This is a genomic window from Ensifer sp. MJa1 (assembly GCF_037026475.1).
Lineage (GTDB): Bacteria > Pseudomonadota > Alphaproteobacteria > Rhizobiales > Rhizobiaceae > Ensifer.
This window is the reverse complement of sequence record NZ_JAKUMO010000014.1, coordinates 1-114,516: the sequence shown is the minus strand read 5'-3', so window position 1 is coordinate 114,516 and position 114,516 is coordinate 1. Positions and strand designations below refer to the sequence as shown.

Genomic DNA, 114,516 nt, shown 5'->3' with positions numbered 1-114,516 from the left:
CGCAAAGAGGAATGCCTGCGTCAACGCCAAGAAGAGCGACCTTGGCGACGACATCCTGTTTAATGCGGCGCGCGAACTTGCCTATGCAGGCCAGTACGAGAATGCCATCAAGGTGCTTGGTGCCGTCAAGGACCAGAAAAGCGCCCGCGTGCTGAACTATCTCGGCTATTCAAACCGCAAGGCCGGCCGCATGGAACTCGGCATGCAGTACTACAAGCGCGCGCTCCAGGCCGATGAGAACTACATTCTCGCCCGCTCCTATATGGGTCAGGCGTTGATCGAACAGGGGCACGTGGAGGAAGCGCGCGTGCAACTGGTCGAAATCCGCGACCGCGGTGGCGAGAACACCTGGGCCTATCGCGCGCTGCTTCAATCCTTGGGCGGCGTGCGCCAGTATTGATCCACCGAGATTGAGAACGGGCGGCGCCAGGCGCCGCCCTGATCCTCCGCGCTGAACGGCGGCTGCATTCGCGCGCAGTTAGCTTTTCTTGCCGGGGCCTTTCGTGGCTCCGTCGGCAATCGGCGCGGTCTCGTTCTTCTTTTCCGACCATTCCGGCGGCAGGCCAAGCGCACCGCCCGCCATGCCACCGATGCCGGCCCCCTTGCCGAAGACGGCGCAATCGGGATCGGTGGGCTTGCCGGTCACCGCATAGGAAACGCTGTTCGAGACCTTCTTCATCGACGGCAGTTCAAAATCGGACTTCATCGGGTCGGCTGATTTTTCCAGCAAGGCGCTGAAATCATCCGAGAAATCGCCAGCAAGTTCGAACGCGTCGGCCGCCGTCGACGCGCGCGACCCATTGGTGATGATGTTGGCGCCGCGCGCCCATGTCAGCCCGGCGATCTGCTTGCCCTTCGTATCGAAGGCCTCCGCCTCGACCGCGAGGCTGCCAAGCCCGATCGGAATGCGCGGAACCGGAACCGGCGCGACCGCCGAGGTGACCGTCGAGACACCCGCAACGACGGCATTCGTCGCCTTGACGTTGCTAATCACCGAACGCACCGCCATGTCCGCCGGCTTCGAGATCGGTACGACATCGAAATGGGCGCTCAGCGCCTCGCACAACGACCGGTCAATGGCCGTCGCCACCAGCCTCTTCTGCGGCTCTCCGAGCTTGCCGGTTTCGGCATTGACGGCAAAAGTGGTCGGGATCACATGCACCGTCTTGACGGTCTTTGTCGCAACGGAATCCACCCGATACTTTGTCTTGGTCACCAGCCCGTCGCTGGCGACGAAATCCTTGTAGGAGGACAGCGATCCGGTTTCGCTAAGCTGCGCGCTCTGGCAGGCGGCAAGCCCGACAATGAGCGGAATGAGGGTGCCGACCCGGACGGCTACGGCGCGTGCCAGGCGGCTGCGCTTGCCACCACGGCGAACCACGAACCCGGTAAAGTGCATTCTCTCAGTACGATGTTGTCCGTTCATTGGCGCATCCCCGACGGCGACCTCAAGTTGTGGCATGAGGTCTGGCCAGATTCGGGCCGAACTTTGACGTGATGGCGGTGCACTGAGGCAGTTTACGGTAACGCGAGCAACGGTTAACGGGCGCGCCAAAGCAAAAGCTTTTTGGGAAAAGAAGCCATGAAGCAGCAGAATTTGCTTTCCGTTCCGGCGCTTCCCTTGCAGACTAACAGGCAAATGTTTCATATCATCCGGCTTGTGCCCCGCACCGCGAATAAAAGCACGATCCGGCACGTTTCATTTGGAAGAGCAATGCGTCCAGCGGCAGAAACGAAGGACTTCAGACGCGATTTGGTCGGTCTCCTGCCCAAATTGCGCCGTTTCGCGATGACATTGACACGCAATGCTAGCGATGCCGACGATCTCGTCCAGGAAGCCTGCGAGCGCGCAATCACGCGCAGCCATCTGTGGAATGGAGAAGGTCGGCTGGAAAGCTGGATCTATGCGATGACGCGCAACCTCTGGGTCGACGAAATCCGTAAACGCAAGGTCCGAACCGGCACCGGTACGGTCGACGCGCTCGGCCAGGACGAGCTCAGCATCGAGCCGTCTGCCGAAAAGGCCGTCTACGCCAACCAGTTGCAGAAAATGATCCTGTCGATGCCGGAGGGCCTCGCGAGCGTGTTCCTTCTGGTCAACGTCGAGGGCCACAGCTACCGCGAGACCGCCGACATCCTCGGGATCCCGATCGGCACTGTCATGAGCAGGTTGTCGACCGCGCGCCTCAGGCTTGCGGCGATGATCTCCGAGAATACTGAAAGGAGGGCCTGACCGTTGCAACAGACAAAGGGTCACGCACTCGAAGTTCGACTGTCCGCCTATATCGACGGCGAGATCGGCGAAGCTGAAAGATCCGAACTGGAGGCACTGCTTGCCCGCGACGACGACGCCAAGGCGCTGTTCGAAAAGCTGAAGGCCGGCAGCAGCTTCGGCAATACCGCATTTGAGGATTTCCTGCACGACCCCGTGCCTCTCGCGCTCGTCCGGCAGATCAAGCAGGGTCCGGGGGTGAGCCCAAAGACCGAAAGAGTAACGACAGCCGCTGCCACGGTGAGAAACGTGCGGATCTGGCCACGGGTTCTGGCCGCCTCTGTCGCCCTGATGCTGATCGGCGGAGCAGCCGGTTTCATCGTCGGCGCCGCAAACAACGTCAGCGAGCCAACCAAGCTTGCTGCGGCAAGTGGCTGGCTTGACGACATCGCCGACTATCACCGCATCTATTCACGCCAGAAGGAACACCTCGTCGAGGTCCCCGCCTCCGAGGCGCCGAAAATCGAGACCTGGCTTGCCTCCAGCGTTGGCGTTCCGTTCAAGATCCCGCAGCTTGCCGGCAAGGGCCTGACCTTCGAAGGGGCGCGCCTGCTGGTGGCCAATGGCAAGCCCGTGGCGCAGCTCGTCTATCGCAGTGCCGAAGGCGAGATCTTCGCCATCTGTTTCCTCAAGAGCACGACCGGCCCGCAGTCGGATGAGTTTGACGAGAGCATCCGGGACGATCTCGGCATGGTCGCATGGCAGCGAGGCGGCGCCTCCTTCGTGGTTGTCGGCCCCTCCTCCCATGTCGGCATGCAGGACCTCGCGGAAACCGTCGCAGCGGCCATCTGATCGGGCGATAAACGCAAGCCCAGACACACAAGAGCCGCGCCGGGTTTCCCCGACGCGGCTCTTCTTTGTTTGACCCTTGCGGCCTGTCAGCCGCGCTTCATTTCCAGCACGCGGTTGGCCGCCGAGACGATCGCTTCGAGCGAGGCGGCAACGATGTTGGTGTTGATGCCGGCGCCGAACAGCTTACCGTCGGGATGCTCCATCTCGACATAGGCGATGGCGGCCGCGTTGGAGCCGTGCTGCAGCGAGTGCTCGGAGTAATCTGCCACCGAGAGGTCGACGCCGAGATAGATCGACAGGGCGTTGATGAAGCCGTCGATCGGGCCGGTGCCCTTGCCTTCGATGCGCTTCACCTCGCCATTATCGGTGATCTCCGCAGCCACCACGCGCACGCCCTTGTGCTCGCCCACCGGATAGGTGTGGTGGTCGACGAACTTGATGCGGGCGCCCGGCTGCTCGACGTAGCGCTCGATGAAGCGCTCGTGGATACGCTTGGAGGGAAGCTCCTTGCCTTCCTCGTCGGTGATGCGCTGGATGTCCTCGCGGAACTCGACCTGGAGGTTGCGCGGCAGGTTGATGCCGTAGTCTTCCTGCAGGATGTAGGCGATGCCGCCCTTGCCCGACTGCGAGTTGATGCGAATGATCGCCTCGTAGGAGCGGCCGACGTCGCGCGGGTCGATCGGCAGGTACGGCACTTCCCAGAGCGGCTTGTTGGCGGTCTTGATCGCCTTCATGCCCTTGTTGATCGCGTCCTGGTGCGAGCCGGAGAAGGCTGTATAGACCAGTTCGCCGACGTAAGGATGGCGCTCGGGGATCACCATCTGGTTGGAATACTCGTAAACTTCCTTGATCCGCTCGATGTCGGAGCAGTCGAGCTGCGGGTCGACGCCTTGCGTGAACATGTTGAGCGCCAGGGTGACGACGTCGACATTGCCGGTGCGCTCGCCATTGCCAAACAGCGTGCCTTCGACGCGGTCAGCACCCGCCATCAGGCCGAGCTCGGTCGCAGCGATGCCGGTACCGCGGTCGTTGTGCGGATGCAGCGAGATGATCAGGCTTTCGCGGTTGTCGAGGTTGCGGCACATCCACTCGATCTGGTCGGCATAGATGTTCGGCGTCGCCATCTCGACCGTCGAGGGCAGGTTGAGGATCAGCTTGTTGTCCGGCGTCGGCTTGACGATCTCGGTGACCGCATTGCAGATCTCCAGCGCCACTTCGAGCTCGGTGCCGGTGAAGCTCTCCGGCGAATATTCAAAGCGATAGCCGCCGCCGGCCTTGGCCGCCATGTCGGTGATCATCTTGGCAGCGTCGGTGGCGATCTGCTTGATGCCAGCTACGTCCTTGGAAAACACCACGCGACGCTGCAGTTCGCTCGTCGAATTGTAGAAGTGCACGATCGGCTGGTGGGCGCCTTCCAATGCTTCGAAGGTGCGGGTGATCAGTTCCGGCCGGCACTGCACCAGCACCTGCAAGGACACGTCCTTGGCGACGTTGCCTTGCTCGATGCACCAGCGGGCAAAGTCGAAGTCGGTCTGCGAGGCCGAGGGGAACCCGATCTCGATTTCCTTGAAGCCCATGTCGAGCAACAGCTGGAACATGCGGGCCTTGCGATCGTGACCCATCGGGTCGATCAGCGACTGGTTGCCGTCGCGCAGGTCGACCGAACACCAGATCGGCGCCTTGGTGATCGTCTTCGACGGCCAGGTGCGGTCGGCAAGCGCGATCTGCGGATAGGCCTGATACTTTACGGCCGCTTCCGGCATGCCAATCTTAACGGGATGCGATTTCTGGATCATTGCAGCTTCTCTTCATCACTGAGCGTCCTGGCCGCCTTGCCTTAACCGATCGGAGACCGGATTGCGATGGCTAATGCCTGTGGGAACGCGCCTTTATTCTAAAACTCTTGATGGGGTCGAGGAGCATCCGCCGGCGTGGCTTTTCGGCCGCCGGGCGCTCCTCAGCGAACCCGGCAACCGCGAGTAAGGCCGAGAAGAAGAAGCGATGCGAAGGCGCGCGACGGCGCACGATTGTCATCGCGTCCGGCGGGGATCGAGGCGATCCGATATGCGTCAGCCTTGGTCATGGTCAAAGCCTATACACGGCTTGCCGGACCGCGGCAAGCCGCCGAATGCGACATGCACATGGCTGGGGCGGACCACGAGACCCGCCAAAGAAAAAGGGCACCGGCGCGATGCCGATGCCCTTCTGATCTTTCGTACTGCTTGCGAACTCAGATGTCCGCAGCCGAGGAAATGATGCGCGAAACGAGGCCGTAGGCCTTGGCTTCCTCTGCCGAGAGCCAGTAGTCGCGGTCCGTATCCTTGGCGATCTTGTCGACCGGCTGGCCGGTCGCATCGGCGAAGATCTTGTTCAGGCGGTCGTTCATCTTGATGATTTCACGTGCCTGGATCTCGATGTCCGAAGCCATGCCGCGGGTGCCGCCCGACGGTTGGTGCAGCAGGAAGCGGGTGTTCGGCAAGCAGATACGGCGCTCCTTCGGGGCGCCGACATAGATCAGCGCGCCGGCGGACGCGACCCAGCCGGTGCCGATGGTCCAGACCTTCGGCTTCACGAACTTGATCATGTCGTGGATGCTGTCACCCGATTCGACATGGCCACCCGGCGAATTGACGAAGATGCGGATGTCATCGTCGCTGGCGGCGGCAAGCGCCACGAGCTGCGAGCAGACCTTCTGCGCCAGTTCCTGGTTGATCGTGCCGTAGATGAAAATCGAACGCGACTTGAAAAGGTTCGCCTCCGTTTCCTTGCCGAGCGGCAATTCGGTCTTCTTGTCGTCCTCGTCGTCGTTGTCGTTCATCCGTGTTTCTCCGGCGTCTCATGAAGTCTTCAGTCAAAGTCAGATAATGCGACTCGACCCCGAAGACAATGCAACAAACCGAAGAGGCGACAAAGCGGCAAAGCACAGTGCGCTTATGGTAAAAACACCTACCGCCAAATGCCGTATAGACAGGTGAAGAAAGGCCAATAAGATCAAGCGCGTCAAATACTCAAGAGTGGGGCCATCCTCCCGGGCCCCGCCGATCCATGGGGACACGCATGAACAGACGCATCCTGATCGCCGCCGCAGCGCTGATCGCTTCCGCCGCGCCGGCCTTCGCCCATCTCAACCCGGAAGAACACGGCTCGTTCGCCGCCGGCTTCTCGCATCCGCTCTTGGGGCTCGACCATATCCTTGTGATGGTCGCCGTCGGCCTCTGGGCCGCCCAGGTCGGCGGCCGCGCACTCTGGATCGTGCCCACGGCCTTCGTCTCGATGATGGCGGCGGGCTTTGCGCTTGCTGTTTCCGGCGTCGGTCTGCCCTACGTCGAGCCGGCGATCCTGGCCTCGGTCGTCGCACTCGGCCTGCTCGTCGCCATGGCGGTTCGTCTCGACACCGCTGCGTCGGCGGCGATCGTCGGCATCTTCGCCCTCTTCCACGGCCACGCCCATGGCGGCGAACTCGGCAGCGCCGTTGCGCTTGCTTTCTCCGTCGGCTTCATCGGCGCGACCGCGGCTCTCCACGTCGCCGGCATCGGCCTCGGCATCGCCCTTCAGCGCCTCTCCGGTGGCAATGTGCTTGCCCGCATCCTCGGCGGCCTGACGGCTCTGGCCGGCGCTGCATTGATCTTCAGCTGAGACCACAACGCGTTGCAGCACGGCCGCATCATCTTTCTGAACGGCACGTCGAGTGCCGGGAAATCCACGCTTGCAAAGGCGCTCCGGGACATCCTCCCGGAGCCCTTCTGCTATTATGCGTCAGACCAGCTTGCCGACGCCGGATTCCGGGTTCTCAAACGTGGCATGCATCATGGCATGCGCGGCGAGCGCAATCGGTTCTTCGACGGCTTTCATCGCTCGATCGCGGCTTTCGCCGAGGCCGGAAACGATCTGATCGTCGAGCACATCGTCGAGGAGAAAAGCTGGGCCGAAGAGATCAGGAGCCGAACCGCGCATCTGGATGTCTTCTGGATCGGCGTGCATGCGCCGATCGAAGACCTCGAGCGTCGCGAGCGCGAGCGTGGAGATCGCACGATCGGGGAAGCGCGCTTTCACCTCAAGACGCATGGCTACTGCGCCTACGACCTCGAGGTCGACACGCGCGACCCGACCGATCAGGTGGCCGCGCGCATCGTCGACGCCTGGCTCAAGCGCCCGTCACGCAGGGCTTAGCGGCGATCTCAGCCGCGGCCGCGGTAGGTCGGCACGCCCTGGTCGGGCAGCCACAGGCCCTCCGGCGGCTTGCCGGTCTGCCAGAAGACGTCGATCGGGATGCCGCCACGCGGATACCAGTAGGCGCCGATCCTGAGCCAGCGCGGCGAAAGCAGCGAGACCAGCCGGCTGGCGATCTCGATCGTGCAATCCTCGTGGAAGGCGCCGTGGTTGCGGAAGGAGTGCAGGAAAAGCTTCAGCGACTTGGATTCCACCAGCCACTCGTCCGGCACATAGTCGATGACGATATGGGCGAAATCCGGCTGCCCGGTCATCGGGCAGAGCGAGGTGAACTCAGGTGCCGTAAAGCGGACCAGATAGTCCTTACCCTTGTTGCCGCTCGGCACCCGCTCCAGCACCGCCTCATCAGGGCTTTGCGGCAGGTCGACCTTCGCGCCCAGTTGCGAAAGGCCGGATACGTCGGTCTTGCTCATTTTCGTCTTGCTCCGTCAATCCATCTGCGTGTTGGCCCGTAGGCGCGTGGCTTATGCCTTCGCCGGCCCACTCCGTTTGCGGCCCTTAAATCAGAACTGACTGAAGAAGGAAACCTTGTCACGGTTGAAGCGTGATCGACCTTGGTCAGTGGCGCGCCGACGTCGTCTTGACGCGCACGCCGTGCGCCTTCTCGCCCTCCGGCTCCACATGGATCGCAATTCTTGCACCCGGATGGACCTCCCGGATCGCATCCTCGATCCGGTCGCAGATGTCATGCGCTTCACCGACCGGCATCGCCTCCGGCACGACCATATGGAAATCGACGAAAATCGCCGGACCTGCCTGGCGCGTCTTTAGATCGTGCACGCCGAGCGATCCTGCCGCATTGGCCGCAATCGCCTGCTTGATCGCCTCTTCCTCTTCGCCAGAAACCGCCCGGTCCATCAATCCGTCGATCGAGCGCGAGATCACCATCCAGCCCTGGTACAGGATGTTGCAGGCGACGACGACTGCAAGCAAGGGATCGAGGATCGCGTAGCCGGTGGCGATCGCGAGAACGAGGCCGACGAGAACGCCGATCGAGGTGACGACATCAGAGAAAATGTGATGGCCGTCGGCGCTCAATGCCGGCGAACGGTGCTTGTGGCCGGCCGTGATCAAAACATAGGCCCAGATGGCGTTGATGACGCCGGCAGCGAAGTTGATCGCGAGGCCGAGAGCAGGCGCTTCCATCACCCCGGGCGCCATGACCGCTGGTATCGCTTCCCATACGATCAGCAGCGCGGCGACGACGATCAGTACGCCCTCGATGACCGCTGAAAAATACTCTGCCTTGTGGTGGCCGAAGGGATGGCCGGCATCCGCCGGCTTTGAGGCATAGCCGATCATCAGATAGGCGATCACTGCCGCGATCACGTTGACCGTGGATTCGAGACCATCGGACAGAAGCGCGACCGATCCCGTCAGCCACCAGGCGAGAAGCTTCAGCCCCAGCACGACCAGAGACAGCGGTATGCCCCAGAAGGCAAGCCGCAGGACGGTTCGGTTGTCGGACGCAGACATTTTGATCATTCCCTATGCAGATGCAAACGAGTTGCAAACGCAAGCCCATTGAAACGCAAAACCGCCCGCGCGAATTTCGCGCAGGCGGTCTGTGGTACAAGCATATGCGGGATTAGGCGTCGGTTGTCAAAGGTTGCTGCGGCTCATCCCGGTCTCGCTGAGTTGCGCCGCGTCGAAAGGCATCGGCTCGACATCTGTGTCCACGCCTTCGACGATCTCCCCGCCTCGTCCGACGAACAGAAAGACGACGATCGCCGTCAGCACGGTTATGCCGGTCAAGACCAGCAGCAGACCGCTAAAGGCGCCGCCATAGGCTTTCAGCAAGGCCGCTTGCGAGATTTCAGGCGAAAGCAGCCTCGCCCCCGACACATTGCCAGTCACGATCCGTTGAGCCATCGCGCCAGCATTTGCGCCGACCTCAGCACCGAGCCTCGACGCCGTGAGTGCCGAGAGCACCGCGGTCACGATCGCCAGCGCCACCCCCTCGCCGGCCACGCGCGTCGTGCTGAAGATCCCGGTCGCCATGCCGGCGCGCTTCTTCGGCACGACGCTGACGGCAAGCCCATCCATCAGTCCCCAGGGCAGGCTGATGCCGAGACCGATCAGCAGCAAAGGGGCAAGCAGCACGACGGGGTCGGATCCAACCGGAAACCGGCTCAGCCAGAAGAGACCGGCGGCCGAAAGCAGCAAGCCCGCCCCGCAGATTGCCGCCGGCGTGAACCACCGGGTCAGAAGGCCCGCCGCGACCGGCAGGATCAGAAGCGGCGCAGACATCGCAATCATCATGCGCCCGCCGTCGACAGCACTCATGCCCTCGACGCCGATAAAGCGCACCGGAAGCAGGATCAGAAGCACGACGAACCCATAGGCGGGTGCTGCCGCCAGCAATTGCACGCCAACGAAACGTGGGTAGCGAAAGAGCGTCAAATCCAGCATCGGTCGCGCAACCGAACGCTCGATCCGCCAGAACGCCAGAAAGAACAGTGCGGAGGACACGAACATGGCGACAACAAGCGGATGGATCCAGCCACTTTCCGGCGCCTGCAGGATGGCGAAAGTGAGCGACGTCAGCGCTGCGGTGAAACTTGCAGCCCCCTTCCAGTCAAGGCCGCGGGCATCCGGATCGCGGGTCTCCTGCAGAAAGACCGCTCCCAGCAGCAGAGAAAGCGCCGCGAGCGCCACGACGAGAACGAAGATCGCCGGCCAGCCGAAGGCCTCGACCATCAGGCCGGACGCAATCGGTCCGAAGGCAAGACCGACGCCGAAACTGGCACCGACAAGACTGAACGCCCTCAGCCGCGCGTTGTCGTCGAACTCCTGCGCCAGCGAAGCCATGCCGCCGGAGAAGGCGGCCGCCGCGCCGACACCTTGAAGCGCGCGCAGGACGTCGAACCAGACGATGTCGCCGGCAAAGGCCAGACCCACCGAAACCAGAAGGAAAGCCACGAGCCCGCCGAGGAAGATGCGCCTGCGACCATAACTGTCGGCAAGAGCACCGGCCGCCATCAGCGAACTGCCGAAGGTGAGCATGAAGGCATTCGTCACCCAGTTGAGGGCAATCGGATCGGCACCCAAGCTGCGGCTGATCGCCGGCAGCGCCACCGCCGGGCCGGTGAAGGTGAGCGGCATCGCCGCTGCTGCCAGACAAACTGAAGTCAGCACGAACCAGCGGCCGCGCCCGTCCTTGATCTTTTCTCTCATGCCTCGCATCCGTTCGTTCGAGCAAAGAAGATACCCACGCAGACTCGGTTGGAGTTCCGCGGCGACTGGTTAGCGACAACAGGGTATCAATTGACGAATGCAGGATATTTTCGACATAATGCGATGAATAGAGAGGCATTCCTCCACACATACCGGAACAAAACGCTCGAATGGAGTAACCATGGATCGCTTGAGCGGATTGACCGCGTTCGTGCGCACCGCCGATCTCGGCAGCTTCGTTTCGGCCGGGCGAGTCCTTGGTCTTTCCGCGTCCGCGGTCGGCAAGGCGGTGACCAATCTCGAAAAGCAACTCGGCGTACGCCTGCTGCAGCGCTCGACACGCAGCATCAGGCTCACCGAAGAAGGTCGCCTTTTCCACGAACGCTGCCGCCGCATCCTCGACGATCTCGACGACGCAGAGGCTTCGCTAGCGGACGCCGTGGCCATGCCGCGCGGTCGGCTGCGCGTCAGCGTGCCGATCGTCAGCTACCATCTGCTGTTGCCGGTACTGCCGGATTTCGTGCGGCGCTACCCCGAAATCGAACTCGACCTCGACTTCAGCGACCGGATCGTCGATCTGATCGACGAGGAGATCGATGTCGCGATCCGCAGCGGCGTGCTGCCGGACTCACGGCTGATGACCCGCGCGCTCAGGCCGTTCCAGCTGCTGCTCTGCGCCGCGCCCGCATACCTCGAGACCCACGGCGTGCCCGAATGTCCGCGCGACCTCGACGGGCACCACGCAGTCCGTTTCCGCTTTCCCAATAGCCGCAAGCTGCAGGAATGGCCGATCGCGCCGTCTGAGGGAGCGGAACCACGCCTGAAGACGGTGCTCAACTGCAACAATATGGAGGCGCTCAGCGGCGCCGTGCTCTCAGGCCTCGGTATCGGCTGCCTGCCGGACTTTCTTGCCCGCAACCATCTGCGCGACGGCAGGCTTCGCACGGTGCTCGTCTCCCACCTCGATGCGCCCGGACAGTTCCACCTCCTCTGGCCGTCGAACCGCCACCTCTCCCCCAAGGTCCGCGTCTTCGTCGATTTCCTGAGTGAGCGGCTTTTCGCCGACCGCTGCGAAGGCGTGCCGACCATTCAGGCGGCAAAGTAGAAACGGAAAGTGCCGCTTCCACGACGAAAGCGGCACCTTGGCTTCTTCAATATCTTCCCGGCACCAGAATGCGGGGTTGCCGGGTCAATCAGGCCGCCTTGATCTTGGCGCGCTTGGCGAGATGCGCCACCACGTTCTCGATCATCCGCATGCCGGCGTCACCGCCGAGCGTCATGATCGACTCCGGATGGAACTGCACGGCCGCCACCGGCTCCTTGGTGTGCTCGATGCCCATGATCGTGCCATCTTCGCTTTCGGCGGTGATGATGAAGTCGTTGGGCAAGCTCGACGGATCGGCGAAGATCGAGTGGTAGCGGCCGACCGTGACTTCCTTGCCGAGCCCCGAAAAGACGATGCCGGGTTCAAGCACCCGGATGCGCGACGGCTTGCCGTGCATCGGGATCGCCAATTGGCGAAGATCGCCGCCATAGGCTTCGGCGAGCGCCTGAAGCCCGAGGCAGACGCCGAAGATCGGCAGGTCGCGCGCCCGCGCCTTCTTGATGGTCGCCTTGCAATCGAAGTCTTTCGGGTTGCCAGGTCCGGGTGAAAGCACGACGAGATCCGGCTTCACCCGGTCGAAGATTTCCTCGGCAACCGGCGTGCGCACCGTCGTCACCGTCGCGCCCGTCTGGCGGAAATAGTTCGCGAGCGTATGAACGAAGCTGTCCTCGTGATCGACGAGCAGGATGTTCACGCCGGCACCGACGGCCGCCACGTCGCGGCTCGCCTTGCCGGCATTGGCGGATTTCGCGTCGCGGATGGCTGCGATCATGGCGGATGCCTTCAGTTCGGTTTCGGCTTCTTCTTCTTCCGGGTTTGAGTCGTAGAGCAGCGTTGCCCCTGCCCTGACCTCGGCGATGCCGTCCTTGATGCGGATCGTGCGCAGGGTGAGACCGGTGTTCATGTCGCCGTTGAAGCCGACCATGCCGATGGCGCCACCATACCATGCACGCGGGCTCTTCTCATGGCTTTCGATGAAGCGCATGGCCCAGAGCTTCGGCGCACCGGTAACCGTCACCGCCCAGGCGTGGCTCAAGAAACCGTCGAAGGCGTCCATGTCGTCGCGCAGGCGGCCTTCAATGTGGTCGACCGTGTGGATGAGGCGCGAATACATCTCGATCTGGCGGCGGCCGATGACCTTGACCGAGCCCGGAACGCAGACGCGGCTCTTGTCGTTGCGGTCGACGTCCGAGCACATGGTGAGCTCGGACTCGTCCTTCTTGGAGTTCAAGAGCTTCAGGATCTGCTCGCTGTCGGCGATCGGATCATCGCCGCGCTTGATCGTGCCTGAGATCGGGCAGGTCTCGATGCGGCGGCCGGAAACGCGCACGAACATCTCCGGCGAAGCGCCGACCAGGTACTCCTGGTTTCCAAGGTTGATGAAGAACGAATAGGGCGACGGATTGATCGCCTTCAGCCGGTTGGAAATCTCCGACGGCTTGCTCTCGCAGCGCTCGAAGAATTTTTGGCCGGGCACCACTTCGAAGAGGTCGCCGCGGCGGAAGCTTTCCTTCGCCTTGACGACGAGCTCGGCATATTCGCCCGGACGGTTGTCGCCGTGCGGCGGAATGCTGTCGACGGTCCGGAAGGGCTCGCTGGCGATCGCTTCCGCTTTTCCTTCGGTGGTCTTGCCGTCCTTGGCAAAGTCGTAGCGGTCGATCCAGGCCTTGGCGGCATAGTGGTCGACGACGAGGATTTCGTCCGGCAGGAACAGCACCATGTCGCGCTGGTCGTCCGGGCGCTTCAGCTTCAGCTCGATCGCGTCGAACTGGAAGGCGAGATCGTAGCCGAAGGCGCCATAGAGGCCGAGGCTCGCATCTTCTGCCGAATGGAAGAGGTTGGTGACGGCGCGCAGCACGCTGAACACCGTCGGCATCTTCGAGCGCTCTTCCTCGGTAAAGACGCGGTCAGGCTGGTTGATCGTCAGATCGAGGCGGCGGCTGGTCGACGCGCCAAGCGTAATGTCCGCCACGGTCTTCAGGTGCTCGGCAATGATCGAAAGCAGCACTTCGCCGCGGCCGTTATAGGCTTCGATCCAGAGCGAGCGACCGAAGGAGGAAAGCCCAAGCGGCGGATCGACGACGGCCGTGTCCCAGCGGGTGTAACGGCCGGGATATTCGTAGTTGGAGGAAAACACCGCGCCGCGGCGCTCGTCGAGCTTGTCCACATAGCTCGCGATCGCGTCCTGATAGGAGGCCTCGCGCCGCCTGCGCGTCACGACGATACCGCCCTTGGTGGTATAGCTCTCCGCGCCGTCCTCGAGAATTACCGTTGCCATTCGCCTCGCTCCGTAAAAGCCCGGTCCTTACAGCGACGCGCGTCTTTCAAGACGCGCCAAGGACGCTGTAACGTTTTAAAGTTGCTGCATAATTTTGTCCTGAAATCGATTCCGATTTAAGGAATTACGCAGTAAGCAGCCGAAACATGAAAAAAGCCGCCTCGAAATCTCCGGGCGGCTTCATCTCTCAATCACGCATGACTGGTCAAGGCCGCTTCAGCGAGCCCACCACCAGATCGAAATGTTGCGTGCGTTTTCCATGGGCCAAAGTGTTAGCTTGGGTTGATGCCTTGCGCAAGCGGGAAAGCGGCGCCGGCCGTCACGGTTGCGTCAAAAAAAGGGGCGACCCCTGCGTAGGTGCCGCCCCGACTGGAGGACTGAACTCTATCAGAACTTCGCCTTCGCCGTCACCAGGAAGGTGCGGCCACGGCCGGTGTCGATCGAGCTGCCGGCGATCGTGCTTGACGACGGCGTGTAGGTCTTGTCGAACAGGTTGGTGACCTGCGCCGTGACCTCGAAGCCGTTCTCGAACTTGTAGTTCGCGAAGAGGTCGACGAGACCGTAACCCGGAACGGTCGGCGGCGTGCGGTTGATCTCGCCGACATAAGCGTTCGACACCGCATAGAGGCGCGTGCCGACCGTCAGGCGCTGGTCTTCGAGGAAACGCGCGCCAAGCGTTGCACTGATGATGTTGTCAGGCAGGTAGCTCTGGACGCCGAAGCCGTTGACCTGCGAAGGCAGGTTGCTGTCGGTGTAGGTGTAGGAGAGGTCACCGAAGACGAAGCCCGCGTCGTAGGCCGCCTGCAGTTCGAAGCCCTGAACCGTCGAGGTGCCGGGATTGTTGACGAAGAAGATCTGACGACCGCCACCGAGGAGTGCTGCGGTGATGTAGTTGTCGATACGATTGTGGAAGTAGTTGGCCTTCACGCGCAGGCTGTCGCTGGCGTCGAGCAGGCCGTCGAAGGTGAAGTTCGCACCGATTTCCCAACCCTTCGAGATTTCAGGCTCGAGGAACGGATTGGGGAAGAACGACTGGCCGGTCGTGCCTGGATGCGTGCCACCGGCGAAGGTCTCGTTGACCGTCGGCGAGCGCGAAGTCTCGGCGTAGGTCACATAGGGCTGGAACCAGTCCGTCGGGTTGAGCGCGACCGTGACGTTCGGATTGAGGCGACCGTCGGACTTGTCGACCGTGTAGGGGCCTGCCGGCAGGCCGATCGGGTTGCCTCTGACGACCGCACCCGATCCGTCGAGGCTGAAGTGGTCCCAGCGCAGGCCCGCGGTCAGATCGACGATGCCGTAGGTGAAAGTCGTGTTGCTGAACACGCCGGTCGTGGCATTGGTGCCGCTGCCGTTGACGCCGCCGGACGGACGCGCCGCGCTGTTGATGACGTCATAGTCGTCGCGGAAATATTCGACGCCGTAGTTGGCCCGGACAGCGACCTCGCCAAGATCAAACAGCGACGTGTTGGAGATGTCGAAGCCCTTGCCCGTGTCGGTGATGCGGCGGCCTGCGGCCGTGCCGCCACCGCGAACGTCGGTGTCGTACTTCATCCGCAGCCGGTTCCAATAGGCATTGGCGCGGAAGTCGATGAGTTCGTTGTCCGGCGTGTAGGAGTAGCTGGCAGCGACCGTCTCGTTCTTCACGTTCTGGAAGTAGGAGTTCGCCAGGAAGTCGTTGTCATAGGTGATGCCGGTGAGCTTGAACGTGTGGTCCTTGTCCGGTGTGATCTCGAACTTCAAAAGGCCCGAAAGCAGGTCTTCCTCGGTATAGGGCACGGTAACGCCGTTGCCGTTCTCGTAGTTGCCGGGATCGGCCTTGCTGATGCCGCCGAGAACGGAGAACACGTCGTTGAAGCGGTAGGCGCCGATCAGGGATTCCGACCAGCCAGCCTCGTTGCTGCCGTAGGTGGCAGAGGCGATGCCGCCATAGTTCTTGCCGTCCTGGATCAGATCCTCGACGTCATAGGTCTTGAAGTTGACCGAACCGGCGAGTGCGCCGCCGCCGACGCCGGTGACGGCGCCACGGGTCACGTCGATCTCCGACAGGAATGCCGGGTCGAAATAGGCAAAGCCCTGGGCTTCGTGGCCGGTGAAGCGGAAGTTCTGGCGCACACCGTCGATCATCATGTTGACGCGGCCGGAGCCCTCGAAGCCGCGGATGTTGACCGCAACGCCCGGGTTCTGCGGGTTGTTGGCAGTCGAGGTGCCGGGAACGCCGCGCAGCAGGTCGTCGGTCTCGAGACCCGATTGCAGATCGATCTGGTCGGTCGTGACAACGCTGACCGGGCCGGCCTTGGCGTAGGGGTCAGCTGTGCGCGAGCCCTTGGCAATGATCGGCGAGAGATAGGTTTCGCCCTTCTTGGCTTCTTCGGTCTTCTGTTCTTCCGGCTTCGTCTGGGTTGTCGCGCTCTGCGCGAATGCGACCGTGGCCGCGGAAAGTGCAAGAGTTGTCGAGCAAGCCAACAGGGCCAGGCGACGATGCCGGGTGAGCATGGACCAATCCTTCGAGGTTCGAGGCCGGGCTTGCTGTTGAGCGGCGAACTCAAGGGGCTGGCTGGGCGCGTTCTGGGCGTTGCGACACGTCGTCGCCACATTTATGCCGGATAAAAAACATGAGTTTAATTGTCAACATACAAAGACACTCCCCACAATTTATGGGGTCGTCCCAATTCGAGGCGTTGCCGAACTGCAACGTTTCTCTGCTTAAAGCGATGAAACCAGATCCGATCCCGTGCGTTCCCTTGGCGCGAGTCCGTCTCGCGAAAGATGCGAAAGGAACCGGATGCGCCGCACTATTCCCTTGATTCTGCTGTTTTCTCTGGTGCTTGCCGGCGCAAGCCTGCCGAAATCCGGCCCTATCCCAACAACAAAGCCGCCAACGCACACGGGCACGCAGACGGCTGTTCCGACACCCGAAGCCAAGCCGGAGACATCAGGCGAGGAGACCGGGAGCGGAAAGGTGCAGCGCCAACCGCAGCAGGAGGGCACGCAGTCCGTTCCCGAGGAAAAACCGGGCGAAAAGGATGAGCCACCCAAGGGGGACGATCAAAAGCCAGCGACGGACGCAAAGGACCGGCAAGAGGACGACAAGGCGAAAGACGCGCCGGTTATCTATCCGCCCGTCGAAAGTGAAAATGCTACCGAGTACGCCAAATGTCTCTCGGACCTCAAATCCCTTGGCGCAAGCTTCAGCGAAGCCAAGCGCGTCGATGACGGCAAGGGCTGCGGCATCGACAAACCGCTCGACGTCACGTCCATCCTTCCGGACGTCGAGCTGTCGCCCAAGGGATTGATGCGCTGCGAGACAGCGCTGGCGCTCGCCCGGTGGACGAAGGAAGCCGTTCAGCCGGCGGCCGAAGTCGCCTTCGACAGAAACGTGAAAATCAAGGCGCTGAACCAGGCGTCGACCTATGTCTGCCGCCTGCGCAACAATGCGACGACTGGCAAGATCTCCGAGCATGCCCACGGCAACGCCGTGGACATCGCCTCTTTCACCTTGAGCAACAAGACGACGATCGCCATCCAGCCACGCGATGAGGACGGATCCATGGACGGTGCCTTTCAGCGCGCCGTCACCGCCACCGCCTGCCTCTATTTCAGGACCGTGCTCGACCCGGGCAGTGATGCTGCGCATGAGACGCACCTGCATCTCGACGTCATCGATCGCCGCAACGACTATCGCTACTGCCGCTAGGGTCGGGCCAGAAAGCGCAGGGTGCCCGTCCTTCTCCTACGCCGCGTTGTTCCCGGAGGTGCTGTCGTTAGTAAGGGCGACGAACTCACCTTCGAAGTGGCCGGCGACGGCGTCGCCATCAAGCAGGTCGGCCTTAACCACGGCCCGCGCCCTGCCCCGCCTTTCCAGCATCCGCAGGAAGCCTGGCCACAATTCGGCATTTGCCAGTGACGAACGCGCAGCAAAGGCACCGGCAACGGGTTTGAGATAGTCCATTCGGTTGCTCTGGATCACCAGGCGCGCCTTGACGCCGCTTGCCCGTAACCGCACATGCAGAAGCGACCACGCAGACAGGATCGAGAGCGCCGAAGCGCTGCCACCGAACACCGTTTCGCGATGATTGATGTTCGGCGGCAAGGGCGCAGAAAGCCGCACGCTTTCCTCGGTTACCATTTCCACATGGACCTGCATCGCCGCCGACAGCGGAATATGGGCGTGAAGATAGGCCTGCAGGTCCTGTGGTGTCATGGCGGCATCCGTCGGCGTTTCTGTGCCAGTCGATCAGTGCACGAGATCGGTCGTTCCCGCCAGAGCCGCAAGAGGCGCCCGGAACCTTACTTGCCGAAAAAGATAGCGGCCGGGCCGCCTTGCAGGCGCGCCGCGCGGTCCCCAAATACGGCCGCAACGAAAAGTCCACCCGATTTGCGCCGGGAACATTTCCCTGTTTCACTGGCAGGATAAAATGCTCCAACGCTTTGAAATCCGGCACCTTCGGATGGACGCCCGTTATCGACATCTTCCCGGACCTGCGCCGTAAAAGGAAAACGACCATGGCATTGACGATTTATCAGCTCACCGTCCCCGCCTTCATTCAAGGCTTCGGCGTGCTCGGCAAACTGCTCGACAAGGCGGAAGCCTTTGCCAGCGAAAAGGGCATCGCTCTTGACGAACTCGTCAATGCCCGGCTGGCACCGGACATGCTGACGCTTGCCGGCCAGGTGCAGCGCGTCAGCGACACCAGCAAGGGCGCCATCGGCCGGCTGACCTCAATCGAGGTACCGCGGTTCCCGGATGAGGAGAAGACCTTCGCCGATCTGCGCGAACGCATCGCCAAGACCGTCGCATTCCTGGAGACGGTACAGCCCACGGATCTTGAAGACAGCGGCAGCCGCGAAGTCACCTTGAATTTCCCGACGCTGAAGGTGACCTTCTCCGGCGAGGAGTATCTTTCGAAATTCGTACTGCCGAACTTCTACTTCCACCTGACGACGGCCTACGACATCCTTCGCCACAAGGGTGTGCCCGTCGGCAAGGCTGATTTCCTCAGCCTTGCCTGATCACTGACGCATGTCGCGCAAAACCGCGCAGCGCTTTGCGGTCACGATGTGGGAAAAATCAAATGCTTGAGGCGCCAAGAGCGAACCTGAAGGATCGCGACGCGCCTTAAGGACGCGATCCGACAACGACAAGAGCCGCGCCGTCAACGGCGCGCTTTTCGTTTATAGTGCTGTGCCGCTAGAACAGCCCCTCGATATAGCCTTGTTCGTTGAGGAAGATCTTCTCCGACGAAGGTACTTTCGGCAGCCCCGGCATGGTCATGATCTCGCCGGTGATGACGACGATGAAGCCGGCGCCGGCGGCAAGCCGCACCTCGCGGATCGGCACCGCATGACCGCTCGGCGCCCCGCGCAGGTTGGGATCGGTCGAAAACGAGTACTGCGTCTTCGCCATGCAGATCGGCAGGCGGCCATAGCCCTGCTCCTCCCAGGTGCGCAACTGGTCGCGCACCGTCTTGTCGGCGATCACCTCGCTCGCATGGTAGATATCCTTGGCGATCGTCTCGATCTTGTGGAAGAGCGGCATGTCGTCGGGATAGAGCGGCGAGAACTGCGAGTGCCCGCCCTCGGCAAGGGCTGCCACCTTGCGCGCCAACTCCTCGATTCCCGCTGAGCCCTCGGCCCAATGCCGGCAGAGCACCGCCTCGGCACCGAGTGTGGCGACATAGTCCTTGATCGCCTGGATCTCCGCCTCGGTGTCGGAGGTGAAGTGGTTGATCGCGACGATCACGGGCACGCCGAACTTCTTCACATTCTGCACATGGCGGCCAAGGTTGGCGCAGCCCTTGCGCAGCGCCTCCAGGTTCTCGCGGCCAAGGTCGTCCTTCTTGACGCCACCATTCATCTTGATCGCTCGGACGGTGGCGACAAGTACCGCTGCGTCGGGCTTCAGCCCGGCCTTGCGGCACTTGATGTCGAAGAATTTTTCCGCTCCGAGATCGGCGCCGAAACCGGCTTCCGTCACCACGTAATCGGCAAGCTTCAGCGCCGTCGTCGTCGCAATCACCGAGTTGCAGCCATGGGCGATATTGGCGAAGGGGCCGCCATGGACGAAGGCGGGGTTGTTTTCGAGCGTCTGCACCAGGTTCGGCTGCATCGCATCCTTGAGCAGCACGGTCATCGCGCCATCGGCCTTGATGTCGCGGGCAAAGACCGGGCTCTTGTCGCGGCGATAGCCGATGATGATGTTGCCGAGCCGTTTTTCGAGGTCCTTCAGGTCCGTCGACAGGCAGAGGATCGCCATGACCTCCGACGCAACGGTGATGTCGAAGCCGGTCTCGCGCGGATAGCCGTTGGCCACGCCGCCGAGCGAGCCGACGATGCTGCGCAGCGCCCGGTCGTTCATGTCCATCACCCGCCGCCAGGCGATGCGGCGGATATCGATGTTCTGCTCGTTGCCCCAGTAGATGTGGTTGTCGATGAGTGCCGCGAGAAGATTGTGCGCCGAGGTGATCGCGTGAAAATCGCCGGTGAAGTGGAGGTTCATGTCCTCCATCGGCACCACCTGCGCATAACCGCCACCGGCGGCGCCGCCCTTGACGCCGAAACAGGGGCCGAGCGAGGCCTCGCGGATGCAGACGATCGCCTTCTTGCCAATGCGGTTGAGCCCGTCGCCGAGGCCGACCGTCGTCGTCGTCTTGCCTTCGCCGGCCGGTGTCGGATTGATCGCCGTCACCAGGATCAGGTGGCCGTTTTTCTTCTCGCGCTGGCGGGCGATGAAATCGGCGCCGATCTTCGCCTTGTCGTGGCCATAGGGCAGCAGGTCTTCAGCTGGAATGCCGAGCTTTGCCCCGATCTCCAGGATCGGCTTCTTCTTCGCGGCGCGCGCAATCTCGATATCGGACTTGACCTCTGTCATGGCATGTCCCCTCCCCAGGGTCTCGTTTTGCACCCACGCTTTCAAGCGCAGTTCGTGATGCCCGAGCGGGATGAGAAACGTGCCTGCGGCTTCCGTCCGCATTCCGCTCTAACTCAAAAGATCTGGCGGGCCGCCGCGATTGCGGCCGCCCGCCTTGCTGTTCTGCCTTAACGCGCCAGGATGTCGCGCATCTCGACGATGTTGGAACGCACCCTCAGCGTATAGAAGCCCATCGTCGCCAGGTGCGTCGGCATGATCCAGCCGGCTTCCTCGCCGTTGGAGATGATCCATGGCTGGATGCGCAGCGCCGCGCGCAGCTGCTTGATCGTCTCTGTCCAGATCGGCAGCAGGCCGCGCTGGGCAACGACATTGTCGAAGTCCGCACCGGCGGCCGAAAGGATGCCGTAATAGCCGTAAAGCTGGCCATAGGCGAACCAGAAGCGATCGTCGGCGCGCGTGTCGAACCAGCCGCCGTTGTGGTTTTCCGAGCGCTCGCGCAAGATCGCCGAGGTGTTGCCGAGATCGTTGGCCACACGGTCGAGGAACTCGACGAGGTTGTCAGACCGGCCGTCGAAGATCGCGTCGCACTTGCTGAGCGAGGCGTTGAAGGCGCGCAGATCCCTCATTGCCTGACGATAAAAGCTCGGCGTCGGCGTCTTCGGGCCGAACGGGTTAAGGCCGAAGTACCAGGTCTCCTCGTCGAACTGCATGTTGCCGCGCGCCCGCTGCAGGTCGTTATTGATGCCCGAGGTGCCACGCACGCGGCCGAGCGAATCGACCAGTTCCACCGAGGTCCGGCGGATCGCCTGGTTGACGCCGCGCTGGAACGACGCCTTGTTGTCGAGCCAGGGCGTGTCGTCCCAATCAAGCCCGAAGAAGCCGAGCTTGTAGAGCAGCATCGACGAGATCCAGGCGTTCTGATTGACGTTGAAATCAATGAGATCAGCCGTGACGTCGACGATCGCCGAGGTCTGGCAGACGGTGCCGGCCGGCAGTTGCACGGCGGCGAGCGCCTCCGGCGTCGATTCCATCGGCTGCGTCGCGACGCCCGCAAGGTTGCTGGCGGCGCCCTCGGTCGTCGCCTGCCCCGTGCTCGTCGCCCCCGGGCCGCTCATCGGCGAGCCGGCGGGAACCTTGCGTTCCGTAAGCTTGTAGCGATCGACATAGTCTTCGTTGAAATTCGTCCAGGCCTGGGTCTGCCAGATGAAGTAGCCATAGAACAGCATCAGCCCGAGCAGGATGATGCCGATCGGCCCCTTGATGATCCAGCTGCGCTGCCGGTACCAGCTACCTGCTGCCACGAAGGGCCAGAGCAGCCAGGCAACCACGAGCCCGATGCCGCGGCCGATCGCGGTAAAGACACGCTGGAAAAACGCAACGATCGGGTCGAACATGTCCTATTCCTCTCTGAGCCCGTAGAGCTTGTGGCGGAAGGCCGCCTTGTCCTTGAGATATGTGCCGGTCAGCGACACCACAACATATTCCTTGAAGCCTTCGCTGTAGCGCTCGTAGGCGTCGTAGAAGCCTTGCTTGTCGAAGACGAAGCGCGAAACGAAGTCACGGGGAACGAGCTGGGATATCAGCCGGTTGACCAACCATTGGTCCGGATGGGTCGGGGCTGCACGCACCAGCATGAATCGGTTCGCCGGTGCCACGTCCTGCATCCGGATCGTGCCGGTCGCCGCGACCGCGCGGATCATCTCCTGCAGGAACGGATAGGCCCCGTCCCTGGCGACCACAGCCGCGTTCCGGTGCATCCAGGTCTGCAGCCAGATCCGGTCGGCATTGGCAAGGTCCGCCATCGGATCCACCTCGTTGATCAGGCCGCGCACGATCATGTCGGCCCGATGCTGATAAAGGCCCGACTCCTCGACCCAGGACGCCTGCGGCAATTGCAGCCGCTTGGTCGAGGCGAGGAAGTCATAGATCCGCGCGTGGTCATTGAGCGCGATGTAGCTCACCTGCCAGGGCCGCGAGCGGCGGAAGCCGGGCACGGATGGGTCACAGATCACCGTCGTCGTCTTGTCGTCGAGGAAGACATAGACGCCACCAAAATGATTGGCCCAGAAGGCCTCATGGCGAAAGACCAGTTGATCCGGCACCAGTGCGTTCTGACGGATATCGCCCGTCAACTTGGCAAGCTCGACCATGCGGGTCAGCATCTCATCGTCGGCCCAGGCCGTCGGCACCTTTTTCAAACGGTCGACCAGTCCGCGCAGCTCTGCCGCCTTGCCGAGCATGTCCTCGGCCGAAAGCACACGGAAGCGCACCTCGTTGATTGACAGCAGATCGTCGATGTCGTCGACGATCGAAACCGAATCCTCGATCTCGCCGTAGAGCGCATCCTTGATCGTCACCGCATTGATCGCGCGGCTGTTGGCGTTGAAGAACTCGTGCATCAGCGCCGCGGTGTTGGAGAAGCTCGTGTGCACGCACGGCAACTCCGCCTGCTCGGGCGTCATGATGATGAAGCGGCGGTTGACCCGGTTCGGATCGAGATAGTCGCGATCGCCCAGTTCCTCGGCGATTTCGGGCGAAAACCCGGTCATGTCGATGCTGAACTGCATCAACGCCGTCGGCCGCAGACCAAAGCCTTCGAGCGCCTTGTTGTAGCGCGCGATCAGGTGCGGCTCGGAGATATCGAGCAGCCGTCCATAGATCAGTTCCGCTTCCAGCAGGCGTTTCATCGGTCAGCTCTTTCCATCACCCCTGCCACCGGCCGTCGCGTTTCATCGCCTCGATCTCGCGGATCGCCTTTTCGCGCTGGCGTTCACGGCGGATGATGTCGGTGACGGCGGCATCGTCTGATTTGTCGGTGTAGCGGAACTCGCTGTCGGCGTAGCGGTTGATCTCCTGCAGTACCATGTCGATGGTGATCGGGCCGCGTAGCGCCTCGATCATCGCCTTCTTCTCGTCGTAGCCCTTGTGCATGAAGGAGCCGGCGTCCTTGAACCAGTCATCCGGCAACTCGACGTCCATTGCTCTCAGCTTGATCGCATCGGTGATGTTCTTGATCGCCCGGCCGGTAAAGCGCGGTTCCGCCGCCTTGATCATGTGCAGATAAGCGCCGACATCGGCGAGCGAGGCGATCGCCCCCTTCTCCTTTTCGTAGCGCTCCCAGACGGCGACAAGCCCGTCCTCCTTCGGCCGCGCGTGCTCGGCATAGGACTGGGCGACCGCGCGCTTGATCTCCTGGCCCTCGAACAGCTGGTGTTCGCCAAGCGGGATCTTGTGGTTCTTGCCGACGAGCAGCGCGAAAATGTCGATATAGTCGTCTTCGGTCTGTGGCCCATCCACCAGCCAGCGGGCACCGGCGCGCTGGCGCAACGCATCATCGACATTCTCAGGGTAGTTGGAGAACATGCCGAAGGTGCAATTGCCGCGCACCACCGTCGAGGCGCCAGCAAAGCTCTCCATCAGCACCGCCGTCACCTCGTGCTGGCCGGCAGACGCGCGATCGTCGGAGCGCTTGGCCGCCACCTGGTCGACATCGTCGATCGTGCCGAAGCCGATGGCGCGCGGATTGATGACGTTGTTGACGAACTCCTTGCAGTTCTGGCCGGACTTGCCCTGGTAGGAGGAGATCTGGTCGACGCCGAAATTCTCGTAGTGGAAGGCGTAGCCGGCGATCTCGCAATAGTCGTTGAGCATGCCGGCAAGCATCTGGATCAGGATCGTCTTGCCGGTGCCCGGCATGCCGTCACCGATGAAGGTGAAGAGAAAGCCACCAAGCTCGACGAAGGGGTTCATCTGCCGGTCGAAGTCGTAGGCCATCAGCATCTTGGCAAGCTTCAGCGCCTGGTACTTGGCGATGTGGTTACCGATGATTTCTTCCGGCTTCTTGAAGGTCATCACCAGGGGTTTACGCTTCTGGCCGGGCGCGACGTCGAAGCCATTGAGGGTAAAATCGTCCTGGTCGAGCCGGATATGCACATTCTCGAAGCTCTGCAGTCCGGTAAAGCGTGCCTTGCGCGCAATCAGCCCCTCGATCGCCACGCGCGAAAAGGCACGCGCCCGGGCGGTCAGCGCCAGATCGTCAGCCGCGCCGGCAATGCTGCGGTCGAGCGCCGCAACAAGGCTCTTCAACGCATCCTGCGGCGTGTCGAACAGGAAGTCGGGCTCGACAGCATCGTCCACCGGCTCGCCTTCGCCTGCGAGCGTCGAGCCGAGATAGGCGGCCAGCGTGAAGGCGGCGACATAGGAGGACGTCGAAAGCAGTGCCTTGAACTGGTTCGCCTCGTCTCCGGCCAGCGGCGATGTCGCGTTTTTCGCCTGCAGCTGCTCGAGGCTCGTCTGGCGAGAAAAGACGTCAGCGACGGCAAGCGCCACCTGGATGCCACGGCGGGTACGATAGAGCGCGGCGTGCTGCGCCGGCGACAACATCGGATCGCCCTGGCGCACGGCCTGGATGGTCTTGGTCAGCTCGACCTCGCGCGTGCGGCGCTGGCCGCCGGTCGACACCGTCGAGACGAAGCGGCGGCCGGTTCCGGCAAGCGTCGTGCCCGGGGAAGCGTCCTCTCGCTCCAGGATGATGAGCTTGGTCACCAGCCCCTGCGCCACCGCCTGATGCTTGGCAATGTCGTCCTCGTGCAGTGTCGTCAGCCCTGTGTTGAGTGTCATCGTCAAACCTCGCTCACGACCTGGTTGCCGGAAATGACGTGGACCTTGTAGTCGCCAAACACCTGTTCCGCCTCGCCCGCCGCATAGAGCGCCTGATAGGCGTCATGCGGCACCAGCGCGTGCTTCTCGTAGGAAGAGACACCCATGCGCGTCGCCTCCAGGTTGGCGGTGTCGATGTGGAACTCTTCCTGCGCCGGCGTCGATGACCAGAAGCCGCGCTTGGCCGGGCGCTCCGACTTCGAGAAGACCTCCTGCACCGTCCAGGTCAGAAGCCAGGCGTTCTCGGTTTTCCGCACCTTGGAGAGGATATCGTTGATGCGCGCATTGTTCTCGGTGATGCCGGCCGAATAGAAGGGACCGAGCACGATCCGGCGCAGCTGCTTCGGGTGCAGCTCGGCGAAATCCTTGTCGAGATTGGTGGCGATCGTCACCGGCGTCAGCGAGTAGCTGCTGTTTTTCGAGGCAAAATCGTCGAAACGGCTGGCAAGCTCCGGATTGAGCAGGCCGCCAACCGGCAATGGGATCTCGACCTGCGGGTTGAGCTTGCCGTCCTCGGTCACCAGCGTTTCCACGATCTTCTCCGAGGAGTCCTCGATCGTCGCCATGTAGACCATCGGCAGGGTATTGGCGCCGTCGAAGGCGCCCCAGCTCACCACGTAATAGGGTCGCATCGTCTTGGAATTGACGGCGACGCGGATCGTCTCCGGCAGGATGAAAGGCGAGAAGATCTCGCCCTTGCCGATCTGTTCCAAATAGAGCCGTTCGGCCATGCGCGCCTGCAGCGCCTCGGGAAACGCCTTCTGGCGCAGGATGAAATCGACCATCTCATCGCGCAGCGCGTCCGCCGAAGGTATATCGGCCAGGCGTTTGGCAGCCGTCTGGCGGTCGTTTTCCAGCTCCAGCACGTTCTGATAAACCGGAAAACCGCTTTCGGCCCGCGAGATCCGGAACTGATCGACGAAGCCGATGCGGTTTTCCCAGCAGTCGATCGAGGCCTTGAGCCTCGACAGATAGGGAACGATCACTTCGCCGACGACAGTGTTGCGATAGAGCGGCGAGTTGCGGTCGCCGAGGAAGAGTTCGAGCCCGGCGAGCGCGGCGTGGATCGACGCGAAATACTGTGCGACAGCGGATGAAGCCGCGACCTTCATGCAAATCCCCGTGGCGCGTGCCGGACGTCGGTTCGGATCATGCGCCGTCCGATCACTGCTTCACGTAGTTGGCAGTGTTGTGTTTATCCATCACCGACTGGAAGCGGCGGGCAAAGGCGTCGTCGGCAAGCTTCTTGCGGCGCTGGATATCCTGGGTCGAAAGCATGTTCTTTTCATGCATCTCGAGGAGATCGCCGATGTGACGCTGCGCGGCAGCACCGATGCCGGCCATCGTCTCTTCGGCCGCCGTATCGACCTGGCTGCCGAGCGTGTTGATCTTGTGGGCAACATCCTGCTGGGCGGCCGTCTTCAGCGAATCCTCCAGCGCCTTGTAGAGCACGATGCGCTGCTCGGTATCGATCGTCAGCTTGTTGATCAGGGTGTTTTGCGCCGCGATCTGGTTGTTGAGCGAATCGACAAAGGTCTGGAACATCGAGGTGTAGCGCTCAAGCGTCTGGCTCTCGGCCAGCAACTCCTGCTCCTTGGCCTGCTTTTCGTTGTACTCGGTGGCAAGTGCGGAGCGCTCACCTTCAAGTTCGGTGCGCACCTTCTGCTCGGTCGAGGCCGCGATACGGTTCTCGATGTCGAGCAAGAGCGGGTTCAGCTCCTCGATACGCTTCTGTACCGCTTCGAGGTTCACCATCGTGCCCTTGCGGCGCTCGATCACCTGGATCAGGCTCTGTTCCGAGGTCTTGTAGCGCTGGTCGAGGATCGACTTCTGTTCCTTGAGGATGCCGACGATCATGTCGGACTTCGACAAGAGCTCCTGCAGATTGCCGGCAAGCGACATGTTGCGCACCCGGTCGGTGCGCATGCGCTGCATCTTCTGCTTGGAGAACATGCCGATGAACTTCTCGTAGCCCGTATAGCTCTTCATGCTCTCGAACTCGGAACCGAAGACATTGGTCGCGTCTTCCAGACCGATGATCAGGTCGGCGATGTTGGCTTCCATCACCTTCTGTTGGTTGAGCACGTCCTGGATGCGGGCATTCTCGATGTCGAAGTTGACATCGCCGAGTTTGGTCTCGGCCTTGGCGAACTGCTCCAGCACGACGCCGGACTGCTCGAGCTTGCCGCGCATCTGCTCGACAACGTTTTTGGTCTTCTCGATCTCCGCGTCAAAATTCTGAAGAGTCGCCATGTCTTCCCCCTCGATCCACCGTGGCAGGATCCGCCAGCACGGCCGAATTATTCAGCCTTCGATTGCAGGTATATAAAGGGTGTTTACAGCAATAGAACAAGCCTTTCCCGGCGGCTTTTTTGATCAGCCACCCAGGCGAAGTGCTTGAGTTTTCGAAGGCATTGCCCGGCTGAGTTCCAGGAAAAGTGTGAAACGGATTGCCGTCCGCCGTCGTGTCGTGCCTATTTGGCGGCGGGTGGCGACTTGAGATAGGCAATGACGTCGGCGATGTCCTGCGGCTTCTTGAGTCCGGGGAACGTCATCTTCGTGCCGCCGACCATTGCCTTGGGGCTCAAGAGATACTCGCTGAGCGTCGCCTCGTCCCAGACATGGCCCTCGGCGCCAAAGGCAATCATCGCATCCGAATAGCTGTAGCCGGCAACCGACGCTGCCTGGCGACCGACGACGCCCATCAGGCTCGGCCCGACGCGATTGACCGGTTCGCTCGCCGTGTGGCAGGCGGCGCATTTGCGAAACACCGCCGCCCCTGCCGCTGCATCGCCGCCGGCGTGCGCCACCGGGGCGCCGAGACAGAGACCGAGGAAAAGACTGGCAGCCAGACGTGACATGAAAGACCTCTTGCGGGGGAAGACCGGACCAGACTTGCACTGCCAGTGCGGCAGTTTCAAGCGCCCGGGTAAAGCGCTACTCGCAGCGCATCTTGTCTTCCCAATGGCGCCGGCAATAGGAGACGTATTTCTCGTTGCCGCCAACGTCGATCTGGGCGCCTTCGCGCACGACCTTGCCGGCGCCGTCGAGGCGGACGACCATCGTCGCCTTGCGTCCGCAGTCGCAGATCGTGCGGACTTCGCGCAACTCGTCGGCAATGGCGAGCAGCGCCATCGATCCCGGGAACAGCTTGCCCTGGAAATCGGTCCTGAGGCCGTAGGCCATGACCGGAATACCGATCCGGTCGGCGACGCGGGCGAGTTGCCAGACCTGCCCTTCGTTGAGGAACTGCGCCTCGTCTACGAAGACGCAAGCGATCTCGCCGGAACCATCGGCATGCAGCTTTTCGATCAACCCATAGAGATCGTCGTCGCCGTGGAACGGGATGGCGTTCGCCGCAAGGCCGATGCGCGAGGAGATGCGTCCGACGCCGGCCCTGTCGTCATGGGCGGCGATCAGCATCACCACGCGCATGCCGCGCTCCTCGTAGTTGTAGGAGGCCTGCAGCAGCAACGTGCTCTTGCCCGCGTTCATTGTCGCATAGCTGAAATAGAGTTTCGCCATCTTCACCGCATCCGGTTTTCCGTCTCCCGGGTAATGACGAGGCTTGGCCCGGAAGGCCAGAGCGCGTTTGCGACACCCACAGTTTTTCGCCGGAACAGGCCATTTCGTGGACATTGCGACATTCAGCGTCGCATCGTGCACCCCGTAACCGTATTGACGCAATACACTTCCTTCGACATCAAAGCGCTTGAATTCGCTATCCAATGGTGTTTGGCTAAAACAATAATAGAGGCAGGGGAACGACAACGATGAAAAAAGGACTCTCTCTCAAACTGATGCTGGTGGGCGCCGTTTCGGTCCTCGCCATGTCCGCTCAGCAGGCTGCAGCTGCCGAGCCGGAAAGCTGTGGCACCGTCCGCTTCTCCGATGTCGGATGGACGGACATCACTGCAACCACCGCAACGGTCTCGACCGTTCTCAAGGGCCTCGGCTACCAGACCGACATCAAGGTTCTCTCGGTTCCGGTCACCTACACCTCGCTCAAGAACAAAGACATCGACGTCTTCCTCGGCAACTGGATGCCGACCCAGGAAAATGACGTTCGCCCCTATCTCGACGACAAGTCGGTCGAATCCTTCGGCCCGAACCTGGTCGGCGCCAAGTATACGCTTGCGACCAACGCCAAGGGTGCAGAACTCGGCATCAAGGACTTCAAGGACATCGCGACGAAGAAGTCCGAACTCGACAGCAAGATCTACGGTATCGAGCCCGGCAATGACGGCAACCGCCTGATCATCGACATGGTCGACAAGGACACCTTCGGCCTCAAGGGCTTCGAGGTAGTCGAATCCTCCGAGCAGGGCATGCTGGCGCAGGTCGCACGCGCCGAAAAGGATGGCGCGCCGATCGTCTTCCTCGGATGGGAACCGCATCCGATGAACGCCAACTTCAAGCTGACCTATCTCGCCGGCGGCGATGACATCTTCGGCGCCAATTTCGGCGGCGCGGAAGTCTTCACCAACGTGCGTGCGGGCTACACCACCGAGTGCCCGAATGTCGGCAAGCTGCTGACCAACCTCAAGTTCTCGCTCCAGATGGAAAACGAGATCATGGGCAAGATCCTGAACGACGGGCAGGAGCCGGACAAGGCGGCGGAAGAGTGGCTGAAGGCCAATCCGGGCGCAATCGATCCGTGGCTGGCCGGTGTGACCGCCAAGGACGGCGGCGATGGCCTTGCCGCAGTCAAGGCCGCGCTCGGCCTCTGATCGGCAGAAGGCGGGGAAAAGCCCCGCCTTTTTTCACCGCGTCACGCGCTCCTTTTTGACCTGACGAAACGGATTTACCTTCGTGGAATATCTGACCGATAACCGCATCCCCATTGGGGGCTGGGCCAAGGCGTTCGTCGACTGGCTGACGACGAATTTCGAGTTCTTCTTCGACCAACTCGCCCGCTTTCTGCAGGCCGTCGCCGACTCGTTGCTTTGGGTGCTTTATGCGCCGCACCCGCTGATCGTAGTCGCCGTTATCACCGGGCTCGCCTGGTGGTTCCGTCGCTCGATCGGCGTCACGCTGTTTACCGGCCTTGGCCTGCTGCTGATCATCAACCAGGGCTACTGGAAGGAAACGACGGAAACGCTGGCCCTGGTGCTCGCCGCCACCGCCGTCAGCATGGCCGTTGGCGTTCCGCTCGGAATTGCCGCCGCCCGCCGCCCTTGGGTCTATGCCGTCATGCGGCCGATCCTCGACCTGATGCAGACGATCCCGACCTTCGTCTACCTGATCCCGGCGCTGATCCTCTTCGGCCTCGGCATGGTTCCGGGCCTGATCGCCACCGTGATCTTCGCCATCCCCGCCCCCATCCGCTTGACACGACTTGGCATCATCTCGACGCCACCGTCGCTGGTCGAGGCGGCCCAGGCCTTCGGCGCGACACCCGCCCAGGTGCTGCGCAAGGTGGAACTGCCTTTCGCCATGCCGCAGATCATGGCCGGCCTCACCCAGACGATCATGCTGTCGCTGTCGATGGTGGTCATCGCAGCACTCGTCGGCGCCAGCGGCCTTGGCGTTCCGGTCGTGAGAGCGTTGAACACGGTCAACATCGCCAAGGGCTTTGAAGCGGGCCTGTGCATCGTCATCCTGGCGATCATCCTCGACCGCCTTTTCCGCTCGTCCGACGAAGGAGAAGGCGCATGACCAACGCTGTCGTATTCAAGAACGTCGACATCATCTTCGGCAACAACCCGCAAGTCGCGCTGCAGATGGTCGACCAGGGCAAGACCCGCGACGAGATCGGTGCCGAAACCGGCCTCGTGCTCGGCGTCGCCGGCGCCTCGCTCGAAATCACCGAGGGCGAGATCCTGGTGTTGATGGGGCTTTCGGGCTCCGGCAAATCGACGCTGCTTCGCGCCGTCAACGGCCTCGCCCCTGTGGTGCGCGGCGATGTCGAGGTGAAGACGTCGAACGGGGCGCTCAACCCCTATCGGACCAATGCGAAGTCGCTGCGCGACTTCCGCATGCATACGGTGTCGATGGTGTTCCAGCAGTTCGCGCTGCTGCCCTGGCGCACCGTCGCCGACAATGTCGGCTTCGGGCTCGAACTTGCCGGCATGCCGGATGCGGAGCGCAAGGCGCGGGTCGGCGAACAGCTCGACCTCGTCAACCTGACGAAATGGGCCGGCCGCAAGGTCAACGAGCTCTCGGGCGGCATGCAGCAACGCGTCGGCCTTGCCCGCGCCTTTGCCACCGGCGCGCCAATCCTGTTGATGGACGAGCCGTTCTCCGCACTCGATCCGCTGATCCGCACCCGTCTGCAGGACGAACTGCTCGAGTTCCAGCGGCGGCTGAAGAAGACCATCATCTTCGTCAGCCACGATCTCGACGAGGCCTTCCGCATCGGCAATCGCATCGCCATCATGGAGGGCGGACGCATCATCCAGTGCGGCACACCGCAGGATATCGTCAAGAATCCGGCCAACCAGTATGTCGCCGATTTCGTCCAGCACATGAACCCGATCACCATGCTCACGGCCAAGGACGTGATGCAGACCGGCGTCCAGCGCGGCGTAACGGTTGCGGGTGTCACGGCAACGGCAAAGCCGACGACACCGCTCGTCGACATTCTCGACGCCATGTCGCGCCAGCCGGGCAGCATCGGGGTCGTCGACAACGGTTCCGTCGTCGGCACCATCGATGCCCAGGATATCGTGCAAGGCTTGACCCGCCACCGCAACAAAAGTTGACGAACCCGCTCAACAAGCCAATAAAAGCCCGGACGACCGCTCCGGGCTTTTTTCATTGCGGAGCGGTGATAGCATGGCAGGAAAGGTTCCAAGGACATGAGCGACAAGCCGAGCGTATTGCGCGACACCGATGACGAGGCCCGCACCCTCGCCCGCATCCTCCTGCGCGGCGCCCGCAGCGCCTCGCTCGCGGCGATCGAGCCTGACAGTGGTGGCTTTCCCTTCGTCAGCCGCGTGCTCGTCGGCATGGATGTCGACGGCGTGCCGGTCATCCTGATCTCCAGGCTTTCCACCCACACCCAGGCGCTGCTGGCCGATAACCGCGCCTCGCTTTTGACCGGCGAGCCCGGCAAGGGCGATCCCCTCGCCCACCCTCGTCTCACCGTGCAATGCACTGCCGAGCAGGTCGCCCGCGACAGCGAGGACCATGTCCGGATCCGCGAGCGATTCGTTCGTCGCCACCCCAAGTCGAAGCTTTATGTCGATTTTCCCGATTTCGGCTTCTTTCGCCTGACGCCACTCCGCGCCAGCCTTAACGGCGGCTTCGGCCGCGCATACGTCCTGACCGCGGAAGACCTCGTCATCGACACGCCCGCCATCGCATCGCTCGCCGCCATGGAAGCGAGCGCGATCGAGCACATGAATTCGGATCACTCCAGCGCCGTTCAGCACTATGCCGTCAAGCTCTTGAACGCGCCGGAAGGAAACTGGAAGATCGTCGGCATCGACGCGGCCGGTCTTGATCTCGCCGACGGCGACCGGTTGAAAAGGCTGGAATTCCCTGCCCTAATCGAAGACAGTTCCAATTTACGGGCAATTTTGCGTGAACTTAACGGTTAAACGGCGGAAAGCTACCCCCATTTCTTGCAGTAGGTGGTTGCCCTTTTATGCATCACGACTAATTATCGTGCTTCGTCAACCATAACTACGTGTGATGTAATTTTCGCATGGAGCACGCAATGCAGCCACTTTCGCCTGAAAAACACGATGAAGCCGAGGTAGCAGCCGGTTTCCTCTCGGCCATGGCAAACCCTAAGCGCCTTCTCATCCTCGATTCCCTCGTCAAGGAAGAGATGGCAGTCGGCGCATTGGCCAACAAGGTTGGGCTGAGCCAGTCGGCTCTCTCCCAGCATCTCTCTAAGCTCCGTGCCCAGAATCTCGTCAGCACCCGTCGCGACGCGCAGACGATCTACTATTCGAGCTCATCCGACGCGGTCATGCGCATTCTTGGCACGCTCAACGAAATCTACGGCGACGAACCCGCCTCCGCAGAAAAGACTCCGGTCCGCAAGTCGGCCTGATTTTTCGGTTCGCTTCGCGGACCCGTTCGAACAGCCCCACTCGAGAAATCGCGCGGGGCTTATTCTTTTTGGGCATTGCGCGCCGTTGCCCGAAGGAAGCCGAACGCCTTGGTGCCGGTGCCTGCCTTGCGTTTACCGGGCCTTGAGACTTCCACGGCACGATGCACGGCAATCAGAACCAGCCGAGCAGCGGACATCAGGGAATGCGTGACAGGGTCCGTTGGGGCATCGCCGGCACCGGCACAATCGCAAGCAGCTTTGCCTCGGATTTCCAGTTTGCCGGCAATTCGCGCCTTGTCGCCGTCTCTTCCCGCAGTGCGGCGACAGCTGAAGCCTTTGCGCATCGCTTTGGCGACATCCGCCGCTATCAGGATATCGCTGCACTCGCTGCGGCCTCGGACATCGACGCGGTCTATATCGCCTCCCCCAATGCGCTCCATCGCGAGCACGCGGCCACCGTGCTGGCCGCCGGCAAGGCAGTACTGGTTGAAAAGCCGCTGACGACGACCGCGGCCGATGCGCGCCTGCTCGCGCAGGCAGCCGATGCCAGTGGCGCGTTCGCGATGGAGGCCTTGTGGACCTGTTTCCTCCCGGCGATCGCAAGGGTCCGCGAACTGCTCGCGGCGGAAGCGCTCGGCGCCATCCGGTCTGTCCGGGCGGAACTCGCCTATGCAAAGCCGTTCGAGGCCGGCAGCCGCTTTTTCGATCCAGCACTCGGCGGCGGATCCTTGCTCGACCTCGGGGTCTATCCGATCGCCCTCTGTCTCAATCTCTTCGGCACGCCGAATGCCGTCGACGGCCGCTGGTGGCGCGCGCCCACCGGCGTCGACCTGTCGGCGGAACTGAACCTCGACTACGGAAGTTTCGCGGCCCACCTCGCCTGCGGCTTCGACCGGAACGGAAGCAATCGCTTCATCATCGACGGCGATCTCGGCACGCTCGTCATCGACGCCCCGTTCCTGAAGGCAAACCGCCTGTTTGTCGCCACCGGCGGAGCGGCGCGCAAGCTTGTGGCATCGACCAGCCGACCAGGCGTGGCTGATGCCGTTTTCAAGGTTGCCCGCCGCCTGTGCCCGCCCGGGCTCAAGCGCATCGACCATGCATTTCCCGGAAACGGCCTGCAATTCGAGATCGAAGCCGCCAGCGCCGCCATCCTTGAGGGCCGGCGTAACCATGCGCTCATGCCACTTTCGCGCAGTATCGAGGCGCTGGAGATCATCGAGGCCGTTCGCGCCAAGCCACCCGTCGCTTGAGTATCGGCCGACGCTCGAAAACGCCTCGACGGCGCTCCTAGACTAGAGATCAAGCGGACGGTAGTCCCGCCAGCCGCCGTTGAGCGCAAGCACGACCTCCGTCAGATGCCGCGCCGTCGCACCGGAAAAGAACGGCACTTCACCGCCCGCAATCGCCTCCGCCTGAACGGCAATGCCGCGGACGAAATCGATCTGCGACGGAAAGGCCGGAAGCGCCGGCGCGGACGAAACCTTCGGGTAGCGCACCTTCGTGCCGGGATAGAGGCGCACCGGCAGCTTACGCCCAAGCTTCCACTCCAGCCAGTCGAGCCCTCGATGGGTCAACGAGCGTCTGGTGCCGAAGGCCTCGACGTGGATCGGCGAACGGTTGTCCCAGAGATCGCGAACGACGATCGTGCCCTTGTCGCCGATAACAGTCAGCGAGCGGTCGCGCGGCGCCGCAAGGCCGCAGGTAACGCGGGCGGTCACGCCCGAACGAAACGTGAGGCATCCGACGGAAAAGTCAGGGCCGAGCGACAGTGTCTCGGTTCCTGGCCCCTTATCCGGAAAGGTCAGGGCCGAAACTGCGCTGACCTCGGCAACCGGACCGAACAGAGAGACGAGCCAGCTTGCGGCATAGCCGGCATGTTCGAGCGTGCAGCCGACTTCGAACTCATGGACGCCGGGCCACTGCGCGCCAGAGCGGCTGCGCCAGGAACGCCAGTTCGCCTTGTACACCGGGCCGTCTTCCATTTCGGCATAGACCAGTCGCGGCGTGCCGATGGTCCCTGACGCAAGCAGGCTTGCACAGAGCGCCTGCGCGTCACTGAGGCCATTCGCCGGCGCGCCGGCAAGCACAAGTCCGCGCTCGGCGGCAAGCTCGACAAGTTCGCTCGCCTCGTCCACCGTCATCGCCAGCGGCTTCTCGCAATAGACGTGCTTGCCTGCGGAAAGGGCCGCTCGGTTGATCACGTAGTGACTTTCCGGCGTCGTCAGGTTGACGATGATCGTTACGGCCGGGTCGGCAAGCACCGCGTCCAGCGACGCATAGGCAGGAACCTTCCAGTAACGGGCGAAGGCGCTCAGCCGCTCGGGATCGCGATCCCAGACGCCGGCCAGTCGCAACTCCGGATGGTTGGCGAGCGTCGTCATGTAGTAGTCGGCGACGAAGCCGGTTCCGACAAAGGCTATCCCGGTCAAGCTACCTCCTAAAGCGTGTCGCGCAAAAGTGCGTAGCGGTTTTGCGATAACGACATGCGACAAATCAAAAACCGAACGCGCAAAGAGCGAATCTGAAGTTTCACGACTTTAGCGGGCATCGGCGAGAAAGGACGCGACATAGACGAGCGGCGCATTCCAGTTGATGGCGATTTCGTTGGACCCATAGGCTTCGACGTCATCGACATAGCAGGTCTGCGGCGCGCAGCCGCGCAGGCGCTCCCTGGCGATATCGTCGACAAGGGTGGAATTCGGTCCGCCAGCGAGCGAGCCGACCGGCGGAGCGGGCAAGCTCGGGTCGCGCTGGCGCGCGTACCACCGGCTGTGCTGGTTCTGCGGCGAACGGGCACCGTAGCCGGTGACATAGGACAGGCCCATGGCGTTGCGGCCGAGAATATAATCCATGCCCTCCCGCACACCGTCGAGAAACGCCTTCTCGCCCGACAGATCAAAGGCGGCCGACAGCACGATGAGGTTCTGCAGCATCAGTTGGTTCGACCCCCAATCGTAGCGACGTTCCCGCGGCTGGTAGACGAGACCGAAGGGTTCCGTCTGCTGCAAAGCCAGGAAGTGCCGTGCGGCGACAAGCACCGACCCACGGATCGCCTCCTGATCCGCCTTTGGCAGACCCGAGCCATAAAGCGCCAGTTGCAGCCGCGCGAAGCCGGCGACGTTGCGCCAGTCGAATGCACCACCAGGAGACAAGACGTCGTCCGTCCAGAGCGGCGAAGCCTGCAGGGTCTTGAGATACTCGCCGTTGCCGGTGGTCAGATAAAGTTCGGTCGCTGCCCAGAAGAGCTCGTCCAAGATGCTGTCGTCGTCGTAGTCGCCACCACCGGCAAGGCCATCGGATTTGGGTGCGAACAGGGCGGGGCTTGCATTGGCGGCCACCCAGGCCTTGCGTGCGGCCGCAAGCAAGCGGGCCGAAAAGGACGGGTTCTGATCGGCAAAGAGCCGCGCACCCTGGGCGGCAACGGCAGCGACATCGAGCGTTGCCGCCGTCGACGGGCGATGCAGCGCCCGCGGCTGCGGATCGTCACTCGGCAGCATCGGCGCCGTGGTCCAGGCGGTGTCATGCACCTTGTGATGCACCATGCCGGCCAGTGGTTCGCCATCCGGAACCATCATTCGCAGCAGGAAGTCGAGCTCCCAGCGCGCTTCATCGAGAATGTCGGGAAGGCCATTGCCGTTTTCGGGAATGCGGGAGAGCCCGTCGCGCGTCACCGGCGAGCCGGGAGCAAAGAAAAGGCCACGTTCGTAGGCCGCGAGCAACTGCGCCGCAGACAATGCGCCAGTCACGGCATATTTTCCGTGGTCACCGGCATCGTACCAGCCGCCGGTGACATCGAGCCGGTAGGAACAGGACCAGCCGCCATAGAGCGCCTCGGCCTGTTCGCCGCTAAGGCACGCAACCGCCGTGTCACCCACGTTCGGCGCCACGCCGACATGGCCGGCGGGCCGAGCATAGGCCTTGCCGGCGATCGCCCCCTTGATCTCGATGCCGCTGCGCTGCGGATAGAACCAGGAGAGCGCGTCCACACGCAACTGCCCGTAAAGGTCTTCGCCGATAGAAAAGCGATCACTCGCCCAGTCGCCGGAGACCAGGCGATAACCGTCACCGGACACGGAGAAGGGCGAGAAATCCGCAATCTGCGTGCCGACACCGGCGGTCGGATCGAAACCGCTTGGATGGGTCTTGCCCTTGCCGACGATCCGGTCCTTCGCATCGAGCAATTGAAAGTCGATCGCCTGTTTCGCATCGGCGACGAAGGTCGCACGCTTCGGGCCGTCCGTGAGATAGCCGGACTGATTGACGCGAATGGCAGGACCCTCGCTCGCCCGTCGTGCCGCTGGCGACACGGCGCCGGTCGCCACCAGCGACACGTCGTCCAGGCAGACGCGGCCGGGCTCCCTGCTGCCGAGCGGCAACACCAGTTGCGCTTCGTCCGGCTCCAGCGCCTCGAATTCGGTGGAGAATGGGGTGCCGTCCGGCGAACCCGCGACGGTAAACTCGGTCGCCGCCGTCCAAGGCTCCTGGGCCCGTTGGACCCGTCCCGAAACCGCGCGTGCCGGCTCGGTGGCAACCGTCATTGACAAACGATAGATCCGGCCCGGTTCCAGTTTCAGGCCGTTGACGCCAATGATCTGGCTCCAAGCCTCATCGTTGCTCTCAACCCGGACGCAGAGCCGGCCGTTTGCGCGTTCGAGCTTCAGCCCGTCGCTTGCCCAGAACGCGTCCTTATCCTCGCTGAAATGGCCGTCCGCGATCAGTTCGGCGCCCGCCGCCATGCCGGGCAGGAAAAGCGCGACAATCGCCGCGTGTGCTATCCCGAACCTCGACACGTCCCCAGCTCCCAATTGTCCTGACCGGTTGCCGGGCGCAATGCCCGGTTGGTAGGCGGCCATGGACCCGGCAAGGCATGGCAGGAGAGCCTTGCCGCAAACAGGTTAAGCTTGAGAAAATTTCCGGCCACGCGGCGTAAATTCGCCCCTTGCAGTCTCACTTGTGTGAAGCGCCCACGGCTTGACGCGACCCGGTGCCCTGTTAGTTTGACCAAAGGGTAAAAAATAGGGGTGGCAACGCCCCCCGGACGAGAAAAGAGACCGAGGAGAACTGAAATGTCGAACCGCCTCAACACGCCGAACGACCTGCGCGCCTTCTGGATGCCGTTCACCGCAAACCGGCAGTTCAAGAAAGAGCCGCGCCTGTTCGTCGGCGCCAAGGACATGCACTACACGACCCATGACGGTCGCACGGTGCTGGACGGAACGGCGGGTCTGTGGTGCGTCAACGCCGGCCATTGTCGCCCGAAGATCACCGAGGCGATCAGCGAACAGGCGGGCGAACTCGACTATGCGCCGGCCTTCCAGCTTGGCCACCCCAAGGCCTTCGAACTGGCGAACCGCCTGGTCGACATCGCGCCTGAGGGCATGAACCACGTTCTTTACACCAATTCCGGCTCGGAATCGGTCGATACCGCACTGAAGGTGGCGCTCGCCTACCACCGCGCCAAGGGCGACGGCTCGCGCTTCCGGCTGATCGGTCGCGAGCGCGGCTATCACGGCGTCAACTTCGGCGGCGTCTCCGTCGGCGGCATCGTCTCCAACCGCAAGATGTTCGGCACGCTGCTCACCGGCGTCGACCACATGCCGCACACGCATCTTCCGGCCAAGAACGCCTTTACCCGCGGCGAGCCGGAACATGGCGGCGATCTTGCGACCGAGCTCGAGCGCATCGTCACGCTGCATGATGCGTCCACCATCGCGGCCGTGATCGTCGAGCCGGTCGCAGGGTCCACCGGCGTGCTGATCCCGCCGAAGGGCTACCTGCAGAAGCTGCGCGAGATCTGCACCAAGCACGGCATCCTGTTGATCTTCGATGAAGTGATTACCGGTTTCGGCCGCCTCGGCACGCCCTTTGCCGCCCAGTACTTCGACGTGAAGCCCGACATCATCACCACCGCCAAGGGCCTGACCAACGGTGTCATCCCGATGGGCGCGGTCTTCGTCACCTCCGAGATCCATGATGCTTTCATGAATGGCCCGGAGCACATGATCGAGTTCTTCCACGGCTACACCTATTCGGGCAACCCGATCGCCTCTGCCGCAGCACTCGGCACGCTCGACACCTACAAGGAAGAGGGTCTGCTTACCCGCGCCGCCGAGCTCGCCCCCTATTGGGAGGAAGGCCTGCACTCGCTCAAGGATTGCCCGAATGTCATCGACATCCGCAATCTCGGCCTGATCGGCGCGATCGAGTTGCAGCCGATCGCCGGCGAACCGACCAAGCGCGCCTTCTCCGCCTTCCTCAAGGCCTATGAGAGCGGCCTGTTGATCCGCACCACCGGCGACATCATTGCGCTGTCGCCGCCGCTGATCATCACCAAGGCCCAGATCGACGAGCTCTTCGGCAAGCTGCGCGCCGTTCTCAACAGCAACATCTGAGCAGGCTGCTCGCCGACAATCTTGACCCTTCCCCCGGCGACGGGGGAAGGGTTACTCTTATCCACCATGCCGAATCCACACACGCCCCGACAGAAATCGGGTCCGTGGCCGCATACACGAAGAATTGGAGTTGCTCATGTCCGAAGCGCTGGAACGCTACATCGATCAGGGCGTCGGACGGGAGCCTGCCGACATCGTCTTGAAGGGCGGCCGCTTCTTCGACCTCGTAACCGGCGAACTGGTCGCTTCCGACATCGCGATCTCCGGCGACCGCATCGTCGGCACCTTCGGCAGTTATGAAGGTCGCGAGGAGATCGACATCACCGGGCGCATCGTCGTGCCGGGTTTCATCGATACGCATCTGCACATTGAATCCTCGCTGGTAACTCCGCATGAGTTCGACCGCTGCGTCCTGCCGCTCGGCATCACCACCGTCGTCTGCGACCCGCACGAGATCGCCAACGTGCTCGGCACCGAGGGTATCGAGTATTTCCTCGATTCCGCGCTCGAAACGATCATGGACATTCGCGTCCAGCTCTCCTCCTGCGTACCGGCGACGCATCTGGAAACCTCGGGTGCGGACCTGCCGATCGAAAGGCTCCTGCCCTTCCGCCATCATGAGAAGGTCATCGGCCTTGCCGAGTTCATGAACTTCCCGGGCGTGGTGCACAAGGACCCGGTCTGCCTTGCCAAGCTCGATGCCTTCCAGGGCGCCCATATCGACGGCCATGCGCCGCTGCTTTCGGGCAAGGATCTCAACGGCTATCTCGCCGCCGGCATCCGCACCGACCATGAATGCACCACGGCTGAGGAGGCGATGGAGAAGATCCGCAAGGGCATGCACATCCTCGTGCGCGAGGGCTCGGTCTCCAAGGACCTGCACGCGCTGATGCCGATCATCACCGAACGCCTGTCGCCGCAACTGGCGCTCTGCACCGACGATCGCAATCCGCTCGACATCGCCGAGCAGGGCCATCTCGACCACATGATCCGCACGGCGATATCAGCCGGCGTCGAGCCGCTGGCGATCTATCGCGCCGCCTCGATCTCGGCCGCCCGCGCCTTCGGGCTGCGGGACCGCGGCCTTGTCGCGCCCGGCTGGCGCGCCGATCTCGTGGTGATCGACAGCCTGGAAAACTGCAAGGCGGAGACGGTATTTTCCGGTGGCCGCCGCGTGACCGATGCGCTCTTTGCCACCCGCAAGCCCGTCGCTCCCGTCGGCCTCGACAGCGTCAAGGCCGGCCATGTCCACGCCAGTGCCTTCGGGATCCCCGTTGCCGATGGTGACACCTCGGTTATCGGCGTGCTGCCCGGGAAGATCATCACCGAACACCGTCGTTACCGACTGCCCGCCGTCGGCAACCAGACCGGCGTCGATCTCGGCCGCGACATCATCAAGGTGGCCGTCATCGAACGCCACGGCGTCAACGGCAACCACGCCAACGGTTTCGTGCAAGGGTTTGGCCTGAAGAAGGGTGCGATCGCCTCGACCGTCGGCCATGACAGCCACAATATCTGCGTCGTCGGCGTCAACGACGAGGACATGGCAATCGCCGCCAACCGGCTCGGCGAGATCAAGGGCGGCTTCGTCGTCGTCGAGGACGGCAAGGTAACCGGTGAGATCGCGCTGCCGGTTGCCGGCCTGATGAGCCTCGAGCCTTACGAATCCGTGCGCGACACGCTTCACCATCTAAGGCACGCGGCCTTTGCACTCGGCGCGACGCTGGAGGAGCCGTTCCTGCAACTCGCCTTCCTGCCGCTGCCGGTCATCCCGCACCTGAAGATCTCCGACCGCGGACTGGTCGACGTCGACAAGTTCATGCTGATCGGCTGAGTGGCACTCAGTTGTCAGCCGTCGGCGACAGTTCCTTGCGGAAATAGACGACGCGCTCCGTCTCCTCGAAACCGAGCGTCAGGTGCAGGCTCTGGCTCTTGAGATTGTCCGTCGCCGTGTCGGAAGCGAGCTCCTGACAGCCTTGGGCTGTCGCCCAACGCTCCACTGCCGTGATCAGCGCCCGGGCAACCCCACGGCGTCGATAGCGCGGCAGCACATAGATGCCCTCGAGGAAGGCGACAGGCGATGTTTCACAGCCGTTGACATAGTCCCGGCGGATCGACGCTTCGGCAAAGCCGGCAGCGACGCCAGCCTCGTCCTCGCAGAGAAACGATGCATAGCGCTCGCTGTCGGCAAGGCAGAATTGGATCTCGGCGCGGTGCTCCGCCTCCGCCGTGTCCGGCCACAGCGCCATCCGCATCTCGACCCAGCGACCGATTGTTTCTTCATCCATCAACACGATGCGCATCAGAACTTCCCTGAGAAGGCCGACAGGCCGGCAAGCCTGATGCTACCCGCTTCGAGCCGCGGCGGATATCCGGGCAAATCCAGGGGCTTAAGGTCGGCAGGCGCCAGAAACTCCTTGGGCTTGCGCGTCAGGTTGAAGACGAAGAGCAGCCGCTCGTCACCCGTCTCCCGCACGAAGGCGAGCAGGTCGTCGTTTGAGCCGAGGAAACGCATCGCGCCATCACGCAACACCGGCTGCGATTTGCGGAAGGCAAGTGTCGCCCGGTAGTGGGCGAGCACGGTGTCGCCCGTTTCCTGCACGCTTACCGCAAGGCGCCGGTGTTCCGGCGGCACCGGCAGCCACGGCGTGCCGCCGGTAAATCCGGCATTGGCCGCCGCCTCCTTCCAGGCCATCGGCGTGCGGCACCCGTCGCGCCCCTTGTAGGACGGCCAGAAGCGGATGCCATAGGGATCGCGCAGGTCCTCAAACGCAAGTTCCGCCTCAGGCAGGCCCAGTTCCTCACCCTGATAGAGGCAGATGGAGCCGCGCAGGCTTGCAAGCAGCGTGATCGCCAGCCGCGCTACCGTCTCACGCTCGGCCTCGCTCCGGGCAAAGCGGCTGACGTGGCGGGTCACGTCATGATTGGAAAAGGCCCAGCAGACCCAGCCATCGGTCACCGCCTTCTGGAAATTTTCGACGCAGCGACGGATATGGGTTGCAGTGAAATCCGGGCCAAGCAGGTCGAAGGTGTAACACATGTTGAGCTTGTCGCCGCCGCCGGTATAGGCGGCCACCGTCTTCAGCGAGCGAGCGCCGTCGCCCACCTCGCCGACGGTCATGCGGCCATCGTAGCGGTCAAGCAGCGCCCGGAAGCGCTGGAGAAAGGCGACATTCTCCGGCCGGCTCTTGTCGTGCAGGTGGTCCTGCATGCCGTAGGGGTTCACGTCAGGCGCATCGTTGCTGGTGGCGTCCGGGTCGGGAACGAGCGGCGGGTTGTCGCGCAAGTGCTTGTCGTGGAAGTAGAAGTTCACCGTGTCGAGGCGAAAGCCGTCGACACCGCGATCGAGCCAGAAGCGGGCGGCATCGAGAACCGCGTCCTGGACATCAGGATTGTGGAAGTTGAGGTCCGGCTGGGAGCCCAGGAAATTGTGCATGTAGTACTGCTTGCGCACCCCGTCCCATTCCCAGGCCGGGCCGCCGAAGATCGACAGCCAGTTGTTGGGCGCGGTACCATCCGGCTTCGGATCCGCCCACACATACCAGTCCGCCTTCCCGTTCGTGCGGCTCGAGCGGCTTTCGACAAACCAGGGATGGCGATCGGAGGTGTGCGAGATCACCTGGTCGATGATCACCTTGAGACCGAGGCGATGTGCCTCGGAGAGCATCTCGTCGAAATCGGCGAGCGTGCCGAACATCGGATCGACGTCGCAATAATCGGATACGTCATAGCCCATGTCGGCCTGTGGCGAGGTGAAGAACGGCGACAGCCAGATCGCATCGACACCGAGCGAGGCGATGTGCGGCAGCCTGCGCGTGACGCCCTTGAGATCGCCGATGCCGTCGTCGTCGGTATCCTGGAAGGAGCGCGGATAGACCTGGTAGATCACCGCGCCGCGCCACCAGTCCTCACCCGATACCTTGAGAGACGCCATGAATGCCCCCTGAAAGACGATCCGTTGGACAAGGTGTAGCCTTGCCCGGGACGGGAGTAAACGCCGTTCCCCGCCTCGCGCGCCTGTTGCTTGAATGTCGCCGGGAAACAATCTCTTGCCGTATGCGGCCGAGCCCCTTATCCCGTCTCTGGCGAAATCTTGTGAGGAGAAAGACGTGGCCGGTAAGATGCTTGCGATCGGGGAATGCATGGTCGAGCTCATGCAGGCGGAAGGCGGGCTCTTGCGCAAGGGCTACGCCGGCGACACCTTCAATGCCGCCTACTACGCCCGCCTCTTCATGCCCTCGGACTGGACCATCGGCTATTGCTCGGCCGTCGGCACCGACACCGTCTCCGACGAGATGCTGGCCTTCATGGCGGAAAAAGCGATCGACACGTCAGCCGTGCGCCGCATCGAGAACCGCTCGGCCGGCCTCTACATGATCCACCTGAAGGATGGCGAGCGCAGCTTCTCCTATTGGCGCTCGCACTCGGCCGCCAAGCTGCTCGCCGACGACGCAGACCACTTGCGACGCGCGATCGAAGGCTCCGACCTCATTCTCTATTCGGGCATCACGCTGGCGATCCTGGCACCCGACGCGGTCGAAACCCTGCTGTCGGAGCTGCGCCGTGCCAAGGCCGCCGGCAAGCTGGTGGTCTTCGATCCCAATATCCGCCCCCGCCTCTGGGACGATGCCGAGCGTATGCGCCGCACGCTGACCGACGGCGCCCGTGCCGCAAGTCTTGTCATGCCGAGCTACGACGACGAGGTTACCCATTTCGGCGACGCCTCGATCGAGGCAACGATCGCGCGCTACAAGGGCCTCGGCGCCAAAAATGTCGTCGTCAAGGATGGCGAGAAGGGCGTGACCCTCGCCTTCGGCGATGCACCGATTGAACATGTGCCCGCAACGCCGGTCGAGCGCGTGGTCGACACCACCAGCGCCGGCGACAGCTTCAACGGCGCCTTCGTCGCCCGCCTTGTCGCCGGCGACAGGCCAGCGCAAGCCGCCGCCTTCGCGGCCAGCGTCGCGGCCGGCGTCATTGGGCACCATGGTGCACTGGTGGCGAAAGAAAAACTGCCCACGCCCTGAGCCGCGGGGTCATTTTCAGTTCGCGCAATTCCGGACGGAAAACCGCTCCGCACTTTTCCTGGAATTGCTTTGTTTGCCGCAATTCCGGACGGAAAACCGCTCCGCACTTTTCCTGGAATTGCTTTAACGGCGCTTCTTCGCCTTGGACTCGTACGGATTGTCGCCCGAGCGGAAGTGCATGCGGATCGGCACGCCCGGCAGGTCGAAATCGTTGCGCAGGCCGTTGATCAGGTAGCGCACATAGGATTCCGGTAGCGCGTCGGGGCGCGTGCAGGAGATCATGAAGCCCGGCGGGCGAGCCTTCACCTGGGTCATGTATTTCAGCTTCAGGCGACGGCCGGAAACGGCCGGTGGCGGATGCTGGATCGTCTGCGATTCGAGCCAACGGTTGAGCCGCGCCGTCGAGATGCGCCGGTTCCAGGTCTTGTCCGTCTCGATGATCGCCTGCATCAGCCGGTCGAGACCATAGCCGGTGTGGCCGGAGATCGGCACGGCGCGGATGCCGCGCGCCTGCGGCAAGAGCCGCTCGGTCTTTTCGCGAAGGTCGGCGAGCACCGCCTGCCAGTCCTCGACCAGGTCCCACTTGTTGAAGGCGAGCACTGCCGCCCGGCCCTCGCGCAACACGAGATCGACGATCTGCAGGTCCTGCTTCTCGAAGGGAATGGTCGCGTCGAAGACGATGACCACCGTTTCGGCAAAGCGGATGGCGCGCAGTGCGTCGGCGACGGAGAGTTTTTCGAGCTTCTCCTGCACCTTGGCCTTGCGGCGCATGCCGGCCGTGTCGAACATCTTGATGGTGCGGCCACGCCAGTCCCATTCGACGGAGATGGAATCGCGGGTGATGCCGGCTTCCGGCCCGGTCAAAAGCCGGTCTTCACCGAGGAAGCGGTTGATCAGCGTCGACTTGCCGGCGTTCGGGCGGCCGACGATCGCCACGCGCAGCGGCTTGGTCTCGTCATAGGTGGCTTCGACCTCTTCCTCTTCGCCGTCCTCATCTTTGAACGTCGGGCGCAGGTCGATGTCGGTTTCGGCCACGTCGTCTTCCGGCGGGAAGGCGCGGTCTTCGCCGATCGCTGCGACGATCGCGTCGCGCAGGTCGAGCATGCCCTGGCCGTGCTCGGCCGAGATTGGGCAAGGCTCGCCGAGGCCAAGCGTGAAGGCATCGTAGAAGCCGCCGTCGGAGCCGCGCGCCTCGGACTTGTTGGCGACCAGCACCACCGGCTTGCCGCGACGACGCAGCATTTCGGCGAGCGTCTCGTCAGCCGGCGTCAGGCCGCCTTTGGCATCGACAAGAAACAGCGACAGGTCGGCCTCGTCGATCGCGGCCTCTGTCTGCGCCCACATGCGGCCCTGCAGCGTATCGGGGGCCGATTGCTCGAGACCGGCCGTATCGATGATGCGGAAGCGCAGGTCGATCAGCTTGGCCTCGCCCGGGCGCCGATCGCGGGTCACGCCCGGCGTATCGTCGACGAGCGCAAGTTTCTTGCCGACCAGACGGTTGAACAAGGTGGACTTGCCGACATTGGGACGCCCGACGATGGCGACGGTGAAGCTCATGGATCTGTTCCGTTTCCGCTTGGAGCGCAGCACCCGATTGGCTGGCCGCACTCTAATCTTGTTTTCTGCCGCATTGGGCAGCGACAGTTCCAACGGGAACTGTCCCGATTGTCCTTGACGCAATCCCGCGCGCAAAACCGCTACGCACTTTTGCTGGAACTGCTTGTCTGTCTGCCGCAGTTCCGAACGCAAAACCGCCTAGGCACTTTTGCTGGAACTGCTTGTCTATCTGCCGCAGTTCCGGACGCAAAACCGCTACGCACTTTTGCTGGAACTGCTTGTCTATCTGCCGCAGTTCCGGACGCAAAACCGCTACGCACTTTTGCTGGAACTGCTTTAAATGCTTTAGCGCACAACCCCAAGACCGAGATCGGTCCTGGGATCATGCGCTGATTCGAACGGGTCTTGCACCCTGCGCCCATCCGCTTAAGGACAGGCGGAAACTTAGGCCTTGCCGCTGGCAGCGATCACGTCGAGCAGCATCTGGGCGCGACCGGTAATGTTACGCGGGCTCTGCGTGTCGTCGACGATCTGCTGGAACCAGGTCTTTGCCTTGGCATAGTCGCCTGCCTTGTAGGCTGCGAGACCCAGAGCTTCGCGCGCCGAATGGCGCATGTTGTTCTGCGGCGTCGCAAGCTGCTCGACCTCGGCCGAAACCTGGTCGTAAGTGCCGGCATCGACAAGCAGGTAGGCAGCCCGCAGCCGCGCCGCTTCCTGAATGGCGACCGGCACGCTGCCGTCCTTGCCGATCGCGGAGAACGCCTTGACCGCCGCGTCGGTATCACCCTTCTGGGCTTGCAGCGTCGCCGCGCGCAAGCGGGCGAGAACCGGATAGGCGCCATAGCCGTCCTTCTCGAGCGCGCTCAAGGCAGCCAGCGCCTCGTCGGTCTTGTTCTCCTTGGCAAGATTGAGCGCCTGCAGGAATGCATCGCCGGACTTCGAGGATGCGCCTTCCTGCCAATAGTCGAAGCCGACCTTGCCGATGGTTCCAAGGACGATGAGCACGGCAATCGCCACGATGACACCACCGAAGCGGGTCCAGATGCTCTTCATCTGGTCGGAACGCAGTTCCTCGTTGACCTCGCGGATAAAGCTGTCGTCTTGGTTCGCCATCTATTGCCCCGGCCTTGCCTGCACTGGTCCGCCGTTCCAACCGCTACTCGACGGTCGGGGACGAACGCACACTCTAAAACTGTTCGAGCATGCACGACGCACATTCGTGCGCGCGTCGCGCTCTCATGGATTTTGCGCCTTCTACCCGATTTTGCGGCGCTTGTAAGGGGGCTGGCGTTATTTAGCCCATCACCACGGGTGCAACGCCGATCAACCATTCGTGCAGCTTCCAGACGAAGAGCACATAGGCGACAAGACCGATGACGACGGCAAGCACATCGTTTACCGCCGACTTGAACACCGGCAGCACCCGTTCGCCTGCCCGCTCGCGGCGTTTCAGCGAGATGCGCAGGATCACTGCCCAGGCCAGAAACGAACCGAACAGCAGGACGGAGGACGTCTCGCCGTTGGCCAGCAGATGCGCCAGTGCCCAGGTCTTGATCGACAGCACCTGCGGATGCTTGACCGCGACCGCAATGCGCCCAGCCGGCAGGAGACCGGCGGCGAGGAAAATGAAGGCTAAGAGCATCAGGAGAAGCGCGATGTGGCGCATGAACACCGGCGGATTGTAGAGCATCCCGGCCTCGCCGCGCGCCTGGCCGAAACCGTAGATGATCAGACAGAGGCCGATCAGGCTGAGGATTGCATAAAACGCCATCCAGGTGCCCTTGCCGCGGCTCGCGATGACGCCGGCGCGAAAGCCGGGCGCGACCACGCGGATGAGATGCAGGCCGAGGAAAAGGATGATGCCGAGAAGGAGTATCGCCATGGGGCCACCGCTTTGTTCGAGATACCGGACCAGTCCAGCGCCCGCTTGCCGCGAGAACGCAAGCGGACCGCTGTAGCACTTTGATTTTCTGGGTCATTCGCCCCTGAGCCGATTCTGGCCCAGGCCACAATGGAGTAGCCTTGATGGCGGCTTTTTTCCAGAGCGATCAAAGGATTGCCGCATTTTCGAACCATCTGCGACAAAACCAATTGTCGCAGTTGATCATGATCCGTATTTCCCTCGCGTTGTCATTCGCCCTCATTCCCGCCATTGCCGGAGCCGAACCGGCAGCGCCGGCGACCGTTCCGCTCGGCGACAGACAGTTGGTGATCGTCTCCTTCGATGGCGCTCATGACAATGCGCTTTGGGAAAAAAGCCTGGCGATGGCAAAGCGCACCGGCGCCCATTTCACCTATTTCCTGTCCTGTACCTTCCTGATGACGAAAGCAGACGGCAAGGAGATTTACAGGCCGCCGGGGATGAAGCCCGGTCGCTCCAATGTCGGTTTTGCCCAAAGCCGTGAGGAAATCGCCGCACGCGCCGGCCATATCTGGCAGGCCCATCTCGACGGTCACGACATCGCCAGCCACGCCTGCGGCCATTTCGACGGCAAGGGCTGGAGCCAGGCCGACTGGGAGAGCGAGTTTTCGACATTCAACACGGCGCTCGCCGACGCCTGGAAAAAGGCGGGCAAGCCCGAGGCGGAACCGGCGGGTTGGGCGGAGTTTGCCAAAACCGGCATCAAGGGCTTCCGCGCGCCCTATCTGTCCTTGAGCGACGGCCTGCTGCCGGCACTGAAGGCGGACAACTTCACCTATGATGCAAGCCTGGTGACCAAGGGGCCGGGCTGGCCGACCACCAAGGACGGGATGCCGCGCTTCGGCCTGCCGCTGATCCCCGAGGGTCCGTCGCAACGCCCCGTCATCGGCATGGACTACAATCTCTTCGTCCGCCACTCGATGGGCGTCGAGAACAAGAAGGACAGCGCCCGCTTCGAGGAGCGCACCTACGGGGCCTACAGGAAAGCCTTCGACCGCGAATATGCCGGCGACCGCATCCCGCTGCAGCTCGGCTTCCACTTCGTCGAAATGAACGGCGGCGCCTATTGGCGCGCGCTCGATAGATTGCTGGGCGAAGTCTGCGGCAAGCCCGACGTCGCCTGCGTCAGCTACGCCCAGGCGCTGCCGATGATCGAGCAGGCAAAAAAGAAGGCGGGTCGCACCGCCTTCTGATTGCTCTCTGCTTTCATGAAGCTCAGGCCAGTTCCTCTTCGCCACCGACTTCGATGAACTTCTGATCGATCTCGGGCAGCGGCTCTTCGTCGATCGTTGCCTCGAAGGCGCGCAGGCGCTTGTAGATCGACAACAGTTCGACGATCGTCGGCCAGGACGAAACCAGGTACTGGAACGACGAGGTGACCTGTCCGAAGGCACCAGAGATCTGGTTCAACGCGCCAAGCGTGATCTTGCCGGCAATGATCGACGGCGCCAGGATCAACAGTGAGAAGATGTTGTTGATCTGCAGGTAGAAGATGCGGGCGATGTTGAAATAGAGGTAGTGGAAATAGAGCCGGAAGTAGTTCCGGCGAACGTTCTCGAACAGTTCGGCAACCGTCGGCGGCTGGGCGCGATCGGCGTGGTCTTCGCCATAAACCAGTTCCTTACGATAGGCCGCCTCGACACGCTGGTTACGGAATTCCAGGCCCGGCAACTTGATACCGACAAGGGCCAGAAACACCGTACCGAAGAGCGACCAGAGCACCGCTGCGGTGACCAGCGGATAAGGAATGGCTCCAACGATCGGCAGTTCGGTGACATTTGCGGAAAGCCGGATCAGTACCGGCGTGAAGGCGATCAGCGTCATGACGCTGTCGATCAGGCTGACGCCGAGACCTTCAACCGTGGTCGAAAAGCGCATCGTGTCTTCCTGCACACGCTGCGAGGCACCTTCGATATGGCGCAGCTTGCCCCAATGGGCCATGTAATACTCGTTCATCGCCGTGCGCCAGCGGAAGATATAGTGGCTGACGAAGAAGCGGGTCATTACGGCCACGGCCACGGCGACCAAAGCGATGCCGAGAAATACCGCGATCTGGCCGTAGAACTCTTCGGCCGTCACCACCTTCGATTTGGAAACCGCCGCCTGGATCAGGTCCCAGAACGGACCGTACCAGTTGTTGATGGCAACACTCACCTGCACCTGAAAATAGGTGACGAAGAGGATAAGCGCCGAGCCGAGGATTGACCAATTCTGCCAGCGATGCGGGGAATAGACGTACCAGAACGCCGCGAACAACCCGGTGACCAGCGCAAAGTAGACGTAGAACCAGATGAAGGCCGGCGACCAGAAGGCGGAGATACCGACAACCGGCGGTGCATCCGATGGCACAGGCGGCATGCCGAAGACGGTGCCGAGCTGCTCACCTCCGCCATACCAGAAGGCAATGGCAACCAGCGACCAGACGACAAAGGAAATGAAGAAGAGCTTCGGCTTCGGGAAGAAGGATAGGAACAAGTGCGGCACTCTCGTTTCGGAGGAGGAGAACAACTCGCCTCCCGAAGCGCCGAAACTAGGGCAAAGCGCCGTCCTCAACAATCGGGTAATACAAACGTTACTGCTATTTCATCCGGGCGAGCGACGGCATTCAAGGGCGGTATTGCAGATGCACCACCGCCCTGTCAGCCCTTCAACGCCTGCGAAATCCGCTTCAGTTCGACAACGATGATACCGCCGCAAAGAAAGAGCACGGCTGCCGCAATCAGGGTCGGTGCGGCGAAGCTGCCGGTACGCTGCGCAAGGGAACCGGCGACCAGCGGACCGACGATCTGGCCGATCCCGAAGGCCGCGGTCATCAGCGCGAGTGCCTTGCGCGGGCTTTCCGGTGCGAGCTTTCGGCCGATCTGCAGGCCATAGGCGGTGATCATCATGAAGGTTGCGCCCAGCATCAGGCCACCGGCAAGCGGGGCGTAAGGCAAGGGCAGGCTCACGGTCAGCACCAGCCCTACCGCCTCGACCAAAAGGCCGATCGCGTAGACGCCGGCAAGGCCGAAACGCGGCACGGCGAAGCGCCAGAAATAGATGGAAAGGGCGGCACTCAAGCCCGTCAGCAGCCAGGCGAGAAACTCGAAGCTGTGGCCGCCGCTTGCGTCGCGCGCCATGGCAACAAGAAAAGTGGCGGTTATGACGTAACCGAAACCGAAGAGCGCGTAGGTCAGCGTCACAACGGTGAACGGTCGCGTCCAGCGCAGCGGCTTTTCACGCAAGGCCCCTGCTCCGGATGAAGGAACAGCGGGCAGGAGTGCGGCGACCGCAGCGGTTCCAACCAGTCCGACCAGGGCACCGGTGAACCAGTCGCTCACGGACGTCGTCAGCCCTGTATGCCCCGCAAGCGGGTTGGCCCAGACACAGAGCGAGGAGAACGCGATACCGAGACCGACGCCGCCGAAATGCACCGTCGGCACATGTTCGGAGCGTGCAAGCAGGCCATGGCCGAGCACGATCCCGGAAATGAAGATCATCGCAAAGGCACTGGCGAGCCCGGCGAGAAAGCGGATGAGCGCCAGCACGAAGACGGAGGACGAAAGCCCCATCGCCGCCAACAGCACCGTTGTCGCAGCGAGTGCGGCAAGACCGATACGGCGCTCATGCCCATGCGCCCAGCCGTAGGCTGCCAGGATCGCGCCGGCGAGGTAGCCGACGAAATTGGCCGAAGCGATGAGGCCGGCGTCACCGGGGGAGATGTTAAGATCGGTCATCATCGCCGGCAGGATCGGCGTGTAGGAGAACCGGCCGAACCCCATGGCGACGGCCATGGCGATGGCGCCGGCGGTTGCCGTGGCCGTGATGTTGGTCTGGAGCGGTCTGTCGAGCGTGGTCATGCGCTTTTATTGCGCCGCAACACGGGCGACCACAAACGACAATAATTGAAGGTCCTATTGAGAAAATCGAACGGTCGCCGATTTCAATGGCTTACTGCAACCTCTGAAACCGGATCAGCCCCTCTGGCGCCGCAATGCGTCGTGACCAAGGGCTGGGAGACGGCGGCCGTCAGACCGCCGTCGCACCGGAGATTTAGCCGGGCAGCGTCACGACGAGCGGCCCGCCGCGGGTGACCACGACGGTGTGTTCAAACTGCACCGTCGGCGCGCGCGGGTCGCTGTAGAGCGTCCAGTCGTCATTGCCGCCTTCGGCCCATTGCGCGCCCATCGACAGGAAGGGCTCGACGGTGAAGACCATGCCATCGGTCATGCGCCGGCGCTCGCGCGGATCGGGCCAGGTGGCGATCTCGGTCGGCTCCTCATGCAGCGAGCGACCGATGCCGTGGCTGGCGAGGTTGGTGACCAGCGAGTAACGGTTCTTGCGGGCGAAATCGCCGATGGCGTTGCCGATGGCGGCGAGCGGCTGGTCGGGACGCACCTGCTTCAATCCCACCCACATCGCCCGCTTGCCGTCGCGGCAGAGCCGGTCGATCGCGGCGGTGACCGGCGGCACCGGGAACGAGGCACCGGTATCGGCGAAGATACCGTCCTTTTCAGCCGAAACGTCGATGTTGACGAGATCGCCCGCCTTGATCACCCGGCTGCCCGGGATACCGTGGGCGATTTCCTCGTTGACACTGATGCAGGTCGCACCGGGAAAATTGTAGCAGAGCTCGGGCGCCGAGCGGGCGCCAGACTCTTCCAGCACCTTGCGACCGATCGCGTCCAGCTCCGCCGTGGTGATGCCCGGCTCCAAGGCCTCGCCCATCGCCTGAAGCGCATTGGCGCAGATGCGGCCGATTTCCTTCAGCCGCAGCAGATCTTCTTCGTTGTTGAGGGTCATCCGTGTCTCGCTTTCGCGCACACATGTAGCGTGTCGTCGGGCGTTACGCCAGCGCCGAGCGGCAGGTCCGGGGGCAAGCATACCCGGCCCTTCGCTGATCAGACGGCGGCCGCAGCCTTCTCTTCCGCCACGGCCTTGCGCACCAGCGGCGCCACCCTGGTGCCATAGAGTTCGATGCCGCGCATGATCTGGTCGTGCGGCATGGGTCCGATCGCCATCTGCAACAGGAAGCGATCGTTGCGGAAGAGCTTCCAGTTCTCGACGATCTTTTCCGCCACCGTTTCGGGATCGCCGAGGAAGAGGTTGCCGCTGCGGCTGCGTGCCTGATCGAAATGCGCCCGGTTGGTCGGGCCCCAGCCGCGCTCGCGGCCGATGCGGTTCATCACCTCGGCCTGCGGCCCGTAGAACTGGTCGGCGGCAAGATCGGATGTGTCGGCAATGAAGCCGTGCACGTTGATGCTGGTTTTCAGCTTGACCGCATCCTGACCGGCGCGGCGCGCCGCTTCGCGATAGAGATCAAAGAGCGGCGCGAACCGGCGCGGCTCGCCGCCGATGATGGCCAGCGCCACCGGCAGGCCGAGTGCTCCGGCGCGCGCCACCGATTGCGGCGTGCCGCCGACGGCGATCCAGAGCGGCAGCGGATCCTGAAGTGGCCGCGGATAGACCCCGCGATCATTGATCGCCTGTCGCATTTCGCCCGCCCAGGTAACCTTCTCGCTGTCACGCACTGCCATCAGCAGGTCGAGCTTTTCGGCAAAGAGCTGGTCGTAATCGTCGAGCGACTGGCCGAACAGCGGGAAGGACTCGATGAACGACCCGCGACCAGCCATGATCTCGGCGCGGCCATTGGAGATCAGGTCCAGTGTCGAGAACTGCTGGAAGACGCGCACCGGGTCGTCGGAACTCAACACCGTGACGGCGCTGGTGAGCCGGATGTTCTTCGTCTTTGCCGCTGCCGCCGCCAGGATCACCGCCGGCGCGGAGGCCGCATAATCCGGACGGTGATGTTCGCCGAGCCCGAAGACATCGAGCCCGACCTGATCGGCAAGCTCGATCTCTTCGAGAAGGTTCTTGAGGCGACGCTGCCCTTCCCTGCCCTTGTCAGCCGCATTCGGATCGACATCCGCAAATGTGTAAAGCCCGAGTTCCATGATGCCCATCCTGTTTGTGTTGTCACAACAGATAGTTGGCGCGCGGGTGGGCAGCAAATGCTCATCCGGGAAACGCTGTGTTTCCCCAGCGGGTCTAGCGGGGTTGTCCTGCCGGAGCTCGGGCGCCGCCTTTTGCGCGCCCATCTTCGGGCACGGGCGCTCGTGTCATCGCGCGGCGGCCCGGCCGCTGCGCCACCGGGCAGCATAAGGCAGAGCGAACATGTAGAGGCCGGAAAACAAGAGCAGGAAGAGCGGGGGCAGCGGTGAATAGGTGACCCAGGCGGGCGGCTGACCAAGCCCCATGGCGACGAAGTTGGCAATGACCGCGACTGTAAAGATGATCGAAAGCCAGCGGTGGGCCTGGCGAATCCAGATGTTCATTGAGACCTCCCTTTAACGCAATTTTAGATCGATGGTGGCTGCGGGCTCACTCCACCCGCGCCAGCACCTGCTCGAGATTTGCAAAGAACTGCTGCCAGCCCGCCTTGGCGCCGCCATAGGCCTGCTTCTGCTCCTGGCGGAAGCCCGCCTGCTCCATGCGCAGCAAGGTGCCGGTGCGCGTTGGTGTGAGCGTGAACGTCACCACGCTTTTGAGATCAAAGGCGGCATCCTCGTGGGAGAAGTTCCAGGTATAGGCAAGCTCCTTCTCCGGTTCGATGGTGAGCACCTCGCAGTCGAGCACGCCGCCCCACTCTCCGCGCAGGTTGAACCGGTGGCCAACAACGGGCTTGATATCGTTCTTCATCAGCCATTCCTCCACGAGGTGCGGCTGGGTAAGCGCCCGCCAGATCTTTTCCGGCGGATGCGGCATCTCGCGTTCGACCACAACGGAGCGCATGTCATTCATTGGTCCATCCTTTTTAAAAGATCTTCGAGATCGTCAAAACGGTTCTGCCAGAAGCCTGCCATCTGGCTTGTCCAATCGACCAACGGCGCAAGCGCGCCGAGCTGGGCGCTGTAATAGGTGTTGCGACCCTCGTGGCGGTCACGCACCAGCCCGGCCTGCTTCAGCACGCCCAGATGCTTCGAGACGACCGGCTGCGAAACGCCGGCACGCTCGGTGAGCGCCCCGACCGTTCTTTCCCCTTCGCGGCACAGGCGCTCGAAAAGGGCCCGCCGCGTCGGATCGGCAAGTGTCTTGAAGAGAATGTCCTGAGCGTCAGACATCTGGGATCCATACCCCGTTGGCTATGGATTTTTATATAGCCAATCAGCTATATGTTCGTCAAGTCACTCTCACCGATTTGCCGAAAGGTTCTAATTAGGGGACGCTAGAAACAGGAAACCGCACCGATATACGGCAATCCGCAAGATCAAGTGGCGTAACCCACACGCAAGCGTTCATAGCCCAACGGCTATGTAATTCGCATGACAGTGGATTGAGCTCATGGGCGCACGGCTGCACCAGGCCCTGCCCCAATGGGCAAGGCTGAGAGAGAGAGAGAGAGAGAGAGAGAGAGAGAGCTTATGGAAAAAGGAAGACGGTGCCGCCTTCCCTCGTTCACCCTAGCTCAAGGTGCGCTTGACGGCGTTGCGCCAGCCTTTCAGCTTCGCCTTGCGCGTCTTTTCGTCCATGGCCGGTTCGAAGCGGCGGTCGCGCGCCCAGGAACTCGCGAAGTCTTCCTGCTTCGGCCAGACGCCGGCGCGGCTGCCGGCAAGCCAGGCGACACCGAGCGCGGTGGTCTCGAGGATGACGGGCCGATCAACCGGCGCGTCGAGCAGGTCGGACAGCCGCTGCATCGTCCAGTCGGAAGCGACCATGCCGCCATCGACGCGCAGCACGGTTTCCTTGCCGTGGTTGCGCCAGTCCTTGTGCATTGCCTCGAGCAGATCGCACGTCTGGTAGCAGACCGCCTCAAGCGCGGCACGGGCAAATTCCGCCGGTCCGGTGTTGCGGGTCATGCCAAAGATGGCGCCTCGCGCGTCCGGATCCCAATGCGGCGCACCGAGGCCGGTAAAGGCCGGCACCAGATAGACTTCCTGCGTCGGATCGGCGCTTTCGGCAAGCGTTCCGGTATCGGGTGCCGCCTTGATAACCTTCAGCCCGTCGCGCAGCCATTGCACTGCTGCACCGGCAACAAAGATCGAGCCTTCGAGCGCATAGGTGGTTTCGCCGTCGAGCCGGTAGGCAATGGTGGTGAGCAGCCGGTTCTTCGAGCGCACCATGTCCTTGCCGGTGTTGAGCAGCGCGAAGCAGCCGGTGCCATAGGTGGATTTCAGCATGCCCGGCTTGAAGCAGGCCTGGCCGATGGTCGCTGCCTGCTGGTCGCCGGCAACGCCGAGGATCGGGATCGCCGCGCCGAAAAGTGCCGGATCGGTGACGCCGAAATCGGCGGCGCAGTCCTTGACCTCCGGCAGCATGGCGCGCGGCACCTTGAGGATCTTCAGAAGCTCGTCATCCCAGGCGTTGTCGGCAATGTTGTAGAGCAGCGTGCGCGAGGCGTTGGTGGCGTCCGTCACGAAGGACCTGCCTCCGGTCAGTCGCCAGATGAGGAAGGTGTCGATCGTGCCGAAGCACAGCTCACCCTTGGAGGCACGCGCCTGGGCCCGGTCGACGTTGGTCAACAGCCAGTTGAGCTTGGTGCCGGAGAAATAGGGATCGAGCAGCAGGCCGGTCTTCTTGGTGAAGGTCTTTTCCAGCCCCTGCTTCTTCAGCCGATCGCAATAGGAAGCGGTGCGGCGGTCCTGCCAGACGATCGCATTGTGGATCGGGTTGCCGGTCTCGCGATCCCAGACGACGACGGTTTCCCGCTGGTTGGTGATGCCGATGCCGGAGATGTCGCCGGCCTTGATGCCGGCCTTGGCGATCGCCTGCTCAATGGTCAAAATGACCGTCTGCCAGATCTCCTCCGGGTCGTGCTCGACCCAGCCGGATTTCGGGAAAAACTGCCTGAATTCCTTTTGGCCGACACCGACGACCTTCTGCTGGCCGTCGAAGACGATCGCCCGGCTCGAGGTCGTACCCTGATCGATCGCGAGAATATATCCGCCCATATGCCCCTCCCCGGCCACACGCATGTTTATTCACCCGACCTCGAGGGCGGGACTTCATTTCGAAAACTTCAATACGATGGCAAAACGAATGTCAAACGAAAACAAAACGCAACCGGCCGGCTCGGCCATTCCCCACGGCAACTGTGCGGTCTCGAACGCAAAAACACAATTGTCAGCGCCGGCGTTTTACGCGTAGGCTGGCGCTGTTGCGCCGCAACAATGGCAGTGCGCGGCGCCGCAAAGGGAGAGAGCAGCAATGACGAAAACAGCGGTCATCACCGGTTCGACGAGCGGCATCGGGCTTGCGATCGCCAAGGCCCTCGCCAAGGGCGGCGCCAACATCGTGCTGAACGGCTTCGGCAGCCCCGACGAGATCAGAAAAGCGACGGACGAAGTCAGCGCGCTGACAAGCGGAACCGTGCTTTATCACGGCGCCGACATGACGAAACCGGCCGAGATCGCCGATCTGATCGCCACGGCGACGGAGCGTTTCGGCAGCGTCGATATCCTCGTCAACAATGCCGGCATCCAGTATGTCGAAAAGGTCGAGGATTTTCCCATTGAACAATGGGACCGCATCATCGCGATCAACCTCTCCTCCTCCTTTCACACCATTCGCGCCGCCATTCCGAGCATGAAGGCGAAAGGCTGGGGCCGCATCATCAATATCGCTTCGGCCCACGGCCTCGTCGCCTCGCCCTTCAAGGCAGCCTATGTGGCGGCCAAGCACGGCGTGCTCGGGCTGACGAAGACCGTCGCGCTTGAGGTTGCCGAGAGCGGCATCACCGCCAACTCGATCTGCCCGGGCTATGTGCTGACGCCGCTCGTCGAAAAGCAGATCCCCGACCAGGCCCGCACCCGCGGCATCACCGAACAGCAAGTGATCAACGACGTGATGCTGAAGGGCCAGCCGACCAAGAAATTCATTACCGTCGAACAGGTCGCAGCCCTCGCCGTCTATCTCGCCGGCGACGACGCGGCCCAGATCACCGGCACCCATGTGTCGATGGACGGCGGCTGGACGGCGCAATAACGGCCGACATGCGTCAACGGACGGCAGCGCGGGCATGATGTTCCACGCGCTGCCCGCATGGCGTGCAAAAGTCCGTTCGGCCCTTTGCTTTTCTGCATAACCACCTAAGATCAAAGTGATTTCAGGACGTATGCAGCAGCAGGGAATGAATGGCATGCCCCAGCCGACCGGATCGATCAGCTTCATCCTCAACGACCGTGAGGTCGCGCTTTCGGACATCGCGCCGACCACGACCCTGCTCGACTACTTGCGGCTCGAGCGCCGGCTGACCGGCACAAAGGAAGGCTGTGCCGAAGGCGACTGCGGCGCCTGCACCGTACTCGTCGGTCGGCTTGCCGGCGGTTCGCTCGTCTATGAAAGCGTCAACGCCTGTATCCGCTTCTTGGGCTCGCTGCAGGCAGCCCATGTCGTCACGGTCGAACATCTTGCCGCGCAGGATGGGACGCTGCATCCGGTGCAGCAGGCAATGGTCGACTTCCACGGCTCACAATGCGGTTTCTGCACACCGGGCATCGTCATGTCGCTCTATGGGCTCTGGCTTGCAAACGAAGGTCCCAGCCGCGCCGAGATCGAAAAGGCGCTACAGGGCAACCTCTGTCGCTGCACCGGCTACGAGCCGATCGTGCGCGCTGCCGAAGCGGCCGCCAAGGCGCGGCCTTCCGAGATCTTCGACCCGATCACCCGCGAACGCGAAACGATCACCATCCGGCTGAAGGCTCTGGCGCCAACGGAAACCATCACCATCTGGCAGGGCGACAACTGTCTGATCGTGCCGGCCGACGGCGACGGCCTGGCAACGGCCCTTGCCGACAATCCGGGCGCGACGATCGTTGCCGGCTGCACCGATGTCGGCCTCTGGGTGACCAAGCAGATGCGGCCGATCAACCCGGTCATCTTCATCAACGGCATTTCGGAGCTGCAGCAGATCGAGGAGAGCGCGGACGGCCTGACCATCGGCGCCGGCGTCAGCTACACCATGGCGCATGCCGCCCTCAGCAAGACCTTCCCCGGCCTCGGCCCGCTGATCGACCGCATCGGCGGCGAGCAGGTACGCAACATGGGCACGATCGGCGGCAACATCGCCAACGGCTCGCCGATCGGCGACAGCCCGCCGCCCCTGATCGTGCTTGGCGCGACGGTGACCCTGCGCTCGACCAAGGGTCGCCGGACGCTACCGCTCGAAGCGTTCTTCATCGCCTACGGCAAGCAGGACCGAAAGCCCGGCGAATTCGTCGAAAGCATCATCGTGCCGCGCCTGCCGGCCGACGATCTTTTTGCCGCCTACAAGATTTCCAAGCGCCGCGACGAGGACATTTCCGCTTTGCTCGGCGCCTTTCGGCTGTCGGTGGAAGATGGCGTGGTCCAGACCGCTCGCATCGCCTTTGGCGGCATGGCCGCTACGCCGAAGCGCGCCACCAACGTCGAGGCATCGCTGATCGGCAAGCCGTGGAACGAGGAGACGGTTCGCGCGGCGCAAGCAGCCTTCGAGACAGACTACCAGCCGCTCACCGACTGGCGCGCCACCAGCGATTATCGCATGCTGGCAGCGAAAAACCTCTTGATGCGTTTCTTCCTGGAAAGCGGCGGAGAACCCGCACAGTTGGTGCGCTACGCCGCGGGAGAGAGATAGCCATGGACAAATCCACTTTCGAGGAACGCAAGGCGATCCGCGGCGAGATGCATGTCTCGCAGCGCCATGACAGCGCCCACAAACATGTCTCCGGCACCGCCGACTATATCGACGACATGCCCGAACCCACGGGAACCCTGCACGGCGCGCTCGGCATGACTGACCGGGCGCATGCGGAAATCACCGCCATGGACCTGTCGGCCGTCGCCGCCGTACCCGGTGTCGTGCTGGTACTGACGGCCAAGGACATGCCGCATTCAAACGACATCAGCCCCAGCCACCTGCACGACGAGCCGGTGCTAGCCGATGGCCTCGTGCAGTTTCATGGGCAGCCGGCCTTTGCCGTGATTGCCGAAACCCGCGACATCGCCCGCCGGGCGGCACGCCTGGCAAAGATCACCTATCGCGACCTGCCGCATTTCACCGACATTCTCGACGCCGTTGCCCATGGCGGTGAACTGGTGACCCAGCCATTGACCCTGCAGCGGGGCGACGCCGAAGCGGAACTGGAAAAGGCGCCGCGGCGCCTCAAGGGGCAAATGCGCATCGGCGGCCAGGAGCATTTCTATCTCGAAGGCCATATCGCCCTAGCCATTCCCGGCGAGGATGACGAGGTCACTGTTTGGTCCTCGACCCAGCATCCGAGCGAGATCCAGCACATGGTTTCGCATGTGCTCGGCGTGCCCTCCAATGCGGTGACGGTGAACGTTCGCCGCATGGGCGGCGGCTTCGGCGGCAAGGAAACGCAGGGCAATCAGTTCGCAGCCCTTGCCGCGGTTGCGGCAAAGCGGCTCAACCGCGCCGTCAAATTCCGTCCCGATCGAGACGAGGACATGACGGCGACCGGCAAGCGCCACGACTTTCTGGTAGACTACGACGTCGGCTATGACGACGAGGGGCGCATCCATGCTGTTCATGCGAACTACGCGGCACGCTGCGGCTATTCGTCGGATCTCTCCGGCCCGGTCACCGACCGCGCGCTGTTCCACGCAGACAGCTCCTATTTCTATCCGCATGTGAAGCTCACCTCGCAGCCGCTGAAGACCAACACGGTGTCGAACACCGCCTATCGCGGCTTCGGCGGGCCTCAAGGCATGGTCGGCGGCGAGCGCATCATCGAGGAAATCGCCTACCAACTCGGCAAGGATCCGCTCGAAATTCGCAAGCTGAACTTTTATGGCGAGAAAGGCTCCGGTCGCGACATCACCCCCTACCACCAGCAGGTGGACGACAACATCATCGCGCAGATTGTTGCCGAACTCGAAGAGGGTGCCGACTACCAGGCACGTCGCCGGGCGATCCTCGATTTCAATAAAACGAGCCGGGTCATCCGCAAGGGCATTGCGATGACGCCGGTGAAATTCGGCATCTCCTTCACGCTGACCGCCTTCAACCAGGCCGGTGCTCTGGTGCACATCTACCAGGACGGCTCGATCCACCTGAACCATGGCGGCACCGAGATGGGCCAGGGCCTCTACATCAAGGTGGCCCAGGTGATCGCCGACAGTTTCCAGGTCGACCTCGACCGGGTGCGCATCACGGCGACGACGACGGGCAAGGTGCCGAACACCTCTGCCACCGCCGCGTCCTCCGGCTCGGACCTCAACGGCATGGCTGCGCACGACGCCGCACGACAGATCAAGGAACGTCTGGTCGCCTTTGCCTGCGAACGCTGGCAGACGACGCCCGACAATGTCAGCTTCGTGCCCAACCATGTGAAGATCGGCGAAGAGCTCATTCCCTTCCCCGAATTCATCAAGCAGGCCTACATGGGCCGCATCCAGCTTTCGGCCGCCGGCTACTACAAGACGCCGAAGATCCACTGGGATCGCGCCAGTGGCCGCGGCACGCCCTTCTATTACTACGCCTATGGCGCCTCGATTTCGGAAGTGTCGATCGACACCTTGACCGGCGAATACATGGTCGATCGCGTCGACGTGCTGCACGATGTCGGCCGTTCGCTCAACCCGGCGATCGATATCGGCCAGATCGAGGGCGGCTTCGTGCAGGGCATGGGCTGGCTGACGACGGAAGAACTCTGGTGGGACGACAAGGGAAGGCTTCGCACCCATGCGCCTTCCACCTACAAGATCCCGCTTGCCTCCGACCGTCCGAAGATCTTCAACGTCAAGCTTGCGGAATGGTCGAGCAACGTCGAGAAAACCATCGGCCGCTCCAAGGCGGTGGGAGAGCCGCCCTTCATGCTGCCGATTTCGGTCCTGGAAGCTTTGTCGATGGCGGTGGCGAGTGTCGCTGACTATCGCGAGTGCCCGCGGCTCGATGCCCCGGCAACACCGGAGCGTGTGCTGATGGCCGTCCAGCGTCTTCGCAACGCCTGACGGCCACCGGGATTTTCCTCAGATTCGCGGCAGTTCGTTGATGCTCAGCAGATGCCGCGCATTGGCCATGGCCTCCTCGTCGCCGGCATGCGGGCTGTGCACATCCATGAAACCCATGTCTCTTTTCATGTGGTCGGAGAGCGCGTTGACATCGAGCATCGGCTTGGGGGCAACGAGGCCGCCGAACAGGGCGGCCACAAGCCGCGAAACCGGCTCTAGCGAAAGAAATGGTTTTCTTTCAGTATGTTCGTAAGTGTCGCAAGTCATTTCAGCACCTGTTCGTCTTGGGAAGTTGACTTGGAGGATGCCGTGGAGGAGGATCGGAATCCAATCGAACATCCGTCTGCATGCATCAAGAGAACTTATCCATGAAGATGTCGAAGCAGTTTCCGTTGAATGCGCTGCGGGTCTTCGAAGCGGTCGCAAGGCTCGGCAGCTTCACCAAGGCCGGCGAAGAGCTGGGCATGACCCAGACAGCCGTCAGCTATCAGGTCAAGTTGATCGAGGAGAATGTCGGCGAGCCGCTGTTCCTGCGCCGCCCGCGCCAGATTTCGCTGACCGATGTCGGCCAGCGCATGGCGCCACGCGTGACCGAAGCCTTCGAGATGCTGCAGGAGGCGGTTTCCAACGCCCGCGGCGATATCGACAGCGCGCTCCTGATCAGTTCGACGCCGACCTTCGCCTCGCAATGGCTCGCCCGCAACATCGGCAGCTTCCAGCTCGCTCATCCAAACATCGCCGTGCGGCTGACAACGAGCGATGCACTCACCGATTTTACCCGCGAGCCCGCCGATCTCGCGATCCGTTCCGGCGGCGGCGTCTGGCCCGGCCTCGACACCCATCCGCTGATGCGCGTCGAGTTCAGCCCGATGCTGAGCCCGGCGCTTGCCGCCACCATTGGCGGCGTGCACGAACCGCGCGATCTCTTGAAACTTCGCATCATCGATGCCGGCGATCCCTGGTGGCCGATGTGGTTCAAGGCCGCCGGCGTCGACGATCCCGATCTCGAGGGACGGCCACACAGCCGGCTCGGCGCCCAGACCTTCGAGGCGCGCGCCGCCGTCGCCGGCCAGGGCGTCGCGATCCTGACGCCGGAATTCTATCCTGATGACGTGGCGCTCGGCCGGCTCTACCAGCCCTTTGATCTGCGCTGCAGCGACGGTTGCGACTACTGGCTCGCCTATCCGCATGCCCGCCGCAACACCCCGAAGATCCGCATTTTCCGTGACTGGATCCTCGGCGAACTCTGCCCGCCGGAATTCATGCAAGCAAATAGCGCTTGAGGAACTGATCGCCCCTTTTCCCGTCGATCGTTTTTGCGCAAGGTGAAGCGATTAGGACAAAGGGGATCTGAATGTACGAGTTCGCCATCGCCTGGGAATGGCTGGCCTTTGCCGTGCGCTGGCTGCACGTGATTACCGCCATCGCATGGATCGGTTCATCTTTCTATTTCATCGCGCTCGACCTCGGTCTGGTGAAGCGCGATCACCTGCCGGTCGGCGCCTATGGCGAGGAGTGGCAGGTGCATGGCGGCGGCTTCTATCACATCCAGAAATATCTGGTGGCGCCGGCCTCGATGCCCGAGCACCTCACCTGGTTCAAATGGGAATCCTACGTGACGTGGCTCTCGGGCTTCGCCATGCTCTGTATCGTCTATTACGGCGGCGCCGACCTCTTCCTGATCGACCGCCACGTGCTCGATATCTCCGCGACCACGGCGATCCTGATTTCGCTCGCCTCGCTCGGCATCGGCTGGCTGTTTTACGATCTGCTCTGCAAGTCGCCGATCGGAAGGAACACCTGGGGACTGATGGCGCTGCTCTATGTGGCGCTGGTTGTCATGGCCTGGGGCTACACCCAGGTCTTCACCGGCCGCGCCGCCTTCCTGCATCTCGGCGCCTTTACCGCGACGATCATGTCGGCCAACGTGTTCTTCATCATCATCCCCAACCAGAAGATCGTCGTTGCCGACCTGATCGCCGGCCGCACGCCCGACCCGAAGCTCGGCGCGCAGGCCAAGCAGCGCTCGCTGCACAACAACTACCTGACGCTACCCGTCATCTTCTTCATGCTGTCGAACCACTACCCGCTGGCATTTGCGACGGCGTTCAATTGGATCATCGCCGCCCTCGTCTTCCTGATGGGCGTTACCATCCGCCACTGGTTCAACACCACCCATGCCCGCAAGGGCAGGCCGACCTGGACCTGGTTGGTCACCGCCCTTCTCTTCATCCTTATCATGTGGCTGTCGACCGTACCAAAGGTGCTGACCGGCGGCGAAGACAAGAAGGCAGAGGTCGCACCGGTGTTTGCGCGCTTCGCCCAGAACGCCCACTTTCCCGCCGTCAAGGATACGGTGTCAACGCGTTGTTCGATGTGCCATGCGGCCGAACCGGTCTATGAGGGCATTACCCAGGCGCCAAAAGGCGTCGTGCTTGAAAGCGACGCGGAGATTGCCGCCCATGCCCGTGAAATCTATATCCAGGCCGGGCGCAGCCATGCGATGCCACCCGGAAATGTAACGGACATGACGACGAACGAGCGCCAGCTTTTGACAGCCTGGTTCGAAAGCGCCGTCGAGGAAGGCAAGACACAATGACCACCACCCTCATCCGCGGCCGGCTCTTGAGCTTCCACCGCGCGCCGACGTCGATCGACGACAGCGCCGCCTACAGCTACGAGAGCGACGGCGCGCTTCTGGTTAAGGGTGGCCAGATCATTGCCAGCGGCGCTTACGCTGCGGTCAAGGCGGCCGCCCCCGAAGACGTGGCCGAAACCGACCACCGTCCGCACCTGATCGTGCCCGGCTTCATCGACACCCACCTGCATTTCCCGCAGATGCAGGTGATGGCCTCCTATGCCGCCAACCTCTTGGAATGGCTAAACACCTACACCTTCCCGGAGGAATGCCGTTTCGTTGAAAGCGCCCATGCTGAGCGCATCGCCACACGCTTCTTCGACGAGATGGTCCGCCACGGCACGACGACGGCGACCGCCTATTGCTCGGTCCACAAGGCGTCTGCCGATGCCTTCTTCGCCGAGGCGCTGCGCCGCGACATGCGCATGGTCGCCGGCAAGGTGATGATGGACCGCAACGCCCCGCAAGGCCTGCTCGATACGCCTGAGATGGGCTACGACGAGACGCGCGCAGTCATCCGCGACTGGCACGGCAAGGGCCGCAACCACGTGGCGATCACCCCGCGCTTCGCCATCACCTCGACGCCGGAGCAGATGGAGGTCGCCAAGTCTCTCGTGCGCGAATTCCCCGACCTGCACGTCCAGACGCATCTTTCGGAAAATCGCGACGAGATCACCTTCACCTGCGAACTCTATCCCGAAGCCATTGATTATACCGACGTCTACGCCCGCTACGGCCTGCTCGGGCCCAAGAGCCTGTTCGGCCACTGCATCCATCTGTCCGAGCGCGAGGCGGATGCGATGAGCGAGACCGGTTCGGTCGCCGTCTTCTGCCCGACCTCCAATCTCTTTTTGGGCTCCGGCCTCTTCCCGCTACGCGCGCTCACCCGGCGCGACAAGCCGGTGCGCACCTCGGTCGCCTCCGATATCGGCGGCGGCACCAGCTACTCCATGCTGAAGACGCTCGATGAGGCCTACAAGATCCTGCAATTGCAGGGCGAGCGGCTGAACCCGTTCGACAGCTTCTTCATGATGACCCGCGGCAACGCCGAAGCACTGTCGCTCGTCGACAGGATCGGCACGCTCGAAGCCGGTACCGATGCCGATTTCATCGTGCTCGACATGGCGGCAACGCCCGCCATGGCGCTGCGGGCCGAAGTGGTCAACTCGCTTGCCGACGAGCTCTTCCTGTTGCAGACCATGGGCGACGACCGCGCGATCGTCGAAACCTATGTGGCCGGCAAGCCCGCCAAATCGGCGCTCGCCGCCGCGTGACACACCCAAAGCAGAGAGGTCAAGAAAATTGACCTCTCTGCTTTCTGGCTATTAACAAGCCTCCGGCAAACATGGTAATGGCTCGTTCAATCTCTGTTGGACGAAGGCCGTTTCCATGACGCAAATCCTCGAAGTCAGCGATCTCAAGGCGCTCGCCAAACGCCGGGTGCCAAAACTCTTCTTCGACTACGCCGACAGCGGCGCCTGGACCGAAGGCACCTATCGCGCCAACGAGGAGGATTTCGCCAAGGTGAAGTTGCGCCAGCGGGTGCTGGTCGACATGACCAACCGCTCGCTCGAAACGACGATGATCGGCCAGAAGGTGTCGATGCCGGTGGCCCTCGCCCCGACCGGCCTCACCGGCATGCAGCATGCCGATGGCGAGATGCTGGCAGCGCAGGCCGCCGAAGCCTTCGGCGTTCCCTTCACGCTTTCGACCATGAGCATCTGCTCGATCGAGGACGTCGCCTCGGTCACGACGAAGCCCTTCTGGTTCCAGCTCTACGTGATGCGCGAGCGCGAATTCGTGCTGAACCTCATCGACCGCGCCAAGGCTGCGAAATGCTCGGCGCTGGTGCTGACGCTTGATCTGCAGATCCTCGGTCAGCGCCACAAGGACCTGAGGAACGGCCTCTCCGCACCGCCGAAGATGACGCCTAAGCACCTCTGGCAGATGGCAACGCGTCCCGGTTGGTGCATGAAGATGCTCGGCACCAAGCGCCGCACGTTCCGCAACATCGTCGGCCACGCGAAAAGCGTCACCGACCTGTCCTCGCTCGGCGCCTGGACGGCGGAGCAGTTCGACCCGCAGCTTTCGTGGAAGGATGTCGCCTGGATCAAGGAGCGCTGGGGCGGGCCGCTGATCCTGAAAGGCATCCTCGACCCCGAGGACGCCAAGATGGCGGCGGCGACCGGCGCCGACGCGATCATCGTCTCCAACCACGGCGGCCGCCAACTTGATGGCGCCCACTCCTCGATCAGCATGCTGCCGCGCATCGTCGATGCGGTCGGGCACCAGATCGAAGTGCATATCGACGGCGGCATCCGCTCCGGCCAGGACGTGCTGAAGGCCGTCGCCATGGGCGCCAAGGGCACCTATATCGGCCGCCCCTTCCTCTATGGCCTCGGCGCCATGGGCAAGGAAGGTGTCACCAAGGCGCTGGAAATCATCCGCAAGGAGATGGACATCACGATGGCGCTCTGCGGCAAGCGCAACATCAACGACGTCGACCGCAGCATTCTCGCGGAGTGAGAGCGGGCCGGCTCTGCTTCAAGACACAACCGTCAGACAGCTAGCGCCCTGCCGTTCTGAGGATCGACTAAAGCTCCACTCCCTCCGTCATGCTCGGGCTTGACCCGAGCATCCATACCCGAGCATCCATGGCGGCAGGGTTTAGATTTCAGACTGTCGGCATTGCCTTGCGCAGGGATCCTCGGGTCAAGCCCGTGGATGACGGGTGGAGAGATGTCGAGCGCAAAATCAGAACTGCGCAACTCTGCAGATCGCACACTGGAGCTCGGCATCCAATCAGGCCGAAGGCTCCGCCTCAGCTGCCGCGATAGGTCGAATACCCGTAGGGCGAGAGCAAGAGCGGCACGTGATAATGCGTCGCCGGATCAGCGATGCCGAAGCGCAAGGGGATGCGGTCGAGGAAGGCCGGTTCCGGCAGCGTGACGCCTGACCGGCGCAGATAGTCGCCGGCATGGAAAACCAGCTCGTAATTGCCGGCCATGAAGCCGATGCCTTCGACCATCGGCCCGTCTATGCGACCATCACTGTTGGTATGAACGGTGCGGATCAGCTGCCGCTCTTCGCCTTCCAGCCAGTAGAGATCGATGCGCACGCCCTCGGCCGGTTTGCCGAGGGCAGTATCGAGAACGTGGGTCGTCAGGCGGCCGGTGCTGCTCATCGCTTCTCTTCCTTCACGTGGCGCTCTCGATGACGAAAAGCTCGTCATAGAAATACTCTTCGAGATTGTTGCCCGGTCCCTCGCGGTCGACAATGAGGAAATCGCTGACCGCGCCGACCGACATCAGCGGATGATGCCAGACATTGCGCCCATAGTTCACGCCCTGCCGGCCGCTGGCCCGAAACACCCGCGGCTCGCCCGGTCGTCCGTCCTGGTCTTCGGCAACGATCACCAGCCAGGGGCGATCATTGAGCGGCGAAAAGCTCTGGCTGCCGAGCGGGTGGCGCTCCATCATCGTCACCGCATAGGGAAAGGCGCGCGGCTGTCCACGGAAGATATTGATGATCACGCGGGCGCCCTCGCCGATGACATCGGCGCGCGCCAGTCCGTGGAAGCGTTCCGTGTTGCCGCCATTGATATGACGCATGGTCGCCGGGTCGGGTTCGATGACGGAGCCGAAGGGGGCGAAGGCCTCACGCGTCAGCGGTTCGATCTTAAGCGGGCGCGGCATCAGGCGTGGACCTCGAGGCGTTCCACGGCATTCGCAGATATCAGCTCCAGTTCGACGGTCCTCCGAATGGGGGGGAACACGGATCGAACGGTATTGTCAGGCATTTTCGTCTCCAGGAAGCATCGACTGCAGCCGCAGGCGGGCGATTTTCTCAACCTGCGCGCAAGCGGTTTCAAATTCCTCTTCGGGCGAATTGTCAATGCGGCTTTCGAATGAGACGAGGATCTGGTCTTTGTTCAGCCCCTTCACCGCGATGATGAAGGGGAAGCCGAACTTTTTCATATAGGCCTCGTTGAGTGCTGTGAAGCGCTGGTGCTCTTCAGCCGTCAGCCGGTCGAGGCCGGCGCCGGCCTGCTCGGCCGTCGAATCCGCCGTCAGCTTTCCCGCGATCGCCAGCTTGCCGGCAAGGTCGGGGTGGGCGCGCAGAACTTGCATCTTCTCGCGCGGCAGAGCCGTGCGGAAAGCCTGGCAGAGCGCCGAATCCACATTGCCCGCCATCAGCCCCGTTGCCGCAGCACGATCGAAGGCGCGCTCGGCGACCCAGGGCGAGTGCTCGAACACACCACCGTAACGGGCAACAAAGGCATCGCGATCGGACATCAGAGCGCCCCTTCCGGCTTGTGGTGCTGGTACCAGTGGTTGGCGATATCGATGCGCCTGGGCACCCAGACCTTGTCGTGCGACATGACGTAATCGATGAAGCGGGCAAGGGCCGCGGCCCGGCCCGGTCGGCCGACGAGGCGGCAGTGCAGCCCGATGTTCATCATCTTGGCGTCGCCTTCCCGGCCTTCCTCGTAGAGCACGTCGAAGGTGTCCTTGAGATAGGCGAAGAACTGGTCGCCGGAGTTGAAGCCCTGGTTCGTCGCAAACCGCATGTCGTTGGCATCGAGCGTGTAGGGAATGATCAGGTGCGGCTTGTCGGCCGAAAGCCCCGGCACCCAATAGGGCAACTCGTCCGCATAGCTGTCGCAGGAGTAAAGGAAGCCGCCCTCCTCCAGCACCAGCTTGAGCGTGTTGGCCGAAGGCTTGCCCTGGTAGATGCCGAGCGGACGCTCGCCAGTCAGTTCAGTGTGCAGCCGCACGACCTCGCGGATATGCTCGCGCTCAACCTCTTCTGGAAAATCCTTGTATTCGAGCCAGCGCAGGCCGTGGCTGGCGATCTCCCAGCCGGCCTCCTTCATCGCCGCGACCGCTTCCGGATTGCGCGCCATGGCAAGCGTCACGCCGTAGACGGTGAGCGGCACGTTGCGGCTGGTAAAAATGCGCCAGAGCCGCCAGAAACCGGAACGGGAACCGTATTCGTAAATCGATTCCATATTGAGATTGCGCTGGCCAGCCCAAGGCTGCGCGCCGACGATCTCCGACAGCAGGCATTCGGAGGCCGGGTCGCCGTCGAGAATGCAGCTTTCGCCCCCCTCCTCGTAGTTCAGCACGAACTGCACGGCGATACGCGCGTCACCCGGCCAATTCGCCTTCGGCGGATTGCGGCCATAGCCTACGAGGTCGCGCGGATAGCTGGTCTCAGACATCAAATCATCCTTCGGTTTTTTCCGAACGGTATCACCGCCGACCGGATTGTCGATACCGAAAACTGCCCGTCGCAGGCGACGCCTACGGCGATGTCTGGAGGAACTGGAAGGGATTTCGTGCTGTTACCGACTGGCCATCAGCGCCGCAACGATCAGTGGCAAGGGCCGCATCGCACCCGAACCGACCGACGGATCGGCGTTGGCGCGCTTGGCCCGTTCGGCGCGCGCATTGGTTGAGATCTTGCCGAGAGGGTGCTGCGAATGCACCCGCAACGGCGCGCCCGCTTCCTGCTCGACGAAGAGGGCCAGGCTGCCGATCGAAAGCGCTTTTGCCAGATAGGGTTCGAACAGGTCGCGCAGCGGCGCCTCCACCTGGCGCAGGGCGTCGTTGGCAAGCGGCCCCGTCAGCATCATGTGGAAACGATATTCATCCATCACATGCGGGTCGCCCCAGCGATGCAGGTTGGAGAACTGCGGCGCCGTCAGCCGGTCCGGATCGGAGCGCTCGATCTCGTCTTCGCTGAGCGGCGCGCGGAAGGCATCGAACTCCTGCACGACATTCGCCGCCAAAAGGTGCATGGCGGTGCTCGGTACCTGTGGCATGAGGCCCCAGCAACGACCGATGCGGGCGATCTCCAGCCGATCGATTTCGAACGGCGTCTGGGCGCCGGCAAAATGCATCAGTGCCTTCAGCAGCTGCGATTCCGACATCTCGGGATGCAGGCGAAACGGCGACATCAAGACAGCGTGGAAACCGAAGCGCCGGGGCACCGCCGTGTGGTAGGCGATGTCGGCAGCACTCAGGCCGTGAACAGACGGCAGCTCCGTCGGCTCCCCCGAATAGACATTGCGCCCGAGCCAGCTTGCCGCGACTGCGGAAAGCGGATCAGCCATCGGCGGCGTGAAACAAATAGCGTAGCGCATGGGTGGCTCCGGTTGTCCGTCAATGGCCGCCTATTAGGTGATTTGCGTGACAGATTGACGAAGTGGAGCGGGCAAAACCATGCTCCACCCGGCGCGCATGCCCATATTTTCGGAACCATCCCGTCCACCGGCCGTTCCCCAAAGGTAACAATCAAGGATGGAGAAAAAGGATGAGTTATCACAACGCAAACCTGCAGGACGCCCGGATCAAGGAAACCCATGACCTGATCGCCAGCGACAAGGTCGAAGGCACGAAGGTCTATGGCTCCGACAGCAAGCACATCGGCTCGATCGAGCGCGTGATCATCGAAAAGCGCAGCGGCCGCGTTGCTTACGCCGTGCTCGGCTTCGGCGGCTTTCTCGGTATCGGTGAAGACCACTATCCGCTGCCATGGGCCAAGCTGACCTATGACGAGACCCTCGGCGGCTATCGCACCGACGTTACCCGCGACCAGGTCGAACGTGCGCCGAAGTATCACGGCAACGAGGAATACGATTGGAACAGCGAGAACGGTCGCCGCGTCTACGACTATTACGGCGTACCGCCCTACTGGATGTAAGGTTCTGGTTTTCCGATTGTCATGAGGTTACGGCTCCGTCGAAGGCGGAGCCTTTTGATTGCCGGCTGCCTACAGATGTTTCTCCCGCAGCGCCTCGATATGGTCACGGCAGACGAAGGATGACGGCATGTCGATCGAGGGCACACCGGCGATTTCGTCGACGGCGAAGCGCGCCAGCCGATGGGCGATGCCGAAACTCACCTTGAAGCCGCCGGTCAGCACAAGGATGTTCGGATGGTCCGGATGCCGGCCGACCATTGGTTCGCGTCCCGCCGACTTCGGCCGCAGCCCCGCCCAGCGTTCGACCACCTTCGCCTCCCGCAGCCCCGGCGCGAGCAACGCAGCGCGTCGAATGAGATCATCGAGCTGCTCGTCGGTCGCCGACGGATCGGCAAAGCTGTTCTCGCTGGTGCTGCCGATCGCCACATGGCCGTCGTCATGAGCGATGATGTAGACGCCGTCGGTAAAGATCACCGGCAATGCGGGATCGACCTCGGCTTTCAGGAGCGCCGCCTGGCCCTTGACGGCAGTGCCGCTCGTCGCCTTCATCGGTCCGGACAGGGCGTCAATCAGCGGAAAGCTGCCGACGCCGGCGGCGATGATGCACTGCCCGAAGGTGATCCGGCTGCCGTCGCCAAGATCAGCGCGCCCGTGAGCCGGATCGATGGCACGCACGCCGCAGCCCTCATTGATCTCGACATTCGGCGATTGCAGCAGTGCGGCGCGCAGCACCGTCAACATCTTGCGCGGCGAAACCCGCGCGGCCAGCGTGTCGAAGACGAGGCCGTGCGCCTTGGCCTCGACACCCGGCCAACCCTCCGGCCCTTCGTCGCGGACGTGCCAGTAGAACTGCCGGTCGCCCGCCCGCCAATGCCGATCAGCATCCTGCGCGTGTTGAAGCGCGATGTCGCGCAGATGTGGCTTGGCGAGAGGCATCAGCCGTCCGGTGCGGCGATAGCCCGGCGACAGCCCGGTCTCGGCTTCGAGCTGGGCGATCTCGTCTTCGAGCGACACCAGGGCATCGAACTGGAACTGTTTCTTGGCGTTCCAGCGGTCGGGCATGTGCGGCATCAGCGCGCCGAGCAGGCCGCCGCTGGCGCCAGCCCCAATCCGTTGCTGATCCACGAGCCGCACCGCCATGCCGCGCCGCGCCGCACAAAGTGCTGCCCACAGCCCCATGATGCCGCCACCGACGACCAAAAGCTCGCTCATCGATTGACCTTCCTCGGCGGTCGGACTATCGCCTTCGCCATGACAGCATCAGCCGCAGACCCGATCGACCCCCCGGCGCACCAAAACCTCGATTGGCACGAGGGCGATATGCCCTATTCCCGGGAGTTTGGCGATCACTTTTATTGCCGCACCGACGGGCGGCTGGAATGCGGCCATGTCTTCCTTTCCGGCAACGGATTGCCCGAACGCTGGGTCGGCGCCGGGGCCTTTCGCATCGGCGAACTCGGCTTCGGCACCGGGCTCAATTTTTGCGAGACCTGGCGCCGGTGGAAAGCGACTGCGACGACGGGAGACCGGCTGCATTTCGTTTCGTTCGAACGTTTCCCGATGTTGGCGAACGAAATCTCCCGCGCGCTCAGCCACTGGCCGGAGATCGATGCCGAGCGGCAGGCGCTCATCGCACACTGGCCGGATGAGCGCGACGGCGACATCACCATCGATTTCGGCGATGGGGTGACGCTGACCGTCATCTGCGGTCCGGCGCTAGAGGGCGTTGAGCGCGCCGGTGCGCACTTCGACGCCTGGTACCTCGATGGTTTCGCGCCGTCGCGCAATCCCGACATGTGGTCGGAGACGTTGATGCGACTGGTCTTTGCGAAGACGGCGCCCGGCGGCAGCTTCGCCACCTATGCAGCCGCCGGCTTCGTGCGCCGCAACCTTCAGGCGGCCGGCTTCGTCGTCGAGAAGCGCAAGGGCTTTGCCGGCAAGCGGGAAATGCTGCGCGGCGACCGTCCATGACCAGAGGCACGCAGAAATTTACTCCACAAGAGAACTGAACTGTCGCAAATGGCGGGTCATCAAGCCTGCGAATCTGCGACACACACTCATCGGCAACGCGGTGGGTCCTTCATGAACGACAATCAGTTTCCCGATGCAGCAAGCGGCGACGCCGCCTCGACGCCGCTGGAGCGCCGGCGCCGGCCAGGCGGGCGCGGGGCCGAAAGGACCCGCAAGCCGTCAAGCAGCAAATACCTCAACCTCGTCAACACGCTAGCAAAGTCGACGATCCTGTCCGAGGACGCGATCGAAGCGATCCACGACGCCTCGCTGACGATCCTGGAAGAGATCGGCATGGATGTCATCCTGCCGGCGGCGCGCGAGCGGATGAAGGCCGCAGGCGCCGACGTCACGCCCGGCACCGACAGGGTCCGCTTCGACCGTGGCCTGATCATGGACATGGTGGCATCCGCACCCCCCGCCTTCACCATGCATGCCCGCAATCCGGCGCGCAACGTCGCGATCGGCGGCAACAATCTCGTCTTTGCCCAGATCGCCAGCGCCCCCTTCGTCGCCGACCGCGACGGCGGCCGCCGCACCGGCAACCAGGAGGATTACCGCAAGCTGGTAAAGCTCGCCCAATCCTATGACATCGTGCACACGACCGGCGGCTATCCGGTGGAACCGGTCGACATCCACGCTTCCGTCCGCCACCTCGACTGCCTGTCGGACATGGTGAAGCTCACCGACAAGGTCTTCCACGTCTATTCGCTCGGGAAGCAGCGCAACACCGACGGCATCGAGATTGCCCGCATCGGCCGTGGCATCTCGATGGAGCAGATGGAGCGCGAGCCCTCGCTCTTCACCATCATCAACACCTCCTCGCCGCTCCGCCTCGACGGGCCGATGCTGCAGGGCATCATCGAAATGTCCTCGCGCAACCAGGTGGTCGTGGTCACGCCGTTCACGCTGGCGGGCGCCATGGCGCCGGTGACGATTGCCGGCGCGCTGGTGCAACAGAACGCGGAAGCGCTCTGCGGCATCGCCTTTACCCAGATGGTCCGCCGCGGCGCGCCGGTCATGTATGGCGGCTTCACCTCCAACGTCGACATGAAGACCGGTGCCCCCGCTTTCGGCACCCCGGAATACATGAAGGCGGTGGTTGCCGGCGGCCAGCTCGCGCGCAAGTACAACATCCCCTACCGCACTTCGAACACCAACGCCGCCAACACGCTCGACGCGCAAGCGGCTTATGAGTCCGCCATGTCGCTCTGGGCGCTGACGCAGGGCGGCGGCAACTTCATCATGCATGCCGCCGGTTGGACCGAAGGCGGGCTCACGGCCTCCTTCGAGAAGTTCATCCTCGATGTCGACATGCTGCAGATGGTGGCGGAGTATCTGACCCCGCTTGATGTCAGCGAGGATGCGCTCGGCCTCGACGCCGTGCGCGACGTTGGACCCGGTGGCCACTATTTCGGCACGCTGCATACGCTGCAGCGCTACGAGACTGCCTTCTATTCACCGATCCTGTCCGACTGGCGCAACTTCGAGACCTGGACGGAAGCCGGCCGGCCAACGACCTATGACCACGCCAACCGGATCTTCAAGCAGAAGCTGAACGAATACGAGCGGCCTCCGCTCGACCCGGCGATCGAGGAGGAACTCGACGCATTTGTCGCCAAGCGCAAGGCGGAAGGCGGCGTCCCGACGGATTTCTGACGGGACGCTTCTCTGGCGCCAGTGCTCGAAGGCCGCGCCTGGCTACCTCAAGGAAAGACCGCAGCCCGCGCCGTCGCGATCAATTGGTCCGTCGACGACGCAACGCAGTTGCGGTCAACCTCGGCCACCGTCCGGTCCCTGACATGGGCGGACAGGTGCTTTCTGAAATCGCCGAGTGTCCTTGGGGCAGCGCAAATCACCAGGCTGTCGAAGGCGCGCTCCGCCGCATAACTCTCCAGCCGCTCGGCAACATCGGCAACAAAGCGCTGCTGCTCCTCACGCACCGGGTCGCTTTTATATTCCATGGCCGAGCGACCGTGTCCCACCGACGAGTGCGACCTGCCCGGTTTGTCGGCCATGATGTCCTGAACGCGCTTCGGCTCTGTGTGAAAGGTTTCTTCGTCGGGCCGCTGGCGGTCTTCCTTGAGCAGGTTCACGCCCTTGACGATGCGCGCGGTATTGCCGTCCGCGGCCAATATCCATGTCCGGTTCTGCACGATTATCTCCCAGTGAAAGGTGTTGATCGTGGCGGGCCGAAAAGGCCCTTTATAGAAACGCACGAAGCCCGGTTCGGTTCCGAACACGGCGGCTTCCGACACGATTTATTTGCGCCTGAAACAACGCTCACATCCGCGCGAGATAGGCCTCGAAGCTGCGCTCCGGCGTCGGCTTGAAGCGTTCGCGCGAAACGCGCAACGAGCCAATCCTGTCGACCCGGAAATCGCGAAAATCCTGCCTGAGCTCGCACCAGCCGGTCAGCAGCCAGGAGTGACCGAAGACGCTGAGGCCAAGCGGCCAGATGGTCCGCTCCGAGTGCTCGTTCTTGAGGCTGTCATACTCAAGCCGAAGCTTGCGCCGCTCGGCGATCGCCTGACGAACCTCGCCGAGCAACGCCGGCGGTTCGGGCTGCAGCGATGAGCGGAAGGCACGCAGCGGTGCGGCCGTCAGCCGATGTCGGTGTTCCGGCGGCAGGCCATGGGCGATCTTTTCCATCGCTTCGCGCGCCGCTTGGGCGAGCCGCCCGTCACCGAGCATCTGCACGGCCCGGGTGCCGAAGGCGAGCGCTTCGAGCTGCTCGAAGGTGAAGGCGAGCGGCGGCGCATCAAAGGCCTCGCGCAGGAGATAGCCGACGCCCCGCTCCCCGTCGATCGGCGCGCCGGACGCAATCAGATGCTCCATGTCGCGGTAGATGGTGCGCTGGGCCACCTCCATCTTCTCGGCAATTTCGCGCGCGGTCATGACGCGGCCGGTGGCGCGCATGAGCTGGATAATGCGAAACAGCCGGTCGGCGGGCCTCATGACACGGGACTCCCTGTTGCCTGGCCGCAAACGGCCCAAGGCAAAACCATCCAGAATTTCATAGCGTTACCGCGGTCCGTACGCCGCGGCAAGGCGCCGGGCGGTTGATTATGGCCATAAGGCTGTCAGTTGCCATGTGCTAGATCAAGGGGCAACCGAATGGAGCCTGACATGTCCAGCGACCACATCCTCGAACTTGCCGTTTGCATCGTCCTCGACAAACCGGCAGCGACAGCCACACGCCACCGGGCAATGCAGGCCGTTTCCCGCTATCCCGGCTTCATTTCCTGGCGCGCCGTCGATTCCTGCGAAACGTCGGGAATGTTTGCCGATCTCGTCGAATGGGAGACGCTGGAGGCGGCACAGTCGGCCGGCGAGCGGGTGCGCATTGATCCGGAGTTTGCCCCTTACGCGGCGACGATCAGCGCAGTCATGCTGGTGCAGCATTTTACCGACGGCCAGAAGATCTGAGAGGAAGCGCCCGCATATGGCCGAACCGTTGAAGAACCTTTTGCACCCCGGCGTCGTCACCCGGATCGCCGACGAAGTTGGCCGGAACTTCGCCGACTTCGAGCGCGGCACATTCCAGGCGCTCGCGGGCAAGGGCCTCGAGGCGCTGGAACTGATGCAACGTTCGCTGAAGATCCGCGATGCGCTCGTTGAGACGCTACCGCAGACATTTCCCGAAGCCGCGGCTATTCTTTCTGCCTGCCTGCCGCGCGAGCACGTTTCCGGTATCAGCGGCTGGGCGCTTTTGCCGATCAGCCAGTACATTGCACAACGCGGTCTCGACGACTTCGACCTGTCGCTTTCTCTGCTTAAGGCGCTGACACCGCACTTCACCGCCGAGTTCGGCATTCGCGTCTTCATCGACCACGACCAGGAGCGCGCGCTCGCAACCATTAGCTCTTGGACCGACGATGCCAATCACCACGTCCGGCGGCTGGCGAGCGAAGGCACCCGTCCGCGCCTGCCCTGGGCGATGCGGCTGCCGAAGCTCATCCGTGACCCAGGCCCGATCCTGCCGATCCTGACCGCCCTCCTCGACGACCCCGAAGATTATGTGCGCCGCTCGGTCGCCAACAGCCTCAACGATATCGCCAAGGATCACCCCGACATGGTCGCGGCCTTTGTCGCCGAACATATCGCCGGCGCCTCGGCAGAACGCCGGCAGCTGCTGCGCCATGCTTCGCGCACGCTGCTGAAGCAGGGGCATCCGGCAGCGCTGTCGAACTTCGGCTTTGCAGCACCTGCCGGCATCGATGCCAGGCTCTCCCTCGATCGTTCCGAGCTCGTGCTTGGCGAAAGCCTGAACCTGCGTCTGGCCGTCAGCCACGATGCCGAAACCAGCCAGAAGGTGATGATCGACTACGCGGTACATCACCGCAAGGCCAACGGCACGACATCGCCGAAAGTGTTCAAGTGGACGTCGGCATTGCTTGCGCCCGGAGCCTCGATAGAGATCGAGAAACGCCATGCGATCCGGCCGATCACCACCCGTCGCTATTACCCGGGTGCGCACCGGATCGTCGTCCTCGTCAACGGCCAGGAGGCGGCCGAAGCCGGCTTCGATCTCGCGCTGGAGTAGATCTCATTTCGCACCTGCGAAAAGATGCACCTTGACTTTTTCGGCCAAAACGACGACATGGTGCCCAGCGTCACCTTCCGGCCGCCGCGTGAGCGCGCCCTCGGCAAGAACTGAAAGCCGTGAAGAAGGATAGCGCACCCATCGCCGCAAGAGGCGGCACAGCACAGGCGCTTGACGACTTTCTTTTAACCCACAAGTTCCCAATTCACGCGGGGTTCTTGACGCCGAACGACACCGGAACAGCAACAACGCGGTTCCGGCGAATGCGTTTGGCGCCCCCAAAAGGTATATGCATTTGTCCACCTTTAAAGATCTCGGCCTCTCCCAGCACATCCTCGAGACTCTCTCCGCCAACGGCTTCGAAAAGCCGACCCCGATCCAGGCGCAGGCGATCCCGCTCGTGTTGAAGGGCAACGATCTCATCGGTCTCGCGCAGACCGGCACCGGCAAGACGGCCGCCTTCGGCCTGCCGATGATCGAAAAGCTCGTTGCCGAAAGCAAGCGCCCCGATCCGCGCAACATCCGCGCCCTGGTGCTGGCCCCGACCCGCGAACTGGTCAACCAGATCGCCGCCAATCTCAAGCTGTTCGTCAAGAAGTCGCCGATCAAGGTCGGTGTCGTCGTCGGCGGCGTTTCGATCAACAAGCAGACCGAGCAACTTGCCCGCGGCGTCGACATCCTGGTCGCAACGCCGGGTCGCCTGCTCGACCTCGTCGCCCGCAAGGCAGTGACCCTCACCCAGGGGCGCTACCTCGTGCTTGACGAAGCCGACCAGATGCTCGACCTCGGCTTCATCCACGACCTGCGCAAAATCTCCAAGCTGGTGCCGAAGAACCGCCAGACGCTGCTCTTCTCGGCCACCATGCCGAAGCAGATTGCCGAGCTTGCCGGCGAGTACCTGACCAACCCGGTCAAGGTCGAAGTCACACCTCCGGGCAAGGCTGCCGACAAGGTCGAGCAATATGTGCACTTCGTGCCCGGCAAGGACCTGAAGACGCAGATCCTCAAGAAGTCGCTGACCGAGAACCCCGACGGCCTGTCGCTGATCTTCAGCCGCACCAAGCACGGCGCCGAGAAGCTGATGAAGCATCTCGACCACGTCGGCTTCAAGGCCGCCTCGATCCACGGCAACAAGAGCCAGGGCCAGCGCGAACGTGCGCTGAAGGCCTTCCGCGACGGCGAAATCCGCGTGCTGGTCGCAACTGACGTCGCTGCCCGCGGCATCGACATCCCCGGCGTTACCCACGTCTACAACTACGACCTGCCGGAAGTGCCTGACGCCTATGTTCATCGCATCGGCCGTACCGCCCGCGCCGGCCGCGACGGCATTGCCATCGCCTTCTGCGCCCCGGACGAAATCCGCCTGCTGCGCGACATCGAGAAGCTGATGGGCATCAACATCGCCGTTGCCAGTGGCGAAGCGCCGGCCGACCAGGCCCGCCAGGCCAAGGGCCGCGGCGGCCGCGGCAACAACGGCGCCGGCCATCGCAAGGGCAATGGCGGCGGCCAGCATCACAATGCCGGCCGTCCCCCGCGCCGCGAGCGTCCGGCCGGTGAACCGGTTGCCGTCACCAGCGGCTTCACCGGCGACGACCTTTTGCGCGACGAGCGCCGCCCGCAGCGCCAGGAGCGCCGCGACCATGGCCATCCGCAGAACGACGGCCGCGGCGAAGGCAACCGCAACCACGAGGGCAAGAAGCACCACGGACGTCCCGGCCAGAAGCAGGGCGACCGTCGCGACCGCAACCATGGCGGCCGCAACGAAAACCGTGGCGGTGGCGAGCGTCGCGAGGGTGGCCAGGGCATGCGCCGCGGCCACGGCGGCAATCGCGGTCACCAGGGCTGATATCCGGCAATCTGATGATAATCGACGGCGGGCCCTTTCGGCCCGCCGTTTTTTTTGTTTTTGGTAATTCGCACGTCATTATCGCAAAACCGCCGCACAGTTTTGCGCATCAGGCTTTAGGCCTGCTGCTTGCGATTGGTGAGATAGACACCGGCAACGGCGATCACCGTTCCGATGATCATCGGCAGCGTCAGCGCCTCGCCGAAGAAGATCCACGCCTGAACCGCGGCGAGCGGCGGCACGATATAGATGAGCGAAGCGGCGCGCGACACCTGGCCGCGCCGGATGAGATAAAGCAGAAGCGCAATCGCCCCCATCGAAAGCCCAAGCACCGACCAGGCGAGCGACAGCACGATCTGCAGGTTCCAGGTGACGTGCAGGTCTTCCAATACCAGCGCCAGCGGAATCGTAACGATCAGCGCGCCCAGGTATTGAAGGGCCGCGATCGTGCGGATGTCGCCGCTCTGCAGGTGGCGTTTCTGATAGAGCGTGCCGTAGGTGACGGCCGCCATGCCGAGCACGTTGACAACGACAGGCAGGATGTGGATCGGCGTCGCACCGGTGTCGATCGCCAGCACCTTGGGCAGCACGGCGAGCGCGATACCGAAGAAGCCGAGCACCAGGCCGAGCTTCTGTTGCGCGCTCAGCCGCTCATCGATGACGAAGGCAGCGGCAATCGCCGTCATCAGCGGCTGCAGCCCGGCGATGATGCCGGAAATGCCGGCCGGCACCCCCTCGCCAATCGCCCACCAGACGGCACCGAGATAAAGCCCATGCAGGAACATGCCCGACACCACGGCGTGGCCGGCCATCGCCCAGGACTTTGGCCACTTTGCACCGGTGACGACACAAAAGAGAATGAAGAGCACGATCGCCAGTGTGTAGCGCAGCACCAGGAAGGTCAGCGGGTCGGCATAGGCAGCGGCATATTTCGCCACGACCCAGCCGGTCGACCAGAGAAGAACGAAGATGGCGGGAGCCAGGCGGGCGAGCATGATAGGCCTATCGGGATGGTGGCTGTAGATGCTCAGTGCTCCAGCCCGCCCTGCGCAAGAGCGCCACATCGCTGTAACACTTTGATCTACCGCTGATTTCGGCTCAAATCTCCTCGATTTAAGCACTCCTGCAAGTATCCGCGGCTGCCGTGATGGTCAAAGCAATTTTTCTGATGGCAAGCTTCAGCCGATCGGAATCATCAGCCGCAGCGGCGACAGCGACAGCGAGACGAAACCCGGTTCGTATTCCTCGCGAAAATGCAGGAAATCGGTACGGGGTGCATGCCCTTCGGCCGCGATCCAGTCGAACATCTTCTGGTAATGGGCAAAGACGTCGCCGCCTTCCGGACTGTGCATGGCAGTGACGAAGCGCATGGCCGGCAGGTCGACATGCCCGGGGTGAACCGTCGCCTCGGCTTTGTCGGCGACATAACCGACCAGATAGCGGAAACCATCGGGGCGATCATTCCAGGAGATGCCGACAAGGGTTGCATGGTCCCCGGGGTGAAGGTGCTGGTGATGCACCTGCATCTCGGCGATCAGCCGGCGCACGGCCCCTTCGGCCGCCTCTCCGAAGGTTCCTTCCCAAAAGGCACCTGCTATGCGCTCAGCCGGTCTTTCCACGATCTCGAATTCCATCATGACGCCTTCCGAATAGATGAAATATCAGGCGGCGACGCCGCATACCCACCACAGTCAAGAATGCGTTCGCTTCAAAGCAGTTCCACGAAGGCGCGCGCCGCATGGCTGAACTGCCTTTCGCGGTGGGTCAACAGTTCGAAGCTGCGCTCGGCCAGTTCGAAAGGAAGTTCGACCAGCCGGCCGCTATCGACGAAAGGCTGGGCGGCAAGCCTTGAGACGGCGGTCACGAACGGACCACTCTCGACAGCTGTGAGCACCGCCTCGTTCGAGGGTAGTTCGAGCTCCACCCTGAGCCCGTCGCGATCCGCTCCACGCTCATCCAGCGACTGCAGGAACATGGCCCGCGTGCCGGAGCCCTCTTCGCGCAGGACCCAGCGCTGGGCAAGCAGCATGTCGAGATCGATTGCGGCACCGACCAGGGCATGGCCGGGTGAAGCATAAACGGCGATGCGGTCGACGGCGACGCGGCGATGGTCGAGCTTGATACCATCGACCCGCCCCTCGACGAAGCCGAGCTGTACCGTCCCCTCCTCCACCGCCTCGGCGACGACGGCGGTGTTGCGCACCGTCAGTCTCACATCAACCCGCGGATAGTCGTGGGTAAAGCGGGCAAGCCGTGCCGGCAGCCAATAGCTTGCAACCGTCTGGCTTGCGGCAATCGTAAGCTCACCCCGGCGAAGCTGCGAGAGATCGTTGAGGCAAGCCGTGGCCGCGGTTGCCCGCGCGAGAACCCCCCGCGCCTCCGGAAGAAACACCTTCCCCGCCTCCGTCAGCGTCAGGCCACGGCCGACGCGATCGAACAGTCGCACGTCGTGCTGCGTCTCCAGGGCGGCGATCGCGGCACTTGCGGCCGACTGGGTGACGTTCATCGCCTCGGCGGCTTTGGTCATGTGCAGCCGCTCGGCGACCGCAACGAAGAGTCTCAGCTGATCGAGTGTCATGGCCAATCAATCGCAAAAATCGATCAAAATGACAAGAATAATCCGTTAGACTGATTCATGGAACGGCGTAGGTTGCGGCCATGTCCAGATTGCATCCCTTCTCCCGCACCACAGTTCCTTCCGCCCCTTGCCGCCTGGCTTGCATCCTCCCGGGCCTCGTCCTCTGCTGTCTCGTGGCGCTTGCTGCCATCGGCCTTGAATGGGTCGAACGGCTTTCGACCGGCCGCGCGTGGCTCGAGGCGCTGGTGCTGGCGATCCTGCTTGGCGCGATCGTGCGCACTTTGTGGTCGCCCGGCGCCCGCTTCCTCGCCGGCATTCATTTCTCAGCCAAATACCTGCTCGAGGCGGCGATCGTGCTGATCGGTGCAATGCTGAGCTTCGACGCGATCGCTGCGAGCGGACCGGCCCTGCTCTTAACCATCGTCGCCATGGTTTTGCTGTCGATCGCCACCGGCTATGTGATTGCACGCCTGCTCGGCCTGCCGAAGCGCCTGGCGACGTTGATTGCCTGCGGCAACGCCATCTGCGGCAACTCCGCGATCGCTGCCGTCGCGCCGGCAATCGGCGCCCGCGGCGAGGAGGTGGCGGCCGCCATTTCCTTCACCGCCATTCTCGGCATCGCGGTCGTTCTCTCGCTGCCGCTCGTCGGCGACTGGCTCGGCATGACACCGCAGGGCTACGGTGTCTTTGCCGGCTTGACTGTCTATGCCGTGCCGCAGGTGCTGGCGGCCGCAAGCCCGTTCAGCCCGCTCTCTGTCCAGGTTGGCACGCTGGTCAAACTCGTGCGTGTGCTGATGCTCGGACCTGTCGTCTTCTGCTTCTCGCTGGTCGGCGTCCGCGATGCCGAGACCGGTGAGCAGGAAGACCGGCGAAAGAGATCGTTGCTCGCCACCGTCACCCACTTCGTCCCCTGGTTCATCCTCGGATTCCTTGCGGTCGCCATCGCCAGAAACAGCGGCGCGATCCCCGACACGGTCGCGACGGGTGCCGTAAAAATCTCCACCTGCCTGACGGTCATCGCCATGGCCGCTCTCGGGCTTGAGGTCGACATTCGTTCTCTTGCCCATGCCGGGCCGCGCGCCAGTGCCGCAGCCATGCTGTCGCTGCTTGTGCTCTGCACCCTGTCAGCCCTGGCAATCGCCTGCCTCGACCTCGGATGACGAGCACGCAGGCCTAAACGACAAGCGCCCAATTTTAGAGCATATGCATATTTCCGATGCGCTCGATCACGCCGGCTTTCGGCGATCGGTGCCGTCCGCTCGATTGTTGGGCAGAATTTCCGGCAAACAGCCGGGAAAGCCGCGGCCAATTTTCTTTTCCGGCGACTGAGCACGCTTCTTGCATTGCAACCAGCGTTGTACTCAAATGGTCAAAAATAAGGGGACCACGCCTTTGGCATTTGACGAAATGATCAATGCGGACAGCAGTCCGCGCCAACCATATTCGACCTATCATGAATGGTATGCCAGCCAGGACAGAAATCGGCTCATAGCGAAATCCAAGGAAGCTGAGAACATCTTCCGGAAAACCGGCATCACCTTCGCAGTCTACGGACACGCAGACAGTTCCGAAAAGCTCATCCCCTTCGACCTCATCCCCCGCATCATCTCAGGCCGCGAATGGCGCAAGCTCGCGCAAGGCATCGAACAGCGGGTCATCGCGCTTAACGCATTCCTCGACGACATCTACCACAAGCAGGAAATCATCCGCGCCGGGCGAGTGCCGCGGGAGTTGATCGAGAAGAACGTCGCGTTCCTCCCGCAGATGATCGGTTTCAGGCCGCCGGGCGGCGTCTACACCCACATCGTCGGCACCGACATCGTCAGAACCGGTGAAGACCAGTTCTACGTACTCGAGGATAATGCCCGCACGCCTTCCGGTGTCAGCTATATGCTGGAAAACCGGGAAACGATGATGCAGATGTTCCCGGAACTCTTCCATCAGAACCGCGTGCGCCCGGTCGAGAACTACCCCTATCTCCTGCGCCAGAGCCTCGCTTCTCTTGCCCCTCCCGGCTGCAGCGGCAAGCCGCGCGTCGCGGTGCTGACACCCGGCATCTACAACTCCGCCTTCTACGAGCACGCCTTCCTTGCCGACCAGATGGGCGTAGAGCTCGTCGAGGGCTCGGACCTGCGCGTCATCGACGGCAAGGTGAAGATGCGCACGACCCGCGGCTACGAGGCGATCGACGTGCTCTACCGCCGCGTCGACGACGACTTCCTCGATCCGCTGACCTTCCGGCCGGATTCTGCACTTGGCATTCCCGGCATCATGGATGTCTACCGCGCCGGCAACATCACCATTGCCAATGCGCCCGGTACCGGCATTTCGGACGACAAGGCGATCTATTCCTACATGCCTGAGATCGTCGAGTTCTACACCGGCCGCAAGCCACTGCTCGAAAACGTGCCCACCTGGCGCTGTTCCGAACCGCAGAGCCTCAAATACGTGCTCGAACACCTGGAAGAGCTGGTGGTCAAGGAGGTCCATGGCTCCGGCGGCTACGGCATGCTGGTCGGCCCAACGGCGACCCGCAAGGAACGCGCTGCCTTCGCCGAGAAGCTGAAGAGCCGTCCGACCAACTACATCGCCCAGCCGACGCTTTCCCTCTCTACTGTGCCTATCCTTGTCAACAAGGGCATCGCGCCACGGCACGTTGACCTTCGCCCCTATGTCCTCGTCTCCGACAAGGTCCAGATCATTCCCGGCGGCCTGACGCGCGTCGCGCTCAAGGCCGGTTCGCTCGTCGTGAACTCCAGCCAGGGCGGCGGGACCAAGGACACCTGGGTGCTGGAGGACTGAGAGATGCTGGGAAGAACTGCAAACGGCCTCTACTGGATGTTCCGCTATATCGAGCGGGCGGAAAACAGCGCCCGGCTGATCGACGCCGGCCTGCGCATGTCGCTGACCCGCAGCGAGGCGGCCGAGGACGACTGGGACGGGGTGCTCCAGAGCGCCGGCGTCCGCGAACTTTACGACGAGGTGCACGACAAGCTGACGAGCATCGACGCGATCGACTTTCTGCTGCGCGACCGCGCCAACCCCTCAAGCGTCATGTCCTGCATCGAGGCGGGCCGCCACAACGCCCGCATGGTGCGCACGGCGCTGACGCGCGAGACCTGGGAAGCGACCAACGAGTGCTACCTCGAGATGAAGGTGATGCTCGCCAAGAAGGCGCGTCCCGCCGACATGCCGGAGATCATCGACAGCATCAAGCGGCGCGCCGGCCTCATCCGCGGTGCCTTCCACGGCACGATGCTCAGGAACGAGATCTTCAACTTCTCGCGCATCGGCACCTTCATCGAGCGGGCCGACAACACCGCCCGCATCCTCGACGTGAAGTACTACGTGCTCCTGCCGGCCGTCGCCGCTGTCGGCTCGTCGATGGACAATGTGCAATGGGAATCGATCCTGCGCTCGGTCTCGGCCCACCGCGCCTATGGCTGGGTCTACGATGCCGAGCTTAGGCCCGCCAACATCGCCGACTTCCTGATTTCCAACGGCCGCATGCCGCGCTCGCTTGCCTATTGCTACGAGAAGATCGCCAGCAACCTCGGCTATCTCGAGCGGGAATATGGCGAGCGCCATGCAGCGCATGAAACCGCGGATCGCACGCTGGCGTCGCTGCGCAGCCAGTCGATCAAGGACATCATGGACCAGGGGCTGCACGAGTATCTCGAAGAGTTCATCAGCCACAACAACCGTCTGGGACAGGAAATCTCCGACGGCTACCGGTTCTACTAGGCTCGGGAGGATGGCATGCACCTGAAGATCAGCCACACGACCGAATATCACTACGACGAACCCGTGCAGTACGCGCTGCAGCGCCTAAGGCTGACGCCGCTGACCCAGGCCGGCCAGACCGTGCTCGGGTGGCAGACCCTCGTCGATGGCGCCGCAATCGAGGTCAGCTACGACGATCACTTCGGCAACCGGGTCCACCTCGTCAGCGTCGACGGCGACCGCGAGGCAATCCGCATCACCGCGTCCGGCGAGGTGCATACCGAAGACCGCGCCGGTGTCTTTGGCCCGCACCAGTCCTATGTGCCGCTCTGGCTCTATGCCCGCGAAACGCCGCTCACCAAGGCCGGCAAGCTGATCCGGGACCTCGCCAAGTCCGCCGAGGGCGAAACTGACCTTGCCCGCATGCACGCACTGATGGCGGCGATCCACGACGCCGTGGAGTACAAACCCGGCGAGACCCACGCGGAGACGTCGGCCGAGGACGCACTCGAAAGCGGCCACGGCGTCTGCCAGGACCACGCTCATATCCTGATCGCGGCGGCGCGATCGATCGAGCTGCCGGCGCGCTACATTTCAGGCTATCTGATGACGGAGGGCAAACCCGAACAGACGGCGAGCCACGCCTGGGCGGAGGTGCATCTGAACGGCCTCGGCTGGGTCGGCTTCGACGCCGCCAACAAGATCTGCCCTGACGACCGCTATGTGCGGATCGCCTCGGGCCTTTGCTACCGTGACGCCGCCCCCATCTCCGGGCTCATCCATGGCGAGGCCAAGGAGACGCTGAAAGTGGCAGTCACTGTCGAGCAGCATAAGCAAGGCCAGAGCCAGAGCCAGTCGCAAAGCCAGTAGCACCGAGACGGGGCGACGCCAGCGCCCCGTCGCAAACAGTTCTCGCTAAACGACTGCGGCGTCAATGCCGCCAGCCCGCTAGCTTGGCTAGCGTGAAGCGCTCGCCTGCAGGATGCGGCAGAGCGACACCAGCCCATAGCTGCCGCCAACGACATCGCGGCAACGCTTGATCAGTTTCAGCCGTTCACTGGCGGGCAATGCGTTGAACGCGGCGAGCGCTGCACTGGGCGAAGCAACCCCGCCAGAACCAGCCGCTGCCCCTCCCCCGGCACCGCCGCCGGCGCCGCCTCCGCTCGAGCCACCACTGCCTCCCGAGCCTGTGCCAAGCCCCACGCCGATGCCGACCCCGAGACCGACGCCATTGTCGCCGCCGGCCTTGGCATCAAGACCGGCACTCAGGCCCCTGCGATCGCCGAGATTGGCCTTGGCCGATGCCGTGAGCCCATTGCCGCCACCGAGACCGATATCGGCGTCCGCCGCCAACCCGTCACGGCCACCGGCGTTCGCGCGCAGATCCGCGTTCACGCCACGCGACCCGCCCACCGAGGCATTGGCATCGGCATTGACCCCGTCTGCGCCACCGAGAGAAGCATCGACATCGGCGTTGAGCCCGTTCGACCCTCCAAGACCGACATTGGCATTCAGCCCATTCGCGCCGCCAACGGACAGGCCAAGCCCAAGACCGTCAGCACTTTGGGAAAAGGCAGGCCCTGCCAGGGCCACCGTCGCAAGAAGACCCGGCGGACAACGCAAGGACATTCCTCCGCATGATCGTCCTCCTCTGAGGCCACGGCCGGAATGGCCCTGGCCTTATGGAGACGTTGAAGGATCGTGTCTGGTTGCGCTGACGCTCGCGGGCATCAACGGTTTCGCAGGTCGTAACCAACACAATGCGAAGACCCGCCCTGCGTGCGCTTCCTTTCGAGACAACGTGTCAGCGCACACGAAGAAAGCCGCACCGGCAAGCGATGCGGCTCATTCTTCCAGGGGATTATCCGGGGTGCGGCGCTCCGTCCGCACCCGCTGAGGCATTCGGACAGACGGTCAGTGGCTGTCGCGGTTCATCGGGATTTCTGCGCCACGCGGACCCACGAGGAAGTCCAGATCCGCACCCGTATCGGCCTGCATCACGGACTTGACATAGAGGCCGGCGTAGCCGCCGGAAAGCGGCTTGACCGGTGACACCCAGGCCGCGCGACGGCGGGCCAGCTCTTCGGCGGAAACGTCGAGGTGGATGGTACGCGCCGGCACGTCGACTGCGATCATGTCGCCGTTTTGCACCAGCGCCAGCGGCCCGCCGTCGGCGGCTTCCGGTGCGGTGTGCAGGATGACGGTGCCATAGGCGGTGCCGGACATGCGCGCATCGGAAATGCGGATCATGTCGGTGACACCCTTCTTCAGCACCTTCGGCGGCAAGCCCATGTTGCCGACCTCGGCCATTCCGGGATAACCCTTCGGTCCGCAATATTTAAGCACCATCACGCAGGTCTCGTCGATATCGAGATCCTCGCTGTTGATGCGGGCGTGGTAGTCCTCGATGCTTTCAAACACGACCGCGCGGCCCTTGTGCTGCATCAGGTGCGGCGAGGCGGCAGACGGCTTCAGCACGCAGCCCTTCGGCGCCAGATTGCCGCGCAGCACCGCGATGCCGCCCGACTTCGTCAACGCCTTTTCACGCGGCACGATGACGTCGTCGTTGTAGTTGACGACGTCCTTCGCACCGTTCCAGATCGTGTCGCCGGTGACCGTCAGCGCTTCCTTGTGCAGAAGGCCCATCTCGCCGACGGCCTTGATCACCACAGGCAGACCACCAGCATAGTAGAACTCTTCCATCAGGTGCTTGCCTGACGGCTGCAGGTTGACGATCGTCGGCACGTCACGGCCGAGGCGATCCCAGTCGTCAAGGCTCAAGTCGACGCCGACGCGGCCGGCGAGCGCCAGAAGGTGCAACACCGCATTGGTCGAGCCGCCGACGGCGCCGTTGACGCGAATGGCGTTCTCGAAGGCCTCTTTCGTCAGGATGTCCGAGGGTTTCAGATCTTCCTTGACCATGTCGACGATGCGGCGGCCGGAGAGCTGGGAGATCACCCGGCGACGGGCGTCGACCGCGGGGATCGCCGCATTGCCGGGCAAGGTCATGCCGAGCGCTTCGGCCATCGACGCCATGGTGGAAGCCGTGCCCATGGTCATGCAACTGCCGGCCGAGCGCGCCATGCCCTGTTCCGCGTCCATGAATTCCTCGAGCGACATCTCGCCGGACTTCACCATCTCGGAGAACTGCCAGATCGCCGTGCCGGAACCGACATCCTTGCCGCGCCACTTGCCGTTCAGCATCGGGCCACCGGAGACGAGAATGACCGGAATGTCGACGCTCGCAGCGCCCATCAACAGGCTCGGCGTGGTCTTGTCGCAGCCGCCGAGCAGCACGACGCCATCGACCGGGTTGCCGCGGATCGCCTCTTCGACGTCCATGGCCGCGAGATTGCGGAACATCATCGCCGTCGGGCGCAGCGTGCTTTCGCCGACCGAGAACACCGGGAATTCGACCGGGAAGCCGCCGGCCTCGTAGACGCCGCGCTTCACCCGCTCCGCAAGGTCGCGCAGATGCGCGTTGCAGGGGGTGAGCTCCGACCAGGTGTTACAGATGCCGATGATCGGCCGACCGTCAAAGGTGTCGGCCGGCAGACCCTGGTTCTTCATCCAGGAGCGGTGCATGATGGCATTCTTGCCGGTGCCGCCGAACCAATCCTGCGACCGCAGCTTGCGCGGCCATTCAGCTTTCTTCTTCATTTTGTCCTTCCTTATGCGGCCCGCGCAGTCACGCGGGCCCGTGACGGCGCGCCTCAGGCGAGCGTGTAGGCCGTCTTGACGGTGGTGTAGAATTCGGCGGCGTAGCGCCCCTGCTCGCGCGAGCCGTGGGACGAGCCCTTGCGACCGCCGAACGGCACGTGGAAATCGACACCCGCGGTCGGCAGGTTGACCATCACCATGCCGGCCTCGGCATTGCGCTTGAAATGGGTCGCGTGCTTGAGGCTCGTCGTGGCGATGCCAGACGACAGGCCGAACGGCGTATCGTTGGCGACGGCAAGCGCCTCGTCGTAGTCCCTGACGCGGATGACGGCTGCGACCGGGCCGAAGATCTCCTCGCGGGAAATCCGCATCTGGTTGGTCGCTTCGGTAAACAGCGCCGGCTGCAGGTAGAAGCCGGGCGTGTCGCGCTTCAGCAGATCGCCGCCGAAGGCGAGCTTCGCACCCTCCTGTTTGCCGATGGCGATGTAGTCGGTGTCCTGATTGAGCTGGCTCTCGTCGACCACCGGGCCGATCTGGGTGCCGGACTTCAAGGCGTCGTCGACGATGAGCCCCTTGATCCGCTCGCCCATCGCGGCGACGAAGCGATCGTGGATGCCCTCGGTGACGATGATGCGCGACGACGCGGTGCAGCGCTGGCCGGTGGAGAAGAAGGCGGAGTTGACTGCCGCTTCCACCGCGACCGAAAGATCAGCGTCGTCGAGCACGACGAAGGGGTTCTTGCCGCCCATCTCCAGCTGGTACTTGCGATTGTGCTCGACCGAGGCCATCGCGACCCGCTTGCCCGTCCCGGTCGAGCCGGTGAAGGTGATGGCGTGCACATCGGGGCTGTCGAGCATCGCCTGGCCGACGACCGAGCCCTTGCCCATCACGAGGTTCAGGACACCCTTCGGCAGGCCGGCGCGATGGAGGATATCAACGATGGCCCAGGAACTGCCCGGCACCAGCTCGGCCGGCTTGAAGACGACGGTGTTGCCGTAGCAAAGCGCCGGCGCGATCTTCCAGGCGGGAATGGCGATCGGGAAGTTCCAGGGCGTGATGATGCCGACGACGCCGACTGGCTCGCGGGTGATCTCGACACCGATATTGGGCCGCGCCGACGGCAGCACTTCGCCCGCCAGTCGCAGGCACTCGCCGGCAAAGAAGTCGAAGATCTGGCTGGCGCGCACGGTCTCGCCGATGCCCTCGGCCAGCGTCTTGCCTTCCTCGCGCGACAAGAGCTTCCCGAGTTCGTCCTTGCGAGCAAGGATTTCGTCGGCAGTCTTTCTCAGGATGGCGTGGCGCTCGAGGATGCCCGAGCGCGACCAGGCCGGAAACGCCGCCTTGGCAGCAGCGATTGCGGCGCGCACATCGTCGGCAGACGCGCGGGCATATTCGCCGACGACGTCATTGGTGTTGGAAGGGTTGATGTTGGCAACCCCGTCACCGCCGACCCATTCGCCGGCAATCAGGTTCTGGTGCAATGTCATGGCCTTCAGGCCTCCTTGATATCAGCGCCTATCCGGCGTCACATACCCGCGCAGCGATCAGAGCTGCTCAATGACGACGGGCTCATCTGCGGCGATCGCGAGCGCATTGCGCAACGGCAAGCCGAAGCCATCGGCCTCGATCTCGAACACGTCGCCTTCCTCGGTGCGGATGCCGTCGCCGAAGGAGAGCGTCGCCGTGCCGAACATGTGGACGTGGACTTCGCCCGGCTGGCGGAACAGGCTGTATTTGAAATGGTGATGCTCGAGATTGGCGAAGCTGTGCGACATGTTGGCTTCACCCGACAGGAACGGCTTTTCCCACAGCACCTTGCCGCCGCGCAGGATGCGCGACATGCCGCGGATATCCTCAGGCGCAACACCGATGCGGATCTCCGGACCGAAGCTTGCCTGGCGCAGCTTCGAATGTGCGAGCCAGAGATAGTTGACCCGCTCGGTCTTGTGGTCGGAAAACTCGTTGGCGACGGCAAAGCCGATCCGAAAGGGCACGCCCTTGTCGGAGATCACATAGATGCCGGCCATTTCCGGCTCCTCGCCACCGTCCTCGGCAAAGGCGGGCGAAACGAGTGCGGAACCCGGCGCGACGGCGGACGTGCCGTTGCCCTTGTAGAACCATTCCGGCTGCACCCCGGTCTCGCCAGCCTTGGGCTTGCCGCCTTCAAGACCCATGCGGAACATCTTCATCGAGTCCGTCAGCGTTTCCTCGGCCGCCTCGCTCGTCTTCTTGTGCATGGCGTCGCGGGTCGCAGCCGATCCGAGATGGGTGAGTCCCGTCCCGGTGAGGTGCAGGTGCGCCGGGTCCGGATGGGTGATCGGCGGCAGGAAGCGTCCCTCGGCATAGGCTTTTTCGAGGTCGATCGTAGCGCCGAGCCCCTTGGCCTCGATCGCTTCCTTGAGGCTCTGTCCGGCATTGGCCGCTTCCAGCGCCAAGGCATAGACGCTTGCGGCACCGTTCACCGCATGCGCGGTTTCACCGGGCGCACGCACGGCAACCACAATCGATCCGTCTTCGTTCCTGATCTGCGAAATCAGCACGACGCTGTCCTTCCTTCGAGTCGTCGGGGCCGTGGCATTCGCCTTTTCAAGGCAAAAGCGTCCCCGTGGGTGGCCGGAACCACCCAATTCCGGCGGGCCAATCCGCCGATCCTGGCAGCCGCGGCTGCCGGTGAATGTTACTGCTGTGCGTCGGGTCTTGTGGCTTTCAGCTCAACCCTTGTTCTTGTTGTAGACATCGAAGAACACGGCAGCGAGGAGCACGAGGCCCTTGATCAGCTGCTGGTAGTCGATGCCGATACCCATGATCGACATGCCGTTGTTCATCACGCCCATGATGAAGGCACCGATGACAGCACCGATGATCTTGCCGACGCCACCCGACGCCGAAGCGCCGCCGATGAAGCAGGCCGCGATCACGTCGAGCTCGAAGCCGACGCCGGCCTTCGGCGTGGCCGAATTGAGGCGGGCAGTGATGATCATGCCGGCAAGGGCTGCGAGCACGCCCATGTTGACGAAGGTGTAGAAGGTCAGCCGCTCGGTGTTGATGCCCGAGAGCTTGGTCGCCTTGACGTTGCCGCCCATTGCATAGATGCGCCGGCCGATCGTCGAGCGCGTGGTGATGAAGGTGTAGAGCGCAATCAGCACCGCCATGGCGATCAGCACGTTCGGCAGGCCGCGGTAGGTCGCAAGCTGGAAGCCGATGAACAGCGCCACGGCGGCAATGACAGCCATCTGCACCGCGAAGAAGACGAAGGGTTCGTTTTCGGTGCCGTGCTGTTCGTTGATCTTGCGGTCGCGAAGCCCCGCATAGATGGCGTAGCCGACGAGCGCGATGACCGCCACCAGCGCCACCATGTTCTGGATGGTCTCAGGCGCCGGGTTGAGGAAATAGAGGAAGTCCGGAACGAAGCCCGTCGACAGAAGCTGGAATTCCTTCGGGAACGGACCGATCGGGCGACCGCCGAGCACCACATAGGTAAGCCCGCGGAAGACCAGCATGCCGGCCAGCGTCACGATGAAGGACGGGATCTTCTGGTAGGCGACCCAATAACCCTGGGCAGCCCCCATGATGCCGCCAACGATCAGACAGGCGGGAATGACGATGATGGCCGGCAGGCCCCATTTCACAAGCATGATCGCCGAGATCGCCCCGATGAAGGCGACGATCGAGCCGACCGACAGGTCGATATGGCCGGCGACGATGATCAGCAGCATGCCGAGCGCCATGATGACGATGAACGAGTTCTGCAGCACCAGGTTGGTGATGTTGACCGGCTTGAACAGGACGCCGTTGGTGACGAACTGGAAGAACAGCATGATCACCACGAGCGCGACCAAGAGGCCGTATTCGCGGATGTTGTTCTTGAGATAGTCCCCGATCGAGGGCTTGTTGTTTTGGGTGCTCGTATCGGCGACCATTAGTGTTTCTCCCCTGAACGCATGATGGCACGCATGATGGATTCCTGGCTCGCTTCCGCCTTCGAAAGTTCGGCGACGATGCGCCCCTCATTCATGACGTAGATGCGATCGCAGGTTCCAAGCAGCTCCGGCATTTCCGATGATATCATCAGAATGCCTTTACCCTCGGCGGCAAGCTGGTTGATGATGGTATAGATCTCATACTTCGCGCCGATATCGATGCCGCGTGTCGGCTCGTCGAGAATGAGAACTTCCGGATTGGTGAACAGCCACTTGGAAAGCACGACCTTCTGCTGGTTGCCGCCCGAAAGATTGACCGTTTCCTGGTAGATCGAGTGCGAACGGATGCGCAGCTTCGAACGATAGTCGGAGGCGATCTTTGCTTCCTTGCGATCGTCGATGACACCGCTCGAGGCAACCGCCTTCAGGTTGGAGAGCGTCGTGTTCTCCTTGATGTTGTTGATCAAGACGAGGCCGAGCTGCTTGCGGTCCTCGGTAACATAGGCAAGGCCCGCATCGATCGCCTTCGGAATGGTGCTGACGTCGACCGGCTTGCCGCGCATCGACACGTCGCCAGTGATCTTGTGGCCCCAGGACTTGCCGAACAGGCTCATGGCCGTCTCGGTGCGCCCTGCCCCCATCAGGCCGGCGATGCCGACGACTTCGCCGGCGCGCACGGTGAAGTTGACGTCATGCAGGAACTGCCGGTCGCGATGCTGCTGGTGGAAAACGTTCCAGTTCTTCACCTCCAAGAGCGTCTCGCCAATCTTCGGCTCGCGCGGCGGATAGCGGTCTTCCATGGCGCGGCCGACCATGCCCTTGATGATCCGGTCCTCGCCGATGTCCTCGCTGTGACAGTCGAGCGTCTCGACCGTGCCGCCGTCGCGCAGGATCGTGATCTGGTCGGCGACCTGGCGGATCTCGTTCAGCTTGTGCGAGATGATGATCGACGTCATGCCTTGCGTGCGAAACTCCATCAAGAGCTTCAGAAGCGCATCGGAATCCGTTTCGTTGAGCGAGGCGGTCGGCTCGTCGAGGATCAAGAGCCGCACCTTCTTCGAAAGCGCCTTGGCGATCTCGACCAGCTGCTGCTTGCCGACGCCGATGTCGGTGATCAGCGTCGCCGGGCTTTCGCTGAGGCCCACCTTCTTCAGAAGCTGCTGTGTGCGCGCAAAGGTCTGCGGCCAGTGGATCACACCGTTGGTGGCGATCTCGTTGCCGAGGAAGATGTTTTCGGCGATCGACAAGAGCGGCACAAGCGCCAGCTCCTGGTGAATGATGATGATGCCGAGGTCTTCGCTGTCGGAGATGGTCGAGAAGCGGCGGGCTTCGCCGTCGTAGTGGATCTCGCCGTCATAGGTACCGGCGGGATAGACACCGCTCAAAACCTTCATCAGCGTCGACTTGCCGGCACCGTTTTCGCCGACGAGCGCGTGGATCTCACCTTCGCGCACCTTGAAGCTGACATTGTCCAGCGCCTTGACGCCCGGAAACGTCTTGGTGATGCCCCGCATTTCAAGAATGATATTGTCCATGTTCAGTCATTCCAGCGGCAGTCTTTGAAGAGAGTACCGGCTCCGTCATCTGGATAAAAGGGCCCGCGCGGTCACGCGGGCCCCTCGCGTTCAAAAAGATCAGTTGTTGATCTGGTCTTCGGTGTAATAGCCGGAGCTGACGAGCACGTCCTTGACGTTGGACTTGTCAACGGCAACCGGCTTCAGGAGGTAGGACGGAACGACCTTGACGCCGTTTTCATAGGTCTTGGTGTCGTTCACTTCCGGCTCCTTGCCTTCCATGATCGCGTTGACCATGCCGACGGTGACCTTGGCGAGTTCGCGCGTGTCCTTGAAGATCGACGAATACTGTTCGCCGGCAAGGATCGACTTGACCGACGGCAGTTCGGCGTCCTGGCCGGTGACGACAGGCATCGGCATGTCGCCCGAGCCGTAGCCAACGCCCTTCAGAGCCGAGATGATGCCGATCGAGAGACCGTCATAGGGCGACAGAACGCCATCGACCTTGGCGTCGGTGTAGTTCGAAGACAGCAGGTTTTCCATGCGGGCCTGAGCGACCGCACCGTCCCAACGCAGCGTGCCGACCTGGTCCATGCCCTTCTGGCCGGACTTGACGACGATCTTGCCGCTGTCGATCAGCGGCTGCAGAACCGACATCGCGCCGTCGTAGAAGAAGAAGGCGTTGTTATCGTCCGGAGAACCGCCGAACAGTTCGATGTTCTTCGGCTCGGTGGCGCCATCGAGCTTGAGGCCCTGGACCAGCGAGGTTGCCTGCTGCACGCCGACCTGGAAGTTGTCGAAGGTGGCGTAGTAGTCGACGTTGCCGCTATCACGGATCAGACGGTCATAGGCAATGACCTTGACGCCCGAATCGTGGGCCTTCTGCAGAATGTCGGAAAGCGTCGTGCCGTCGATGGCGCCGATGACCAGAACCTTGGCACCCTTGGTCACCATGTTCTCGATCTGGGCAAGCTGGTTCGGGATGTCGTCGTCAGCGAACTGCAGGTCCGGGGTATAGCCGGCTTCCTTGAACAGCTTTTCCATCGTCTCGCCGTCGGAGATCCAGCGGGTCGACGTCTTCGTCGGCATGGAAATGCCGACCGTGCCCTTGTCCTGCGCAAAGACCGGCGCAGCGAAGGACGCGATGGAGATCGCGGCCGCTGCGAGAAGCGAAGTCATCAATTTCATCAGTTCTCTCCCAAAAAATGTTGAAGCCGGCAGGCTATGCCTTTCCGTCTATGCGCAGCAATCCGCCACCCGAGATCGTTGTCTCCGGCTGCGGATCAAGGTGAAGGAAGAACCTCCCCGCCTCGCATGCTCCCACACGCGCTGGCACATGAGCAAAAACTGGAATCAAAACATATAACTGTCAAATACAATATCGCTTTGAACGCATACCAAATTTGGTATATCGCTTACAAACAGTGTGATTTTTGAAAATCCTTGAAAACCAAGAATAGGCGAGTAGCCGAGAATGCGTGACCAGAAACCCGGTACCACCGGCGAAATCTTCGATTCAGCGCTCTTCCGTTCGGGCCTGAAGATCAGCCACCTCCGGCTGATTCTGGCGATCGACGACCACCGGCGCATCAGCGCCGCCGCCGAAGCGCTCGGCATCTCGCAGCCAGCCGCCTCGCGCATGCTGTCGGAAATCGAGACGATGCTGAAGGCGCCCGTCTGCGAACGTGTTGCCCGCGGCGTCGAACTGACGCCTTACGGCGAGGCGCTTGCCAGGCGTGCGCGCACGATCTTCCTCGAACTGCGCGAAGCCTCGCGCGAAATCAACGAACTGAAGACCGGCAGTGGTGGCTCGGTGTCGCTCGGCTCGGTCACCGGGCCGGCGCTCAATCTCGCAGTGCCTGCCATTCGCCAGGTCATCACCGCCTATCCCGGCATCGAGATCAACGTCCAGATCGAAAACAGCAATGTCCTGGCAAGGGAACTGCTGTCCGCGCGGCACGACTTCATCATCGGCCGCATCCCCGATGACCAGCCGCCACGGCTCTTCAACATGGTGGAAATCGGCTACGAGGAAGTCTGCCTCATCGTGCGCGACGGCCATCCGCTGCTCGACAAGCCGATTGTGGGCGCCGAAGACCTGCCCTCCTACGACTGGGTGTTCCAGCCACCCGGCACGCTTCTGCGGCGCGCGGTCGAGGACAGTTTCGTGTCGGCCGGCGTCCGGCTGCCGGCAACCGTCATCAACACATCCTCGATCATCCTGACGCTGTCGATCGTTCGCAACACCAACGCCATCGCACCGGTGGCGCTCGACGTTGCCAACCTGATTGCCGGCAATGGCACGCCAGCCGGCGAGATCCGTATCCTCAAGACCGATATCCCGATCCGCATCAAGCCCTATGGCCTGATCACTGCCGAGGGCCGCGCGCTGCCGCCGAGCGCCAAGCTGCTCTACGACCTGATCCTGAAGCAGGGGCGCGCGTGACCAACCGAACATGTTCCGGGTGATCAGCCCGGGATAATCTCCAGCAGCCATAGTGCCGCCCGAGTTGGAGGCCGCATGTTCGGAATGTCGGTATTTCAGTCGGTGCTCGAACGGCTGAAGGCGGAAGAGGATAGCGAGCCAATAGCGCCGGACGACGCGCATGTGGCGGTGCAGCGTTCGGTTCCGTTTGCGCCGGCATTTGCAGTTGAGAGCGTCGGCGTTGCCGCCTTCGGCGCCGTCGAACGCGCCTACTTCGATGCCGCGTTCATCGAACCTCCACCACCAACTGTCATGCCGGACTACCTCACGCGGACGGGCCTTGCTGATGTCGCCGAGGAACTGGCGCTGACGGAGGACGAAACGGCGACGACCCTTGCGGCAAAAAGGCGGAAGTTTGCCGCAGACAATCACCCCGACCGTCTGCCCCAAGATTTTCGCGCCAATGCGACGGTTCGGATGAAACTTGCCAACATGCTGATCGACGAGGCGGCACTGCAGCTCCGCGGAGCCGCCGCCGCTCTGTGACCATTAGTTGGCGGCGTCCCCCTCGTCGCTCTTGTTCTTCTCGTCGCCTTCGGCCTTGTCCTGTACATTGTCGTTCGGCTTGTAGAAGACCAGCAGCGCCGCCGAGGCATAAGCCGTCATCGCCAGGAAGATCATCCCCCAAACGGTCTGCTCACCGTAGAATTCGACCGCCGTCCACACGCCGCAGAAGGCGACAATCAGCAGACGGATCCACAGCGGGCGATAAAAGGGGTGGTCCGGGTCGATGAGTTTAAGCATTCTATCCTCTGGCAGCCTTGTCTTCAGCGGCCCATTTACGAGAAATTCATCTGAAACAGCAAGCCCGAGACCGGCACCGCCTCTTGACGGACACAACAAAAATGGAATAAAAATTCCGAAAATGTCCACATCGGCCATTTCATTCCGAAAACGAATGGCAGCGATATGGAAATGGAGGAATCGCGGGAGAGACGCCGGCGCAGCGTTTAAACGCGCAATCTTGTCGCGGCATTTCTTCGACCCATTCGCGGATAGAGCATTCTGCGGCGCCTTTGCGCGATGAGCGCCGATCATCACGCCCCTTCCCGGTCGCAAACCGGAATTCGAGAGAAACAGAGATGACAGTGAGATTTGGTCTTCTGGGCGCCGGACGCATCGGCAAGGTTCACGCGAAAGCCGTCAGCGGCAATCCGGACGCCGTGCTCGTCGCCGTTGCCGACGCCTTCCCCGCCGCCGCCGAAGCCATCGCCAAGGCCTACGGCTGCGACGTTCGCACCATCGAGGCAATCGAAAAGGCCGACGACATCGATGCCGTCGTCATCTGCACGCCGACCGACACCCATGCCGACCTGATCGAGCGCTTCGCCCGCGCCGGCAAGGCGATCTTCTGCGAGAAGCCGGTCGACCTCGACGCCGAGCGCGTCAAGGCCTGCCTGAAAGTGGTCAATGAAACCAAGGCCAAGCTGATGGTCGGTTTCAACCGCCGCTTCGATCCGCATTTCATGGCCGTCAGGAAGGCAATCGACGCCGGCAAGATCGGCGATGTCGAAATGGTCACCATCACCTCGCGCGACCCCGGCGCTCCGCCTGTCGACTACATCAAGCGCTCGGGCGGCATCTTCCGCGACATGACGATCCATGATTTCGACATGGCCCGCTTCCTGCTTGGCGAAGAGCCGGTCTCGGTGACCGCGACCGCTGCCGTTCTCGTCGACAAGGCAATCGGCGAAGCCGGCGACTATGACAGCGTCTCGGTCATTCTGCAGACCGCTTCCGGCAAGCAGGCGATCATCTCCAACTCCCGCCGCGCCACCTATGGCTACGACCAACGCATCGAGGTGCATGGCTCGAAGGGTGTCGTTTCCGCAGAAAACCAGCGCCCGGTCTCGATCGAGATCGCCAATGGCGAGGGCTACACCCGCCCGCCGCTGCACGACTTCTTCATGACCCGCTACACCGAAGCCTATGCCAACGAGATCGAAAGCTTCATCGCCGCGATCGAAAAAGGTGCAGAGATCACGCCATCGGGCAAGGACGGACTGGCTGCGCTGGCCCTTGCCGACGCCGCCCTGAAGTCGGTCACCGAGAAGCGGCAGATCAGCCTCGCCTGAGCCTTCGAATATCAGGACTGAAAAACGGAAGGCCGGGCGCTCTTGCCCGGCCTTTTTCATCACGTGTGCATAGAGCAGTGCCCGAGCGTCAGAAGTCAGCGCGCGCCGGCACCTTCTCCCAGCTTCCGACCGACGCTTCCTGCCCCTTGCTCGGCGCAGCACCTGGCCGCCCTGATAGAAACCCCTGGATCTGCAGGCAGCCTTCATCCGCGAGAATTTGCCGCTGCCTTTCGGTTTCCACGCCTTCGGTGACCACCGCGAGCCGAAGGCTGTGGCCGAGCGCGATGATCGCCCTGACAATCGCCTGGGCCGAGGGGTCGCTTTCAAGGGCGGCGGTGAAACTGCAATCGATCTTCAGCTTGTCGAAGGGGAAGGTCTGCAGGTTGCTGAGCGACGAATGCCCGGTGCCGAAATCATCCATGACGATCCTGACACCGAGGATGCGCAGACGAATGAGGGTCGAAAGCACATCATCGCGATTGTGCATCAGCGCCGCTTCGGTGATTTCCAGTTCCAGGCGCCACGGATCGAGGCCGGTCCGGCGCAGGATGCTTGAAACCTGATCGAAGAGGTTCGGCAGCAGAAACTGCACCGGCGAGATGTTGACCGAAACCGGCAGAGGTTCATTCCACCGTGCAGCCTCGGTGCACGCCTGTTCCAGCACCCATTCGCCGATCTGGATGATCGAACCGCTTTCCTCGGCGATCGGGATGAAGATGTCGGGCCCGATCAGGCCGCGCTCCGGATGGCTCCAGCGCAAGAGCGCCTCGTAGCCGATCGTCCTGCCGCTCTGCATTTCCACCAGCGGCTGGTACTCCAGAAAGAACTGGCGGCGGAGAACGGCATGGCGCAGATCGTTTTCAATCTGCCGGCGGGTCCGCACCGCCTCGTCCATTTCGCGATCGAAGAAACAGGCAATGCCCTTGCCGCTCTGCTTGGCGCGATAAAGCGCCGTGTCGGCATTGTTGCGCAACTGGTCGGCCGTCGGGCCGTCGGCAGGATAGACCGCCGAACCGATGCTGACGCCGACGGCGGTCGGATCACGGTTGGTGTCCATCTCGGCGGCAAACTGCGCCAGAATACGGTCGGTGAGCTGACGCGCCGCCTGCGGCTGCGGACCGCCGACCTGGATGATGGCGAACTCGTCGCCGCCAAGGCGGGCAACCGTGTCCTGTTCTCCAGCCGCCTCGCGCAGAAGTTCGGCAACCTTGCACAGGATGCGGTCGCCTTCGCCATGACCGAAGATGTCGTTGACGGCCTTGAAGCGATCGAGGTCGAGGCAAAGGATCGCCAGTTCCTCGCCCCTGACGGCGGCGGCCGCAAGCGTCTGGGAAAGCCGGCGATCGAAGAAGGCGCGGTTTGGCAGGTCGGTGAGAGAATCATGATGCGCCAGATGCTCGATCGTCCTCTCGGCCTCCTTGCGGGCTCTCAAGTCGCGCACGAAGATCACTTCGCATTCCCGGCCACGATACTCGATCGTGCGGCACATGAACTCGACGGGAATGGTGCGACCCTCGGCATTCAGAAGATCAATCTCGCCCGGACCGTCGCCGCGCCTGTGCCCCTCGAGCCCCTCCTCCCCGAAGACGAAGATCTCCGCCGGGGGCCTTCCGGAAAGCGCGGAGAACTTTCGGCCAGTGAGAGCGGCGAAACGCTCGTTGGCTTCGACGATGACTCCATCGAAGACGATGGCCATGCCCTCGAGCGAGGCATTGGCGAGCCCTCGGAGATCCGTCAGGTGCCGGTCGACAAAGAGCGCGCCGAAGGCGAGCACGATCAAGGTCGTTGAAGCGGCGATGACGCCACCGGCAAGCCAGGTGGGATGAATGGTATCGGTAGCCACGACCTCGGCACCAGGCGCAAGAGTGATGCCGCTCATCGATGTGAAATGCAGAGCGCAGATCCCGAGCACCAGAAGCAGCGAGGCAGTGACCAGACGCCGTGCACCGCGCAAGGCGTGAAAGGCATGCAGTGACGCGCTGGCAAGCAGCGTTCCGGTCAATACCGCCGAGACGGTCATCGGCTGATCGTAGTAAATGTGCCCCTGGATCTCGATTGCCTGCATGCCGGTGAAATGCATGGCCGCAACGCCCGCACCGAGCACGAGGCCACCGACAGCCATCGAAAAGCGGAAGCTGCCACAGAGCCCGATGGCAAAGGCGATCCAGGATGCCGCAATCGCCACGATCACCGACAGTGCCGTGCCCAGAGCGCCGTAAGCAACCGGCACGCCGCCGTCAAAGGCGAGCATTGCGATGAAGTGCGTCGACCAGACGCCGATGCCGCAGGCAAAGCCGCTGGCCGCGATCCAGAGACCCTTCTGGCCTCCCTCGCTTCGCTGAACGCGCAACAGCAGCAACATCGTTGCGACACTGCCTGCCAGGCAGACGACGGCGGCAGCCAGGATGAGGCGCCAGTCGTGATCGTCGCGTATGCATGCAATCACTGAAAACATGATCGTCTCCCGCGTCACGGCAAGATTGACAAGGAGTCGCTAAATAACTGTAAATTGTATTAGCAATGCCTCTCGCGCTCGACACAACCCCAAAAATGGTTGGACTGACGCGTCGCGCCTCAACGGTGTCTCACGGGTGACCGGCAGAAGCGATGTCGCCGTCGATTGCGCCCAGCGCCCGCTCCAGATGTCCGTCGAAGACGAGACGCTGCTCGTCAAGCGTGATCGAGATCTCCGGCGGGCCCTGGAGACGGACCTGCATCGACTGGGCGAGCCCTTCGTCGAGCCCGGGGCGCATAAGATCGAAGTAACGGGTTCCGGGCCCGGTGACGTGCACAGGCATGCGTTCGTAAAGGCTCAGCATGCGCGAAATGCCATTGCCAAGGGCAATGCCCGCCTGCCGGAAGGCATAGCCGGCCATGCGGTGGCCCTGCCGCGCGCTGGCGGCAATTTTGTCGAGTTCGGCAACGGGCACGAATTTTGCGGGTATCGTATCGGGCGGCACCTCGAACGCCGCACGCAGGATTCCGTAAAAACCGGCGGCAGCCTCGATGCAGCCATAGGCGCCGCAGCGGCAAAGGCCCGCAGAAGGCGCGTGCAGCATATGGCCGAAGTTCGGGGCGCTGACATCCATTTCGCCGGTGCGGCCCGTGCGGGCAACGCCAAGACCGATGCTGTGGCCGAGCGAAATGGCCGCCAGCGCCCGGAAACCTTGGTCGGGTTTGCGCTGCGCCTGGGCGGCAAGCGCCTGGGCAACAAGCAGGGTTTCGTTGTTGAGCATGACCTTGGCGCGCCAGTGCGGCGCAAGCAGCGCTGCGAAATCCAGCTCCTCCCGGCCAAACACCGGCGACCACAGGAGCCGTGCGGCCTCGCCGTCGACAAGGCCCTTGCTGCTGATCGAAACCGCCAGCACCTGGCCGCGCTCCAGCCGCGAGCGCTGCAGCAGACGATCAAGCGCTTCCGTGAAGGCGTGGGCAAAGGCCGCAGTGCCACGTTCGTCGTGGTTTCGCACCTCGTCGAAGCGGTCAAGTAGAGTGCCGCCATAATCGGTCAGCGAGTATTGCACGAGGTCGGAAGAGATCCTGACAACGATGAGATAGCCGCAGTCCCGTCGCGGCATGAACAGCACCCGCGGCCGGCCCCGGCCGCCCTGGACATGCTGCTCTGCCTTGGCAAGAACGCCAGCCTTCTCCAGTTCCGCCGTGATCGCCGAAACGGTCGCCGAAGCCAGGCCGGTCTCGCCTGAGATTTCGGTATGGGACAGATTGCCCGCGCGCCGAAGTGCGGCCAGGACCAAGGCGCTGTTTTGCTGGCGCACGAGCTCAGTGCTGGACTTGGTCAGCATGAGACGTCCCTGCCCTTGGCGGATCCTTCGAACACATGCTCCTCCCAAAGCATCTGTTGAATGTCGAGACAAGGCGCAGCCGGCCTTGTCGACAGCCTTCTGTGGCATCGATTTTCTTGACCGTCGAGAAACAATCCACGGGCCGCTCGTGCGTGCAACCAGGCGGCGATCGCAGACAATTCCCTTCCCCTTCCGAAAGCGCCCTGTTGAAGCCGCCGGTACCGGGTTCGCCGCTCTGTTGACAGCCTCAAAAATCCATGACATTCATTTTCTCGACTGTCGAGAAAATAATTCCGCACGGAGTAGCGGCAAGGTTTACGGCAGCGTTTCAAGGCTGGCTGAGGATGGTGCGGGAGGTTCGCACGCTTGGCCGGCTGTCACTCGGGAGGATAAAATGAAATCCGTTTTGAAGCTGATGGCAGGCGTTGCCGTCATCGTTTCCCTGCATTCCGTTGCCCAGGCAAAGGACCTGGTCGTCGGCGTTTCCTGGTCGAACTTCCAGGAAGAGCGCTGGAAAACCGACGAAGCCGCCATCAAGGCCGCCCTCGAAGCATCTGGCGACAAGTACATCTCGGCTGACGCACAGTCGTCCGCTGCCAAGCAGCTGACCGACATCGAATCGCTGATCGCCCAGGGCGCCAACGCGCTGATCGTGCTTGCCCAGGACAGCGACGCCATCGGCCCGGCAATTGAAAAGGCCGCTGCCGAAGGTATTCCGGTCGTCGGCTACGACCGCCTGATCGAAAACCCGGCCGCCTTCTACATCACCTTCGACAACAAGGAAGTCGGCCGCATGCAGGCCCGCGAAGTCTTCAAGGTGAAGCCGGAAGGCAACTACGTCTTCATCAAGGGCTCGTCCGCCGACCCGAACGCCGACTTCCTCTTCTCCGGACAGATGGAAGTGCTGAAGGAAGCCGTCGACGCCGGCAAGATCAAGAATGTCGGCGAAGCCTATACGGACGGCTGGAAGCCTGAGAACGCCCAGAAGAACATGGAGCAGTTCCTGACCGCCAACGACAACAAGGTCGATGCGGTCGTCGCCTCCAACGACGGCACCGCCGGTGGCGCGGTCGCGGCACTCGACGCGCAAGGGTTGGCCGGTTCCGTCCCGGTCTCCGGCCAGGACGCCGACAAGGCGGCGCTGAACCGCGTGGCACTCGGCACGCAGACAGTCTCGGTCTGGAAGGACTCACGTGAACTCGGCAAGCGCGCCGCAGAAGTCGCTGTCGAACTTGCCGGCGGCAAGAAGATGGAAGAGGTCGCAGGCGTCACCACCTTCAACGGCGGACCGAAGGGCGTGGCCATGCAGTCGGTCTTCCTTGCTCCCTTGCCGATCACCAAGGACAACCTGAACGTCGTCATCGACGCGGGCTGGATCTCCAAGGAAGAAGCCTGCCAGGGCGTCAAGGGCGACGTGGCGGCTTGCAAGTAAGCCGCATCGGCAAAATCAAGCGCTGAGCTCAGACAAGCGCCGCAACGCACTCCGTTGCGGCGCTTGCACAAGGTGCGTACGCGGCGGACAATGCCGCAAGCGCGACCGCCGCAGCGTGAGGCAAACGCTCGATTTCTGCCGTCGCACCAGACTTGTCGCGTCTCTTTCGGCTCTTGGTGCCCGATGCGACGACATCAACAACATAAGTGGGGGGAAGGCACGTCCATGGCCGACATCACACAAGGCAAGACACAGAGTGCACAGGCAAATCGTGCCCGTGTCGCGGACGAAAACCCGGTGAAGCGCTTCTTTCGCGCCACCGAAATCGACACCCGGCTGCTCGGCATGGTCGGCGCGCTCGTCATCATCTGGCTCGGCTTTCAGATCATGACCGGCGGCCTGTTCCTGACGCCGCGCAACCTGTGGAACCTGACGGTCCAGACCTCCTCCGTCGCCGTGATGGCGACCGGCATGGTGCTGATCATCGTCACCCGCAACATCGATCTGTCGGTCGGCTCCGTGCTCGGCTTCTGCGGCATGGTCATGGGCGTCATGCAGGTGAAATTCCTGCCGCAGTTCTTCGGCCTCGAACATCCGGCCATCTGGATCATCACGCTTGCCTGCGGCATTGCCGTCGGTGCGGCAATCGGCGCGCTGCAGGGCTCGATCATCGCCTTTCTCAACGTGCCTGCCTTCATCGTCACGCTCGGCGGCCTGCTCGTCTGGCGCGGCGCCACCTGGTTCGTCACCAGCGGCCAGACGGTCGCGCCGATGAACACCACCTTCCGTCTGCTCGGTGGCGGCACCGAAGGCTCGATCGGCGCCACGGCCAGCTGGATCGTCGGCGTCCTCGCCTGCATCGCCATCGTCGGCGCCATCTTGAACTCGCGCAAGCAGCGCAAGCGCTTCGGCTTCCCGCTGCGCCCGGTCTGGGCGGAGTACTTCCTGTCGATCCTCGGCTGCGTGCTGGTGCTTGGCGCGATCTCGGTTGCCAACCACTACTACTGGCCGACCAACATCGCCCGCAAATACGCCGACGCCAACGGCATTGCCTGGCCGGACGGCGGCCTGCAGATCTCGCACGGCATCGCCATTCCGGTGCTGGTCGCGATCGCCGTCGGCATCGTCATGACCTTCATCGCGACACGCCTGCGCTTCGGCCGCTACGTCTTTGCCCTCGGCGGCAACCCGGAAGCAGCCGAGCTTGCCGGTATCAAGACGCGCTGGGTCACCGTCAAGATCTTCACGCTGATGGGCATTCTCTGCGCCATCGCCGCGGCGATCTCGACCGCCCGCCTCAATGCCGCGACCAATGCGCAAGGCGAACTCGACGAGCTTTACACGATCGCCGCAGCCGTTATCGGCGGCACCTCGCTTGCCGGCGGCGTCGGCACCATCGCCGGCGCAATGATCGGTGCGCTCGTCATGCAATCACTACAGTCGGGCATGGTGCTCCTGGGGATCGACTCGCCGTTCCAGCGCATCGTTGTCGGCGTGGTCCTCGTCGTTGCCGTCTGGCTCGACACCATCTACCGCGCCCGCGCCAAGTAAGGAGTACGATCCATGAAAGACCAACGCACTCCGCTTGTGGAAATGAAGAACATTTCCATCTCCTTTGGCGGCATCCACGCCGTCGACAACGCCTCCGTCGATCTCTACCCCGGTGAGGTCGTGGCGCTGCTCGGCCATAACGGCGCCGGCAAGTCGACGCTGATCAAGATCCTCTCCGGCGCCTACAGGCGCGATGCCGGCGAGATCCTGATCAATGGCGAGGCTGCCGACATCAACAACCCGCGCGATGCCAAGAAATACGGCATCGAGACGATCTACCAGACGCTCGCCGTCGCCGACAATGTCGACGCCGCCGCCAACCTCTATCTCGGCCGTGAGCTCAGGACCCCCTGGGGCACGCTCGACGACGTGGCGATGGAGGCCAAGGCTCGCGAGGTCATGGGCCGCCTCAATCCCAACTTCCAGCGCTTCAAGGAGCCGGTGAAGGCCCTTTCGGGCGGCCAGCGGCAATCGGTGGCGATCGCCCGCGCGATCCTGTTTGACGCCCGGATCCTGATCATGGACGAGCCGACGGCAGCGCTTGGACCGCAGGAAACCGCCCAGGTCGGTGACCTCATCAAGCAATTGAAGCGCGAAGGCATCGGCATCTTCCTGATCAGCCACGACATTCACGACGTCTTCGATCTCGCCGACCGCGTGTCTGTGATGAAGAACGGCCAGGTCGTCGGCCAGGCCCGTACCGAGGACGTCACCAAGGACGAAGTGCTCGGCATGATCATCATGGGCAAGGTACCGCCCAAGGCGATCCCCGGACCCGGCGCCATGCAGATGGCCTGAACTCCCGCTCGGCGGCGCGCCTCCCCGGCGCGTCGCCGAGCACCTATTTGACGGATGGCAGCAGCCGGGCGCACGAACGTCTGCAAGGGGCACCTGCAAATTCCCCTGCGAACTCCGTCATTTCACCATTGATGCGGCGACAAAGCTAAGCTATGAACCGCTTCACAGCCTGCTTCGGCGGCCCTGCCGCCAACGGATGCACCCGTAGCTCAGCTGGATAGAGTGTTGGATTCCGATTCCAAAGGTCACAGGTTCGAATCCTGTCGGGTGCGCCATTTCACCATTGTCCATCCCGGAGACATAGGTAACAGCTTGTCCCTAAGACATGGGTGACAACCTCGTGCCGAACGGGTTGTCGGTTCCAGATCGATATTGCTCAGATCATAGTGCATGAAAACGACCCTCCCCCCGAAGCGATCCGCAGCCATTCCGGGCGTCCTCGACTTCGCCTTCTCCGGCTAGAGGCCTCCAGGCGCCGCCCCGCGAAATGGATGAATTTGCGTGGACCGAAACCGGGAATTGGATAATAGTGAAATCGTCGACCTGTTCTTCGCCGCAGGTGGAGAGGGTAAACGAGGGTTAGCGGGTCACGCACAATCACAGCCCAGCAGTGACGGCTGAGGACGGCGGGACGGACGTTGCCGAGCCGCCTGACAAAGCGTGATGCGCAGAGGTGAAGGATGTCTGAACGGCTATTTGACTGCGCCTGTTGCAGCGGGGCGTTTGGCAACTTCTTCGCGTCGCAACCTGGCGTCGAAGAAACTGCGGGCCTGACCGGGAGCAGGGTCAGCCGCCGCGCATTCATGGGCGTCGCGGCAGCTGCGGGACTGGGGGCAACCTTCACCGGGACCACCTTTGCCCAGGACACTCCGACCATGATTTTCATCGGCGGCACCATCCTCACCGTGGACAGGGACTTCTCCGAGGCCGAAGCGATGGCCATCCGCGGCAACCGGATCATCGCCATCGGGGCAGAAGCGGACGTGCGCGCCGCGGCGGGCGAGAGTGCGACGGTGTTCAACCTCGACGGCAAGGTGATGCTCCCTGGCTTTGTCGACCCGCATACTCACGTTGTCGCGGGCGCCATTGTGGACGGCATCATGGATTACGTCGGCATGGCGCGTTTCGCCACCACACAGGAAGTGCTCGACCATCTCAAAGCCAAGACGCAAGAGACCCCTGATGGCGAATGGATCATGGGGCGCAATTTCGATCCCGCCGTTCAAGCCGGTCCCGACGCGCTGACCTTTGCCGAGCTCGATGCGGTCTCGACCACCATCCCGATCTTCATTCTCAACGCATCCGGACATCTGGCCTATGCAAACTCGAAGGCGTTCGAAGCCGCCGGCATTCCCGCAGACGTCGTGAATCCCCCCGGAGCGGAGTTCGTCCGCGATACTTCCGGCAAACTGACCGGTACGATCAAGAACAATGTTGCCTTCGTGAGGATCCTTGAGAAAAGTCCGGCGATGGTGCGCGCCGAACCGGTCTCCGCGTTGATCGGCCTGCTTGCCGACTGGGGCCGGCTCGGCCTGACGACGGTCAGCGAATTGTCGCTGGGCGCCCTGACCCAGTCGCCCGCCGACCTGGCGATCATGACGGCCGCAGCCAAGTCCGGCCAACTCACGGCGCGCATCCGCGCCTATCCGTTTTATACGCTCAGCACGGAGGCCTGGGGCGCTGCGGGGGTCAAGCCGGGCGACGGCGATGCCATCGCGCGGGTTGCCGGATACAAGCTGGTCGCCGACGGCTCCAACCAGGGTTTCACCGGGCTGCAGCGCGAGCCCTATCTCAACTCGGACAGCCGCGGCAGCCCGTACATGACTGTCGAGGAACTGAAGGAGATCGCCGTCGACCGCGCGGGCAAAGGCTGGCAGCTCGCGATCCACGGCAACGGCGATGCCGCCATCGACAACGTGCTCGACGCATGCCAGGCGGTGCGCGACGCCGGACTGGACATGAGCAATGTGCGCGCCCGCATCGAACACTGCTCGATGCTCCATGACGACCAGATTGCGCGGATGAAGAACCTTGGCGTCTCCGCAAGTTTTCTCATCGGCCACGCCTATTATTGGGGCGTCTGGATGCGCGACAGCGTGTTTGGCCCGGAAAGGGTCCAGCAGCTCGTTCGCTGCCAGAGCACCGAGAATGCGGGCATCGGCTTCACCCTTCATTCCGACTTCATGGTCACCGATCCCAATCCGCTTCATATGATTGAGATGGCGGTCACCCGACGCACCTGGAAGGAGCCTGACTTCGTGCTCAATCCCGACGAACGCATATCGGTCGAAACCGCCATCCGTGCGATCACATCCGAGGCTGCTTGGCAGCTATTCTCCGAGCACGAGATCGGCAGCCTTGAAATCGGCAAGCTGGCTGACCTCGTTATCCTCGACCGTGACCCCCGAAAGGTCGATCCGGACAAGATCAAGGACATCAAGGTCGTGGAGACCTGGATGGATGGCGAGCGGGTGTACGAGGCATAGGATGGATGCGGACGGGGGCGAGCCCGCCCGCAAAGTAGACCTGCACCTGACGCAGGTTGTCTTCACTCGTAGCCGATCAAAGGACAAATGCGCCGTGCGTTCAAATGAACGCGCTAAGGATGCTCTAGCTAATACACCCCGCGCTACAGCAGCCGAACGCCACAACGCCCCGGTCTGACCTTGATGACCTCTGCCCGCAAAGAAGCTACACTGCCTGGTAGTTCACAAAATCTGAGCGATCCCCGATGGAGCGTCGGCTTTCTGCGATCCTCTCGGCCGACGTGGTCGGCTTCAGCCGCCTGATGGGCTTCGACGAGGTGGGCACGCTCACCGCGCTTAAGGCGCATCGCCGAGAACTCATCGACAGCAAGATCGCCGAACACCACGGGCGCGTCGTCAAGGTTACGGGCGACGGCATGCTGGTGGAGTTTCCAAGCGTTGTTAATGCGGTTGCATGTTCAGCCGAGATCCAGCGGGCCATGCCCGCACGCAACCAGAATGTGCCACAAGACCGCCGCATCGAATTCCGCGTCGGCATCAACCTGGGCGACGTGATCGTGGACGGCGACGACATTTTCGGGGACGGCGTGAACGTGGCGGCACGCCTGGAATCCATAGCTCCGCCCGGCGGCATCATGATTTCGGCCGCGGTCCGCGATCAAATCGGCGAGCGGCTTTGCCTGGCGTTCGAAGACATGGGGGAACGGGAATTAAAGAACATCGACCGTCCGATCCATGTCTTCCGCGTATCGCTCGACGACGCACAGTTGGCGCCGGAAAGGCTGTCGCTCGATGCTTTGGCGGTGCCGAGCAAACCCTCGATCGCCGTGTTGCCCTTCGCCAACATGAGCGGCGACCCGGAACAGGATTACTTCGCTGACGGACTTGTCGAAGATCTGGTCACCAGTCTGTCGAAGGTCTCAGGCCTTTTCGTCATCGCCAGGAATTCCACTTTCGCTTACAAAGGCACGAACCCAGACATACGCCAGGTCGCCAAGGAACTCGGCGTCCGCTACGTGCTTGAAGGAAGTGTCCGCAAGGCCGCAAATCGGTTGCGCATCACCGGACAACTGATCGAGGCAGCCTCCGCGACCCATCTTTGGGCCGACAAGTTCGAAGGCGCGGTCGAGGACGTTTTCGATCTGCAGGATAGCCTGACAGAGACCATCGTCGGCGCGATCGAGCCGTCGCTGCGACGTGCCGAAATCGACCGGGCGCGCCGCAAGCGACCCGGCAGTCTCAACGCCTATGACCTGTATCTTCGCGCCATGCCACATGTGCACGCAAACACGCCCGCCGATACCGACGAGGCGCTGCGTCTGCTCAACGACGCCCTGAAGCTTGACCCGAACTACGCCGCGGCGCACGGCTATGCAGCCTGGGGTCATGAGCAGCGCTTCTTCCGTGGCGGCTTCCATCCCGAGGACAGGGCCGCCGCGCTGGAGCACGTCGATATCGCGTTGAGTATCGGCGCGAATGATGCGCAGGCATTGAGCATCGCGGCTTTCGTCCACGCCAACATGACTCGTGACTATGAAGGCGCGATCGGAGTGCTCGAGAGGGCGCTAAAACTGGACTGCAATTCGGCGCTGGCGTTCGGGTTCAGCGCCCTGGCGAACGCCCACAGTGCGCAGTGTGAACGGGCGGTTGAGCACGCCCACAAGGCGCTGCGGTTGAGCCCCTTCGATCCATTGAACTATCACCCCTATTGTGCGCTTGCGATCGTCAATTTGTTCCGCAGCCGTTTCGCCGAGGCCGCCGCCTATTCGACGCTGGCAATCCAGTCCAACCCGCACTTCAGCGTGTCCCATGCCTATCTGGCGATAAGCCAAGTCAATCTCGGCAATGTTGCCGCGGCACGCGCGGCGGCACAGCGGCTGCGGGAGGTCGCACCGGGCTTTACGGTCGGTGTATTCGAACGGGGTCCGTCGTCCACGAAAGCGCTCGCCGCCGCGTTGCGAAAGAGCGGTCTGCCCGATTGAGCCGCGGGTGGACGGAGAGGCTGAGCCTGACCTGCTTCCCGCGGTTGCTGAGATCGGCGAATACCCGGAAGGACGCCTTGCAATCACAGTGCGTCGCGTTCTGTCCTCAGATTGGAAACCACGCGCCGGTTCTGCACCTTGCAGGAGCGCTCGGTGCAGTCGCGCACCTCGCGGTCGTTGCCGTAGCCCTTGGCCCACATGCGGTTCGGATCCACGCCCTTTGAGGCGAGATAGGCCATCGCCGCGTCGGCGCGCTGCTGCGACAGCGACGCCATCTTCGATGCCGAGCCGCTGTCGTCGGAGAAGCCCTGCAGCTTGACCAGCCAGCGCGGGTTGCTGTTGAGCCAGATCGCCTGTTTGTCCAGAGTTGCCTTGGCGACGCTGTCGAGCGCGGCCGAATCTTGCGTGAAATAGGTCCGACGGCCGACGTTGAGGATGAAGTCCTCTTCACTGCCGACGGAAACCGTTTCGAAACCGGGCGCCGGATCGTCGGTCTGTCCGGTCATCGGCACGACAGTCGGTTCTTCGACCGCGGCGATCTCGGTGGTGTTGCAGGCGGCAAGCGTCAGGAGCATGGCGGCCGCAAAGAGCGACCTCGTCAATCCGGTCACAGCAGACATCAGGGTGATATTCCTCATTCGACCGGGGTGGCGACCGGGTTGGCGACCGGGGTTGCTTGGCTGACCTCTGGGGCCTTGTCGGCGATATGCGGCAGGACCTGCACGGCGGTGCCGATCGGGCAGCGCTGATAGAGATCGATCGCATCCTCGTTGAACATGCGGATGCAGCCGCTCGAGGCATCCTTACCGATGCTGCCCGGCTCCAACGTGCCATGGAAGCGATAGCCGGTGTCGACGCCATCACGCAGCAGATACATGGCTCGGGGGCCGAGCGGGTTCTTCGGCGAACCGCCCTCGACGAACTCAGGCAGTTCGGGGTGGCGCTTGCGCATCTCCGGTGGCGGCGTCCAGCGCGGCCAGAGCGACTTGCGGTCGATCGTCGCGCGGCCATACCATTTGAAGCCGTCGCGCCCGACGCCGACGCCGTAGCGGATGGCCGTCTTGTTCTCCATGATCAAATAAAGGAAGTGGTGCCGGGTATCGACGACGACGGTACCGATCGGCTCGCTACTGAAATACTTGACGACCTGTCGCTGCCATTTCTTGTCGATCTTGGCGAAATTGGTGCTGCGATAGGTCACGCCATTATCGACGGCAGGGCCGGAAAAATAAGACGTCGCCGCAGCGAATGCCGGTTTCTGAAGAGCGTCGGCACCGAGCAGCGCCAAACCACCAAGCATAATATCCCTGCGGGTGCATTCCATCGGCAATATCCCCCGAAAAGCCAAGCAGCGAGGTGGCAGTAAATCAGATTTTTTGATTGCCACAACAGAAAATTCTCGGGCGAGGTTTGTTCAATGAGCTTCAGGCAAGGAGTTTCTTGTCGATATCTGCAGGATTTTATGGGGTTTTTCGTGCGCGCCAGGGTTAGTTGATCGGTTTTACCCTCCCGTGTCTTCGATTTGCACACATCCGGCGCCTGACGTCAGGTTAGCTTCGTGACAGGGCATCGCTTCTGCCCACCCGATTTTCCCGTTACTGTTGAAGACAATGAAGAATTTTGAGTTTTATTCCGTTTATCAACGATGGAAACGGCGCGCATTCATTCCGAATGCGCGCCGTTGGTCCGTTGCCCGCCCTCACGCCTTGTCGGCGGCAAACCTCACCACGGCACTGTTCCACCTTCCTCGGAAAAGGTGCCCGTCGGACCGTCCGGTCCCAGCATGGCGAGGCGTACGGCTTCGCGCGCACCCTCTTCAACCGTGCGCGTGCCACGGAAGCCGTTGAGGTCGGTTGCGGTGAAGCCCGGGCAAGCCGCGTTGACCTTGATCCCGGTGTTTTCAAGTTCGACCGCAAAGGCAAGCGTGACCGCATGCACTGCAGTCTTTGACGGGCTATAGGCCGCACCGAAGACGCGACGGTGCGCGTAGTGCGGATCGGCGTTGAGCGTCAGGGAACCGGAAGAGCTTCCCATGTTGACGATCCGGCCGAGGGGAGCCTCGCGCAATAGCGGCAACATCGCCTGTGTCACGGCCATCAGTCCGAAGACATTGGTCTCGTAGATCGCCCTGATGTAGTCCAGCGGCGCCTGGCTTGGGGTGTTGTGCCTGAGCCTCTCCTCAAACGATGTGTCGGGCGGCGCGGTGCTTGCGATCCCCGCATTGTTGACCAGCACGTCCAGCCGGCCAAATTCGTTGCGAACACGATCGGCAGCAGCCGAAATCGAGGCCGCATCGGTCACATCAAGCTGGACCGCGTGTGCGTCCCCCGCAACCGCCCTTGCCGCCTCCTCCCCCTTTTCCAGATTGCGCGAACCGATAAGGACGGTGAGCCCGTTCTTCGCCAGGTCCTTGGCGATCTGCAATCCAATGCCCTTGTTGGCCCCCGTGACCAGGGCGACTGGTTTTTCATGCATGGCTTTCTCCAATGAAAGAACGCAAGGGGCAGAACGCCTTGAGTTGGCGGCTTTCCTTGGGTTCGGTTTTGTTC

Annotated in this window: 102 protein-coding genes and 1 tRNA gene (1 of these 103 only partly in view); 45 read left to right on the top strand and 58 right to left on the bottom strand. The window is 62.7% G+C overall.

Translation table 11 applies throughout. The features are described from left to right. Positions 1-400, top strand: the 3' portion of a protein-coding gene (locus MKZ91_RS19245; RefSeq protein WP_336172670.1) for a tetratricopeptide repeat protein. It extends 149 nt beyond the left edge of the window; the window shows 400 of its 549 coding nt (coding positions 150-549); its start codon lies off the left edge, out of view; its stop codon occupies positions 398-400. A gap of 78 nt (positions 401-478) precedes the next feature. Here MKZ91_RS19245 and MKZ91_RS19240 read toward each other — a convergent pair whose 3' ends face one another. Continuing rightward, positions 479-1,696: a DUF3313 domain-containing protein gene (locus MKZ91_RS19240; protein ID WP_336172669.1), complete on the bottom strand. Its 1,218-nt coding sequence runs from the start codon at positions 1,694-1,696 to the stop codon at positions 479-481. An 18-nt stretch (positions 1,697-1,714) separates the two neighbouring features. Here MKZ91_RS19240 and MKZ91_RS19235 point away from each other — a divergent pair, with 18 nt between their 5' ends. Further along, positions 1,715-2,233, top strand: coding sequence for an RNA polymerase sigma factor (locus MKZ91_RS19235; protein ID WP_336172668.1), 519 nt, complete (start codon positions 1,715-1,717; stop codon positions 2,231-2,233). A 3-nt stretch (positions 2,234-2,236) separates the two neighbouring features. Further along, the gene (locus tag MKZ91_RS19230) at positions 2,237-3,064 is read left to right on the top strand and encodes an anti-sigma factor family protein (RefSeq protein ID WP_336172667.1); all 828 of its coding nucleotides are present in this window, start codon (positions 2,237-2,239) and stop codon (positions 3,062-3,064) included. 86 nt (positions 3,065-3,150) lie between these two features. Here MKZ91_RS19230 and leuA read toward each other — a convergent pair whose 3' ends face one another. Together leuA and MKZ91_RS19220 are read right to left on the bottom strand one after the other, a co-directional pair. Beyond that, entirely contained in the window at positions 3,151-4,860 is a 1,710-nt protein-coding gene (leuA, locus tag MKZ91_RS19225) for a 2-isopropylmalate synthase (RefSeq protein WP_336172666.1), read from the bottom strand. 434 nt (positions 4,861-5,294) lie between these two features. Continuing rightward, positions 5,295-5,882, bottom strand: coding sequence for an ATP-dependent Clp protease proteolytic subunit (locus MKZ91_RS19220; RefSeq protein WP_336172665.1), 588 nt, complete (start codon positions 5,880-5,882; stop codon positions 5,295-5,297). Positions 5,883-6,121: 239 nt separating this feature from the next. Between MKZ91_RS19220 and MKZ91_RS19215 the strand changes: the two genes are divergently transcribed. Further along, positions 6,122-6,700, top strand: a complete 579-nt coding sequence (locus tag MKZ91_RS19215) for a HupE/UreJ family protein (RefSeq protein ID WP_336172664.1) — start codon at positions 6,122-6,124, stop codon at positions 6,698-6,700. Positions 6,701-6,712: 12 nt separating this feature from the next. Next, a complete protein-coding gene (locus MKZ91_RS19210) occupies positions 6,713-7,234 on the top strand; it encodes a chloramphenicol phosphotransferase CPT family protein (RefSeq protein ID WP_336172663.1) in 522 nt (173 codons plus the stop codon). An 8-nt stretch (positions 7,235-7,242) separates the two neighbouring features. Here MKZ91_RS19210 and queF read toward each other — a convergent pair whose 3' ends face one another. The 3 genes from queF to MKZ91_RS19195 all read right to left on the bottom strand — a co-directional run bounded on the left by queF (position 7,243) and on the right by MKZ91_RS19195 (position 10,471). Further along, complete coding sequence (gene queF, locus MKZ91_RS19205; RefSeq protein WP_336172662.1) at positions 7,243-7,707, bottom strand: preQ(1) synthase; 465 nt, start codon at positions 7,705-7,707, stop codon at positions 7,243-7,245. Between the two features lie 145 nt (positions 7,708-7,852). Further along, positions 7,853-8,770 carry a cation diffusion facilitator family transporter gene (locus tag MKZ91_RS19200; protein WP_336172661.1) on the bottom strand — a complete coding sequence of 306 codons (918 nt, stop codon included), beginning with the start codon at positions 8,768-8,770 and terminating at the stop codon, positions 7,853-7,855. A gap of 126 nt (positions 8,771-8,896) precedes the next feature. Beyond that, on the bottom strand, positions 8,897-10,471 hold the full coding sequence (locus MKZ91_RS19195) for an MFS transporter (RefSeq protein ID WP_336172660.1): 1,575 nt from the start codon (positions 10,469-10,471) through the stop codon (positions 8,897-8,899). A 181-nt stretch (positions 10,472-10,652) separates the two neighbouring features. On the opposite strand from MKZ91_RS19195, the gene MKZ91_RS19190 reads away from it, so the two are divergent. Continuing rightward, on the top strand, positions 10,653-11,576 hold the full coding sequence (locus tag MKZ91_RS19190; RefSeq protein ID WP_336172659.1) for a LysR substrate-binding domain-containing protein: 924 nt from the start codon (positions 10,653-10,655) through the stop codon (positions 11,574-11,576). An 88-nt stretch (positions 11,577-11,664) separates the two neighbouring features. Here MKZ91_RS19190 and MKZ91_RS19185 read toward each other — a convergent pair whose 3' ends face one another. The 3 genes from MKZ91_RS19185 to MKZ91_RS19175 all read right to left on the bottom strand — a co-directional run bounded on the left by MKZ91_RS19185 (position 11,665) and on the right by MKZ91_RS19175 (position 16,347). Then, positions 11,665-13,854 carry an anthranilate synthase gene (locus MKZ91_RS19185; RefSeq protein ID WP_336172658.1) on the bottom strand — a complete coding sequence of 730 codons (2,190 nt, stop codon included), beginning with the start codon at positions 13,852-13,854 and terminating at the stop codon, positions 11,665-11,667. A 216-nt stretch (positions 13,855-14,070) separates the two neighbouring features. Beyond that, positions 14,071-14,115, bottom strand: a complete 45-nt coding sequence (gene trpLE, locus MKZ91_RS19180; protein ID WP_178385070.1) for a trpE operon leader peptide TrpLE — start codon at positions 14,113-14,115, stop codon at positions 14,071-14,073. A gap of 126 nt (positions 14,116-14,241) precedes the next feature. Next, positions 14,242-16,347, bottom strand: a complete 2,106-nt coding sequence (locus MKZ91_RS19175; RefSeq protein ID WP_336172657.1) for a TonB-dependent receptor domain-containing protein — start codon at positions 16,345-16,347, stop codon at positions 14,242-14,244. A 289-nt stretch (positions 16,348-16,636) separates the two neighbouring features. Between MKZ91_RS19175 and MKZ91_RS19170 the strand changes: the two genes are divergently transcribed. Beyond that, positions 16,637-17,548, top strand: a complete 912-nt coding sequence (locus MKZ91_RS19170) for an extensin-like domain-containing protein (protein ID WP_336172656.1) — start codon at positions 16,637-16,639, stop codon at positions 17,546-17,548. Positions 17,549-17,584: 36 nt separating this feature from the next. Here the strand turns inward: MKZ91_RS19170 and MKZ91_RS19165 are convergent, their stop codons facing one another. After that, a complete protein-coding gene (locus MKZ91_RS19165; RefSeq protein WP_336172655.1) occupies positions 17,585-18,055 on the bottom strand; it encodes a thioesterase domain-containing protein in 471 nt (156 codons plus the stop codon). Positions 18,056-18,357: 302 nt separating this feature from the next. Here MKZ91_RS19165 and MKZ91_RS19160 point away from each other — a divergent pair, with 302 nt between their 5' ends. After that, positions 18,358-18,864, top strand: coding sequence for a DUF1993 domain-containing protein (locus tag MKZ91_RS19160; RefSeq protein ID WP_336172654.1), 507 nt, complete (start codon positions 18,358-18,360; stop codon positions 18,862-18,864). Positions 18,865-19,042: 178 nt separating this feature from the next. Here MKZ91_RS19160 and MKZ91_RS19155 read toward each other — a convergent pair whose 3' ends face one another. The 8 genes from MKZ91_RS19155 to MKZ91_RS19120 all read right to left on the bottom strand — a co-directional run bounded on the left by MKZ91_RS19155 (position 19,043) and on the right by MKZ91_RS19120 (position 28,906). Next, on the bottom strand, positions 19,043-20,722 hold the full coding sequence (locus MKZ91_RS19155; RefSeq protein WP_336172653.1) for a formate--tetrahydrofolate ligase: 1,680 nt from the start codon (positions 20,720-20,722) through the stop codon (positions 19,043-19,045). A gap of 167 nt (positions 20,723-20,889) precedes the next feature. Beyond that, positions 20,890-22,116 carry a DUF2333 family protein gene (locus tag MKZ91_RS19150; RefSeq protein ID WP_336172652.1) on the bottom strand — a complete coding sequence of 409 codons (1,227 nt, stop codon included), beginning with the start codon at positions 22,114-22,116 and terminating at the stop codon, positions 20,890-20,892. 3 nt (positions 22,117-22,119) lie between these two features. Beyond that, entirely contained in the window at positions 22,120-23,409 is a 1,290-nt protein-coding gene (locus tag MKZ91_RS19145; protein WP_336172651.1) for a DUF6638 family protein, read from the bottom strand. A 16-nt stretch (positions 23,410-23,425) separates the two neighbouring features. Continuing rightward, positions 23,426-25,342 (bottom strand): AAA family ATPase, encoded by a 1,917-nt coding sequence (locus MKZ91_RS19140; RefSeq protein ID WP_336172650.1) that lies wholly within the window; start codon positions 25,340-25,342, stop codon positions 23,426-23,428. Positions 25,343-25,344: 2 nt separating this feature from the next. Continuing rightward, entirely contained in the window at positions 25,345-26,493 is a 1,149-nt protein-coding gene (locus MKZ91_RS19135) for a hypothetical protein (protein ID WP_336172649.1), read from the bottom strand. Between the two features lie 52 nt (positions 26,494-26,545). Next, a complete protein-coding gene (locus MKZ91_RS19130) occupies positions 26,546-27,634 on the bottom strand; it encodes a hypothetical protein (protein ID WP_336172648.1) in 1,089 nt (362 codons plus the stop codon). 221 nt (positions 27,635-27,855) lie between these two features. Beyond that, a complete protein-coding gene (locus MKZ91_RS19125) occupies positions 27,856-28,242 on the bottom strand; it encodes a c-type cytochrome (protein ID WP_336172647.1) in 387 nt (128 codons plus the stop codon). 76 nt (positions 28,243-28,318) lie between these two features. Next, on the bottom strand, positions 28,319-28,906 hold the full coding sequence (locus tag MKZ91_RS19120; protein ID WP_336172646.1) for a thymidine kinase: 588 nt from the start codon (positions 28,904-28,906) through the stop codon (positions 28,319-28,321). A 248-nt stretch (positions 28,907-29,154) separates the two neighbouring features. Here MKZ91_RS19120 and MKZ91_RS19115 point away from each other — a divergent pair, with 248 nt between their 5' ends. The 6 genes from MKZ91_RS19115 to MKZ91_RS19090 all read left to right on the top strand — a co-directional run bounded on the left by MKZ91_RS19115 (position 29,155) and on the right by MKZ91_RS19090 (position 34,639). Next, positions 29,155-30,111 (top strand): choline ABC transporter substrate-binding protein, encoded by a 957-nt coding sequence (locus MKZ91_RS19115; RefSeq protein ID WP_336172645.1) that lies wholly within the window; start codon positions 29,155-29,157, stop codon positions 30,109-30,111. A gap of 82 nt (positions 30,112-30,193) precedes the next feature. After that, positions 30,194-31,039 carry a choline ABC transporter permease subunit gene (choW, locus tag MKZ91_RS19110; RefSeq protein ID WP_336172644.1) on the top strand — a complete coding sequence of 282 codons (846 nt, stop codon included), beginning with the start codon at positions 30,194-30,196 and terminating at the stop codon, positions 31,037-31,039. After that, positions 31,036-32,085, top strand: a complete 1,050-nt coding sequence (choV, locus tag MKZ91_RS19105; RefSeq protein ID WP_336172643.1) for a choline ABC transporter ATP-binding protein — start codon at positions 31,036-31,038, stop codon at positions 32,083-32,085. Before choW ends, choV begins: the two co-directional genes overlap by 4 nt. 96 nt (positions 32,086-32,181) lie before the next feature. Next, a complete protein-coding gene (locus MKZ91_RS19100; protein WP_336172642.1) occupies positions 32,182-32,925 on the top strand; it encodes a HugZ family pyridoxamine 5'-phosphate oxidase in 744 nt (247 codons plus the stop codon). A 119-nt stretch (positions 32,926-33,044) separates the two neighbouring features. Then, complete coding sequence (locus MKZ91_RS19095) at positions 33,045-33,386, top strand: ArsR/SmtB family transcription factor (RefSeq protein ID WP_336172641.1); 342 nt, start codon at positions 33,045-33,047, stop codon at positions 33,384-33,386. 203 nt (positions 33,387-33,589) lie between these two features. Then, the gene (locus MKZ91_RS19090; RefSeq protein ID WP_336172640.1) at positions 33,590-34,639 is read left to right on the top strand and encodes a Gfo/Idh/MocA family protein; all 1,050 of its coding nucleotides are present in this window, start codon (positions 33,590-33,592) and stop codon (positions 34,637-34,639) included. Positions 34,640-34,681: 42 nt separating this feature from the next. Here MKZ91_RS19090 and MKZ91_RS19085 read toward each other — a convergent pair whose 3' ends face one another. Both MKZ91_RS19085 and MKZ91_RS19080 read right to left on the bottom strand, forming a co-directional pair. Continuing rightward, complete coding sequence (locus MKZ91_RS19085) at positions 34,682-35,770, bottom strand: Gfo/Idh/MocA family protein (RefSeq protein ID WP_442892316.1); 1,089 nt, start codon at positions 35,768-35,770, stop codon at positions 34,682-34,684. Between the two features lie 156 nt (positions 35,771-35,926). Beyond that, a complete protein-coding gene (locus MKZ91_RS19080; RefSeq protein WP_336172638.1) occupies positions 35,927-38,179 on the bottom strand; it encodes a glycoside hydrolase family 9 protein in 2,253 nt (750 codons plus the stop codon). 276 nt (positions 38,180-38,455) lie between these two features. On the opposite strand from MKZ91_RS19080, the gene MKZ91_RS19075 reads away from it, so the two are divergent. Both MKZ91_RS19075 and ade read left to right on the top strand, forming a co-directional pair. After that, complete coding sequence (locus MKZ91_RS19075; RefSeq protein ID WP_336172637.1) at positions 38,456-39,781, top strand: aspartate aminotransferase family protein; 1,326 nt, start codon at positions 38,456-38,458, stop codon at positions 39,779-39,781. Positions 39,782-39,917: 136 nt separating this feature from the next. Continuing rightward, positions 39,918-41,615, top strand: coding sequence for an adenine deaminase (gene ade, locus MKZ91_RS19070; RefSeq protein WP_336172636.1), 1,698 nt, complete (start codon positions 39,918-39,920; stop codon positions 41,613-41,615). Positions 41,616-41,622: 7 nt separating this feature from the next. Here the strand turns inward: ade and aac(6') are convergent, their stop codons facing one another. Both aac(6') and bglA read right to left on the bottom strand, forming a co-directional pair. After that, positions 41,623-42,084, bottom strand: coding sequence for an aminoglycoside 6'-N-acetyltransferase (gene aac(6'), locus MKZ91_RS19065; RefSeq protein WP_336172635.1), 462 nt, complete (start codon positions 42,082-42,084; stop codon positions 41,623-41,625). Further along, positions 42,084-43,715: a beta-galactosidase BglA gene (gene bglA / locus MKZ91_RS19060; protein WP_336172634.1), complete on the bottom strand. Its 1,632-nt coding sequence runs from the start codon at positions 43,713-43,715 to the stop codon at positions 42,084-42,086. Before bglA ends, aac(6') begins: the two co-directional genes overlap by 1 nt. 175 nt (positions 43,716-43,890) lie before the next feature. On the opposite strand from bglA, the gene MKZ91_RS19055 reads away from it, so the two are divergent. Beyond that, positions 43,891-44,808 (top strand): sugar kinase, encoded by a 918-nt coding sequence (locus tag MKZ91_RS19055; RefSeq protein ID WP_336172633.1) that lies wholly within the window; start codon positions 43,891-43,893, stop codon positions 44,806-44,808. A gap of 123 nt (positions 44,809-44,931) precedes the next feature. Here the strand turns inward: MKZ91_RS19055 and der are convergent, their stop codons facing one another. Continuing rightward, positions 44,932-46,365, bottom strand: coding sequence for a ribosome biogenesis GTPase Der (der, locus tag MKZ91_RS19050; protein ID WP_336172632.1), 1,434 nt, complete (start codon positions 46,363-46,365; stop codon positions 44,932-44,934). Between the two features lie 208 nt (positions 46,366-46,573). Between der and MKZ91_RS19045 the strand changes: the two genes are divergently transcribed. Next, positions 46,574-46,705, top strand: coding sequence for a hypothetical protein (locus MKZ91_RS19045; protein ID WP_336172631.1), 132 nt, complete (start codon positions 46,574-46,576; stop codon positions 46,703-46,705). A 104-nt stretch (positions 46,706-46,809) separates the two neighbouring features. Here the strand turns inward: MKZ91_RS19045 and MKZ91_RS19040 are convergent, their stop codons facing one another. Together MKZ91_RS19040 and MKZ91_RS19035 are read right to left on the bottom strand one after the other, a co-directional pair. Further along, entirely contained in the window at positions 46,810-47,478 is a 669-nt protein-coding gene (locus tag MKZ91_RS19040) for a tetratricopeptide repeat protein (RefSeq protein ID WP_336172630.1), read from the bottom strand. A gap of 181 nt (positions 47,479-47,659) precedes the next feature. Then, a complete protein-coding gene (locus MKZ91_RS19035) occupies positions 47,660-48,247 on the bottom strand; it encodes an NnrU family protein (protein ID WP_336172629.1) in 588 nt (195 codons plus the stop codon). A 224-nt stretch (positions 48,248-48,471) separates the two neighbouring features. Here MKZ91_RS19035 and MKZ91_RS19030 point away from each other — a divergent pair, with 224 nt between their 5' ends. Beyond that, positions 48,472-49,479 carry a polysaccharide deacetylase family protein gene (locus MKZ91_RS19030; RefSeq protein WP_336172628.1) on the top strand — a complete coding sequence of 336 codons (1,008 nt, stop codon included), beginning with the start codon at positions 48,472-48,474 and terminating at the stop codon, positions 49,477-49,479. A 22-nt stretch (positions 49,480-49,501) separates the two neighbouring features. Here the strand turns inward: MKZ91_RS19030 and sbmA are convergent, their stop codons facing one another. From sbmA to glpK, 8 genes are all read right to left on the bottom strand, one after another. After that, positions 49,502-50,761, bottom strand: coding sequence for a peptide antibiotic transporter SbmA (gene sbmA, locus MKZ91_RS19025; protein WP_336172627.1), 1,260 nt, complete (start codon positions 50,759-50,761; stop codon positions 49,502-49,504). A gap of 164 nt (positions 50,762-50,925) precedes the next feature. Then, positions 50,926-52,125, bottom strand: a complete 1,200-nt coding sequence (locus MKZ91_RS19020) for an MFS transporter (protein WP_336172626.1) — start codon at positions 52,123-52,125, stop codon at positions 50,926-50,928. Between the two features lie 193 nt (positions 52,126-52,318). Beyond that, positions 52,319-53,068: a type I methionyl aminopeptidase gene (gene map / locus MKZ91_RS19015; protein WP_336172625.1), complete on the bottom strand. Its 750-nt coding sequence runs from the start codon at positions 53,066-53,068 to the stop codon at positions 52,319-52,321. 98 nt (positions 53,069-53,166) lie between these two features. Further along, the gene (locus MKZ91_RS19010; protein WP_336172624.1) at positions 53,167-54,219 is read right to left on the bottom strand and encodes an LLM class flavin-dependent oxidoreductase; all 1,053 of its coding nucleotides are present in this window, start codon (positions 54,217-54,219) and stop codon (positions 53,167-53,169) included. Positions 54,220-54,384: 165 nt separating this feature from the next. After that, positions 54,385-54,600: a hypothetical protein gene (locus MKZ91_RS19005; RefSeq protein ID WP_336172623.1), complete on the bottom strand. Its 216-nt coding sequence runs from the start codon at positions 54,598-54,600 to the stop codon at positions 54,385-54,387. A 46-nt stretch (positions 54,601-54,646) separates the two neighbouring features. Continuing rightward, on the bottom strand, positions 54,647-55,066 hold the full coding sequence (locus MKZ91_RS19000) for an SRPBCC family protein (RefSeq protein ID WP_336172622.1): 420 nt from the start codon (positions 55,064-55,066) through the stop codon (positions 54,647-54,649). After that, positions 55,063-55,386 carry an ArsR/SmtB family transcription factor gene (locus tag MKZ91_RS18995; RefSeq protein WP_336172621.1) on the bottom strand — a complete coding sequence of 108 codons (324 nt, stop codon included), beginning with the start codon at positions 55,384-55,386 and terminating at the stop codon, positions 55,063-55,065. The genes MKZ91_RS19000 and MKZ91_RS18995 overlap by 4 nt, the downstream gene beginning before the upstream one ends. 339 nt (positions 55,387-55,725) lie before the next feature. Next, positions 55,726-57,213: a glycerol kinase GlpK gene (glpK, locus tag MKZ91_RS18990; RefSeq protein ID WP_336172620.1), complete on the bottom strand. Its 1,488-nt coding sequence runs from the start codon at positions 57,211-57,213 to the stop codon at positions 55,726-55,728. 256 nt (positions 57,214-57,469) lie between these two features. Between glpK and MKZ91_RS18985 the strand changes: the two genes are divergently transcribed. From MKZ91_RS18985 to xdhB, 3 genes are all read left to right on the top strand, one after another. Then, on the top strand, positions 57,470-58,246 hold the full coding sequence (locus MKZ91_RS18985) for a 3-hydroxybutyrate dehydrogenase (protein ID WP_336172619.1): 777 nt from the start codon (positions 57,470-57,472) through the stop codon (positions 58,244-58,246). A 154-nt stretch (positions 58,247-58,400) separates the two neighbouring features. Continuing rightward, complete coding sequence (gene xdhA, locus MKZ91_RS18980; RefSeq protein WP_336172618.1) at positions 58,401-59,876, top strand: xanthine dehydrogenase small subunit; 1,476 nt, start codon at positions 58,401-58,403, stop codon at positions 59,874-59,876. 2 nt (positions 59,877-59,878) lie between these two features. Further along, on the top strand, positions 59,879-62,215 hold the full coding sequence (gene xdhB / locus MKZ91_RS18975; protein WP_336172617.1) for a xanthine dehydrogenase molybdopterin binding subunit: 2,337 nt from the start codon (positions 59,879-59,881) through the stop codon (positions 62,213-62,215). Positions 62,216-62,233: 18 nt separating this feature from the next. Here xdhB and MKZ91_RS18970 read toward each other — a convergent pair whose 3' ends face one another. Continuing rightward, positions 62,234-62,554, bottom strand: a complete 321-nt coding sequence (locus tag MKZ91_RS18970) for a hypothetical protein (RefSeq protein ID WP_336172616.1) — start codon at positions 62,552-62,554, stop codon at positions 62,234-62,236. A gap of 29 nt (positions 62,555-62,583) precedes the next feature. On the opposite strand from MKZ91_RS18970, the gene MKZ91_RS18965 reads away from it, so the two are divergent. The 4 genes from MKZ91_RS18965 to MKZ91_RS18950 all read left to right on the top strand — a co-directional run bounded on the left by MKZ91_RS18965 (position 62,584) and on the right by MKZ91_RS18950 (position 67,379). Beyond that, positions 62,584-63,498, top strand: a complete 915-nt coding sequence (locus tag MKZ91_RS18965) for a LysR substrate-binding domain-containing protein (RefSeq protein ID WP_336172615.1) — start codon at positions 62,584-62,586, stop codon at positions 63,496-63,498. 71 nt (positions 63,499-63,569) lie between these two features. Further along, the gene (gene puuD, locus MKZ91_RS18960; RefSeq protein WP_336172614.1) at positions 63,570-64,814 is read left to right on the top strand and encodes a urate hydroxylase PuuD; all 1,245 of its coding nucleotides are present in this window, start codon (positions 63,570-63,572) and stop codon (positions 64,812-64,814) included. Then, positions 64,811-66,127: a guanine deaminase gene (guaD, locus tag MKZ91_RS18955; RefSeq protein WP_336172613.1), complete on the top strand. Its 1,317-nt coding sequence runs from the start codon at positions 64,811-64,813 to the stop codon at positions 66,125-66,127. Before puuD ends, guaD begins: the two co-directional genes overlap by 4 nt. A 115-nt stretch (positions 66,128-66,242) precedes the next feature. Then, positions 66,243-67,379 (top strand): alpha-hydroxy acid oxidase, encoded by a 1,137-nt coding sequence (locus MKZ91_RS18950; protein WP_336172612.1) that lies wholly within the window; start codon positions 66,243-66,245, stop codon positions 67,377-67,379. A gap of 295 nt (positions 67,380-67,674) precedes the next feature. Here MKZ91_RS18950 and uraH read toward each other — a convergent pair whose 3' ends face one another. From uraH to MKZ91_RS18925, 5 genes are all read right to left on the bottom strand, one after another. Beyond that, a complete protein-coding gene (uraH, locus tag MKZ91_RS18945; RefSeq protein ID WP_336172611.1) occupies positions 67,675-68,037 on the bottom strand; it encodes a hydroxyisourate hydrolase in 363 nt (120 codons plus the stop codon). A 13-nt stretch (positions 68,038-68,050) separates the two neighbouring features. Continuing rightward, a complete protein-coding gene (locus MKZ91_RS18940; RefSeq protein WP_336172610.1) occupies positions 68,051-68,548 on the bottom strand; it encodes an ureidoglycolate lyase in 498 nt (165 codons plus the stop codon). Between the two features lie 96 nt (positions 68,549-68,644). Further along, the gene (uraD, locus tag MKZ91_RS18935; protein WP_336172609.1) at positions 68,645-69,148 is read right to left on the bottom strand and encodes a 2-oxo-4-hydroxy-4-carboxy-5-ureidoimidazoline decarboxylase; all 504 of its coding nucleotides are present in this window, start codon (positions 69,146-69,148) and stop codon (positions 68,645-68,647) included. Further along, on the bottom strand, positions 69,148-70,077 hold the full coding sequence (gene puuE, locus MKZ91_RS18930) for an allantoinase PuuE (protein ID WP_336172608.1): 930 nt from the start codon (positions 70,075-70,077) through the stop codon (positions 69,148-69,150). Before puuE ends, uraD begins: the two co-directional genes overlap by 1 nt. 123 nt (positions 70,078-70,200) lie before the next feature. After that, positions 70,201-71,001, bottom strand: coding sequence for a DUF1045 domain-containing protein (locus MKZ91_RS18925; RefSeq protein ID WP_336172607.1), 801 nt, complete (start codon positions 70,999-71,001; stop codon positions 70,201-70,203). A gap of 170 nt (positions 71,002-71,171) precedes the next feature. On the opposite strand from MKZ91_RS18925, the gene MKZ91_RS18920 reads away from it, so the two are divergent. After that, positions 71,172-71,561 (top strand): PRC-barrel domain-containing protein, encoded by a 390-nt coding sequence (locus tag MKZ91_RS18920; protein ID WP_336172606.1) that lies wholly within the window; start codon positions 71,172-71,174, stop codon positions 71,559-71,561. Positions 71,562-71,630: 69 nt separating this feature from the next. On the opposite strand, the gene MKZ91_RS18915 is transcribed toward MKZ91_RS18920, so the two are convergent. Then, positions 71,631-72,773 carry an NAD(P)/FAD-dependent oxidoreductase gene (locus MKZ91_RS18915; protein ID WP_336172605.1) on the bottom strand — a complete coding sequence of 381 codons (1,143 nt, stop codon included), beginning with the start codon at positions 72,771-72,773 and terminating at the stop codon, positions 71,631-71,633. A gap of 39 nt (positions 72,774-72,812) precedes the next feature. Here MKZ91_RS18915 and mnmD point away from each other — a divergent pair, with 39 nt between their 5' ends. Together mnmD and MKZ91_RS18905 are read left to right on the top strand one after the other, a co-directional pair. Continuing rightward, the gene (mnmD, locus tag MKZ91_RS18910) at positions 72,813-73,532 is read left to right on the top strand and encodes a tRNA (5-methylaminomethyl-2-thiouridine)(34)-methyltransferase MnmD (RefSeq protein WP_336172604.1); all 720 of its coding nucleotides are present in this window, start codon (positions 72,813-72,815) and stop codon (positions 73,530-73,532) included. Positions 73,533-73,643: 111 nt separating this feature from the next. Beyond that, complete coding sequence (locus MKZ91_RS18905) at positions 73,644-75,230, top strand: trimethylamine methyltransferase family protein (RefSeq protein WP_336172603.1); 1,587 nt, start codon at positions 73,644-73,646, stop codon at positions 75,228-75,230. 47 nt (positions 75,231-75,277) lie between these two features. On the opposite strand, the gene MKZ91_RS18900 is transcribed toward MKZ91_RS18905, so the two are convergent. Beyond that, positions 75,278-75,727 (bottom strand): host attachment protein, encoded by a 450-nt coding sequence (locus MKZ91_RS18900; protein ID WP_336172726.1) that lies wholly within the window; start codon positions 75,725-75,727, stop codon positions 75,278-75,280. Positions 75,728-75,854: 127 nt separating this feature from the next. Next, complete coding sequence (locus MKZ91_RS18895) at positions 75,855-76,529, bottom strand: helix-turn-helix transcriptional regulator (RefSeq protein WP_336172602.1); 675 nt, start codon at positions 76,527-76,529, stop codon at positions 75,855-75,857. 171 nt (positions 76,530-76,700) lie between these two features. Between MKZ91_RS18895 and MKZ91_RS18890 the strand changes: the two genes are divergently transcribed. The 3 genes from MKZ91_RS18890 (at position 76,701) to MKZ91_RS18880 (ending at position 79,963) form a co-directional block, all read left to right on the top strand. Then, positions 76,701-77,000, top strand: coding sequence for a hypothetical protein (locus tag MKZ91_RS18890; protein WP_336172601.1), 300 nt, complete (start codon positions 76,701-76,703; stop codon positions 76,998-77,000). Between the two features lie 16 nt (positions 77,001-77,016). Then, positions 77,017-78,117, top strand: a complete 1,101-nt coding sequence (locus tag MKZ91_RS18885; RefSeq protein WP_336172600.1) for a DNA alkylation repair protein — start codon at positions 77,017-77,019, stop codon at positions 78,115-78,117. A 295-nt stretch (positions 78,118-78,412) separates the two neighbouring features. Further along, the gene (locus MKZ91_RS18880; RefSeq protein WP_336172599.1) at positions 78,413-79,963 is read left to right on the top strand and encodes a DEAD/DEAH box helicase; all 1,551 of its coding nucleotides are present in this window, start codon (positions 78,413-78,415) and stop codon (positions 79,961-79,963) included. Between the two features lie 116 nt (positions 79,964-80,079). Here MKZ91_RS18880 and MKZ91_RS18875 read toward each other — a convergent pair whose 3' ends face one another. The 3 genes from MKZ91_RS18875 to MKZ91_RS18865 all read right to left on the bottom strand — a co-directional run bounded on the left by MKZ91_RS18875 (position 80,080) and on the right by MKZ91_RS18865 (position 82,541). Then, positions 80,080-80,958: a DMT family transporter gene (locus tag MKZ91_RS18875; RefSeq protein ID WP_336172598.1), complete on the bottom strand. Its 879-nt coding sequence runs from the start codon at positions 80,956-80,958 to the stop codon at positions 80,080-80,082. Positions 80,959-81,141: 183 nt separating this feature from the next. Continuing rightward, a complete protein-coding gene (locus tag MKZ91_RS18870) occupies positions 81,142-81,600 on the bottom strand; it encodes a GyrI-like domain-containing protein (RefSeq protein ID WP_336172597.1) in 459 nt (152 codons plus the stop codon). Between the two features lie 71 nt (positions 81,601-81,671). Then, complete coding sequence (locus tag MKZ91_RS18865; RefSeq protein ID WP_336172596.1) at positions 81,672-82,541, bottom strand: LysR substrate-binding domain-containing protein; 870 nt, start codon at positions 82,539-82,541, stop codon at positions 81,672-81,674. Between the two features lie 80 nt (positions 82,542-82,621). On the opposite strand from MKZ91_RS18865, the gene MKZ91_RS18860 reads away from it, so the two are divergent. The 4 genes from MKZ91_RS18860 (at position 82,622) to MKZ91_RS18845 (ending at position 87,134) form a co-directional block, all read left to right on the top strand. After that, positions 82,622-83,701, top strand: coding sequence for a YeiH family protein (locus MKZ91_RS18860; protein ID WP_336172595.1), 1,080 nt, complete (start codon positions 82,622-82,624; stop codon positions 83,699-83,701). Positions 83,702-83,948: 247 nt separating this feature from the next. Further along, complete coding sequence (locus tag MKZ91_RS18855; RefSeq protein ID WP_336172725.1) at positions 83,949-85,343, top strand: circularly permuted type 2 ATP-grasp protein; 1,395 nt, start codon at positions 83,949-83,951, stop codon at positions 85,341-85,343. A gap of 3 nt (positions 85,344-85,346) precedes the next feature. Continuing rightward, the gene (locus tag MKZ91_RS18850) at positions 85,347-86,285 is read left to right on the top strand and encodes an alpha-E domain-containing protein (RefSeq protein WP_336172594.1); all 939 of its coding nucleotides are present in this window, start codon (positions 85,347-85,349) and stop codon (positions 86,283-86,285) included. A 15-nt stretch (positions 86,286-86,300) separates the two neighbouring features. After that, the gene (locus MKZ91_RS18845) at positions 86,301-87,134 is read left to right on the top strand and encodes a transglutaminase family protein (RefSeq protein WP_336172593.1); all 834 of its coding nucleotides are present in this window, start codon (positions 86,301-86,303) and stop codon (positions 87,132-87,134) included. Positions 87,135-87,221: 87 nt separating this feature from the next. On the opposite strand, the gene MKZ91_RS18840 is transcribed toward MKZ91_RS18845, so the two are convergent. The 7 genes from MKZ91_RS18840 to chvE all read right to left on the bottom strand — a co-directional run bounded on the left by MKZ91_RS18840 (position 87,222) and on the right by chvE (position 96,546). Then, entirely contained in the window at positions 87,222-87,893 is a 672-nt protein-coding gene (locus MKZ91_RS18840) for a hypothetical protein (RefSeq protein ID WP_336172592.1), read from the bottom strand. A gap of 285 nt (positions 87,894-88,178) precedes the next feature. Further along, entirely contained in the window at positions 88,179-89,924 is a 1,746-nt protein-coding gene (gene araD / locus MKZ91_RS18835) for an L-arabinonate dehydratase (RefSeq protein WP_336172591.1), read from the bottom strand. A 53-nt stretch (positions 89,925-89,977) separates the two neighbouring features. Continuing rightward, a complete protein-coding gene (locus tag MKZ91_RS18830; RefSeq protein WP_336172590.1) occupies positions 89,978-91,411 on the bottom strand; it encodes an aldehyde dehydrogenase family protein in 1,434 nt (477 codons plus the stop codon). A 57-nt stretch (positions 91,412-91,468) separates the two neighbouring features. Further along, the gene (araD1, locus tag MKZ91_RS18825; protein ID WP_336172589.1) at positions 91,469-92,464 is read right to left on the bottom strand and encodes an AraD1 family protein; all 996 of its coding nucleotides are present in this window, start codon (positions 92,462-92,464) and stop codon (positions 91,469-91,471) included. 171 nt (positions 92,465-92,635) lie between these two features. Continuing rightward, entirely contained in the window at positions 92,636-93,844 is a 1,209-nt protein-coding gene (gene mmsB, locus MKZ91_RS18820; protein ID WP_336172588.1) for a multiple monosaccharide ABC transporter permease, read from the bottom strand. Further along, complete coding sequence (gene mmsA, locus MKZ91_RS18815; RefSeq protein WP_336172587.1) at positions 93,844-95,379, bottom strand: multiple monosaccharide ABC transporter ATP-binding protein; 1,536 nt, start codon at positions 95,377-95,379, stop codon at positions 93,844-93,846. Before mmsA ends, mmsB begins: the two co-directional genes overlap by 1 nt. A 99-nt stretch (positions 95,380-95,478) precedes the next feature. After that, positions 95,479-96,546, bottom strand: coding sequence for a multiple monosaccharide ABC transporter substrate-binding protein (gene chvE, locus MKZ91_RS18810; RefSeq protein ID WP_336172586.1), 1,068 nt, complete (start codon positions 96,544-96,546; stop codon positions 95,479-95,481). 286 nt (positions 96,547-96,832) lie between these two features. Here chvE and MKZ91_RS18805 point away from each other — a divergent pair, with 286 nt between their 5' ends. Continuing rightward, the gene (locus MKZ91_RS18805) at positions 96,833-97,804 is read left to right on the top strand and encodes a LysR family transcriptional regulator (RefSeq protein ID WP_336172585.1); all 972 of its coding nucleotides are present in this window, start codon (positions 96,833-96,835) and stop codon (positions 97,802-97,804) included. 75 nt (positions 97,805-97,879) lie between these two features. Continuing rightward, positions 97,880-98,329 (top strand): hypothetical protein, encoded by a 450-nt coding sequence (locus MKZ91_RS18800; RefSeq protein WP_336172584.1) that lies wholly within the window; start codon positions 97,880-97,882, stop codon positions 98,327-98,329. 3 nt (positions 98,330-98,332) lie between these two features. Here MKZ91_RS18800 and MKZ91_RS18795 read toward each other — a convergent pair whose 3' ends face one another. Then, positions 98,333-98,587, bottom strand: coding sequence for a hypothetical protein (locus tag MKZ91_RS18795; RefSeq protein WP_336172724.1), 255 nt, complete (start codon positions 98,585-98,587; stop codon positions 98,333-98,335). A gap of 338 nt (positions 98,588-98,925) precedes the next feature. Between MKZ91_RS18795 and iolG the strand changes: the two genes are divergently transcribed. Beyond that, positions 98,926-99,918, top strand: coding sequence for an inositol 2-dehydrogenase (gene iolG, locus MKZ91_RS18790; RefSeq protein ID WP_336172583.1), 993 nt, complete (start codon positions 98,926-98,928; stop codon positions 99,916-99,918). An 88-nt stretch (positions 99,919-100,006) separates the two neighbouring features. Here iolG and MKZ91_RS18785 read toward each other — a convergent pair whose 3' ends face one another. Further along, on the bottom strand, positions 100,007-102,373 hold the full coding sequence (locus tag MKZ91_RS18785; RefSeq protein ID WP_336172582.1) for a bifunctional diguanylate cyclase/phosphodiesterase: 2,367 nt from the start codon (positions 102,371-102,373) through the stop codon (positions 100,007-100,009). 130 nt (positions 102,374-102,503) lie between these two features. Then, the gene (locus tag MKZ91_RS18780) at positions 102,504-103,718 is read right to left on the bottom strand and encodes an ROK family transcriptional regulator (RefSeq protein WP_336172581.1); all 1,215 of its coding nucleotides are present in this window, start codon (positions 103,716-103,718) and stop codon (positions 102,504-102,506) included. A 394-nt stretch (positions 103,719-104,112) separates the two neighbouring features. On the opposite strand from MKZ91_RS18780, the gene xylF reads away from it, so the two are divergent. The 6 genes from xylF to MKZ91_RS18750 all read left to right on the top strand — a co-directional run bounded on the left by xylF (position 104,113) and on the right by MKZ91_RS18750 (position 111,967). Beyond that, on the top strand, positions 104,113-105,150 hold the full coding sequence (gene xylF / locus MKZ91_RS18775) for a D-xylose ABC transporter substrate-binding protein (protein ID WP_336172580.1): 1,038 nt from the start codon (positions 104,113-104,115) through the stop codon (positions 105,148-105,150). Between the two features lie 225 nt (positions 105,151-105,375). Next, positions 105,376-106,701, top strand: a complete 1,326-nt coding sequence (locus MKZ91_RS18770) for a sugar ABC transporter permease (protein WP_336172579.1) — start codon at positions 105,376-105,378, stop codon at positions 106,699-106,701. A gap of 12 nt (positions 106,702-106,713) precedes the next feature. Beyond that, entirely contained in the window at positions 106,714-107,499 is a 786-nt protein-coding gene (locus MKZ91_RS18765) for an ATP-binding cassette domain-containing protein (protein ID WP_336172578.1), read from the top strand. Positions 107,500-107,697: 198 nt separating this feature from the next. Continuing rightward, positions 107,698-107,774 (top strand) — tRNA-Arg (locus MKZ91_RS18760). A 600-nt stretch (positions 107,775-108,374) separates the two neighbouring features. Next, positions 108,375-109,985 carry an amidohydrolase gene (locus MKZ91_RS18755; RefSeq protein ID WP_336172577.1) on the top strand — a complete coding sequence of 537 codons (1,611 nt, stop codon included), beginning with the start codon at positions 108,375-108,377 and terminating at the stop codon, positions 109,983-109,985. Between the two features lie 245 nt (positions 109,986-110,230). Continuing rightward, positions 110,231-111,967, top strand: coding sequence for an adenylate/guanylate cyclase domain-containing protein (locus MKZ91_RS18750; protein ID WP_336172576.1), 1,737 nt, complete (start codon positions 110,231-110,233; stop codon positions 111,965-111,967). Between the two features lie 83 nt (positions 111,968-112,050). Here MKZ91_RS18750 and MKZ91_RS18745 read toward each other — a convergent pair whose 3' ends face one another. The 3 genes from MKZ91_RS18745 to MKZ91_RS18735 all read right to left on the bottom strand — a co-directional run bounded on the left by MKZ91_RS18745 (position 112,051) and on the right by MKZ91_RS18735 (position 114,442). Next, positions 112,051-112,605, bottom strand: a complete 555-nt coding sequence (locus tag MKZ91_RS18745; RefSeq protein ID WP_336172575.1) for an OmpA family protein — start codon at positions 112,603-112,605, stop codon at positions 112,051-112,053. Then, positions 112,602-113,291, bottom strand: a complete 690-nt coding sequence (locus MKZ91_RS18740; RefSeq protein ID WP_336172574.1) for a L,D-transpeptidase — start codon at positions 113,289-113,291, stop codon at positions 112,602-112,604. Before MKZ91_RS18740 ends, MKZ91_RS18745 begins: the two co-directional genes overlap by 4 nt. 398 nt (positions 113,292-113,689) lie before the next feature. After that, a complete protein-coding gene (locus MKZ91_RS18735) occupies positions 113,690-114,442 on the bottom strand; it encodes an SDR family NAD(P)-dependent oxidoreductase (protein WP_336172573.1) in 753 nt (250 codons plus the stop codon). Between the last annotated feature and the right edge of the window lie 74 nt (positions 114,443-114,516).

Bases quoted from the DNA above. Each gene is read 5' to 3' on its own strand.
- MKZ91_RS18890 (WP_336172601.1), top strand. From the start codon at position 76,701: ATGTCCAGCGACCACATCCTCGAACTTGCCGTTTGCATCGTCCTCGAC.
- queF (WP_336172662.1), bottom strand. From the start codon at position 7,707: ATGAGCAAGACCGACGTATCCGGCCTTTCGCAACTGGGCGCGAAGGTC.
- guaD (WP_336172613.1), top strand. From the start codon at position 64,811: ATGACCACCACCCTCATCCGCGGCCGGCTCTTGAGCTTCCACCGCGCG.
- MKZ91_RS19130 (WP_336172648.1), bottom strand. From the start codon at position 27,634: ATGGCGACTCTTCAGAATTTTGACGCGGAGATCGAGAAGACCAAAAAC.
- xdhA (WP_336172618.1), top strand. From the start codon at position 58,401: ATGCCCCAGCCGACCGGATCGATCAGCTTCATCCTCAACGACCGTGAG.
- MKZ91_RS19040 (WP_336172630.1), bottom strand. From the start codon at position 47,478: ATGGCGAACCAAGACGACAGCTTTATCCGCGAGGTCAACGAGGAACTG.
- MKZ91_RS19215 (WP_336172664.1), top strand. From the start codon at position 6,122: ATGAACAGACGCATCCTGATCGCCGCCGCAGCGCTGATCGCTTCCGCC.
- MKZ91_RS19000 (WP_336172622.1), bottom strand. From the start codon at position 55,066: ATGAATGACATGCGCTCCGTTGTGGTCGAACGCGAGATGCCGCATCCG.
- MKZ91_RS19115 (WP_336172645.1), top strand. From the start codon at position 29,155: ATGAAAAAAGGACTCTCTCTCAAACTGATGCTGGTGGGCGCCGTTTCG.
- MKZ91_RS18855 (WP_336172725.1), top strand. From the start codon at position 83,949: ATGATCAATGCGGACAGCAGTCCGCGCCAACCATATTCGACCTATCAT.
- der (WP_336172632.1), bottom strand. From the start codon at position 46,365: ATGAGCTTCACCGTCGCCATCGTCGGGCGTCCCAATGTCGGCAAGTCC.
- MKZ91_RS19190 (WP_336172659.1), top strand. From the start codon at position 10,653: ATGGATCGCTTGAGCGGATTGACCGCGTTCGTGCGCACCGCCGATCTC.
- xdhB (WP_336172617.1), top strand. From the start codon at position 59,879: ATGGACAAATCCACTTTCGAGGAACGCAAGGCGATCCGCGGCGAGATG.
- MKZ91_RS19120 (WP_336172646.1), bottom strand. From the start codon at position 28,906: ATGGCGAAACTCTATTTCAGCTATGCGACAATGAACGCGGGCAAGAGC.
- MKZ91_RS18870 (WP_336172597.1), bottom strand. From the start codon at position 81,600: ATGATGGAATTCGAGATCGTGGAAAGACCGGCTGAGCGCATAGCAGGT.
- MKZ91_RS18915 (WP_336172605.1), bottom strand. From the start codon at position 72,773: ATGAGCGAGCTTTTGGTCGTCGGTGGCGGCATCATGGGGCTGTGGGCA.
- MKZ91_RS18755 (WP_336172577.1), top strand. From the start codon at position 108,375: ATGATTTTCATCGGCGGCACCATCCTCACCGTGGACAGGGACTTCTCC.
- MKZ91_RS18970 (WP_336172616.1), bottom strand. From the start codon at position 62,554: ATGTTCGATTGGATTCCGATCCTCCTCCACGGCATCCTCCAAGTCAAC.
- MKZ91_RS18750 (WP_336172576.1), top strand. From the start codon at position 110,231: ATGGAGCGTCGGCTTTCTGCGATCCTCTCGGCCGACGTGGTCGGCTTC.
- puuD (WP_336172614.1), top strand. From the start codon at position 63,570: ATGTACGAGTTCGCCATCGCCTGGGAATGGCTGGCCTTTGCCGTGCGC.
- MKZ91_RS18740 (WP_336172574.1), bottom strand. From the start codon at position 113,291: ATGGAATGCACCCGCAGGGATATTATGCTTGGTGGTTTGGCGCTGCTC.
- MKZ91_RS18745 (WP_336172575.1), bottom strand. From the start codon at position 112,605: ATGAGGAATATCACCCTGATGTCTGCTGTGACCGGATTGACGAGGTCG.
- MKZ91_RS19150 (WP_336172652.1), bottom strand. From the start codon at position 22,116: ATGTTCGACCCGATCGTTGCGTTTTTCCAGCGTGTCTTTACCGCGATC.
- uraH (WP_336172611.1), bottom strand. From the start codon at position 68,037: ATGAGCAGCACCGGCCGCCTGACGACCCACGTTCTCGATACTGCCCTC.
- MKZ91_RS18735 (WP_336172573.1), bottom strand. From the start codon at position 114,442: ATGCATGAAAAACCAGTCGCCCTGGTCACGGGGGCCAACAAGGGCATT.
- MKZ91_RS19220 (WP_336172665.1), bottom strand. From the start codon at position 5,882: ATGAACGACAACGACGACGAGGACGACAAGAAGACCGAATTGCCGCTC.
- MKZ91_RS19135 (WP_336172649.1), bottom strand. From the start codon at position 26,493: ATGAAGGTCGCGGCTTCATCCGCTGTCGCACAGTATTTCGCGTCGATC.
- MKZ91_RS19030 (WP_336172628.1), top strand. From the start codon at position 48,472: ATGATCCGTATTTCCCTCGCGTTGTCATTCGCCCTCATTCCCGCCATT.
- MKZ91_RS19035 (WP_336172629.1), bottom strand. From the start codon at position 48,247: ATGGCGATACTCCTTCTCGGCATCATCCTTTTCCTCGGCCTGCATCTC.
- bglA (WP_336172634.1), bottom strand. From the start codon at position 43,715: ATGGCGTCTCTCAAGGTATCGGGTGAGGACTGGTGGCGCGGCGCGGTG.
- MKZ91_RS18805 (WP_336172585.1), top strand. From the start codon at position 96,833: ATGCGTGACCAGAAACCCGGTACCACCGGCGAAATCTTCGATTCAGCG.
- MKZ91_RS19090 (WP_336172640.1), top strand. From the start codon at position 33,590: ATGCGTGACAGGGTCCGTTGGGGCATCGCCGGCACCGGCACAATCGCA.
- mmsA (WP_336172587.1), bottom strand. From the start codon at position 95,379: ATGGACAATATCATTCTTGAAATGCGGGGCATCACCAAGACGTTTCCG.
- MKZ91_RS18830 (WP_336172590.1), bottom strand. From the start codon at position 91,411: ATGACATTGCACCAGAACCTGATTGCCGGCGAATGGGTCGGCGGTGAC.
- MKZ91_RS19100 (WP_336172642.1), top strand. From the start codon at position 32,182: ATGAGCGACAAGCCGAGCGTATTGCGCGACACCGATGACGAGGCCCGC.
- map (WP_336172625.1), bottom strand. From the start codon at position 53,068: ATGACCCTCAACAACGAAGAAGATCTGCTGCGGCTGAAGGAAATCGGC.
- MKZ91_RS19170 (WP_336172656.1), top strand. From the start codon at position 16,637: ATGCGCCGCACTATTCCCTTGATTCTGCTGTTTTCTCTGGTGCTTGCC.
- MKZ91_RS19195 (WP_336172660.1), bottom strand. From the start codon at position 10,471: ATGAGAGAAAAGATCAAGGACGGGCGCGGCCGCTGGTTCGTGCTGACT.
- MKZ91_RS18850 (WP_336172594.1), top strand. From the start codon at position 85,347: ATGCTGGGAAGAACTGCAAACGGCCTCTACTGGATGTTCCGCTATATC.
- MKZ91_RS18865 (WP_336172596.1), bottom strand. From the start codon at position 82,541: ATGACACTCGATCAGCTGAGACTCTTCGTTGCGGTCGCCGAGCGGCTG.
- MKZ91_RS18940 (WP_336172610.1), bottom strand. From the start codon at position 68,548: ATGCCGCGCCCGCTTAAGATCGAACCGCTGACGCGTGAGGCCTTCGCC.
- uraD (WP_336172609.1), bottom strand. From the start codon at position 69,148: ATGTCCGATCGCGATGCCTTTGTTGCCCGTTACGGTGGTGTGTTCGAG.
- mnmD (WP_336172604.1), top strand. From the start codon at position 72,813: ATGACAGCATCAGCCGCAGACCCGATCGACCCCCCGGCGCACCAAAAC.
- MKZ91_RS19075 (WP_336172637.1), top strand. From the start codon at position 38,456: ATGTCGAACCGCCTCAACACGCCGAACGACCTGCGCGCCTTCTGGATG.
- MKZ91_RS18795 (WP_336172724.1), bottom strand. From the start codon at position 98,587: ATGCTTAAACTCATCGACCCGGACCACCCCTTTTATCGCCCGCTGTGG.
- MKZ91_RS19020 (WP_336172626.1), bottom strand. From the start codon at position 52,125: ATGACCACGCTCGACAGACCGCTCCAGACCAACATCACGGCCACGGCA.
- MKZ91_RS19200 (WP_336172661.1), bottom strand. From the start codon at position 8,770: ATGTCTGCGTCCGACAACCGAACCGTCCTGCGGCTTGCCTTCTGGGGC.
- MKZ91_RS19175 (WP_336172657.1), bottom strand. From the start codon at position 16,347: ATGCTCACCCGGCATCGTCGCCTGGCCCTGTTGGCTTGCTCGACAACT.
- MKZ91_RS19085 (WP_442892316.1), bottom strand. From the start codon at position 35,770: ATGACGACGCTCGCCAACCATCCGGAGTTGCGACTGGCCGGCGTCTGG.
- MKZ91_RS19185 (WP_336172658.1), bottom strand. From the start codon at position 13,854: ATGGCAACGGTAATTCTCGAGGACGGCGCGGAGAGCTATACCACCAAG.
- MKZ91_RS19005 (WP_336172623.1), bottom strand. From the start codon at position 54,600: ATGAACATCTGGATTCGCCAGGCCCACCGCTGGCTTTCGATCATCTTT.
- MKZ91_RS18785 (WP_336172582.1), bottom strand. From the start codon at position 102,373: ATGTTTTCAGTGATTGCATGCATACGCGACGATCACGACTGGCGCCTC.
- mmsB (WP_336172588.1), bottom strand. From the start codon at position 93,844: ATGGTCGCCGATACGAGCACCCAAAACAACAAGCCCTCGATCGGGGAC.
- ade (WP_336172636.1), top strand. From the start codon at position 39,918: ATGTCCGAAGCGCTGGAACGCTACATCGATCAGGGCGTCGGACGGGAG.
- MKZ91_RS18925 (WP_336172607.1), bottom strand. From the start codon at position 71,001: ATGCGCTACGCTATTTGTTTCACGCCGCCGATGGCTGATCCGCTTTCC.
- MKZ91_RS18905 (WP_336172603.1), top strand. From the start codon at position 73,644: ATGAACGACAATCAGTTTCCCGATGCAGCAAGCGGCGACGCCGCCTCG.
- MKZ91_RS18885 (WP_336172600.1), top strand. From the start codon at position 77,017: ATGGCCGAACCGTTGAAGAACCTTTTGCACCCCGGCGTCGTCACCCGG.
- MKZ91_RS19165 (WP_336172655.1), bottom strand. From the start codon at position 18,055: ATGACACCACAGGACCTGCAGGCCTATCTTCACGCCCATATTCCGCTG.
- MKZ91_RS18965 (WP_336172615.1), top strand. From the start codon at position 62,584: ATGAAGATGTCGAAGCAGTTTCCGTTGAATGCGCTGCGGGTCTTCGAA.
- MKZ91_RS18800 (WP_336172584.1), top strand. From the start codon at position 97,880: ATGTTCGGAATGTCGGTATTTCAGTCGGTGCTCGAACGGCTGAAGGCG.
- MKZ91_RS18895 (WP_336172602.1), bottom strand. From the start codon at position 76,529: ATGAGGCCCGCCGACCGGCTGTTTCGCATTATCCAGCTCATGCGCGCC.
- MKZ91_RS18845 (WP_336172593.1), top strand. From the start codon at position 86,301: ATGCACCTGAAGATCAGCCACACGACCGAATATCACTACGACGAACCC.
- MKZ91_RS18860 (WP_336172595.1), top strand. From the start codon at position 82,622: ATGTCCAGATTGCATCCCTTCTCCCGCACCACAGTTCCTTCCGCCCCT.
- MKZ91_RS19140 (WP_336172650.1), bottom strand. From the start codon at position 25,342: ATGACACTCAACACAGGGCTGACGACACTGCACGAGGACGACATTGCC.
- MKZ91_RS18875 (WP_336172598.1), bottom strand. From the start codon at position 80,958: ATGCTCGCCCGCCTGGCTCCCGCCATCTTCGTTCTTCTCTGGTCGACC.
- puuE (WP_336172608.1), bottom strand. From the start codon at position 70,077: ATGTCTGAGACCAGCTATCCGCGCGACCTCGTAGGCTATGGCCGCAAT.
- MKZ91_RS18765 (WP_336172578.1), top strand. From the start codon at position 106,714: ATGAAAGACCAACGCACTCCGCTTGTGGAAATGAAGAACATTTCCATC.
- MKZ91_RS18920 (WP_336172606.1), top strand. From the start codon at position 71,172: ATGAGTTATCACAACGCAAACCTGCAGGACGCCCGGATCAAGGAAACC.
- MKZ91_RS18840 (WP_336172592.1), bottom strand. From the start codon at position 87,893: ATGTCCTTGCGTTGTCCGCCGGGTCTTCTTGCGACGGTGGCCCTGGCA.
- xylF (WP_336172580.1), top strand. From the start codon at position 104,113: ATGAAATCCGTTTTGAAGCTGATGGCAGGCGTTGCCGTCATCGTTTCC.
- MKZ91_RS18995 (WP_336172621.1), bottom strand. From the start codon at position 55,386: ATGTCTGACGCTCAGGACATTCTCTTCAAGACACTTGCCGATCCGACG.
- MKZ91_RS18770 (WP_336172579.1), top strand. From the start codon at position 105,376: ATGGCCGACATCACACAAGGCAAGACACAGAGTGCACAGGCAAATCGT.
- MKZ91_RS19010 (WP_336172624.1), bottom strand. From the start codon at position 54,219: ATGGAACTCGGGCTTTACACATTTGCGGATGTCGATCCGAATGCGGCT.
- iolG (WP_336172583.1), top strand. From the start codon at position 98,926: ATGACAGTGAGATTTGGTCTTCTGGGCGCCGGACGCATCGGCAAGGTT.
- choV (WP_336172643.1), top strand. From the start codon at position 31,036: ATGACCAACGCTGTCGTATTCAAGAACGTCGACATCATCTTCGGCAAC.
- MKZ91_RS18780 (WP_336172581.1), bottom strand. From the start codon at position 103,718: ATGCTGACCAAGTCCAGCACTGAGCTCGTGCGCCAGCAAAACAGCGCC.
- leuA (WP_336172666.1), bottom strand. From the start codon at position 4,860: ATGATCCAGAAATCGCATCCCGTTAAGATTGGCATGCCGGAAGCGGCC.
- MKZ91_RS18950 (WP_336172612.1), top strand. From the start codon at position 66,243: ATGACGCAAATCCTCGAAGTCAGCGATCTCAAGGCGCTCGCCAAACGC.
- MKZ91_RS19145 (WP_336172651.1), bottom strand. From the start codon at position 23,409: ATGAAACGCCTGCTGGAAGCGGAACTGATCTATGGACGGCTGCTCGAT.
- MKZ91_RS19125 (WP_336172647.1), bottom strand. From the start codon at position 28,242: ATGTCACGTCTGGCTGCCAGTCTTTTCCTCGGTCTCTGTCTCGGCGCC.
- MKZ91_RS19095 (WP_336172641.1), top strand. From the start codon at position 33,045: ATGCAGCCACTTTCGCCTGAAAAACACGATGAAGCCGAGGTAGCAGCC.
- araD (WP_336172591.1), bottom strand. From the start codon at position 89,924: ATGAAGAAGAAAGCTGAATGGCCGCGCAAGCTGCGGTCGCAGGATTGG.
- MKZ91_RS19155 (WP_336172653.1), bottom strand. From the start codon at position 20,722: ATGACAGAGGTCAAGTCCGATATCGAGATTGCGCGCGCCGCGAAGAAG.
- MKZ91_RS18985 (WP_336172619.1), top strand. From the start codon at position 57,470: ATGACGAAAACAGCGGTCATCACCGGTTCGACGAGCGGCATCGGGCTT.
- chvE (WP_336172586.1), bottom strand. From the start codon at position 96,546: ATGAAATTGATGACTTCGCTTCTCGCAGCGGCCGCGATCTCCATCGCG.
- MKZ91_RS19235 (WP_336172668.1), top strand. From the start codon at position 1,715: ATGCGTCCAGCGGCAGAAACGAAGGACTTCAGACGCGATTTGGTCGGT.
- MKZ91_RS19160 (WP_336172654.1), top strand. From the start codon at position 18,358: ATGGCATTGACGATTTATCAGCTCACCGTCCCCGCCTTCATTCAAGGC.
- glpK (WP_336172620.1), bottom strand. From the start codon at position 57,213: ATGGGCGGATATATTCTCGCGATCGATCAGGGTACGACCTCGAGCCGG.